The organism is Devosia lacusdianchii (genome assembly GCF_022429625.1).
Classification (GTDB): domain Bacteria; phylum Pseudomonadota; class Alphaproteobacteria; order Rhizobiales; family Devosiaceae; genus Devosia; species Devosia lacusdianchii.
The window spans coordinates 3990494-4102298 of the sequence record NZ_CP092483.1 but is presented as its reverse complement, the minus strand read 5'-3'; the positions used below and the strand labels follow the sequence as shown (position 1 = coordinate 4102298).

The window sequence follows — 111805 nt, the reverse complement described above, 5'->3', positions numbered from 1 at the left end:
TTTCACCGAGGGCCTCAAGGTGACCGGCGCCTATCTCAAGATCGCCCGCAAAACCTATATCGTGGCCACCGGCTTCAACCACTTCGCGCCGGTCGCCGCGCCGCTGCGCAACGATCCGGCCTGGACGGTGCACGAGATGCCCTGCGGCCACGACGTGCCGCTGCTGCTGCCGGACGAACTCACCGCACTGCTGGAAAAGGCGTGAGCCTCAAGTATCCCGCGCCTCGCCTCCGATTTGACATCGTGCCGTGGCCAGAAGCTCCGGTTACCCGGAGGCGTCATGCGTAGCGGTCTCGTCTATTTCTGTGCGGGCCTGGCACTGGTCAGCCCGGCCGTAGCCCAGCCAGCAGCGGATGACTGGGTGGCGCGAAAATGCGCCATGTATCAAGCGGCATGGAGCCGGGCGCTGGCAGGGGCTGGGGCGGACACCGTCAGCGCGGCCTTTATCGCCGGCAATAACGACTTCATTGCCGGCGGCTGCGTCGAGCGCGCCAGTATCTGCCCGCAATCGCCGGTCGAGCTCGATATTGCCAACGCGCTTTCGATTGCGCTGATCAATGCCGGCGCGGCCAGCACATTCCTGCCTTTCGCGTGTCCGCATCCGGAGCCCGGCGCCGGCGGGTGGACCGGGCCGGGTCTCTAGGCAGGCCCTTACTTGTAGAGGTCGTGGTGCCGCAGCCAATCCATGCCCTCGACCTCGTTGCGGCCCTTGGGCGTGAGGTCGAGCAGGGCATAGGTGTGCATCATCACCTCCACGCCGCGACCGAAGGTGGAATAGGTGTGAAACACGTCGCCGGCCTCGTCCTTGATGAAGGTGCTGACGCCCGGCCATTCCTCGCCGGTCTCGTCCCACTCACCAAAATTGTAGTCGATATGGCCGCTGGCGATTTCCTCGGGCGTGAAGCTGACGCGGAAATCATAGTTGAACGAGGTGCCATGCGAGGACACCCAGGGGAATTGCCAGCCCATGCGCTGGCGATAGCGCTCGATCTCGGCAAGCGGGGCGCGTGAGACGGCGACCACGGTCACGTCGTGATGGCTCAGATGCAGGTTGGCGCCGTCGGTGTGATCGGCCATGAACGAGCAGCTCGGGCAGCCCTGCTTCCAGCCGGGCCCAAACATGAAATGCTGCAGCAGCAGCTGAGAGCGGCCATCGAAGAGCTCGGCCAGCGCGCGCGGGCCGTCCAGCGTGTCGAAGACATAGTCCTTGTCCATGCGGACCCAGGGCAGGGCGCGCCGCTGCTGGGCGACCTTATCGCGCAGGTGGGTGAGTTCCTTCTCGGCCTTGAGGAAATCCCGGCGGGCGGTCAGCCATTCGTCGCGTGAAACCAGAGCGTGTTGCATTGTCATTCTCCTTGGGTCTGTGGGGTGCGGCGCCAGCGGGCGGAAACCAGCCTCAGCCAGGGTGGCAGGTGAAAAAAGCCCATCAGCAGATACATCAGGGTCATGTCGCTGATCGGCCCGCTGGCCGATGCGGCAGAACAGATGGTCATGCCTGGCGGGGAAAGGACGGAGATGGCGGCCATCAGGCCGAAGACCGGCGCGGCGACCAGTCCCAGCCGTCCGGCCAGATCGGCAGGGCGTCCGGGCGATGAAACGGCCTTTGCGGTTGCGGCTGACATTGTCACGCTCGGTCCTCTCATCGGTATGCGCAGTGCTTGGCGGTTGCGATGGCAAGACCCTAGGCCGGGCAGCCGGCCTGGTGAGAGTTACATTTGTGGCGGGATTTCTGGGGTGTGCGCCTAGCGCCTACAGTTCGGCATGCATGTCGCGAAACAGGCGCGGCGCGATGCCAAAGCGGCGCTCGAAGGCCTCGGTGAGCCGGGTGGGTGGGAACAGGCCCACCTCCGTCGCGACCGCTTTCAACGACAGTCCGCGCGACAGCAGCAGGCGCGCGGTATCGAGGCGGGCGGTTTCGACGAAGCGGGCAGGTGTTTCGCCGGTCGCGGCCACGAACCGGCGATGGAAGGTGCGCTCGGTCAGGCCGGCGCGGGCCGCCAAAGCCGGCACGTCCAGCCCTGCGTCGAGATTGGACTGGATCCAGCCGATCACGTCGGCAAAGGGGCTGTCGGCCTTCACCTGCGCCTTGAGCACGGGGCTGAATTGGGACTGATAGCCAGGGCGGCGGGCATAGAGCACCAGCCGCTTGGCGACTTCCCCGGCTATCGCCGCATCCAGGTCATGCGTCACCATGGCTAGCGCCATGTCGATGCCGGTGGTAACGCCGGCCGAGGTCCAGAGCGCATCATCGACCACATAGAGGGCGTCGGGATCGACGGTGACCGTGGGAAAGGCCTGCGCAAATGGCTGGCAGGAATCCCAATGCGTCGCGACGCGGCGACCCTCGAGCAAGCCGAGCGCTGCCAGGATGAAGCCGCCCGTACAGACCGACCCGAACCGCTCCGCCTGCGCTGCCAGTTCGGGTAGCGCCGCCCGGAGGGTGGTGTCGGCCACCGCCTGCAGCAGAGGTTCACGTTCAGCGCCGGCGACCAGCATGGTCTGGGACTCAGCGGGGCGCAAATCGCCGATCGGCCGCGTCTCGATGGTGATGCCGCTGCTGCTCTCGATGCCTCCGCCGAGGGCCGAGGCGGTCACGATTTTATAGAAGTCCGGTCTGTCGCGTTTACGCAGGGCGCGATTGGCGCCGTTGAAGACCGACGCCGGTCCCGAGACGTCGAGTAGCTCGAAACCCTGATAGACGATGAAGGCGACGTGATGCATTGGCAGAAATTACCATGTCTTTGTCATTTCTGCCAGATGCCGCCACTGTTAGTTTTTCGACCGGTAGATGGAAACGCTGGAAGGGTGTCGTCATGTCGAAAGCCTGGTTCATTGGGGGCGCAGTCGCCCTCGTCATTGTTGCTTTGGCGGGGTTCGGCATCTGGGTTGCCCGCCTGCCGGCAGGGACTGAGATCGCCGAGGCGCCGCCGGTGCCGCAGCAGGAGGCCGAGGCGATGCTTGCCGCGCTGGAGCCGCCCAAGCGCGAGCGTCCGCTGGTCGCCGTGATCGGCCTCAACGACGCCACCGAGACGACCGACTACCTGATGCCGACAGGCATCCTGCGCCGCGCCGACGTGGCCGACGTGATGCTGCTGGCGACCGAAGCGGGGCCGGTGCAGCTCTATCCGGCGCTCACAGTGGAAGCGGACGCGACGATTGCGGCGTTCGACGCCGCACACCCCGAGGGCGCGGATTATGTGATCGTGCCCGCCATGAGCCGGGACGACGATCCGGCCGTGATGGCCTGGTTGCGCCGCCAGGCCGAGCAGGGGGCGACCATTATCGGCGTCTGTGCCGGCGCCAAGGTCGTCGCGGCGGCCGGACTGCTGGACGGAAAGCAGGCGACAACGCACTGGTACTATCTCGCCGAAATGCTGAAGGGCAGCCCGACCATTCGCTATGTCGCGGACCGGCGCATGGTTGCCGATGGCAGCGTGGCGACGACAACAGGCATCAGCGCTTCCATGCCGATGATGCTGACGCTGATCGAGGCGATTGCCGGACGGGAAAAGGCGGAGGCGGTCGCCTATGATCTGGGCGTCGCGCAGTGGGATGCGCGGCACGCCAGCAGCGCCTTCAGGGTCACCCGCCCGTTCGGGACGACCGTGCTCGCCAATACGCTGGCCTTCTGGAACCGCGAGAAGCTCGGCGTCCGCCTCGATCCGGGCATGGACGAGGTGTCGCTGGCGCTGGTTGCCGATGCGTGGTCGCGAACCTACCGGTCCAACGTGATGAGCTATGCGATCTCTACCGACGCGGTGGAAAGCCGGAATGGCATCCGCCTCCTTCCCGACCTGGCGGAGGCGCAATGGCCGGAAGAGCGGAACGTCCCGGCCTTCTCCGAACAGCGGCCTGCCGATGCCCTCGACCAGGCGCTCAACGCGATCACGGCGCGCTATGGTGAACCGACCACCAATGTGGTCGCCATGCAGCTGGAATATCCGCGGTGATAGCAGGACGGTAACAGATCGGGCCTATGGCTGGCACTCTCCCCTGGGTGCCAGCTTACCCGATCTCTGCGCCTCTCGCACATCAGGTGCGATATACGAACAAAGTGCGGAATGCGCCAAAAGTCTCAGCCGTGCGCTTTGATTTTGTAATCTTTGGGCGCTAGAAGTCTCGAACCATTCCAAACTGCAAGCGGCAAAACCGCCTGCCAGCGAGGCCTTATGACGGTTCGAGCCCGACCCACTTCCCCGCATCTGCAAATCTACCGCTGGACCATCACCATGGCGATGTCCATCGTCCATCGCGCCACCGGCATCGCCAATTACGTGGGCACCGTGCTGCTGGTGATCTGGCTGGGCGCTGCGGCCTGGGGGCAAGAGCCGCTCAATGTGGTCAATGCCATCTATGGCAGCTGGTTCGGCCAGCTGGTTCTGTTCGGCTACACCTGGAGCCTTATCCACCACATGCTGGGCGGCATCCGCCACTTCATCTGGGATTTCATCATCGGCATGGAGCCTGGCCAACGCGAAATGCTGGCCTGGGGCAACCTCGTCCTTTCCATCATCCTAACCCTGCTGGTCTGGACCGTTTTCGTGTGGGCCGCCTGATGCGCGAACAGATCATTACCCGCGACGTCGTCGCCAATCCCAAATCCGCCTATGGCAACAAGAAGGCGTCGACCCGCCACTTCATCACCCAGCGGCTGACCGGAGCGATCAACATCGCCTTCGTGGCTCTGCTGTTGTTCATAGTGGTGCGGCTGGCCGGGCAGGATCGCGCCGACATGCTCGCCGTAATCGGCAACTGGGCGGTCGGTATTCCGCTGGCCATACTGCTGGTGATCGTCACCGTGCATATGCGCAATGGCATGCGCGATACGCTCGAAGACTACCTCGCCGGTTCGGTCTACCGGCTCGCCATGCTGCTCAACACCTTGTTCTGCATCATCATTGCGGTGGCCGGCGTCGCCGCCATTCTCAAGCTCGTCTTCTGGGGTTAGTCGTCATGGCTCAATACGAACTCATCGACCACGAATTCGACGTGGTGGTGGTTGGCGCCGGTGGCGCGGGCCTGCGCGCCACTTTGGGCATGGCCGAGCAGGGGTTCAACACCGCCTGCATCACCAAGGTCTTCCCCACCCGTTCGCATACCGTGGCGGCGCAGGGCGGCATTGCCGCGTCCTTGCAGAATATGGGCCCCGATAGCTGGCAGTGGCACATGTACGACACCGTCAAAGGGTCGGACTGGCTGGGCGATAACGACGCCATGGAATACCTCGCCCGCGAGGCCCCGGCGGCGATCTATGAGCTCGAGCATTATGGCGTGCCGTTTTCGCGCACCACCGAGGGCAAGATTTACCAGCGCCCGTTCGGCGGCCACATGACCGAATTCGGCGAAGGCCCGCCGGTGCAGCGCACCTGCGCCGCCGCCGATCGCACCGGCCACGCCATTTTGCACACGCTTTACGGGCAGTCGCTGCGCAACAATGCCCAGTTCTATATCGAATACTTCGCGCTCGACCTGATCATGGGCGAAAATGGCGAATGCCAGGGCGTCATCGCCTGGAAGCTCGACGATGGCACGCTGCACCGCTTCCGCGCCAAGCTGGTGGTGCTGGCCACCGGCGGCTATGGGCGCTCCTATTTCTCGGCAACCTCGGCCCATACCTGCACCGGCGACGGCAATGGCATGGTGGCCCGTGCCGGCCTGCCGCTGCAGGATATGGAATTCGTGCAGTTCCACCCCACCGGCATCTACGGCGCCGGTGTGCTGATCACCGAGGGCGCGCGCGGCGAAGGCGGTTACCTCACCAATTCGGAAGGCGAGCGCTTCATGGAGCGCTATGCCCCCAATGCCAAGGACCTGGCCAGCCGCGACGTCGTCAGCCGCTGTATGACGCTCGAAATCCGCGAGGGCCGCGGCGTGGGCCCCAAGAAGGACCACATCTACCTCCACCTCGATCATCTCGATCCCAAGGTGCTGCATGAGCGCCTGCCGGGTATCACCGAGAGTGCCAAGATCTTCGCCGGCGTCGATCTGACGCGCGAGCCGATCCCGGTGCTGCCGACGGTGCACTATAATATGGGCGGCATTCCCGCCAATTATCATGGCGAAGTGCTCGACCCGACGCCTGACGATCCCGATCGTGTCGTGCCGGGCCTCATGGCCGTCGGCGAAGCCGCCTGCGCCTCGGTGCATGGCGCCAATCGCCTCGGCTCGAATTCGCTGACCGACCTCGTGGTGTTCGGCCGCGCCGCCGCCATCCGCGCCGGCGCTGTCATCGACAAGTCAGCCCCTATCCCCGGCATCAATGCGGCGCAGGACGCGAAAATCCTCGCCCGCTTCGACCGCTTGCGCAACGCCTCGGGCAACAAGCCGACGGCCGAAATCCGCGACGCCATGCAGCATACGATGCAGGAAGACGCCGCCGTGTTCCGCACCTCGGAGTCGCTGCAATCAGGCGTCAAGCGGATGAGCGAAATCTACGGCCAGCTCAAAGATGTCCGCGTCACCGACCGCTCGCTGATCTGGAATTCGGATCTGGTGGAAACGCTGGAACTGGAAAACCTGATGGCCAATGCCATGGTCACCGTGGTTTCGGCCGAAGCCCGCCACGAAAGCCGCGGCGCCCATGCGCACGAGGACTTTCCGAGCCGCGACGACGAGAACTGGCGCAAGCACACGCTGAGCTGGATCGACATCGACACCGGCGCGGTGCGGCTGGGCTACCGTCCGGTGCATGTCGATCCGCTGACGCCTTATGATCAGGGCGGGATTGACCTCAAGAAGATCGCGCCGAAGGCACGCGTGTACTAGAAAATGAAGGTCGCGATCGGGTTCACATTGGCAGCGGTTCTCAGCGTAGGTTTGGCGCCTGGTGACGAGATTCGCGCAGCTTCTGAAGCCGCGGTCGCTGGTCTGTTGGTTGGATGCTGGACGCAAGACCCCACCGAAATTGACCTTCGCTCTGAGAAGCGAGGGTACCACAATACCCACACCATCTGTTTCGAAGCGCAGGGGCAGGTGTCCATGGACACCTGGAGTTGGAGCGAGACGTCGGCTCATGCCTCAGAAGCAGTTGGGACATTTTCGTTATTTGAGCAAAAGCTGCTGCTAGATGGCAGCGAATCTGGCGACGGCTGGTTGTTTGAACGTACCAAGTTGAGTTGTGATGCTGCGGTTGGAGAAGCAAGATTGCTTCTTCAGAACTGCATTGGTTCCGGGCCATACCCTTCAGGAGCGGCCCGCCCAGATGAGGCCATCGGGCAGTTCACCTTCCAACGCCGGGCTGACTCATGAGCGATCCGGCAGGCTATTCCGGCACCCTGCTCGCGCAAAAGCTGGGGCCTAAAGATGGACAGCGGGCGCTGTTCATCGACCTGCCGGCGTCTCTGGTTGATCTGACCACCTCACGGCAGTTCGTCGAATCCACCCGCATCACCGTCCACCAGCTCAACGAAGCCGCGCCGGGTTATGACTTCGTCCACCTCTTCACCACGGCCCGCTCCGTGCTCGAAGCTCTCGCGCAGCCGCTGATGAGCCTCATCGCGCGCGATGGGATGATCTGGGTGAGCTGGCCCAAGAAGGCGGCGAAGGTGGCGACTGATATCACCGAGGATGTGATCCGCGCCGTGGTGCTGCCGATCGGGCTGGTGGATGTGAAGGTTTGTGCGGTCGATGCGACCTGGTCCGGCCTCAAGCTGGTGATCCGGAAGGAATTGAGATGAAGGTTTTTGCTGGTTTGGCACTGCTGGGTCTGATGAGCGTGCCGGCTTTTGCCGCCGCGCCGACCGAGGCGCAGAAGGCTGAGTTCTATGCGGTCTGCATGGGCATCGCCCAGGATGAGGCGCTGTGTTCGTGCAAGGCCGATGCGGCAATGACGCTGATCGACGAGCGCTTCATGGCGGTGGTGATCAAGGCGATGAAGGGCGGTTCCACTGAGCAGTCCGACGCCGTGCCCTACAATACCTACGTCGCCAAATCGAACCAGATCTGCAAGCCGAACTATTGATGATGCAGTGCCCTTGCCACATCAGCCATGTCATCCCGGCGCAGGCCGGGATCCATGCGCTGCGCCTTCCGAAGGCACTGTGGCCGGGTTGCTTCCGGACATGGATTCCGGCCTGCGCCGGAATGACCCGGTGGATGTTGATACTTTGGGCCTGACTGGCCCGCGTTGAGAAGGAAGCGACCGATGGTCGAATTGATGCTCCCCAAGGCCGATCGCCCCACCAAGGGCAAGACGTGGCCCAAGCCTGCCAATGCCAAGCGGCTGCGCGAGTATCATATCTATCGCTATGATCCCGATCAGAACGCCAATCCGCGCATCGATACCTATTTCGTCGATCTCGATGATTGCGGCCCGATGATCCTGGACGGTCTGCTCTGGATCAAGAACAAGGTCGATGCGACGCTGACGCTGCGCCGCTCCTGCCGCGAGGGCATTTGCGGCTCGTGCTCGATGAATATCAACGGGCTCAATACGCTGGCCTGTACCAAGGGCATGGATGACTCCACCGGCCCGATCAAGATCTACCCACTGCCGCATATGCCCGTGGTCAAGGATCTGGTGCCCGATCTCACCATGTTCTACGCGCAGCATCGCGCCATCGAGCCCTGGCTCAAGACGACGTCGCCGACGCCGGCGAAGGAGTGGACTCAGTCGGTACCGGAGCGCGCCAAGCTTGACGGGCTCTATGAGTGCATCCTCTGCGCCTGCTGCTCGACCTCGTGCCCGAGCTATTGGTGGAATGGCGAGAAGTATCTGGGGCCCGCCGCCCTGCTGCAAGCCTATCGCTGGCTGATCGACTCGCGCGATGAGGCCACCCAAGAACGGCTCGACGATCTCGAGGACCCGTTCAAACTCTATCGCTGCCACACCATCATGAACTGCGCCAAGGTCTGCCCCAAGGGCCTGAACCCGGCCAAGGCGATTGCCGAAATCAAGAAGATGATGGTGGAGCGCAAGGTGGCGGCCTAGGCCTTACGGTACTCTCAGTCGAGCAGGGTGGGGTATCTCTCCGCGAATGCGGTGCGTGGGAGTACCCCCACCCTTGATCCCTCCCCACAAGGGGGAGGGTGTCGACTGCAACACCAGTTTCAGCCCATCACAAACAAAACGGCGGGCCTTGGCCCGCCGTTTGCGTTCGATCGGACTAAACCTCAGACGCCTTCGCGCCGCACGATGGTGCCGGCGTCGTAGGCCGTCTTGCAGTCGCCGCTGTCATGCACAGGTCGCCTTCGCGGCAAAGCCCTTCGGGTTTACGAGGGTTGCGGCGCACGTCCGACGCCAGACATTTCCTCAGTGTCAAGCGTGGCTGCCTGATACTGCGGCCGTCCCGTGGGCCGGTAGCTCTGCATGGTGAGGCCCGCCGGGCTGGTGCGCGAGCTGAGCAACTCAAACGCCCGGTCTGGGCCGGTTTCGGGAAATAGCCGCGCGCCCTGGCCGATGACGATCGGATAGATCACTACATCGAGCTGATCGACCAGGTCGTGCGCCATCAGCCATCGGACAAGCTTGCCGCTACCCGGCACCAGCAAGGTGCCTTCATGCCGATTCTTCAGGTCACGGATGGCCTTGACGAGGTCGCCGGACAGCACGGTGGTGCCTGCCCATTGAGGATCGGTCAGCGTGCTGGATACGACATATTTGGGTCGATCATTCAACGCAGCGGCAATGGGGCTCGTGCTGGCGTCTTCGAAGGCGCCCCACGAGCGCGCAAAGATATCGTAGGTCCGCCGTCCGAACAGGAATGCATCCGCGCCGCCGTATGTCTCATCAAGATGCTGCATGCCAATGGCGTCAACGAGGGGAATGGCCCAGCCGCCGCGTTCGAAGCCGCCGCTGCGATCTTCCTCGGCGCCGCCCAGTCCCTGCATCACCCCATCGAGGGTGAGGTTGGTGGTGGTTTTCAGGTTCACGGCCTATCTCCTTGCTGTTTTCACAACCTTAAGACGCTGGGCGAGCCCGGTTCCCGACCCGCCGACCGGAAATTTCGTCTTTGAGCGCCGCGATGGTGGTCCAAATGCAAAACGGCGGGGCTCGCGCCCCGCCGTTTCAATTCGATCTAGATAGGCCTCAGACGCCTTCGCGCCGCACGATGGTGCCGGCTTCGTAGGCGGCCTTGCAGTCGGCGCTGTCATGCAGCAGGTCGCTTTCGAGCAGGGTCGCGGCAGCGCCGGGGCCTTCGAAGCGCGGGTCGTCGCACTGGTCGTCATTGGCATAGTCGGAGCTGTTATTGCCGAAGTCGATGCCCGAGCTGTCATAGGGCGCGCCCGCGGCATATTCGGGCGTATAGACGGTGCGGATGGTCACCTTGCCTTCGGCCTCCAGCGCCTTGCAGTCGGTGGCGTCGCCCATCATGTCTTCGGTCAGCAGCTTCTTGTCGACGCCTTCACCGGTGAAGCGCAGGTCGTCGCATTCGCCGTCATTGGCCCATTTGCTCCAGTCGCTGCCATAATCGAAGTCCGCGGGATCGGCGACGTCGCCGCCATTGAAGGTGGCGGTGCCGGCTTCGACGGCAGCGCGGCAATCGGTGGCGTCATGGCCGCGATCGGCATCGAGCGTTTCGCCGGCCACGCCGGTTCCCGAGAAGCGCGGATCGTCGCATTCGCCGTCATTGGCCCATTCGCTGGTGTCGTTGCCATAGTCGATGTCGCCGCTGGCGACCGTCGTGGCGTCGCCGCCGGTGAAGGTGGCGGTACCGGCTTCGACGGCGGCGCGGCAGTCGGTGGCGTCGCGGCCCTTGTCGGCATCGAGCAGTTCATCGGCCACGCCGGTGCCGGCGAAACGCGGATCATCGCATTCACCGTCATTGGCCCAGTCGCTGCTGTCGTCGCCATAGTCGATTTCGGTGCTGGCCACGGCGGTGGTGGTGTCGCCGCCATCGGTCAGGGTCACGGTACCGGCTTCGTAGGCGGCCTTGCAGTCGGTGGCGTCCTTGCGGATATCGGCGTCGAGGGTCTCGGCGGCCGAACCCGTGCCGGCAAAGCGCGGGTCGTCGCATTCGCCGTCATTGGCCCATTCGCTCGAATCATCGCCGAAGTCGATGGCGTCGATCGGGCTGGCAATGGTGATTTCGGTGGGCGAGGTGCCGTCCTTGAAGGTCACGGTGCCGGCCTCATAGGCGGCCTTGCAATCGGTGGCATCCTTGAGCGTATCGGCATCGACCAGTTCGGCGGCCGAGCCGTCGCCCTCGAAGCGCGGATCGTCGCACTCGCCGTCATTGGCCCATTCGCTGCTGTCATCGCCAAAATCGATGTCGGCGGCGCTGGTGACGGCCGCAGTGGGTGCGTCCGGTCCGTTCTTGCTGTCGAGTTTCTGGGCGAAGGCCGGGCTTGCCAGACCGGCCGCGAGAATGAGGCCCAGAGTGGCGCCGCCCAGGATTTTGTTGAATGCGTTCATAGGTTGTCCCTACCCGTATGTGTGCCGCAAGTCGTGGCCGCACATTACAGCGGCTTTGCGGCAGTCAAAAGCCTTTGCGCGAGAATCATTTGACCCGGTACCGGGCCTGCCGCTCGGCCCGGGCAAACAGCACCGATCCGGCCAGCACTAGCGCCGTGCCGATGGCATGGAAGATGGTGAAGGGTTCCGACAGCACGATGACGGCGATGATGATGGTGACGATGGGGCCGAAGGCGGCCGTCGAGGACGTCGCGCGGGCGCCGATGCGGGCCATGCCGGCATTCATCAGGAAGCTAGGCAGTACGGTGCCGAGCACCCCCAGCGCCAGGCCATAGGCCCAGATTTCCGGCGCCAGCGTCAGGTAGCTGCCCGGGCCCGATAGCACCAGGTTCTGCACGATCGCGCAGACGGCCGCCGTCGACATGCCGATGCAAGTGAACAAAGCCGAGCCGAGCACCAGCATCTGTCGCTTTGCCAGGTGCTGGTAGAGCGCGAAGGTAATGGCAGAGCCCAGCACCAGCAGCGAGCCGATCACCAGCCCGTCCGGATTAATGGCGAGATTCCAGCCGAAGATGACCACCAGGCCGCCATAGGAGACCAGCATGGCCGGCACCACGGCCCAGACCATGCGATCGCCGAAGAACCAGACGCCGAACAGCACGACGAAGAAGGGATAGGTGAACAGCACCAGCCGCTCATATTGCGCGCTGACGAAGTTGAGCCCGAGGAAATCGAGATAGCTCGAGACATAATAGCCCAGAATGCCGACCGCCATGCTGGTCAGCACAATCCTGGGTGTCAGCGCGCGCACCAACTTATCCTCGCGCCGCAGGATGGTGACCAGAATGACCAGGTAGACCGGCAGCGCCACCAGCATGCGCAGGCTCAGCAGCATTTCGGTGCTGACGCCGTGGGCGTAGGCGAGCTTGATAAAAATGCCCTTGGTCGAAAATAGGATGGCCCCGGCTACGGCAAAGGCGTAGCCGATGGGGTCATTGCCGTTCTGGGCTGCAGTGGTGGTCGTCATGAGGCGAGTTCCTGAGGAGCCCGCCTGCCAGATCACCGTCGCGCCTGAAGGCGGGCCGGTGAGACGAAGGGCTGGACGTCAGCGCTCGTTCCGGTCCCGGATGGAGCCAGAAAGCCAGATCGTAAGGAGGAGATTGGCGGACGAGTGCATTACGGTGTCGTACTGCCGGCAATATGGGACTGACAAGTCCAACATGGTGATATCCGTTCGGCACGATATTGGCCGTTCCATCGAATGGGGTATGGCGCTAACCGCGCGGATGGGCTTTGCGATAGGAGTCCAGCAGTCGGTCGGTATCGACGGCGGTATAGATCTGGGTAGTGGCGAGGCTGGCATGGCCCAGCAGTTCCTGGATGGCGCGCAGGTCGCCGCCTCGCGCCAATAAATGCGTGGCGAATGAATGCCTTAGCGCATGCGGTGTGGCCGATTGCGGCAGTCCGAGCGCACCGCGCAGTTGCGCCACCCGCATCTGGATCAGCCGCGGCGACAGCACGCCGCCCTTGACCCCGCGAAACAGCGGTTCCTCCGGCCAGGACTTGAACGGGCAGAGCTCGAGATAGAGGTCGATCGCCTTCCGCACCGCCTCGATCAGCGGCACCATGCGCACCTTGCCGCCCTTGCCGGTGACCCGGATGACCTGGCTGTCGAGGTCGCCGACGGTAACCGCCAGGGCCTCGGAAATACGCAGGCCCGCGCCGTAGCAGAGCGACAGCACCGCCATATCGCGCGCGGCGACCCAAGGCCGCTCCTCCAACTCTTCGGTGGCCGAAATGGTGCGCTTGGCCTCGATCACGGTCAGCGCCTTGGGCAGGGATTTGGGTAGTTTGGGCGTGCGGATGACGTTGAGGGCTTCGGTCGCCACCACGCCCTCGCGCTCGAGAAAACGGAAGAAGCTCTTGAGCGCCGACAGTACCCGCGCCAGCGAGCGCGAGCCTAGGCTGTCACTACGGCGCTGGGCCATGAAGGCGCGGATATCGGCGCCGCGCAGTTCCTTAAGCGTGCCGAGGGTTACGGGGCCGCCAGCATGGCCGGCCAGGAATTGCAGGAACTGATCAAGGTCGCGGGAATAGGCTTCGAGCGTATTGGCAGCAAGGCGCCGCACCGAGCCCAGCTCGCGTTGCCAGGCGCCGATCTGGGCGCGGATGAATTCATCGGTAGCGAAGGCGGAATCGACCATTAACGTAGTCTCACTCCCTATGGTAAACCCATCCTTAACCCCGGCCAGCCATGGTTATTCCCGACCAGAAGGGGCTAGGGATGACCAGATCGATACCAGCATTCGGCGTGAGCCTCGTGGCTTTGGCCACGATGACGCCTGCAGCGGTTGCGCAGTCCACTGACTTCTGGGGCAATTCCCAGCCCGCCACCTACGCCACGCCTGATGACACCGTGCGCCTCGATGTGGGCATCGGCGCCGCCTATATCGAGGGCAATGAGAAGGTGATGAGCGGCGACTACACTGTCAGCCACCTGATCTGGCAGAGCAAGGTCCCGGTACTGCGGGGTAGCATCGCCATAGATGTCGGCTCCGGCTTCAGCGTGCGGGCCGAAGGCAGTGTCGCCGCTTTCGGCACCAGCTATATGGAAGACTACGACTGGCTGAAGGGTGACGACACCTTCGACAACTGGTCGCATCGCAGCCAGCATCCCGACACCAATCTCGACCACTATTTCACCGGCGCCGCGGCGTTCGGCTATGAACTGGTCAATGACGAGACCGCCGTCGTGCGGGCGCATGCCGGCTTCAAATATACCGACGTCAAGTGGAGCGCCTATGGCGGCAGCTATTCCTATAGCAGCGCCGGCGGTTTCCGCGACCTCAACGGCACCTTTCCCGATGGCGTGCCCGGCATCAGCTACCGGCAGCAGTTTCCCGAGCTGTTCCTCGGCTTTGACGGCGAAGAGCGGTATGGCAATGTGCGTCTGGGCGGGCTGTTGCGGGGCGGCGTGACCTTCCTGTCGGTCGCCACCGACGACCACTGGATGCGTGATCTGCATTTCGTGGATTCGCTCTATGTAGCGCCGACCTTTACCGCCGGCGCCGATGTGGGCTTTGCGCTCAGCCCCAATGTCGAGGTGACGCTGGCCGCGCGATACGATCATATTTTCGAACAGCGCGGCGATACCGAGATCTACAATATTCCCAGCGGCAATCTGCTCGCCAGCAATCCCGACACGGCCGCCGGCGCCTTGCGCAGCGCCGAGATCACGGCTGGCTTGCACGGTTCATTCTGAGCTCGCGGGGCCGGCCTAGCCGGCAGGTGCGACGCGGGCATCAGCGGCAACGCGGGGTGAAGTCGGGCCATTGGCTGGGCGGCAGGCCCACATCGCGATAGAGGCGCGAGGGCAATTCCTGCCCGCGCCGCTGCCGCCGCAAGGCGGATTGCAGCAATTGGTAAAGGCTGGCCCGCTCGGCGATGGCAACCAGGTCGTCGGTTGCCGGCAGGCGATCGATCATCTGTGTCATGTCATCCTCCTGTGCTTGGAGAGACATCCTGCGCCCAGCCCCTGACAGGGTCTGTCAGCAGGCAAATGGCTCCGGCCGAAACCAGCCCTGTGGCTTGCTTGCATCACTTCGCGGGCCAGTCGCCTCAGGGCGCTACACGCTGGTGTGAGCGGTCTTTCGCGTGAGGCGCAGCCGCGTTAAGGCGGGTCCATGACGCGTCTCATGAGCATTTTTGCCCTTGTTGTGGCCATAGTGGCCCTGAGCGCGCCCAGTGTCTCGCTTGGCATGGGCGTGACCGGACCAGTGTGGTCGGTTGGCGAAACGCAAGTCTCCAAAGCGGCTCCGGCCAAGGTGCTGAGCTGCAAGTCGCTGGGCGGCAAGCGAGTCTTGCCCTGCCATCCCGATCTGGGCGTCATCACCGGTCCCCTGCCGGTGGCCGAGCCGCCGACAGACTATCGGCCGGGCCGCAATGCGGGCCTGCCGCCGCTGGCGGCGCAGGCGCCCGAGGCCGAACTGCCGCCGCCACGACACGGCTGATCCACGGTCTCTCCTTCACCCTTCCCTGTCCTCGGCCACCGGGCCGATCATCCGAGTATTGTTATGACCAGTCTTGCCCTTGGCCGCCGCCAGTTCCTGGCCGGCGCCGCCAGTCTTTCCGCCCTCGTCCTTGCGGGTTGCGCGACCACCACCCCGCAGCGCGTCGCCAGTGCCGTCCCGGCGGAAGTGCGCCACCCGGTGCCGCTCGACGTGCAGCTGATGTACGCCGCTGTCCCCACCGAGCAATTCCCGCTGCGCGCCGCCGACATGTCGCTGGTCGATCCGATCTATTGGCGGCAGGAGGTTGCTGATCCAAGCGGCGAAAAGCCGGGAACCGTCATTGTCGATACGCCCAATCGCTTCCTCTATCACGTCGGCCAGAATGGCATGGCCACCCGCTATGGCGTCGGCATCGGTCGCGACGGCTATGCCTGGTCGGGCCGCGCCCACATCGCCTATAAGCGCGAATGGCCGACCTGGACGCCTCCGTCCGAAATGATCGATCGCCAGCCCGAGCTGGAGCAATATCGGCGCGGCATGCCGCCAAGCATCGACAATCCGCTGGGCGCGCGCACGCTCTATATCCATCAGGGCAATGTCGACACGATCTACCGCATTCACGGCAATCCCGACGAGCGTTCGATCGGCAAAGCGGTGTCCAGCGGCTGCGTGCGCCTGCTGCAGCAGGACATCATCCACCTCTATGACAATGTCAAAAGCGGTTCGACGCTGGTGGTGATCTGAACGCCGGGTCGCAGAATCACTGCGCGATGCCTATGTTGCGCAGTGAACAGAACGGGCACAGATGGAAGACCGTCCCGACATCGTTGCCGTCATGGTGGGGGTCGCCGTCGAGGCGCCCTACAGCTATCGTGTGCCCGCCGGAATGCAGGTCACGCGCGGCTCGATCGTGGCCGTGCCACTGGGGCCAAGGCTGACGCTGGGTGTGGTCTGGGGTCCGCCCAAGGATATGGTGGCGCATAACCGGCTGCGCGATATCGCCGTGGCCTATGATGTGCCGCCGCTCAGCGAGGAATTGCTGAAGCTGGTCGACTGGGTCGCCCGCTATACGCTGGCGGCGCCGGGCCAAGTTTTGCGGGCAGTGCTGCGCTCTACCGAGGCGCTCGATACGCCGAAGCCGGTAGTGGCGTTTCGCCGTACCGGGCATGAACCGGAAAAGCTGACGCCGGCGCGGTTGCGGGTGCTTGACGCGCTGATGGACGACATGGCCTGGCCCAAGGCGGCGCTGGTTGGCGCGACCGGGGTTTCGCCGTCTGTCATTGAGGGACTGGAGCGGGCAGGGGCGATCGAACGGCTCGAAATGCCGGCACCGCCCGTGGTGCTGCCGCCCGACCCGGATGGCGCCGTGGCGACACTGTCGGTGGCCCAGCAACAGGCTCTGGATGAGATCACCGCGCTCGATCCGCATCAGTTCGGCGTGGCCTTGCTCGATGGCGTCACCGGCGGCGGCAAGACCGAGGTCTTTTTCGAGGCGGTGGCCGATACCTTGCGGGTGGGGCGGCAGGCGCTGATCCTGCTGCCGGAAATTGCCCTAACCAATACGTTCATCTCCCGCTTCACCAAGCGGTTTGGCACCAGGCCGGCCGAGTGGCATTCCGACATGACGCCGGCACAACGGGCGAAGGTGTGGCGCGGGGTGCTCGATGGCACGGTGCGGGCGGTGGTCGGCGCGCGCTCGGCGCTGTTCCTGCCGTTTCGCGAACTTGGCATGTTGGTGCTCGATGAGGAGCATGACGGGGCTTACAAGCAGGCCGATGGCATTACCTACCACGCTCGCGACATGGCGGTGGTGCGGGCGCATCTCAGCAACGCCCGCGTGATCCTCTCGTCGGCGACGCCGTCGGTCGAAACGCGCAACAATGCCAATAGCGGGCGCTACGCGCATGTGCTGCTGACCAGCCGCTTCGCCGAAGCGGCAATGCCCAATATCACGGCCATCGACATGCGGATCGACGGTCCCGAAAAAGGCCAATGGATCGCGCCGCAACTGGCGCGCGAGGTGTTTGGGGCGCTCGACAGGGGCGAGCAGGCGCTGCTGTTTCTCAACCGCCGCGGTTATGCCCCGCTGACGCTGTGCCGGTCGTGCGGGCATCAGTATCAATGCCCGGACTGTTCGGCCTGGATGGTGGAGCACCGCTTCCGCGGCGTGTTGATGTGCCACCATTGCGGGCACGAAATCCGTACGCCCAAGGCGTGTGGCGAGTGTGGCGAGGTCGATGCGCTGATCGCCGTCGGGCCGGGGATCGAGCGAGTCGCCGAAGAGGCGGCGGCGCGGTTTCCGGATGCGCGCCGGGTGATCCTGTCTTCGGACATGGGCAGCAATGCGCAATTGCGCGAGCGATTCTCCGAGATCGAGCGTGGGGAATTCGATCTCATTATCGGCACACAGCTGGTGTCCAAGGGACACCACTTCGAGAAGCTGTCGGTGGTCGGCGTGCTCGATGCCGATCTGGGACTGGCGCATGGCGATCCACGGGCGGCGGAAAAGACCTTCCAGATCCTGACCCAGGTGGCCGGCCGTGCCGGCCGCGCCTCCAAGACCGGCAAGGCTTTCCTCCAGACCTATCATCCCGATCACCCTGTCATGCGCGCCATGGTGACCGGCGATCGTGAGGCCTTCTACGCCCACGAATTGACGGCGCGCGAAGCGGGTGGCCTGCCGCCCTTCGGTCGGCTTGCGGCGCTGATCGTCTCGGCCAACGAGCATCCGGTGGCGATGGGATATGCCAAGAAGCTGCTGTCAGCCGCGCCGATGGCCGATGGAGTCCGCCTGTTTGGCCCGGCCGACGCGCCGATCGCCATGGTGCGCGGCCGGCATCGCGTGCGCCTGCTGGCCCAATCGGGCAAGGATTTCGATCTTTCCGGCTATGTGCGATTCTGGCTCGGTTCGGCCGAGAAGGTGACGGGCAATCTGCGCGTGCAGGTCGACATCGATCCAATGAGCTTCATGTAGCCAGGATGCGGGTTGGTGGCTTCCCTTCGCCGCCATTCGAGCGCTCATGGCCTTCTCACCTCAAATCGCTTCACTGGAGCGATTTGAGGTGAGGGACGGTACCCGCCACTCGAGCACAGCTCTCGCGGCCTCCTTGGTTTCGAAGTCTCCAATGGAGACTTCGATCGGCTGCGCCGACCACCGGCGGAGCCTGCGACACTTTCGCCGCATTTGAATCACGCCCCCGAGCCTTGCAAGCCGCGCGGGCCTTGTGCTAGAGCGGGCGCGACTTTGAAGGGGTCTCCGGACGGCCTCTTTCCCAGACAAGAATTAGCGTCGGCAACCGCCCGGGTTTCCTCAGAGAAAACAGGCGGCGAAGCGGGCAGGCAACCTAGAGGGTGTAGCGGCATTGGCAGCGCAGAATTCAGTGCTTACCCAGATCGCCCGGCCATATGCGTCGGCTCTGTTCGATCTCGCCTCCAGCGAGAACCAGTTGGCATCGGTCGAGACGTCGCTTTCCGACGTTTCCCGCTTGATCGGGGAAAGTGCTGACTTCTCGCGCTTCCTGCGGTCGCCCGTCATCACCGCCGACAACAAGGCCGAGGCGCTCGATGCGCTGCTGGCCAAGGCCAAGACCAATCCGCTGGTCGCCAATTTCCTGCGCCTGGTCGCCAAGAACGGCCGCCTCTTCGCGCTCGACGCCATCATTACCGGCTTCCGTGAACTGGCCGCCAAAGCCCGTGACGAAGTGACCGCCGATGTGACCTCGGCAGCGCCGCTCACCGGCGAACAGGTCAAGGCCCTGGCCGAGACGCTCAAGGCCAAGATCGGCAAGACCGTTACGCTCAACCAATTCGTCGATGCATCGCTGATTGGCGGCCTTCAGGTGAAGGTCGGCAGCCAGATGATCGACAGCTCCCTCAAGACAAAACTCGCTGCGATGAAGATCGCCATGAAAGAGGTCGGATAATGGACATCAAAGCCGCGGAAATTTCTGCGATCCTCAAGGACCAGATCAAGAATTTCGGTCAGGAAGCCCAGGTTTCCGAAGTCGGTCAGGTGCTTTCCGTCGGTGACGGTATCGCCCGCGTCTATGGTCTCGACAATGTGCAGGCCGGTGAGCTCGTCGAGTTCCCTGGTGGCATCAAGGGCATGGCGCTGAACCTCGAAACCGACAATGTCGGCGTCGTGATCTTCGGCAATGACCGTTCGATCAAGGAAGGCGACGTCGTCAAGCGGACCGGCGCCATCGTGGATACTCCCGTCGGCAAGGGCCTGCTCGGCCGCGTGGTCGACGGCCTCGGCAACCCGATCGATGGCAAGGGCCCGATCGAGCACACCGAGCGTCGCCGCGTCGACGTCAAGGCTCCCGGCATCCTGCCGCGCAAGTCGGTGCACGAGCCGATGTCGACCGGCCTCAAGGCCATCGACGCGCTGATCCCGATCGGCCGTGGCCAGCGCGAGCTGATCATTGGTGACCGCCAGACCGGCAAGTCGGCGATCATTCTCGACACCTTCCTCAACCAGAAGCCGGCCCACGACGCCAACGCGTCGGAAACCGACAAGCTGTACTGCATCTATGTCGCGATCGGCCAGAAGCGCTCGACGGTTGCCCAGTTCGTGCGTCAGCTCGAAGAAGCCGGCGCGCTGCAGTATTCGGTCGTCATCGCCGCAACCGCGTCCGACCCGGCACCGCTCCAGTACATCGCACCCTTCACCGGCTGCGCCATTGGTGAATTCTTCCGCGACAATGGCATGCATGCCGTGATCGCCTATGACGATCTGACCAAGCAGGCCGTTGCCTACCGCCAGATGTCGCTGCTGCTGCGTCGTCCGCCGGGCCGCGAAGCCTATCCGGGCGACGTGTTCTACCTGCACTCCCGTCTGCTCGAACGCGCTGCCAAGCTGAACGAAGACCATGGTCTTGGTTCGCTGACGGCACTGCCGGTTATCGAGACCCAGGCCAACGACGTGTCGGCCTATATCCCGACCAACGTTATCTCGATCACCGACGGTCAGATATTCCTCGAAACCAACCTGTTCTTCCAGGGCATCCGCCCGGCGGTGAACGTTGGTCTCAGCGTGTCTCGCGTGGGCTCCTCGGCCCAGGTCAAGGCGATGAAGCAGGTTGCCGGCTCGCTCAAGGGCGAGCTCAGCCAGTATCGTGAAATGGCGGCCTTTGCCCAGTTCGGTTCGGACCTCGACGCCGCCACCCAGCGCCTGCTGAACCGCGGTGCACGCCTGACCGAGCTGCTGAAGCAGCCGCAGTTCAGCCCGCTCAAGATGGAAGAGCAGGTTGCGGTGATCTTTGCCGGCGCCAATGGCTATCTCGACTCGCTGCCGGTCAACAAGGTTGCCGATTTCGAGAAGACCGTGCTGTCGGCTCTGCGTGGCAAGTATGCGGCGCTGCTCGGCACCATTGCTTCGGAAAAGGCGCTGAGCGACGACACCCGTGCCCAGCTCAAGGCTGCGCTCGACGACGTCAAGAAGACCTACGCGGCCTAAGGGCTTGAAGGAGACGACGAACTCATGCCGTCGCTAAAGGACCTCAAGAACCGCATCGACTCGGTCAAGTCGACCCAGAAGATCACCAAGGCCATGCAGATGGTTGCGGCGGCAAAGCTCCGCCGTGCCCAGGAAGCAGCCGAGGCGGCCCGTCCCTATGCCGAGCGCATGGGCAAGGTGCTCGCGGCTCTTGGTGCGGTCTATGATGGTCAGGAAAATGCTCCCGTACTGCTGGGCGGCACGGGCAAGGACCAAGTGCATCTGCTGGTCGTCGCAACCGGCGAACGTGGCCTGGCCGGTGGCTTCAACTCGTCCATCGCACGCCTCGCTCGTGAGCACGCTGCCAAGCTGATCAGCCAGGGCAAGACGGTCAAGATTTTGACCGTTGGCCGCAAGGGCAACGACATCCTCAAGCGCCAGTATCCGCAGTTAATCGTCGACACCTTCAATTTCCGCGATATCAAGCAGGTCGGGTTTACCCAGGCCCAGCTGGTGGCGGACAAGGTGCTGGCCATGTTCAACGCGGGCGAATTCGACGTGGCGACGCTGTTCTTCGCCAAGTTCGGTTCGGTGATCAGCCAGGTGCCGACGGCACAGCAGTTGATCCCAGCCAAGCTGGAAAAGCCGGAAGGCGAAGGCGCCGCCGAAGCATCGGCTGTGCCTTACGAATACGAGCCGAGCGAAGAAGCAATCGTGGAAGACCTGCTGCCGCGCAATATTGCGGTCCAGGTGCTTCGGGCCCTGCTGGAAAACAGCGCCTCGTTCTATGGTGCGCAGATGTCCGCGATGGACAATGCGACCCGGAACGCCGGCGAAATGATCGGTCAGCTGCAGCTGAGCTATAACCGCCAGCGCCAGGCCCAAATCACCAAAGAACTCATCGAAATCATTTCGGGCGCGGAAGCGCTCTAAGCGAAGGACAAACAAATGGCAGAGAAAAAGGCCGGTCGCGTATCGCAGGTCATCGGTGCTGTCGTGGACGTCGTTTTCGACGACCACCTGCCCGCGATCCTGAACGCTCTCGAAACCACCAATAATGGCCAGCGCCTCGTGCTGGAAGTGGCGCAGCACCTCGGCGAAAACGCCGTGCGCACCATTGCCATGGACACCACCGAAGGCCTCGTTCGCGGCGCCGAAGTGATCGATCTGGGCACCGCCATCACGGTTCCGGTTGGCGAAGCGACCCTGGGCCGCATCATGAACGTGATCGGCGAGCCGATCGACGAAGCTGGTCCGATCGTGGGTGAAGCCAGGCGCGAAATCCACCAGGATGCTCCGAGCTTTGCCGAGCAGAACCCTGAGTCTCAGGTTCTCGTGACCGGCATCAAGGTCGTGGACTTGATCGCTCCCTATGCTCGTGGCGGCAAGATCGGCCTGATGGGCGGCGCCGGCGTGGGTAAGACCGTGCTGATCCAGGAGCTGATCAACAACGTCGCCAAGGCGCATGGTGGTTACTCGGTGTTCGCCGGCGTCGGTGAACGCACCCGCGAAGGCAACGACCTCTACCACGAAATGATCGAATCGGGCGTGAACAAGGATCCCGCAGAGAACGGTGGCTCGTCCGCTGGTTCAAAGTGCGCCCTGGTGTTCGGCCAGATGAACGAGCCCCCAGGCGCGCGCGCCCGCGTTGCTCTGACCGGTCTGACCGTCGCCGAGAACTTCCGCGACCAGGGCCAGGACGTGCTGTTCTTCGTGGACAACATCTTCCGCTTTACCCAGGCCGGCGCCGAAATGTCGGCTCTGCTGGGTCGTATCCCGTCCGCCGTGGGTTATCAGCCGACGCTGGCAACGGATATGGGCGCGATGCAGGAACGCATCACCACCACGAACAAGGGTTCGATCACCTCGGTGCAGGCCGTGTACGTGCCCGCCGACGACTTGACCGATCCGGCGCCGGCGACCTCGTTCGCCCACTTTGACGCCGTGACCGTGCTGAACCGTGCCATCTCGGAAAAGGGCATCTACCCGGCCGTTGATCCGCTGGCGTCCAACTCGCGTATTCTCGATGCGAACGTGGTTGGCCAGGAACATTACGAAGTCGCTCGTAAGGTTCAGGAAGTGCTGCAGAAGTACAAGGCGCTGCAGGACATCATCGCCATCCTGGGCATGGATGAGCTCTCCGAAGAGGACAAGCTCACCGTGGCGCGCGCCCGTAAGGTTGAACGCTTCATGAGCCAGCCCTTCGACGTGGCCGAAGTCTTCACCGGTTCGCCCGGCGTGTTCGTCCAGCTCGAAGACACCATCAAGGGCTTCAAGGGCCTGGTTGCCGGCGAGTATGATCACCTGCCGGAAGCCGCCTTCTACATGGTCGGCACCATCGAAGACGCCGTCAAGAAGGCCCAGAAGCTGGCCGCACAGGCTGCTTAATTGGCTATCGGGCTTGTCGTACGCGGCGAGCCCCATCCTCCGCTAAGGGACCAAAAAAATGGCTGAAGGCCTCAAGATCGAGATCGTGTCGCCCGAGCGGCTGGTGCTGTCGGAAGTCGTGCGCTCGGTCACCGTGCCGGGCACTGAAGGCTATTTCACCGTCATGGATGACCATGCGCCATTCATGACGACGCTGCGCCCCGGTTTCATCACCGTGAACGGCCTTGGCGGCCGCGACGAAATCTTCTTCGTCAAGGGCGGGTTCGCTGACGTATCGCCCGAGGGTCTGACCATTCTCGCGGAGCAGTCGGCCCCATTTGCCGAATTCGATCACGCCGACCTGTCGGCACAGATCAAGGCTGCGGAAGCCGAGCTGGCGGCGGCAGCGACGCCCGAAGACAAGTCTTATGCGCAGGAAATCGTCAGCGCTTTGCTGAACCTGGCCATCGAGGCCGGTCAGATCAATGGTGGCCACGTCCACTAAGCGACGTCTTTCAATGTTTTTTTGTGCCCGCGGATCAGTGGTCCGCGGGCATTTTGTTATGTGCAATCAAGGGCTCTATTTGCCTAAGCGGTAGGCAATGATCCGATCTGCTTATCAACTGCGCCACCCATCAACCGAAGCTTAATGAAATCGTCCCAGTCTCTCGCCGGGTGAGGCTGGCCGCGTCCAGAAAAGACGTGGGGATTTTGGGGACAGGAATGGGCTCGATTCTCGGCAATATTCGCTTGACCACCGCCATCGCTGCGATGGCTGTCTGCTCGATCGCCATCGCTATCGGCGCGGTCCTGCTGGGCCTCTTCATCAGCCTCTCCAATACGGCCAGCACGAACGCGGCCAAGGAAATAGCCAGCGCCACGCGGATCAGCGCGGCCATCCTGCAGGTCAACCTGCCAAGCCTCGAAGTGATCTCGGATGAGGCGGGGAGTGTCGCGGGGCTGACCATGCGATCCATGCCGCGCTTTCGCACCCACGATGTGATCGACACCATTGCCCGCGTGGCCGGGCAGAATGCTGCGATCTATGTCTTTGACGCCGAAGTGGGTCCCGACTTCAATGTCGGCACGTCGAGCCTGCTGAAAGCCGATGGTGAGCGGATGCTCGATACGCCTATCCTTGCCGGTACGCCGCTCTTCGACGCCGTGACAGCCAACCAGGCGGTGCATGCGGAAGAGACCATCAATGGCGTCGACTACTTCACGCTCTATCAGCCGATCGCCATGGCCGACGGCACGGTGATCGGCGCTCTGCTGATCGCGGTCGCGCGAGCGCCCATCGAAGCAGTGGTGGGGCACAACCTCGTCATGCTGGTCGTGGTCGGTGGCGCAGCCCTGCTCGTGATCGGCATTATGGCGCTGCTGCTCTCGCGCCTGTTGACCCAGCCTATTCCGCGCCTGTCCAATGTCATGAGCGCCGTCGCGGAAGGGAAGCTGGATGCCGAAGTGCCCTATGTCGGACGGCGCAACGAGATCGGCGCCATGGCGCGCGCGGTGGAAGTGTTCCGCGCCAGCGCGCAACGTGTGGCCGAACTGGGGGAAGAAACCGGCCGGCATTTGGTAGCCGCTGCCGACCATACGGGCCAGCTCGACGCGATCTCGCGTTCGCAAATGGTCGTCGAGTTCAGCCTCACCGGCGAGGTGATCACTGCCAACGAGAATTTCCTGGCACTGATGGGCGTCCGCCTAGCCGAGGTCAAAGGGCGCCCCAATGCGCAGTTCCTGTTTGACGTCGATCCGTCCTCGCCTGGCTATCGTCAGTTCTGGCTCGAATTGGCCGAAGGTCAGTTCAAGAGCGGCGAGTATCGTCGGAGGGCCAGCGATGGCCGCGAAATCTGGATCCAGAGCACATTCAGTCCAATCCTGGGTCTCGACGGTGCACCCTACAAGATCGTGCAGTTCGCCACCGATGTGACCGCCCGCAAGCAAGCGGTCGCCGCCATTGGCGCTGGACTCGCCAAGCTGGCCGAGGGCGACTTGAGCTCAACGATCGATACCGTCTTCCAGCCGGAATTCGAGGACTTGCGGCAGGCCCTCAATGGCACGGTGGAGCGCTTTGCCGACGTGGTGAGCCAGTTGCAGACCAGCTCTCGCGCCATCAAGGCGGCGACCGGCGAAATCCTCTCCGGCGCCAACGATCTTTCCGAGCGCACCAACCGACAGGCAGCGACTATCGAGGAAACGACATCGGCCATGGGCGAACTGGCCGGAACCGTGGCCGGCAATGCCAAGATGGCACAGGACGCCGCCGGCAAGGCGCAGGCCGTGTCGCGGGCCGCCGCCGAAAGCGGTGCGGTGATGGACCAGGCCAATGATGCCATGGAGCGCATCACTGCCAGCTCATCGAAGATCTCCAACATCATCGGCATGATCGACGATATCGCCTTCCAGACCAATCTTCTGGCCCTCAACGCCTCGGTGGAGGCGGCGCGCGCCGGCGATGCCGGCAAGGGCTTTGCCGTGGTGGCGGTCGAAGTGCGCCGGTTGGCCCAGTCCGCCGCCAGCGCGTCGTCCGACGTCAAGGCGCTGGTGGAGCAATCAGCCGATGAGGTCCGGACGGGCAGCAAGCTGGTCTCGGATGCTTCGGCGCGCCTAGCCGAGATGCTGGCGGCCGCGCATGAGAATAGTTCTCTCGTGGATGGTATCGCTCATGCCAGCCGCGAGCAGGCGGCGTCGATCGACGAGATGTCGGTGGCGGTGCGCACCCTTGACGAGATGACCCAGCACAATGCCGCGCTGGTGGAAGAGACCAATGCCGCGATTGAGCAGACTGAAGCGCAAGCCAGCGAATTGGACCGCGTCGTGGCAATATTTACTCTGGAGCCTCAGATGCTTACCACGCCGATACAACGTGTCGCTTAGCATTCGAGGGCTTCTGACGATTCGTTAAGCATGATGTGTTGGAATATCCGTAGATGATGCGGAGTATTCGACATGCGCTTTGGAACCATTGTTGCCGGCGTCTGCTGCACGGTTCTGCTAACGGGTTCATTTCTGATCGGGTCGAGTTTCCTCGTCGGGCGCACCTTCGAGGCAGCGCGCGACGAATCGACGACATTGATGAGCTCGATGCGCGAGCAGATGTTCGCGGACATGATGCATGACGCGATGCGCGGTGTCGTCTATCGCTCGCTCTATGCGGCGACCATCGGTGACGCGGCGATGGCGGAAGAGACGAGCGCCGAAATCATCGAATACGGCGACAGCTTTGCTGGCGCCATCGAGGCCCAGAATGCGCTGGCGCTCCCGTCCGATATCCGGGCGGCGCTGGATGGCGTAGCCGAACCGCTGCAAGCCTATATCGCGTCCGCAGGCGCCATCGTGGAGCAGGCCGCGTCCGGGCAGGTGGATGCGGCGAAGGCGGCGCTGCCGGATTTCGAAACCAGCTTCGGTATTCTCGAGGACGCCATGGAAGGGGTCTCCGACACGATCGAGGCGGGCAATGTGCGCAACAACGCGCAGTCGAGCTCGGCGGCAATGATGTCGCGGCTCGCCAGCCTTGCCGGCCTGGCGGTGATCGTGGCTCTGGCCGGGGCCATGCTGCTGCTCAGCCGCCGCTTTATCGTCAAGCCCATGACCGCGATGACATCGAGCATGCAGGGATTGGCCGAGGGCCAACTCGACGTCGCCGTGCCGGAGCAGCAACCGGTCAATGAAATGGCGGAAATGGCCTCGACGCTGGGTGTGTTCCGCGATGCGCTGCGCAACCGGGCCGAGCTGGCCGCCAATGCGAATGCCACGGCCGAGCAGACGGCGCGGCGCGTCGAACAGTCCGCCCAGCTTAATCGTAGCCTCGCCGCTGTGGTGGGCGCCGCGGCGGCCGGCGACTTCTCCCGGCGGGTCGATACCGGCTTCGATGATGGCGAACTGCGCGAGGTGGCCGGGGCGGTCAACGATCTCGTCAGCGTCGTCGACAACGGTCTGACCGAGACCAGCGGGGTCCTGGGGGCCTTGGCGCGGGCCGAACTCGATCAGCGCGTACGGGGCGACTATCGCGGCGCTTTTGGCCAGCTCAAGACCGACACCAACGCGGTGGCGGAGCGCCTGAGCGAAATTGTCGGCCAGTTGCGCCATACATCGGCTGCGCTCAAGACGGCGACCGGAGAAATCCTAGCGGGCGCCAATGATCTCAGCGAGCGCACCACGCGGCAGGCGGCGACGATCGAGGAAACCTCCGCGGCCATGGAGCAACTGGCCTCCACGGTGAGCGAAAGCGCGGGGCGCGCCGAGGCTGCCAGTCGTTTGGCCGCCGGCGTGTCGCAGACCGCCGAGGAGGGCGGGGCGGTGATGAACAAGGCCACCGACGCCATGGAGCGCATCACCGAATCCTCGTCGAAGATTTCCAACATTATCGGCCTGATCGACGATATCGCCTTCCAGACCAATTTGCTGGCCCTTAACGCGTCGGTCGAGGCGGCGCGGGCAGGCGATGCCGGCAAGGGTTTCGCGGTGGTGGCGGTGGAGGTGCGACGGCTGGCGCAATCGGCCGCCAGTGCCTCGGCTGACATCAAGGCATTGATCGAGCAGAGCGTCGGCGAGGTGGCCGGTGGGTCCCGATTGGTGTCGCAGGCGGCCGAGAAGCTGGCCGACATGCTCAAATCGGTGATCGAGAACCATCACGCGCTCGATGCCATAGCCCGCTCCAGCCGCGAGCAGGCTTCGGCGATCGACGAGGTCAATGTCGCGGTCCGCACCATGGACGAGATGACACAGCACAATGCGGCTCTAGTCGAGGAGACCAATGCCGCAATCGAGCAGACCGAGGCGCAGGCAACCGATCTCGACCGGATCGTCGCGGTGTTCAAGCTTGGCTCGGATGCGCAGGCGCGGCACGCAGCGTAGAATCGAATGGATATGTTCCTCGCAAGAATGTTTTCATCGACTGTTTACGACAACACGCCATGCTTTCTGACAATGCCCGGACAAACCGGGTCGAGGAGTACCCAAATGCCCCACCTATCCCGCATCCGCACAAGCCTGGTCGCTCTGACTTTCGCAACGGGGATCGCCTATGCCGCCACTACGGTGGCGCAGGACGAGTTTACCGCGCCGCTGACCGAGCTCGCCAAGGGCAAGATCGCCGCTTTCGCCGCCGATCCGGCATTGGTGGCCGCTATCGTGGCGCAGAACGGCACGACGGGAAGCTATGATCAGGCCAAGATCGATGCACTGGACGCGCAATGGCGCGCCGAGGTCGGCGCTGCCAGCAAGCCGCTGATCGATGCCACGCTCGGCAATGCAGCCTCGCAATATCTCGCGGGCATCCAGGAAGCGAGCGCGGGCAAATTTACCGAGATATTCGCCATGGATGCCAAGGGCCTCAACGTGGCCCAGAGCACGCTGACCTCGGATTATTGGCAGGGCGACGAGGACAAGTTCACCCAGAGCTATGGGGTCGGCGCCGGCGCCGTTCATCTCGGGGAGATCGAACAGGACGAAAGCACGCAGATCTTCCAGAGCCAGGTTTCGGTGCCGGTCACCGATCCGGCGACCGGCGCACTGATCGGCGCCATTACCGTTGGCGTCGACGTCTCGATGCTTTGAACCCTGGGTGGCCGTTTCGGCGGCCGCCCCTCCACTGAATTAGAGATCACCGACCATGGCCCTCAAGCTGTCCCTCACGCAAAAGATCGTCGGCATCGTGCTGCTGGCGCTGATCATCGGAACGGCCGCCATCAGCTATGTGGGCGCGACGCAGAATGCGGCTCTGCTGCGGGCCGAGCTGGAGCGGGCCAATATCACTGTGTCGGTGGCGGGTACGGCCCAGCTTGCCGGCGGCATCCGGTTCGGCAAGGCCGATGCGGTGCTGGCCGCCTATGAGGGCCTCAAGGAATCGTTAGGCCAGCAATTCGCCGCCGGCGCCAGCTACAATCTGCAATCGGAACTGATCGCCACCACGGCGGAAGCCGGCGATAATGCCGATGCGCTGGCGGCGGTAGCGGCGCGCTCGGCCGCAAGCGGTGTGGTCGAGAGCCAGTCGGAAGGCGCCATCGCCTACGTCGCGGTGCCGGCGCGTTTTGGTCCGGAACTGGCCGTGGTGGGTACGGCCGCCTTTGCCTGGGACATGAGCGATAGCCTGGCCCGGCAAAGCCAGACGCTGATTACCGCAGCGCTGGCGGGCATTGCCGTGATCGCTGTGATGACCGTTGCGCTTTATGTGTTCATCCGTGGCAGCGTCACCGGTCCGCTGCTGGGGCTGGTGCGGGTTGCCAGCCGCATTGCCGACGACCCGGCTTCGGTCGAGAGCGTCGATGGTACGCGCCGAGGCGATGAGCTGGGCGAGATGGCCCGAGCTGTCGCCGTGTTCCGCGACAATGGCGTCCGCATGGGTGAGATGAATGCCAGCGAGACGGCAAGACTGGCGCGAGCCAGTCAGGATCGCAGCGCCATGATGACGTCGTTGCGGGCGGCTTTCGGTGCCGTGGTCGATGCCGCTGTCGCCGGCGATTTCGGCCAGCGTGTCGGCGCTGATTTTCCCGATGATGAACTCAACGCACTGGCCGCCAGCGTCAACAATCTTGTCGCCACGGTCGATGCCGGGCTCAGCGAAACCGGCCAGGTGCTGGCCGCCTTGGCCGATACCGATCTGACGGTGCGGATGACAGGCGACTATCGTGGCGCCTTCGGCGCCCTCAAGGACAGCACCAACAAGGTCAGCGAGCAGCTGACGCAGGTGGTGGCACAGATCCGGCACACGTCGCGCTCGCTGAAGACCGCGACCGGCGAAATTCTGAGCGGCGCCAACGATCTCAGTGAGCGCACCACCCGGCAGGCGGCAACGATCGAGGAAACCTCGGCTGCGGTCGAGCAACTGGCGCAGACCGTCGAGCGCAATGCCGCCAACGCATCGGCCGCCAGCACCAAGGCGGAAGCCGTGCGGCTATCGGCGGAGGAGGGCGGCGCAGTGATGAGCCGGGCCACCGAGGCGATGGAACGGATTACCGAATCGTCGGCCAAGATCTCCAACATTATCGGGCTCATCGACGACATCGCGTTCCAGACCAATCTGCTGGCGCTCAATGCCTCGGTCGAGGCGGCCCGAGCCGGCGATGCCGGCAAGGGGTTTGCGGTGGTGGCCGTGGAAGTACGGCGCCTGGCTCAATCGGCCGCGGGAGCGTCGTCGGAGATCAAGCAGCTTATCGACCGCTCGGTCCAAGAAGTCGCTGCCGGCTCGCGGCTGGTTGCCGAAGCTTCAGAACGGCTATCGGGTGTACGCGAGGCCGTGCGTGAGAATACGGATGTGCTCGAGGGCATAGCGCGGGCCAGCCGCGATCAGGCCCACGCCATCGACGAAGTCAATATTGCCGTGCGCACCATGGACGAGATGACCCAGCACAACGCCGCTCTCGTGGAAGAAACCAATGCGGCGATCGAGCAGACCGAGGCGCGAGCCAGCGAGCTCGACCAGATCGTCTCGATCTTCACCATCGATGCCCCCGCGATGAGCGAGCGCAAGCGGCGGGTCGCCTAGGCCAGGGCAGCCGTGACCAGTGATTTGGCGTGCAGGTCGGTCGTATCGTAGACCGGCAGCGGGCTTACGGAATCGTCGATCAGCATGGTGATTTCGGTGCATCCCAAAATCACGGCCTCGGCGCCGCGCGCGGCCAGGCGGTCGATCGCGGTCATGTAGATGCGGCGTGACTCCTCCCGCACGATACCCCGACACAACTCGTCATAGATGATGCCATTGAGATTGGTGCGGTCGACCTCGGGGATGAGCGCGGTCAGGCCGCGCTCGGCCAGCCGGTCGCGGTAGAAGCTCATTTCCATGGTGAAGCGGGTGCCCAGCAGCCCCACCGTCTCGAAGCCGTCATCGAGCAGCGCCTGGCTGGTCGGATCGGCGATGTGGACGAAGGGCACTGATGTCGCGGCGATGATCTGATCGGCGACGATATGCATCGTGTTGGTGGCAAGCCCGATCACTTCGGCCCCAGCCTGTTCCAGTCCTTTGGCTATGGCTGCCAGCTCACTCCCGGCGCCGTCCCAGTCGCCGGCCGATTGCATCGCTGCGATCGGGGCGAAATCCACCGAGTGGACGATCAGCGGTGCGGAATGTAGCCCGCCCAAGCGGGCGGCGGTTTCCTGATTGATGACGCGGTAATAGTGGGCGGTCGACTCCCAGCTCATGCCGCCAATGAGGCCGATGGTCTTCATTTCAGACGTGGGTGAAGCGCTGCGGGATATCGGCGAAGGCGTCGACGACCTTGTCATAGGCGTCCTTCTTGAACGGCACGATCAATGCTGGCGTGCGGGTCAGCCGCTCCCAGCGCCAGGCGTCGAACTCGGCGGGAAATTTGCCGCCGCCTGGCGACAGCACGTCGATCTCGCTATCCCTGCCAGTGAAGGCGAAGGCGAACCAGCGCTGGCGCTGGCCGCGATACCTGCCCTTGAGGGCAATGCCCAGGGCTTCGTCGGGCAGGTCGTAATAAATCCACTCGGGCGCTTCGGCGAGCAGACTCACCGTGACGATGCTGGTTTCTTCCTGCAGTTCGCGCAAGGCAGCGCGCAGCGGGTCCTCGCCCTTGTCGATGCCGCCTTGCGGCATCTGCCAGGGTGCTTCGACTTCCGAGCGGTCTTCGCTGTCGTTGTCGGGCTTGCGACGGCCGATGAAGACATTGCCCTCGGCATTGAACACGGCAATGCCCACGCAATCACGATAGGGCAGGGATTCGCGGCTGGGACGATCAGTAGACATGGGAAACTCTATTTCATCAGGGCGCTGGCTGGCACCAGCACAATGCCCTTGGCCTCGAGCTCGCGCGACCATTCGGTGACGGCAGCGATCGATATGGGCAGAGCGCTTATGATACCAATTGCCTGGCCATTCTCCACCGCCTTGGCTTCAAGGCTGGCAAGCGCTGACAGAATGGATTGGCGGGACGGATTGGCGTCGATCATCAGATCGGCACGAGAGAAGGGCACCTTGTTGCCGGCAGCGAGCTGGGGCGCCAGGGAGCGATTGGACGAGCCGTCATCGAGATAGCCGAGGCCGCGTGCGCCCAGCTCCTCCATCATGGGGGAGAAATCGGCGGCCGAAGCCGTGAAGCGGGCGCCCATATTGTTGATGACTCCGGCATAGCCGCCGAAGCGCGCCAAGAGCCAGAACAGCTTGTCGAGATTGGCGCGCGGCGGTTCGCCGGTCAGCAGGGTCTGGGGACCGGGATCGTTTTGCGGGTAGTCGAAGGGTTCGAGCGGCACTTCGAGCAGTACTTCGTGGCCGGCAGCGCGGGCAGCAGCCACAGTGGTCGAGAGCGTCTTGCCGTAGGGCGCGAAGGCCAGCGTGGTCTGGTCGGGCAATTGGTCGATGGCTTCGAGCGTGCCCTGTTCGTTGATACCGAGGCCGGTGACGACGATGGCGACCATCGGGCGGCCGCTGGCAACGTCGCTCTGGGCCGGGCGGGCATAGGCGGAGAACGGCGTCAGGCCGGTGGCCGAAATACGGGGGATCGGGCCGTCGGAGGTCTCTTCGCTGAGATCGGGCAGCGCCCCGTAGACGTTGGGCAGGCCGGTAATGGAATCGGCGCCGGTGGTGCCGGTTTCCACTGCGGTTACCGAGCCGTCAGCGGGGTATTGCTGGGGGTCGGCCGTGATGGTGACGGGGCCGCTCGCCACCGCGTTAGCCACTTCATTGGCATTGCGGGTCGAGGTGATCGCCACTTCCTCGGTGGGGCGTCCCCCATTGGGATCATCGACGAGCACCAAGCGTAGCACGAAGCCGATGCCGATCAGCGCCAGGAGGCCAAACAGGATGCGCGCGATCGGCAATTGCAGCCTGGCGCCAGGCTTGCGCTTGCGGCCGGTCAGCGGCGTTGTCAGGTCATCGGCCATCGGTCATTCGTCCCGGGAAAAGCCAAGGGGCGAGGCAGCGAATCAGCCGCCTCGCCCCCACAATTTCATAGCACAGCCGGCAATCATTCCGCCTTGGGCGGGAAGGCCTCGTTGGTCTCTTCGCCGTTGATCAGGCGGATTGCGTATTGCAACTGGGTATCTTCAGCCTTCTCGACCGGGACATAGACCGAAGAGCCGACGCTGGTCTCTTCCTGGCCTTCGATGGTGATGTGACCAGCCAGCCCAGCTTCACCGATGATCTCGTCGCGGCCCTGGAACTCCTCGGGAACGACCTGCTTGATCTCGATATCGGGCGTGATGCCCAGCGCCTGGATGGAGCGGTTATTGGGCGTGTAGTAGCGGGCCGTGGTCAGGCGCATGGCACCATCGGGGCCGAGCGAGATGATCGACTGCACCGAACCCTTGCCGAAGGAGCGGGTGCCGACAAGCGTGGCACGCTTGTGGTCCTGCAGGGCGCCGGCGACGATCTCGGAAGCCGAAGCTGAGCCACCATTGATCAGCACCACCACCGGCACGTCGGCGATCTGGGCATCCAGCGGATCGGGCTGCGCGTCGTAGCGGGCGCTTTCCTCCGGAATACGGCCGCGCGTCAGCACGACCGCACCCTGCTTGAGGAAGGCATCGGCGACATAGACCGACTGATCGACCAGGCCGCCGGGATTGTTGCGCAGATCGAGAATGATGCCCTTGGGCGCTACGCCGTCACGGGCCTCATAGACGTCCTTGATGGCCTTTTCGATGCCGACAAAGGCCTGCTCGGAAAACCGGCTCAGGCGCAGCACGGCGACGTCACCTTCGCCTTCGGCCTCGCCGCCTTCCATGGTCCAGCGCACGGCGCGCATGGCGATGGTGGCACGGGTCAATTCGAAATCCAGCGGCTCGGGCACGCCCTCGCGGGCGATGGTGATCTTGACCGAGGTGCCCAGCGGGCCGCGCATCTTGGCGACGGCATCATCAAGGGTCAGGCCCTGCACCTGCACGTCGTCGATGGCGATGATCAGGTCATTGGCCATGACGCCGGCCTTGGCTGCGGGAGTGTCGTCGATCGGGGAAACGACCTTGACGATGCCCTCTTCCATGGTGACTTCGATGCCCAGGCCGCCGAATTCGCCCGACGTGTCCTCGCGGAAGTCATCGGCGTCGGCGGGTGGCAGGTAGCCAGAATGCGGGTCGAGCGAGGTCAGCATGCCCTGGATCGCGGCACGGATGAGCTCCTGCTCATCCGGCGGATCGACATATTCGGCACGGATGCGGTCGAAAATCTCGCCGAAGAGATTGAGGTCGGCGTAGATCTCCAGCGGATCGCGGGGCGCGGCGGCTTCCTCGGCCGGGGTCGGCTCGGGCTCTTCGCCGCTGGGCGCGGGTTCGGCAGGTGCGGGCTGCTCGGCGGGAACCGGGGTTTCCTCTACTGGCGCCGGTGCAGGCTCTTCCTGGGCGATCAGCAGGCCCGCGGGCAGCGACAGCGCCAGAATGACGGCCAAGGCACGTAGGGGGGTGGCGCGAAGGGCAGTAAGGCGCATGAGGGTTCTATCCACTCTGTGTCGGGGTCGCCCACCATCCGGTAGGATCGACGGGCTCGTTGTTCTGTCGGAGTTCAATATAGAGGGTCGGCTGGGCGGCGCCAGCATTGGTGGTAACGGTGCGCCCAATTGTACGTGATCCCATCGTGCCGAGCGGCATGCCCATTTGCACGAACTGGCCGATATCGACTGTCACAGTCTCAAGGCCAGCCAGGAGCGCGGTGTAGTTCTGCCCGGTATTGAGAATGATGATTTGGCCGTAATTGAGGTAGGGGCCTTTATACAAGACCCAACCATCGGCCGGCGCGACCACCTGCGCTTCGGCGCGGGTCACAATCGACAGGCCCTGGCTGATGCCGCCAAAGCCATCGCCGGCGCCATAATCGACCACGTTGACGCCATTGGCCGGCATGGTGAGGTAGCCCTTGGCCAGGCCAAACGGCACGGCCGGTTCAGTGCGCGCGCTATTGGCGAGCGCTACCCTTATGGCTTCCGGTGTCATCGACGGTGCGTCGGGATCGGCCGCGGCGTCGGCAGCAGCTGCGGCGGACGATACCGAGGTGAGCTGTTCGGAAAGCGAAGTGACCAGCTCCTTGAGCGTGGTGGCCCGGGCTGCCAGCGCCACGGCTTCCTGCTCCTCGGCCGCCAGCTCGGCGCTGCGCACGCCAATGCCTTGCTTGCGGGCGGCGATCAGGGTGGCGATGCGGAGCTGCTCTTCTTCGAGCACGGCGTAATTGGCTTTGAGCGTCGCCTCCTCGGCCAGCGCCGCGACCTTGATATCGGTGAGCGTCTGCAGGTCTGATGTGACCGCTTCGGCCTTGGCGCGCAGTTGCGGCACGATCGCCGCGATCAGGATGGCGCTGCGGGCCGAGCCCAGCGCGTCATCGGGGTCGACGATCAATGCCGGTGGCGGATTGAGCGAAATGCGCTCGAGCGCGGCCAGCACATTAGCGATCTCGGCATTGGAACCGTCGAGACGGCCACGCACTTCCAGTTCGGAGACGATGAGCTCCGACAGGCGCTCCTCGACATCGGCGACCTCGATTTCGGCCAGCTTGACGCGCTGCGCCGCGGCGATGAGGGCGGCGTTCTGCTTGGTGCTGTCGCCCTCCATGGCGGCAATCTCCGCCTTGAGCTCGTCGATGCGCTCCTGGCTGAGGCTGATCGAGGCCTCGACGGCCTCGAGATCGGCCTGCGCGGCGGCTGGATCTGGCTCTGCTGGAGCAGCAGGCGCTGCCGCTTCGGCGGGCGGGGTGCCGTCGACTGCAGGGGTCGGCGCGGTGGCCGGTGGCGCAGCGGTATCGGCAGGGGTGGGAGTGGTTTCGGTGGCGGGGGCAGGCGCTTCCGTCTGGGCCAGCAGCGGCAGTGTCGCGGTTCCGGCCAACAGCATGCCGGCCAGCATCACGCCGAGCTTCCTGCCCAATCTCTTGCCCGGCCTCAGCGCCATGACGTCTCCAGCACAGGCGCGGCGCGCCCGAATCAATCGCGGCACAATAGCAAGCTGCTGGAAAACCGCAGGTTAACGTTGCTTAACCATAACGTCATGGGTCAGATCGCGCTGACGACATCGGTTTGGGAGAAGTCGTTGCCGACGAAGAGCAGAGGGCAGTTGCGGTCTTTGGCGAGGGCATAGGCAAAGCAATCGCCGAAATTGAGGCCAGCGGGGTGAATGCCCTTGCCCCAGGAGCTGTAGATTTTTCCCATTTGCTTTGCCGTGGCGGCATCAACGGGCACGATCTCGAAATCCATCCTTTCGAAAAGGTCCTCCATTTTAGGCAGGATACCGCGCCCGGTGGCGACGATCAGGGCCTCAGACATGGTGGAAGCGGAGATCACCAATATCGTTGCGTTTTCAAGCGCGGCTATACAGGCTAATGCCATCGGTTCGTTGTTGATGATGGCCATCAATGCCGAGGTATCGACGACAATCACTTGGGCAGGCCGTTTTCGTCGTAGAGAAAGTCTTGGCTGTGGGCGGCGTCGGTGCCGTCGCCGTCGCTGATCTTGCCGATGCCAAGGAAGGATTCTAGTACCGCGCGACGTTTTTCCGGCGTCAGCCGTGCGGGAGCTATGGGCACGAGTCGAGCAACTGGATTGCCGTGCCGCGTGAGCACGACCTCGCCGCCTGCCTCCGCCTGTCGGACGAGGTCGGTCAATTGGCTCTTGGCGTTGGTAACGGAGATTTCCATGCTGCACCTCGCCTGCAAAATATAGACCATCAGATGGTCCAATTCAATCGCCGCGGTGGTACGGGTGCCCGCTCAGGATTGTGGTGGTTCGATAAAGCTGCTCGGCCAGCATGATGCGGACCAGTTGATGCGGCCAGACCATGGGCGAGAAGCTCAGCACCAGGTCGGCGGCTTTGACCAGGTCGGGATCGATGCCATCGGCGCCGCCGATGATGAAGCTGACGGCAGGGCGGCCGTCGTCGCGCCAGCGACCGATCTGCTGAGCGAATGGCTCCGAGCCGATGGATTTGCCGCGCTCGTCGAGCGCCACCACGATGCCGTCGGGCAGGACGGCGCGCAGGGCCTTGGCCTCGTCAGCCTTGCGGCTGGCCGAGGAGGAGGCGCGCGATTCGGTGAGTTCGATGACATCGAAACCGGTCAGGGCCAGCGGCTTGCCGCCGCCGACTGCGCGATCGAGATAGCGGGCGACCAATTCCCGCTCCGGCCCGGCCTTCATTCGGCCGACAGCCGCGATCGCTATGCGCATTGTGCCACGACCTCGTGGTTCGACAAGCTCACCATGAGGTCCAGTTGCGCAGTCAGCCTAGTGGGCGTCGGCGGCGAAATCGGCCTGCCACATCTTCTCGATGTTGTAGAACTCGCGCACTTCGGGGCGGAAAATGTGGACGATGACATCGCCGGCATCCACCAGCACCCAGTCGCAATGGGGCAGGCCCTCGATACGCGGCTTGCCGAAGCCGGCATCGCGCAGGGCGGTGACCATCTGGTCGGCCACGGCGCCGACATGGCGCTGCGAACGGCCAGAGGCGACGACCATATGGTCGGCCAGCGAGGACTTGCCGGTAATGTCGACGGCAACGATTTCCTCGGCCTTGGCATCGTCAAGGCAGTCGAGGATCACATCGATCATGGGGCGTTCCGGAGGGGCCTCGGACGGGGAAACGGTGTTCTCGGGCAGCGCGACCATCAGCAATGGCCTTCTGCCCATGCCAGTGCATGGGTCATGCGGGGGATCAGCATCCTTGGTTGTTGATCGGAATGTTGCAGGCGTTCTGAAAACGACAAGCAGTCAGTTCCTGTTCTGGTGACTATTAATCACGCACTTCAATATGCGCGTTTGATGACGGTTTCGCAAGATTGGGCGTTCATTTTGACTTAACGTGTTGCCGCCTTGCCCTGATTGCCGAGGACGAAAGCGGCGATTGCCGCCCATGCAGGTAGACCCAGGCGGGCGGTGGCAGCGCGGCCAGGCGCGGCGCATCATCTTCATCGACGCGCCAGCGCGATAAGGCGCTGGCGGCCAAAGATACCGGGGCGCGGCGACCCGAACCGGGCCGGACATAGACCGCCATCGGCACCATGGCGGCAATATCCTGCCAGCGTTCCCAGCGGTGAAAATCGACCAGGTTGTCAGCACCCATGATCCAGACAAAGCGCCGGTCCGGCATGGATTGGGTGAGGAAGCGGATGGTTTGCCAGGAATAGGTGAAGCCGTGCGCGGCCTCGAATCCGGTGACGCGCACGCGCGGATGATCGAGCAGGGCCCGCGCGGCGAGGACGCGGTCGGCCAGCGGCGCCAGGTCGTTGTGGTTCTTGAGCGGATTGCCCGGCGTCACCAGCACCCAGATGGCATCGAGGTCGAGCCGGCGCAGCGTCTCCTCGATGACCAGGCGATGGCCCTCGTGGATCGGGTTGAAGCTGCCGCCGAACAGGCCGATGCGCATACCGGCCCCGGAGGGCGGCAGTTCGGTAATGCCTGACATGCGGATGGGATGGCGCAGGGTCAAAAGGGGTCAGGGTCTCGTCTGGCCATTGCCGCGGATGCGGTATTTGAAGCTGGTGAGCTGCTCGACGCCCACTGGTCCGCGTGCATGCATCTTGCCGGTGGCGATGCCGATCTCGCCGCCAAAGCCGAACTCGCCGCCATCGGCGAATTGGGTGGAGGCATTGTGCAGCAGGATGGCCGAGTCAATCTCGTTGAAGAACTTCTCGACCGAGGCTGGGTCTTCGCTGATGATCGCCTCGGTGTGGTGGCTTGAATATCGTTCGATGTGGGCGATGGCAGCTTCGACGCTGTCGACAATCTTCACCGAGATGATGGCGTCTTCGTATTCGGTGCGCCAGTCCTCTTCCGTGGCCAGTTTTGCGGTGGGGATGAGGGACATCACAGCGGTATCGCCACGGATTTCACAACCCTTGGCGATCAGGGCGTCGATGATCGGCTTGAGATGGGTCTGGGCCGCGTCCTGATGCACAAGAAGTGTCTCGGCGGCGCCGCAGACGCCGGTCCGGCGCATCTTGGCGTTGAGGGTGATGCTCACCGCCTTCTCAAGATCGGCCGACTTGTCGATGAAGACATGCACCAGGCCCTCGAGATGGGCGAAGACCGGCACGCGGGCTTCGTCCTGCACGCGGGCGACGAGCGTCTTGCCGCCGCGGGGGACGATGACATCGATGTTGCCGTCAAGTCCCTTGAGCATTTCGCCGACGGCGGCGCGATCGGTGGTGGGGACAAGCTGCAAGCATTCCACCGGCAGGCCTGCAGCGTGCAGGCCGTCCAGCATGCATTCGACGATGGCTTTGCTCGAGTGAAAACTGTCGCTGCCGCCGCGCAGGATAACGGCATTGCCCGACTTGATGCAGAGCGCGCCGGCATCGGCCGTGACGTTGGGGCGGGACTCGAAGATGACGCCGATGACGCCGAGCGGCGTGCGGACGCGCTCAATGTGAAGGCCATTGGGGCGGTCCCACTCGGCGATGGTGGCGCCAACCGGATCGGGCAGTTCGGCAATGGTCCGGACCGCCTCGATGATGCCGTCGATGCGCGCGTCGGTCAGCAGCAGGCGGTCGAGAAAGGCCTTGGATATGCCTTTGGTTTCGGCGGCCTGCATGTCCATCGCATTGGCGGCGAGGATGGCCTTGCGATGCGCATTGATGGCGCCGGCGGCAACGGTCAGGGCGCGGCGCTTCTGCTCCGGCGTGGCAAGAGCCAGGGCCTTGGCGCCGATGCGAGCGTTGCGGCCGATCTCGGCCATTATGGCGGTCAGGGACTTATCCGCTTCAAGCGCGCTCATTGCTGTCCTCCTTGCTGCCCACCAGCACGAGATTGTCGCGATGGACCATGGCGCCGCGATTGCCCGAGCCGAGCAGTTCGATAACGGCGTCGCTGCGTTTGCCGATCACCAAGCGCGCATCCTCGCTGTCAAAGCCGGCCAGACCTCGGGCGATTTCGGCGCCATCCGAGTTGAGCACGGCAATGGCGTCGCCGCGCTCGAATTGTCCGGTGACCTTGGTCACGCCGATGGGTAATAGCGATTTGCCGGTCAGTAGGGCGCGGGCCGCGCCAGCGTCGACCTGCAGCGTGCCTGCAACGGCGAGCGTTCCCATAATCCAGCGCTTGCGCGCCTGGGCGCGGCTTTGTGCTGGATGGAACAGGGTGTGGCGGCCGCCTGCGGTAAGGGTCCGCAGCGGGTGGCTTTCGGTACCTTTGGCGATGATCATCGCCGTGCCGGCGAGCGTCGCGATCTTGCCGGCCTCGACCTTGGTGGTCATGCCCCCGCGCGAGAGGTGGCTCGCCGCGCCGCCGGCCATGGCTTCGATAGCGGGGGTGATGGCGCGCACAACCGGCAGATGCTCAGCGGCGGGATCCTTGGCGGGCGGGGCGGTGTAGAGCCCGTCAATGTCGCTCAACAGCACCAGGCAATCGGCCTCGATCATGGTGGCGACACGGGCCGACAGGCGATCGTTGTCGCCGTAGCGGATTTCTGCGGTGGCGACGCTGTCATTCTCGTTGATGATCGGGATGGCGCCCAGGCCGAGCAGCGTCGCGATGGTCGTGCGCGCATTAAGGTAGTAGCGGCGTTCTTCGGTGATATTGGGCGTGATCAGGATTTGCCCGGTGACGATCTGGTGGCTGCCGAGAGCCTCGGCCCAGGCCTGGCTCAGGGCAATCTGACCGGCACTGGCGGCCGCCTGCGATTGCTCGAGCGTGAGGGACACGGCGGAAAGCCCCAGCAATCCGCGGCCCAGCGCAATTGCACCTGATGACACGATCACCACGTCGCGGCCGTCAGCCTTGAGCGCTGCGATGTCGGCGGCAAGGTCGGCCAACCACGCGGCGCGCAGCTTGCCTTTGTTGTCGACAAGCAGGGCCGAGCCGATCTTGATGGTCAGGCGCTTATAGGGCGCGAGGGCATTGGCGCTCATCAGGGGGCCCAGTTCGGCTCGATCTTGCGGCGCGCGGCCTCAAGCCGGGCGGCTTTTTCGGCGTCCAGTGTCTCGATGACCTTGTAGAGGACCAAGTCGGTGCCCTTGCCGGTGACGCCGGAGACCAGCAGCACGTCCTGCTTGCTGACCTTTTTGAGCACTTTGAGCTTTTCCTTGAGCTCGTCGGGATCGATGGCGTCGACCTTGTTGAGCACAACGATTTCCGGCTTCTTGGCCAGCCGTTCGTCATAGGCTGCCAGCTCATGGCGGACGCTGGTATAGAGATGCTTGACGTCGTCTTGCGTGCCATCGATCAGATGGATCAACACGCCGCAGCGCTCGATATGGCCCAAGAACCGGTCGCCAATGCCGACGCCTTCGCTGGCGCCCTCGATCAGGCCGGGAATATCGGCCAGGACGAAATCGCGCTCGCCGATCGATACCACGCCGAGGTTGGGGTGCAGCGTGGTGAAGGGATAGGCGGCGATCTTGGGTTTTGCGGCGGAGACAGCGGCCAGGAAGGTGGACTTGCCGGCATTGGGCTGGCCGACCAGACCCGCATCGGCGATCAGCTTGAGGCGCAGCCAGATCCACTTCTCGACCCCGGGCATGCCCGGATTGGCATGGCGCGGTGCCTGGTTGGAGCTGGTCTTGAAATGGGCATTGCCGAAACCGCCATTGCCGCCCGAAAGCAGCACGACGCGCTGGCCGACCTCGGTCATGTCGGCAATGAGGGTTTCATTGTCATCCTCGAACACCTGAGTGCCGACGGGGACGCGCAGCACGGTCGGCTCGCCATTGGCGCCCGCACGGTCCTTGCCCATACCATGGGTGCCGATCTTGGCCTTGAAGTGCTGCTGGTAGCGATAGTCTATCAGGGTGTTGAGGCCATCGACGCATTCGACGACGATATCGCCGCCGCGACCGCCATTGCCGCCATTGGGACCGCCGAACTCGACGAACTTTTCGCGCAGGAACGAGACGGCGCCGGCGCCACCGTCGCCCGAGCGGATATAGACCTTGGCCTGGTCAAGAAATTTCATTTGTCTCTGGCCTTCCAGACGCTGCGCGTCAGTTTGGTGTCGATATGCTCCACCTCAGCGCCGCGCGCAAGGCAGAGCAGGGTTGAGCGTCCGGTTTCGGTAAATCCGAGCTTCAATTGAATAGCGAGTGACGCCGCATTGAAGTGGAACACACCCGAATAAAGCGTTGGCTCGGTGCTGGCTGCAAAGAACCAGTCGAGACAGGCTGAGACGGCCTCGGTCATGATACCACGGTTCCAGAACGGCTGGCCCAGCCAGTAGCCGATAATGGGCCCAAGCGGTCCACGATGAAACCCGACATGGCCGGCGAGACCCTCGCCCGGCAAGTCGATCGAAAAGTTGGTTTCCTCGACTGGCAGGTTGGGCACGCGGGTGCGCAGCCACGCCTTGGCGTCGGACAGGTGATACGGGAACGGCACCCGCGCAAGGTTGCCCGCCACCGCGAAGTCATTGAGATAGCGGGCAATCGCTTCGGCGTCGCCTGTTTGCGCCGGGCGCAGCACGAAGCGTGGCGTGCGGAGTGTGACGTTCATGATGCCCGCCAGTGCATGATGACGATGGGTTTGCCGGCGTGCCGGGCGACGACGCTGACCGTGCGCTCGGTGACGGTGAAGCCCACTTTCTCGAGCACGCGGATCGAGGCAGGATTAGCCGCCAATACGCGAGCCGATACCAGTGGAGCAACGCCTTTGGCGGCGTCGAGCAGGGCCAGGGCGGCTTCGCTGGCATAACCTCGGCCCCAATAGGGCTCGCCCAGCCAATAGCCCAGTTCGGGCGCCTCGCCCACGGCCAGCTTGAGCAGCATCACGCCCATCAGGCGGTTGTCGCCATTGGCGATGGCATAGGAGCGTGGGGTATCGGCATGGTCGAGGGTGGCGACGAACTTCTCGCCGTCCTCGCGCCGATAGGGATAGGCGAGCGTTGCCGTGTGCTCGATGACATTGGGGTTGTTGGCCAATGTCATCAGGTCGGCGATGTCGGTATCGGTTGGTGGGCGCAGTGTCAGCCGCGCCGCGACTACTGTGTCCGGCAATGCCTGCTTCAGTGTCATCGCATGCCTCGCGATTGCCAGGCTTCCCGTGTCAGGCTGGTCACCACGTGATCGACATTGTGCTGCAAGGTCTGGCTGAAGCGCATTTCTCGTCCCGTCGGCACAAAGCCGAGCTTCTTCTGCACGGCAAGCGATGCCGTATTGTTATGGTGGGCGCTGGATTTGACCATAGCGTGGTCTGTCCCGGCAAAATGCCAGTCGAGCAGGGCCGTCGCAGCTTCGCTGGCATAGCCCCGGTTCCAATGCGGACGAGCAATCCAGAAGCCGAGTTCATTGATCAGCGATACGCAGCCGATGACGCCCTTGCCCGGGAGTTCGACGATCAACATGGATTGCTCGGGTGTGGCGGGCTGGGCCTGCCGCAGCCAATCGATCGCCATGGCGAGCGTGTAGGGATAAGGCACCGGCGTCAGGAATTTGGCCACGTCGTACTCACCGACGCCCAAGGCATAGCAAGGGGCATCGTCGAGGGTGCTCTCGCGCAGGATCAACCGTCGTGTGTGCAACTCTAGCATGGGCCGATTTCCCCGCGCGCGTCGACGAGGCGAATGTGGACGCCATCACGGATGATGACCTCGCCATCGCGCAGGGTACGATAAGGCATCCGGTGCTTGGCCAGGTGGGCGGCCGAGCTTGCCGCCAACTCGGTCTCGGGATGGTCGGAATCGACGTGCGGCACGATGGAGAAGTCGACCAGGCCCAATCCATCCCACAGGATTGGTTCGGCGTAGCCCGGCGGCACTGGACGAGGATCGTCGATGAGTTCGATCCCCCGCAGCGTAGGCGTGGCGACGACCGCGCCAGCGCTGAAGCCGCCAAAGACCAGGAGGTCATCGGACAAGGCTGCCGCTATCGCCTGATCAAAGCCACTCTGGGCCATGGCGCGGCGCAGCACGAAGCTGTTGCCGCCCAGAACCCAGATCAAGTTGTAGCGGGGCAGTATTTGGTCCAAGCCACCCCTGCCAAAATGATCCCGCAAGTCGAGCGTTTCGGCCTCCAACCCCAGCCGGAGAAACTCCGCGGCCGGGTCATAGGTGGTTAGCCGATAGCGTTCTCGGTCGTCGGCAGGGATGAGGTCGAGCGCGTTGGGAATAATACCGACGCGCCTTCCATTCCCCATCAGGTGCAACAACTGTTCGGTGGCGTTGCCCAGTCTGTAGGACGACAGGTAGAGCCTCATCGCCCGAACTCCAGCCGCATCTGCGCCAGGCGCTGCCCGGCGAGAGTGCCCTGACTGTCGATGGTCTCGCCGACCTCGGCAAACCCAACTTTGCGCAGAACGTTCCGGGAGCCGGAATTGGCGAAGAGCGCGCGCGATCGCAGCACTGGAATACCGGCCTTACGCGCCGCAGCGACGACAGCCGCCGCCGCTTCGGTGGCGTAGCCCTTGCCCCAGAACGGCTCGCCCAGCCAGTAACCCAGCTCGGGCGGTGTCGTTTCGGCAAATGTCAGGCCAACAATGCCCACAAAGGTCTCGCCGCCCAGCAGGATGGCGTAGCAAAGCTCGTTCGGGCCTGGCACGATCTCTTCAATAAAGAGCCGCGCGTCTTCTTCCGAATAGGGAAACGGCAGGCGCGACATAACCTCGTGGATGCGCCGATTATTGGCGAGCTGGGCGATTGCCGGGGCATGCGCCATGGTCGGGGTGGTCAGCACCAGGCGGTCGGTATGAAGCGCGGCGGGGAGGCGGTCCTTGAGGCTGTCCATTTGAATGCTGATCCAGAATGCGAAAAGGGGAACCGGCGCACCGATTCCCCTTGGATTATTTTCGCATTTCGCGAACACGAGCCGGGGAAAAGGTCACCGGCTGGGTTCGAGAGACCTGCCGGGTTATTCGGCGGCCTCCGCCGGGTCGACGGAAACGAAAACTTGCGAATTCGCACGGGTTCGGAACGCGACTTTGCCGTCGACGAGCGCGAAAATGGTGTGATCCTTGCCCAGGCCAACGCCGGTGCCGGGATGCCACTTGGTGCCGCGCTGGCGGATGATGATGTTGCCGGCGATTACAGCTTCGCCGCCGAACTTCTTGACGCCAAGACGACGGCCAGCGGTATCACGACCGTTGCGGGATGAACCGCCTGCTTTTTTGTGTGCCATCTCTAGAGCTCCTTATTCCTTGTCGGCCTTGGGCGCGGCTTTCTTGGCCGGGGCCTTCTTCGCCGGCTTTTCAGCGGCGGCTTCGGTGGTCTCAGCAGCAGCCTGCTTCGGTGCGGCCTTGGTCTCAGCCTTCTTGGCGGGTGCCTTGGCCGGAGCTTCGGCGGTTTCCGCAGCGGCAGCGGCCTTGGGCGCGGCAGCCTTCTTGGCAGCCGGGGCCTTGGTTTCCGTTGCAGCGGCTGCCTTAGCGGCAGCGCGGACCTTGGCAGGCTTGCCCGAGACTACGGTTTCGGTGGGTGCAGCAACGCCAGCGGCCTTGATCGTCGGCTTGGCGCCGCCGGTCAGGATCTCGGTGATGCGCACGGTCGACAGCAACTGGCGGTGGCCGTTGCGGCGACGATAATTGTGGCGACGGTTCTTCTTGAAGATGATGACCGTCTTCTGCTTCTTGGTCTCGAGCAGTTCGGCAGCGACGAGCGCGCCTTCGATCAGCGGAGCACCGACTTCGTCGCCAACCATCAGCACCTGGTCAAAGGTGACGATCGTGCCGGCTTCGGCGTCGAGCTTTTCAATCTTGAGAATGTCGTTGGCGGCAACCTTGTACTGCTTGCCACCGGTTTTGATCACGGCAAAAGTCATAGCATAACCGGGAGCGTCAAACGCCCGGTCCCATTGTATCGCGCCCTGTGGCGCCGCAGGTGAAAGCCCAGATCCTGCGGTCTTCGAACAGTCAGCCGGCGATCAAACCGGCGGGCAGCCTCGAACAGCGTTTTCAAACAAAGAAAAGCGCGCCAGCAGAGCCAGCGCGTGTTTCTGGTCCGGCTTATCAGGGCAAATGCCCCAAGAGTCAAGCGTTGCCGGGCCGTCAGCGGCACATTCGCTGCGGGTTCAACTCAGCGCATACCAGTCGCGCAGCCGCACTTCGGTATCGGCACCAACCCCGCCTTCAAGCACCGAAAGGTCGCTTTCGCCATAGTGGTAGGGATAGACGATGGCGGGCTTGAACGTATTGATAGCCTCGACGGCCTGCTCGGGCGTCATGGTATAGGGCAGGTTCATTGGCAGGAAGGCGACCTCGATACCGGTAAGCGCCAGCATTTCGGGTGTCGGTTCGGTATCGCCGGCTACATAGACCACCTTGTCGCCAAAGGTGATCAGGTAGCCATTGCCGACGCCGACGGGGTGGTACTTCATGCGGTCCGCAGTGGTGTTATGCGCCGTAGTGGCCGCGACGGGGATGCCGTTGAGGTCGCCCGATCCGCCATTGGCGACGGCGGTCGCATTGGCCTTGAGTGCCTCGGGCAGCTTGTCGAAAACCTCCTGGCTGGTGAGGATCGGCGCCGTGCCGGCGATGGCTTCGAGCGTCGGAATGTCGAAGTGGTCGCCATGACCGTGGGTGATGAGGATGGCCGTCGGCGGCGGCAGGCCCTCGTACCGGGCGGCTCCGCCGACCGGATCGACATAGATGACCTCCTCACCAAAACCGAGCAGCAGGCTGGCATGGTCGACGGGATGGATGGTTACATCTCCGCCAGAGGTCGAAAGAACATCTCCGTCCAGCACTGCGCTCTCCTGTGCCCAAGCCGTGGTCAGCATGCCGGTGCCCAGGGCCACCAGCGGCAAGGTTGCCATGCCGGCAACCACATCGCGACGCTGTACCATTGAAATCCTCCCATTATGATGAAGCCTTGCGTTCGTCAGAACGCAGCGGATCGCCCAGAGGTTCGTCACCCACGAAATCGTGACGGTCGGTCCAGCAACGATGCCGATCGCTGAACCAGAGTCGGCGGACGTCCAAAGCACGCGGAAAGCTACAAGGGGTGTTGCGGCGCCGTTATTGCTATGTCATAAGCCCGCCCGTGTCGACCAACGGTCCCTTCCGGGGCGCCTACATCGATCTCGCGGAGAGATGGCAGAGTGGTTGAATGCACCGCACTCGAAATGCGGCATAGGGGCAACTCTATCGGGGGTTCGAATCCCTCTCTCTCCGCCACTTCCTCAAAATCAACTGAGCTAGGTCCCGCATTTGCGGGCGATTGATGTCTGCTGTTTGAGTGCACGGGTCAGGATCCCTGATCGTGGTCGCTAGGCTGCGCCAAGGGCTTCGGTTGGGGCCAGTCGGGCGGCGCGGATGGCGGGATAGAGGCCGGCAAGGCCGCCGATCGTGAGCGTCGCGGCCATGCCGCCCGCGGCGACCCAGAGCGGGATATCGACCGGCCAGCCCTGGAGCGCCGCATAGGCCGTTGTCACCAGGCAGCCGATGGCGATGCCGCTGCCGCCTCCGAGCAGCGCCAGCAGCAGCGCCTCGCCGAAGAACTGGAGGCGGATGTGACCGCGGGTTGCGCCCTGCGACCGGCGCAGGCCGATCTCAGCGCGACGCTCCAGCACGGAGATAACCATTGTATTGGCGACGCCAATGCCGCCGACCAGTAGCGCGACCGCGCCAAGGCCCAGGAGAAGGCCGGTGAAAGCCACATCGGCTGCGGCTTCGGCCGCGAGGGCATCGGAGGGGCGGGAGACGTCCACCTCGTTGGGTTGTTCAGGGTTGGCGGTTCGGGCAAGGAGATTTCGCACGGCCTCGATTTCGTCCGGGTCGGCCCGGACATAGAGCGTCGTGATGTCGCCCTCGAAGGCGAGATAACGCTCGCCTGCGGGCCAGCCGATCAGGGCGCACAGATCGAGTTCGGGAACCAGCGATACCGGCTCCAGGATGCCGATGACGGTAAACCAGCGGCCGCTGAGCCAGATCGGCTGACCGATGAGATGGTGGCTGATGCCCAGGCGCGCGGCGGCCCGAGCGCCCAGAACCACCGCCGGATATTGCGCCGTGGCCGCATTGAGCCAGGAGCCAGCATCGATCTTCGCGCCCACCGTTTGGAGCAGATCGAGCCGGGCGGCGAAGACGGCCATGCCGCCGGACTGGCTCTCGGGAATGCGGTTGCTGCGATAGACTTTTGCCTCGGTGAGCTGGCCGACGGCGCTGACCGACTGCACGGCCGCCATCCGCTCGATCATCGATACCGATTCCGGCGGCATGGTCGCGGCCTCTCCAAACATGGAGGTTCCCGGGCCGGCGCTCAGCAGGTTGGTGCCGAGTTCGGCGAGGAGATGGTTGAGCTGGGCCCGGCTGGAGGTGGAAATGCCGACCACGGCGATCATGGCGGCGATGCCGATGGCGATGCCGAGCGCCGACAGGACGACCCGAAGCGGTCGCGCGCGAAGCCCATAGGCCGCGAGCCGCGCGACGTCGACCCATGATAATCTTGCCGGTTGCAGCGCCGTCATGCGTCCCGCCTCCTGTCGTCGACCAATTGGCCGTCGCGCATTGCGGCCTGCCGATCGAAACGGGCGGCGAGGTCGCGATCATGCGTGATGACGACGACGGCTGTCCCCTCGCGATGCAGCCCGAGCAGGAGCTGGACGACGCCTTCGCCTGAAGTACTGTCGAGCGCACCGGTTGGTTCGTCCGCCAGAAGCAGCATAGGGCGGCGCGCCAGGGCGCGCGCGATCGCGGTGCGCTGTTTCTCGCCGCCCGATAGTTGATGGGGATGGTGATCGAGGCGATGCCCGAGTCCCACCTCGCCCAAGGCGGCTTCCGCCCGCAGGCGGCGCTCGCGAAGGCAGGCTCCGGTATAGAGCAGACCGTCGGCGACGTTATCGAGGGCCGATACGCCCGGGGACAGATGAAAGTGCTGGAAGACGAAGCCGATGCGATGCGCCCGCAGGGCCGATAGCGCGCTGTCGCCAAGCTGGGCGACGTTGCGGCCATCGATCTCGACCTCCCCGGCACTGGCGCGGTCGAGCGTGCCGATAATGTTGAGCATGGTCGATTTGCCCGACCCGGACGGGCCGACAATGGCGACAAGCTCGCCGCGCCCGATATCGAGATTGACGTCGCGCAGCGCGAAGACACCTCCCGCGAAGGCGCGCGAGACATTGCGCAGGGAGACGATGCTGCTCATCAAGGCACGCTGACCTCAACGCCCTCGTCGATACCGTCGCCGGTAATTTCGACCCGGCCGGCGGCGAAAAGACCGGTATCGACGGACACCAGGGTGCTCTTGCTTCCACTGATGACTTCGACGGCGAAGCCGCCTTCCTGCCGGGCGAGCAATGCGGTTATGGGGACAGAGAGAACATCCTCGCGGCTATCGCTGACGAATTCGACATCCACCGACGCAACCTCGAGGCCGCCCAGGGCCGTCTGGTCGGCGATGGTCACCGTCACCTCGATATTACCTTCGGTCACGACGGAGCCGATTTCGGATATGACACCGTCGATCCGGCTGTCGTCGGGCAGCGTGACGCCGACTTCGCGACCGATGGCGGCAAAGCCCCGGTCGCCAACGCCGAGAGGGACGGTAACCAGCTTCTCGGTATTGGAGTAATCAAGGATCGCGTCACGGTCCGGCGAGGCCGCGATCAATGTTTCGCCGACGCTGGCGCCATAGTCCGCGATGTGCACCGGGCCCGCAGCGACCACCATGTCGCTGGGAGCAACGATACCGGTTACCGGTTGGCCCGAGGCCTTCTGCCAGGCACGGACCTGATCGGCGAGTGTCCCCTCGTAGCCAAGAGCGGCTAGATTGTCGGCAATCTGCTGGATGTCGGCGTCGTCACCAGCGCGCGCCAGGAGGGCATCCAGCCCGGTCCGGAGTTCGTCACGTTTTATGCCGGCCTCGGCGACGGCGACGCGCGCTGTGATGGCGTCAAGGCGGGCGGCGGCGAGGTCTTTGCGGATGGCCCTGATCGCCGCGTCGAACGCGGCGCGGGCGGCGGCGAGCTCGGCTTGCGCGGCGGCGACCTCCACGGGTGGCGCCAATTGCGCAGCCGAGAGTTCCGTCACACGACCAAGCTTGGTTTCGGCGCCGGCCACGGCTCCGGCCAGCTCGATGAATTGGGCCGTTATGGGCGCGGTCGAGTGGGCGTCGTCGAGCCTGGCATTGACATCGATGGTGCGGGTTTCGGCATCCGCGAGCCGTTCCCGGGCGAGGTCTAGTGCCAGGTTTGCCGCTTCGAGCGCCGTTTGCGCGCGTTCGAGTTCGACCCAGATTGGCAATGGTGTGTTCGTATCGAAGCGCAGGGTGCGGTGCTGCGGGACCGATCCGTAGAACAGGATCGCCGGTTGCCCATCCAGCGCATAGAGCGGTTTGCCGCGTTCGATGATTGAGCCGACGGGAGCGATCCAGGTTACCATGGCGGATGTGTCGGCAAGGCTCGGTCGCAGGGCGCTGAGTTCGCCATAGCCGAGGGTGCCGGTCACGGTCTTGGTATCGAGCAATGTTCCGCGCAGGACCGCAGCCGTTGCAACCGGCGTTGCCGACGGCGTGGCGGTCGAGGGCGCTGGCCGGAGCCACAGAAAGCCGGCAATGGTGACGGCCGCAGCGAGGATCGCCGCGGCGCTGGTTGCACCTATGGTTCGGGTACGCGTCATCCGCCGATAACGATCCGGCTGCCTGCGGCCAGCTCAGCACAGGCGGCCATCGCCTTTTCGAGGCGCGCATCGCCAGGGCCGATATCGGTGCTCCCAAGGTCGAAACTGCCCTGGGGACCCGGATCGGGAAAGTCGGGCAAGCCGTTCTCGCGGACACATTGCGAAAGCTTGACCAGAGCGTCCAATTGCTCGGGCGTCGCGGCTTCACTACCCAGGCCTGCCGGGGCAAGATCGCGGCACGCAGCGGCCGCCTTGTGGAAGCGTGGTGCGGTTTCGGGGTTGATCAGGAATTGCATGCCCTTGCCGGGGGTGGGGTCCGGAAATTCGGCATAACCATTGTCCCGCATGCATTGGGCATAGGCGAGGGCGGCGTCGTCGGAATCGGCCGGCTGCGCATGGGCGGCCGAGCCGGTGGCGAGGACCGCAAGCATGAGGCCGGCATGCAGGACGGACAGGTGTTTTGACGGGATCATTGTCGCATCTCCGTTGGGGATGCGAGAGGGATACGAAACCGCGCGTTAGGCGGCCGTTAGGGCGCCGCGGGTATCCGAACACGAACGACAAGGCCGCCTGCTGGGCGCGGCGCGGCCTCGGCACTGCCGCTGTGAGCTTCGGCGATCGAGCGCACGATCGAGAGGCCCAATCCGGCGCCACGGACGAAGGCGCCGCCAGTGGAGGTGGCCAGCCGCTCGGTCGAGGCCAGGCGGCGGAACGGCTCAAACAGCCCGGGCACTTCGTATGCCGGCACGATAGGGCCGGTATTCTCCACCACGAGCGTGATGCCGTCGGCTTCCGCCATGGTCTCAACGCGGACCCAGCCGTTCTCAGGCAGATTGTACTGGATAGCGTTCTCGACCAGGTTCTGGATCAGGCGCTCGATCAGGAAGGCATCGCCCAGCACCATAGCCGGCCGGATGTCGGTCTCAAGACGAACAGAAACCCTGTCGGCGAGGGGCAGCAGTTCGGCGGCGACATGGCTGGCGACCTCGCCAAGATCGAGGGGATGAAAGTCGGCGGTGCGCTGGTCGCTGCTCGCCAGGGTCAGAAGACCATCGGTAAGCTTTTCGTGGCGCTGGTTGACGGTGAGGAGGGTGTTGCCGAGCTGCCTGACCTTGTCGTTAGTCCCCGCATCAAGCAGGGCGACCTCGATCAGTGTGCGGGTGATGGTGAGCGGGGTGCGCAGCTCGTGCGAGGCGTTGGCCACGAAGCGACGCTGGCTGTCGAAAGAGCGATCGAGCCGCTCGAACATGGCGTCGAGCGTATCGGCAAGGTCCTTGATTTCGTCCCTGGGGCCGGTCAGCGCAATCCGCTCATGCAGGCTGCGGTCGGCGACGCGACGCGCGGTGGCGGTGATGTTCCGCAGCGGCTGAAGCGCCTGCCCCGCCAAGAGCCATCCGATCCCGCCGGCGGCGATGGTCAGCATGCCGACAGTGGCGGTCGAAGCAATCAGCATGGTGCGAAGCGTGCCTTCGCGCGCCCGGCGGATTTCGAGGTCAACGACCTGAAGCGTATTGGCGATATCGCCGCCGGGAGCCGCCAGCGATCCCAATGGCGGATCCAGGCGGAACACGAATTGCCGTTCGATCACCTGGGCGAGGAAGAAGTACAGAATGCCGCTCAGAATGACGCCGGCGACGAAGAAAGCGCCGCCGTAGAGCAGCGTCAGGCGGGTACGGATGGTCCAGGGAAAGCCAAGTACTTTCATTTGAGGCGATACCCCACACCTTGCACGGTCTCGATCACCGCAGGGGTGCCGAGTTTGCGCCGGACCATCATCATGGTGAAGCGAACGACATTGGTGAAGGGATCGATCTGTTCGTCCCAGGCCTTCTCCAGAAGTTGCTCGGAGGAAACGACGCCGCCATCGGCGCGCATCAGCTCCTCAAGCACGGCAAATTCCTTGCGCGACAGGTCGACCGAGCGGTTGTCGCGGATGACGGTGCGGCGATGGCTGTCGAGGAGGATGCCGGCGCGTTCAAGGATCGGGGGCGTGGCCGGACGAGCGCGGCGCGCCAGTGCCTGCACGCGCGCCACGAGCTCGGCGAAGAAGAACGGCTTGGTCAGATAGTCGTCGGCGCCGAGCCCGAGCCCGTCAACGCGCTGACCTAATGCGGTCGCCGCCGTGAGCATAAGGATTCTCGTTTCCGGCTTCGACCGAACCAAGGTGGCGCAGACCTCGTCGCCGGAAAGGAGGGGGAGATCGCGATCGAGTATCACGACGTCATAGTCGTTGATGCTGGCCCTTTCGAGCCCGGCCTCGCCGTCATAGGAGATGTCGACGGCGATGGCATGGTGGCGCAATCCCTCGGCGATCGAATCCGCGAGCTGCCGTTCATCCTCAACTACCAATACGCGCACAGGTCGCTCCCACCGCGTTCGCTTTGTCTCGCCGCAACCCTGGGTAGCCCATACTGTGTTAGGTCGGCGTTAGGCTAGCCGGCGGTGTCTATCGGGGAATGGCCGGCCAGGTTCTGCAGCAGGGCCGGCAGGAAGAACTCGGTCCAGTCATTGATGACATGGGCCCCAGCCGAGACCCACAGATTGCGGGTGGCGAGGAAGGCTGCGGTGAGCACCAGTCGCGCCGAGCCAATGCCGCCAAAACACTGGAGGACGTTCCAGTTGTAAGTCGGCAGATGTACGGCGGCGAACGACAGGGTCGAGACGATGACTGCGATAACCAGGCCGATCCGGCGGGAAAGGTTGAACTTGTGCACGCAGAGCCAGAGCACAGCCAGTAGCGGCAGGATGGTCAGGAGTTCTTCGCCGATCAGCTGGATGAAGGTGCGGACCAGGAATACGACCAGGTCGAATGGGCCGATATTGGCAAGTACCCCAGCGGTCGGGTTGCTGGTCAGCGGCACGAGCCAGGAAAGGGTGAGGCCGACAGCGGCCGAGACTGCCAGCGTCAGGACGGCGAAGCCAAAGGCCAGGCCGAATTCCCTTGGCCCGAAGTGTCCGAACAAAGCCGTGTGCCGGCCGCCGGTTACCGCCGCCAGGGCCAGCAGCGGCAGTCCGGTGAAGGCAATTGGTGGCACCAGATTGAGCGGGAAGGCCGGGAAGGGGAGCGCGATCAACATTGCGAAGGCCACGACGCCCGAGACCAGCACGATCAGCCAGCCCAGCGGGCTGATGTCGACCGGCCGGCCGTCGTAGTAAGGAAGGTCCGTCGTGGTAGCCACATCGCCTCCGAGATACTATTGGTGCGACCATATCGCCGGGGCGGCGGGTTCGATAGTGATCAGGATTGCTTGGACTGGCCAATGGCCCAGGTCACACCATAGGGATCGCGGAGCTGGCCGTATGTATCACCCCAGAATTCGACCTTGAGCGGCATGACCACGGTGCAGCCGGCGGCGACGGCGCGGTCGAACCACATTTGCGCGTCGGTGACTTGCAGGTGAAGGTTGTAGCCCTGCGGGGTGACGACCGGGAAACCGTGCTCGGGATAGAAATCGGACAGGAATAACGGCGCGCCATTGATTTCGACATGGCCGTGGATGATGCGATTGTCACTGCCCATCTGGTTGCGGGCCCGCTCGATGGCGCCAAATGCCTTGGCATAGAAAGCCATCGCATCGGCGACGCCATTGAGATTGACGTAGGGCGTAAGGCCACTGGTGGCGGGCTGGTCAGTCATGGCGGTCTCCTGTGAGCGCGGGTTATGCAATCACGACGAATGAGAGCTGGCCAGTTCGACAGGTCGCTGGCAATTATTGCACGGCGATCGCCGCCGCGAGGCGGGGGACGTCACCCAGCCGATCGAGATGGGCCCGGATATGGGCCGCCTCGGCTGGCGTACTGGCCAGCGCGATTGCCCGGTTGAACGCTTCGCGCGCGGCGGCGTCATCGCCCAATTGCAGCAGCAATCCGCCCCTGACACCGTGGAAATAGAAGTAGCCATCGAGGTCTCCGGCAAGTGGAGTGATCAGCGCCATCGCCGCAGCCGGGCCGCGCCATTTGCTCACAGCGACCGCTCGATTGAGGGTCACGACGGGGGAGGGCTGGATGACCTCAAGCGACTGGTAGAGGCGGTCGATCGCCGCCCAATCGGTGGCGTCGGCATGGTCGGCGCGCGCATGCTGGGCGGCGATGGCGGCCTGGACCTGATACGTGCCGACCGTGCCATGCCGCAGTGCCTTTTCGACCAGAGCGCGACCCTCGGCGATCATGGCGGCGTTCCACAAACGGCGATTCTGGTTTTCCAGCAGCACGATCTGTCCGGCCTCGTCGGTGCGCGCGGTGTGACGGGCATGTTGCAGCAGCATGAGGGCGCAGAGACCCATGACTTCGGGCTCGGTGGGGAAGAGCCGCAACAGCAGCCGGGTGAGCCGGATCGCTTCTTCGCACAGCCGCGCCGCGGCGGGGTCGGAGTGGCCGCGCGAATAGCCTTCGTTGAAGACGAGATAGAGCATGACCGCCACCGTGCCGAGGCGTTCGAGCCGGGCATGGGCATCGGGCGGATCGAATGACACCGTATGGGCTGCGATACGCGCCTTGGCCCGGGTCAAGCGCTGCTCCATGGCGGTTTCGCTGACCAGGAAGGCGCGCGCCACCTGCCGTAGCGGCACGCCTGCGACCACGCGCAGCGCCAGTGCGATCTGCTGGTTGGCCGGCAGGTCGGGATGGCAGCAGACAAAGAGCAGGCGCAGGATATCGTCGCGATAATGTTCGCCATCGAGGCGCTCGGCCATCTCGGCCTCGGCATCGCCGGTATCGGACAGGACGTCTTCCGGCGGCAGGGCTACGTTGTGGCGTGTCTTGCGCAGGGCATCGACGCCGGAATTGCGGCCTACGAAAATCAGCCAGGCGACGGTGTCGCGCGGCGGCCCTTTGTCGGGCCAGGTCCTGATGGCGCGGAGGCTGGCTTCCTGAAAAGCCTCCTCCGCCGTATCGAGGTTGCGAAAATAGCGCAGCAGCGCACTGACCGCTTGGGGGCGGGCCGCTGTCAGGGCTGCGGCTATCCACGCATTGTCTGTCATCCACCAATCTCGCTGGGATGGTAAAGGGCAAGGGGGCGGATTTCATAGCCGCCGAGCCCGGGATTGGCCTTGGCCAGGTCTTTGGCAAAGGCGATGGCCTCGTCGAGCGAGTCGCAATCGGCGATGTAGAAACCGAGGAACTGTTCCTTGGTCTCGGCGAAGGGGCCGTCGATGATCAGCGGTTCGCCCGAGGTCTTGCGCAGGGTGGTGGCCGACGTGGTCGGCAACAGGCGCGCGACCGGTCCCATCTTGCCCTTGGCCTTCATGCCGTCTTCGACCTGGGCGAGGCGCACCATGCAGGCGTCGTCTTCCTCCTGGGTCCAGGCGGAGACGGCGTTTTCATCGTTGTAGCAGAGGACGGCATACAGCATTTCGAGATCCCTCGTCAGAAACATGACGAGGGACTATGCCCAAAACAGACAGCAGGTGAAGGGATTTTTGCTCAGGCCACCGGCGGCGGCGTATTGCGCGCGATGGTGACGGTCGCACCCAGCGAGGCGAGGACGACGGCGGCAATGCCGATCAGCTGCCAGGCATCGAGCGCTTCATGCAGGATGACAAAGCCTGCCAGCGCGCCGAGGGCCGGCTGGCCGCTCATCAGGATGCCGAAAATGCGGGCTGGCATGCGGGGCAGGGCGATCATGTCGAGGGCGTAGGGAATGGCGCTCGAGAGCAATGCCACGCCGAGTGCGACAGGCAGAATGGCCGGGTCGAGCAGTTTGGACCCGGCAGTCGCGGCGCCAAATGGCAGCGCGATGGCGGCGGCAATGGCGACGCCGAGCGCGGTGATATGCGGGCCGCCGCCGGTTCCGGCGCGCTGGCCGAAAATGATGTAGCCGGCCCAGCAGACGCCGGCAGCAAGGGCGAAAAGGACGCCGATCATACTGACATCGCCGCCGGTCTGCCCGAGTGGGAGCAGCAGGGCCAGGCCGGCCACCGCAAGCGCGATCCAGGCAAAATCAAGCGGCTTGCGCGAACCGGCCAGCGCCACGGCCAGCGGACCGCTGAATTCGAGCGCGACGGCGATGCCGAGCGGAATGGTCGCCAGCGCTGCATAAAAGAACAGGTTCATCACCCCCATGACGCCGCCATAGAGCAGCACAGCGCGCCTTTGTGCGCGATCGAGCCGCTGGCGCCAGGGCCGGAAGACGATCAGCAGGACAAGGGCGGCAAGGGTCAGGCGCAGGGCGGTGGCGCCCTCGGCACCGACAAGCGGGAACAATCCCTTGGCGAGGGAGGCGCCGATCTGCGTACAGACCATGCCGAAGGTCACCAGTGTGACGGGGAACAGGACGGATTGGGGCCGCAAGGGAAGGGCTTTCGGAAGAACGCGGGTGGCTTACCAGTGTTCGAGAGCCGGTGCCACCTTGCACAGAGTCCATCCACCCACTGGCGCTCCCGCGGACTTGATCCGCGGGTCACTGTCCATGCGCACTGCGCGGCGAGAGACCCCGCGGATCAAGTCCGTGGGAGCGACTGTGGAGGAGGTGACATGCGCGCTCACCAATCCGCATTGACCCGACTCTCATCACACCTTACCGCTATCGCGGCAGGAACAAACGAGGAATGCCGATGGAATATCGCTATCTGGGCCGCTCGGGTCTCAAGGTCTCGACCTTGACCATGGGGACGATGACCTTTGGCGGTTCCGAGAAAGTCGGCCGCACGGAGCAGGATGACGCGACGCGGCAGATCGATCTGTGCCTCGATGCCGGGATCAACCTGCTCGATACCGCCAATGTCTATAATGCTGGCGTCTCCGAGGAGATGATCGGCGTCGCGCTCAGCGAGAACGGCCGCCGGCAGAAGGCGCTCGTGGCCACCAAGGTGCGCTTCAAGATGGGCGAGGGCCCCAATGAGATTGGCCTCAGCCGCCACCACATCGTGGCGCAGGCAGAGGCCAGCCTCAAGCGGCTCAGGACGGACGTCATCGACCTCTACCAGGTGCATGAATGGGATGGCATGACGCCCATCGAGGAGACGATGGAGGCGCTCGATACGCTCATCAAGCAGGGCAAGGTCCGCTATATCGGCTGCTCCAACTATTCGGGCTGGCACATCATGAAGGCGTTGCAGGCGGCCGGCGCGCGCCACGGCGAACGGTTTATCAGCCAGCAGATCCACTACACGCTGCATTCGCGCGAAGCCGAATATGAACTCATCCCGATCAGCCAGGATCAGGGTCTCGGCATCCTCATCTGGTCGCCGCTTGCTGGTGGGCTATTGTCGGGCAAGTATCGCCGCGATGGCGGGCCGAAGTCCGGCCGCCATGTCGGCGGGTTCCGCGAGCCACCGGTCAATGACTGGGACAAGCTCTATGACATCGTCGATGTCATTGTCGCCATCGCCGACAGCCGGGGTGTGTCGGGGGCACAGGTGGCGCTCGCCTGGGCTTTGGGCCGCCCGGGGGTAACGTCGGTGATTATCGGCGGGCGCAGCGAGGAGCAGTTTAGGGATAATCTGGCCGCCGCCGAGCTCAAGCTCAGCGACGAGGAGCGCGCCCGGCTCAATGCGGTGAGCCAGCCGCCGCTGCTCTATCCCTATTGGCACCAGACATTTACCGCCAATGACCGGCTGGGGCCGGCCGACCGCGATCTGCTCACCCCCTATGTGGAAGACTTCAAGCGTGGCTGATTTCCTGTTTGCGCCGCATAATCCAGTGACCGTGCCGATCGCTCGCGGCGGGCTGTTCGCCGTTCGCCGCGTGTTCTGCGTCGGCCGCAACTACGCCGAGCATGCCCGCGAGATGGGCAATGACGAGCGCGATCCGCCGTTCTTTTTCACCAAGCCGGCCGATGCGGTGGTGGTGGGTGGGGCGGCAATCCCCTATCCGCCCAAAACCGGCGATTTCCACCATGAAATTGAATTGGTCGTGGCCATCGGCAAGGATGGCAGCGACATTGCCGCGGCCGATGCTCTCGAGCATGTCTATGGCTATGCCGCGGGCCTCGACATGACCCGTCGCGACCTGCAGGCCGAAGCCAAGAAAGCGGGACGGCCCTGGGACATGGCAAAGGGGTTTGATCTGTCGGCGCCGATCGGCACGATCGAGCCGGCGGAGGCCATCGGCCATCCTGCCAGGGGCGTCATCGCGCTCGAGGTCAACGGCGCAGTGCGCCAGACCGGCGATCTGGGCGACCAGATATGGAATGTCAGCGAGACCATCGCCTATCTTTCCCAGTTCGTCACCCTGCGGGCCGGCGACCTGATCATGACCGGGACTCCCGCCGGCGTTGGCGCCGTGGCGCGTGGCGACGTGCTCGAAGGCATGATCGAGGGCGTTGGCACGGTCAGGACGTCGATCATCTGATGCCAGTCTGGTCACCCCAGCAGGATGCGGCCCTCATGGCCGTGTCCGCATGGCTCAAGGACCGGAATGGCCCGCAGGTGTTCCGCCTGTTCGGCTGGGCGGGCACCGGCAAGTCGACGCTGGCAGTGCATCTGGCGCAGGATGTGAAATCGGTCAAATACGCCGCTTTCACCGGCAAGGCGGCTTTGGTGATGCGCAAGCGCGGCTGCAAGGGCGCCCAGACCATCCATAGCCTGATCTATACGCTGGTCAGCGAGAAGGAGGGCGAACCGCGCTTCGTCCTCGACGACGAAAGCCCGGCAGCCGATGCCGACCTCATCGTCATCGACGAAGTATCGATGGTCGACGAGCAATTGGGCAAGGACCTGCTCTCCTTCGGTACCAAGGTGCTGGTGCTGGGCGACCCGTTTCAGCTGCCGCCTGTGCAGGGCGCTGGCTTCTTCACCGCCGAAGAGCCCGATATCATGCTCACCGAAATTCACCGGCAGGCGGCGGACAATCCGATCATTCACCTGTCAATGCAGGTGCGCGAGGGCGGCTTTATCGAGCGTGGTTCCTATGGCGAATCCATCGTGGTCGGACGGGAGAACGTCGATCGCAATGCGGTGCTCGAGGCCGACCAGGTGCTGGTGGGGCGCAACAAGACGCGGCTGCAATACAATGATCGCCTGCGCGAGCTGAGAGGCCTGCCGTTCCATGAGCCGGTCGAAGGCGACCGCATGGTTTGCCTCAGGAACAATCCGCGCAAGAAGCTGCTCAACGGACAGATCTGGATCGTCACCGAGGTGACGCGCCGCACCAATGGCAAGTATTCGCTGCTGCTGGCCGATGACGAAGGCAAGGGCGAGACGCGGGTGCTGACGCACAAGGCGTTCTTCTCGGGCGAAGAGGATGGCATGAGCTGGCCCGAGCGGCGCCAGTTCGACGAGTTCACCTTCGGCTACTGCCTCACCGTCCACAAGGCGCAGGGCAGCCAGTGGGATAATGTCTATCTGTTCGACGAGAGCTTCGTTTTTCGCGAGGAGCGGGCGCGCTGGCTCTATACCGGCATCACCCGTGCCGCTGAGAAGATCACGGTGGTGTCGTGACGCTGCTGCAGGTGCGGCACGAGACCGTCTACTCCTATGCCCGTCCGGTCAAATTTGGTGAGCACCGCATGCTGCTGCGGCCGCGCGACAGCATGGAACAAACGCTGGAATCGTTCGGATTGGCGATCCGACCGAAGCCGCTATCGATGCGCTGGATCCATGACGTGTTCGGCAATGGCATTGCCATCGCTGAATTCGATGAGCCGGCCGAAGAATTGCGCATCGTCGCGACCATGGTGCTCGAGCACACGCCGGAATTGACGCCGGCCTTCGAGATCGACGCAAGGGCCAAGAGTTTTCCGTTCGATTATGGCGATGTCGACGCCATTGATCTGACGCCGACGTTGCGCCGGCAATTCCCAGACGAAACCGAGGTCGATACCTGGGCCAGGCGATTCCTCGATCCACGCGGGCTGAGCAATACCGGGCACTTGCTGGCCAATATGACGCTGGGGATCAAGGAGGGCTTCAAGTACTTGCGCCGGCCCGATCCGGGGACGCAGCGACCCTCCAAGACCCTGGCCAGCCGGCAGGGCACGTGTCGCGATTTTGCATTGCTGATGATCGAGGCGGTGCGCTCACTGGGCCTCGCGGCCCGCTTCGTCACCGGCTACCTCTATTCTCCGGCCCGCGACGGTGATCACCGTGGCGGTGGCGCGACGCATGCCTGGTGCCAGGTCTATCTGCCCGGCGCGGGCTGGGTCGAGTTCGATCCGACCAATGGCATTTTCGGCACGCGCGATCTGATCCGCGTCGGCGTCGCCCGCGAACCGCGGCAGGCGATCCCGATTGCCGGAACCTTCATCGGCAGCAAGGATGACTATCTCGGCATGAGCGTGGATGTGGTCGTCGAGCGGGTGGTTAGTCCGCAGGATGGGATGGGGTAAAGGACGATCTCTCCACAAGCACTGGGCGGTACCTCCCCCTTGACGGGGGAGGCTAGGAGGGGGTGTTGAGAGCCCCGATATTCGGGCTAAACATCCCCCCACCCTTGATCCCTCCCCGCAAGGGGGAGGGTGCCGACTGACACAGCAGCGATCAATCCCGCGACACGCTCACCGCATCCGTCGTCCACTCTTCGCTCTTGTCGCCATCGATCGCATTGCTCCAAACAGTTATCGGCTGTGGGATGACCTGACCGTAGATGGTGGCAAAGGCCGTATCGGCGGCGTCGCGCCCGCAGCCGATGCGGACCATGCCATCGAGCGCCGCCATGCGCGTGGGGTCGAACAGGTACCAGCGGTCGCCTAGATAGGCCTCGAACACGGCGTGGAAGTCCTGCGGTTCGAGCTGCCAGGCGTAGCAGGAGACGAAGCGCGCCGGGATGCCGAGGGCCCGGCAGAAGGTGATGCCGAGATGGGCGAAGTCGCGGCAGACGCCGGCGCGTAACGAAAACGTGTCCGCGGCGGTTGTCGTCGTATCGCTGGTCCCGAACAGGTAGTCGACCTCGCCATTGATCCAGTTGCAGATTTCGACCACCCGGCCGAAGCCTGGCGCGATACCGCCGAACTCGCGATTGGCGAAGCGCGCCAGCTGGTCGGACGGGCAATAGCGCGACGGGTTGAGAAACGGCAGCGTGTCGAGCGGCAGCGTGGCAATCGGGACTTCGCCGATGATCGCGGGGGCCTGATGCAACGGGTCGAGATCGATCTCGGCGCTGTAGCGCAGTTGCACCAACCCCTTGGGGACGGTCAGGCGCAGATAGCGGTTGCCGGTCTCTTCGGCGGTTTTCTCGTCTGCCGGCAGGTTCGGTGTGATAGTCAGCGTTTCGCTCAGCACCCGCTGCCGCCGCTCGCGCATGGCCTCGATATTGAAGATCAGCGTCGCCGCCTCGGCCACGTCGTAGCCGATCTCGCATCCTACGGAAAATCGCACCCTGCACCCCTTGGCCGTCGCAGCGTCAACACCGGCCGGGCCCGGAGGTTCCGGGTCGCCATGCCGAAGCTTGTACGCGTTAGCGCCAAAGTGAAGGTGGGAAATGACCGCGTCATAACAAAGACAAACTTGGCGGTTGTGAAGGTTCTCATCCAAGTTGGCCAAATTGCTGATGTTTCTGGCGCTACCGGCGCTTGCGCATCAGCCCTTGATACCCCATCTTGGCGATAGAGATTTCCAGCCAGCACCAGGTCGACCACACGCCACGGAGGCAACATGCACCACGATACCCCCCTGATCACAACGATCGTCGCGGGTCTGGTGCTGGCCTATATCTTTGGCATGATAGCCAATCGGCTGAAGATGCCGCCGTTGGTGGGATATCTCTTCGCCGGTATTCTGGCCGGCCCATACACACCCGGCTTCGTTGCCGATCAGGCGTTGGGTGCAGAGCTCGCCGAACTGGGCGTCATCCTCCTCATGTTCGGTGTGGGCCTCCACTTTTCTCTCAAGGATCTGATGAGCGTGCGGGCGCTCGCCATCCCGGGCGCCATCGCCCAGATCGGCTTCGCGACCCTGCTCGGGTTGGGGCTCGGCATGCTGATGGGCTGGGACATAGGAGCCGGCCTGCTCTTCGGCCTCGCCCTCTCGGTTGCGTCTACCGTGGTGTTGCTCAAGGCCCTACAGGACAGGCGCCTGATCGAGACGGAGCGCGGTCGCATCGCGGTGGGTTGGCTGATCGTGGAAGACCTCGCCATGGTGCTGGCGCTGGTGTTGATCCCGGCCTTTGCTGGCCTCAATGGTAGTGCCGAAGCCGTACATGACCCGTTCGTTTCCTTCGTGGAGCGCGTGCTGCGCGTCGATGTCGGCGTCTGGGGCGTGCTGGGATTGACCGTGGTCAAGCTGGCGGCCTTTGTCGGCTTCATGCTCGTCGTGGGACGGCGGGTCATTCCCTGGGCGCTGCACGGCACCGCCCATACCGGCAGCCGCGAATTGTTCCGGCTGGCCGTGCTGGCCATTGCACTGGGTGTGGCGCTGGGTTCGTCCGTGCTGTTCGGCGTATCGCTGGCGCTGGGCGCATTCTTTGCCGGCATGATCCTCTCTGAAAGCGAGCTCAGCCATCGCGCCGCGCAGGAGACCTTGCCACTGCGCGACGCTTTTGCGGTGCTGTTCTTCGTGTCGGTCGGCATGCTGTTCGATCCCGCGATCATCGTCACCAATCCGCTGCCGGTGCTGGCGACGGTGTTCATCATCGTCATCGGCAAGTCGCTGGCGGCTTTCGCCATCGTGCTGCTGTTCCGCCGCCCCGTGGGGACGGCGCTGACCATTTCCGCCTCGCTGGCCCAGATCGGCGAATTCTCGTTCATTCTCGCCAGCCTTGGCGTATCGCTCGCTATCCTCCCATCCGAGGGGCAGGATCTGATCCTGGCGGGTGCGCTGATTTCCATCGTGCTCAACCCGGTGGTGTTCTGGGCGGTGGAGCGGGTCAAGCCGCGCATCGAGGCCAAGGTTGCCGCCCGCCGTGGCACGCAGCCTGAGCCGGCTCGGGCTGAGCCGGTCGAGCCGACCATGGCTGCCAGGGGCCCAGCCGTCACCGATGCGCCGAGCACGGCGGCGGTCGATCGCGGCCTGCCGGGAGCGGATGATGATGGCGGGGAGCCCTCGACCCAGACCGGTCATACCGTGCTGGTCGGCTACGGCCAGGTGGGCCGTATCGTTGCTGATGGCATCCGGGCCGATGGCGGCGGGCTGGTGATCATCGAGGATTCCGACCACGACGTCGCCGCCGCGCGGGCCGAAGGCTTCGAGGTTGTGTTCGGCAATGCGGCGAGCGAGGATACGCTCAAGCTCGCCAATCTGGGCGCGGCCCGCAACCTGCTCATCGCTATTTCCAATGGCTACGAGGCGGGCTCGGTGTGCGAATCCGGTCGCAAGCTCAATGCCGGCATCAGCATCGTCTCGCGCGCCTATTCGGAGGAGGAGGAGACATTCCTGCGCGGCCTGGGCGCCACAACGGTTATTCGCGGCGAGCGCGAAATCGGCCGTGGCATCCTGGCCTTCCTGCGCGGTGATCGTGCCGGCGACACCGTAACAGTGGCCGCGCCCGTCGATCCCAAATTGCCGCCGAGCGATAACTTGCTGGCCATGGCTGCGGCTGTTCCTGCCGTCGCGGTGGCGAGCACGACCGAGCCGGAAGCGGAGTCCATGGTGGCCGAACCGGCCGCGGAGCGTACCGAGGCTGGCGAAATCGAGGTCATCGAAGCGCCGGTTGTCGCGACCGACGAGGTCATTGTTCTGCCGCCGCCTCCGGCGGACGAGACGCTTCCCGCGGCGACGCTGGAAACGATCGAGGCGACGCCAGCGGTAGGTGAGGCGCCGGCTGCTATCGATGAAATCCTGCCTGCGCCATCCGTCGAGACGGAATTCCAGCCGACGGAGGCCGGGGAGCCCTTGGTTGAGGCCGGCGCCACCTCAGATGAAGTCGAAGCGGTAGCGGAAACGCCCGCCGCAGCGCTCGAGGAGATCGCGGAAACCCCGGCCGAAGAAGCCGAGGAAATCGCGCAGCAGGAATCCGATGAGACCAGCGAAGGTGGCATTGCGCCGCCCGAGCCGGAAACCGAGGGTGAGCCGGAGCCGGATACAGAGGACAAGCCCGAAGCGGGCGTGCCGCCCGTGCTGCCAGAGCCGAAAAGCTAGGCCCTTGTCAAAGGCTTGCGCGGTGGGGCATAGGTCTAGGGTTGACGTCGGCGGGCCGCACGGGTCCGCCGGGAGCACCCCAGGTAGATGATCTCGCAAAAAGCCAAATACGCCTTGCGTGCGCTGGTTTCCCTTGCCCGGGCCGGGCGCGGCGAAACCATGATGATCGGCGAGATCTCCAAGGAACAGTCGATCCCCAAGAAATTCCTCGAGCAGATCTTGCTTGAGCTCAAGCGGGCGGGCTTCGTTGCCAGCCGGCGGGGTCGATCGGGTGGTTACGAGCTGCTCAAAGCGCCCGAGCTGATCATGTTCGGCGATGTGCTGCGGTTGATCGACGGGCCGATCGCGCCTCTGCCCTGCCTCTCCAAGATCGCCTATCGCAAATGCGAGGATTGCCGCGACGAGGCGAGCTGCGAAATCCGCCACGTGTTTGAGCGCGTGACCCTGGCGACGCGCGAGGTGTTGGATCGCACCACATTGGCGGATTCACTGCGGTTGGAAGATATCCCGGTTTAGGGACGCGCGCCGCCCCGCTCAGATGTCATTCCGGCGAAGGCCGGAATCCATCCTGAGGCCTTTCAGACACCGCCGCTCCGCTCATTTGTCTCAGGATGGACCCCGGCCTTCGCCGGGGTGACACCGTGGTGGTGATGGAACAAGGTCCTACCCAAACACCACCGTCTTGCGACCGTTGAGCATGACCCGGCTCTCCAGGTGCAATTTCACCGCGCGGGCCAGGACGCGGCTTTCGATGTCGCGGCCGGCAGCGACCAGGTCGTCCGGGCTCATGGCATGGGTGACGCGAGCGGTTTCCTGCTCGATGATCGGGCCTTCGTCGAGGTCTGGCGTCACGTAATGGGCCGTCGCGCCGATGATCTTGACGCCACGCTCATGGGCCTGGTGATAGGGCTTGGCGCCCTTGAAGCTGGGCAGGAACGAGTGGTGGATGTTGATGACCTGGCCGAAAAGCCGGGTGGAGAGACTATCCGACAGCACCTGCATGTAGCGCGCCAACACCACCAGATCAGCGCCGCTCGATTTGACCAGCGCCAGCACCTGCTCTTCCTGTGCGACCTTGGTGTCGCGCGTCACCGGCAGCAGGTGGAACGGAATGCCCTCGGCTTCCGCCAGCTTCCGCGTCGTATCGTGGTTGGAGATGATCGCGGCGACCTCGGCGTCGAGCCAGCCGACCTGGATCTGGTAGAGCAGGTGGCGCAACGTGTGGTCGAACTTGCTGACCATGATCACGATGCGCTTCCTGCGGCTTTCCTCGACCAGGTTGGTTTTCATGGAAAAGCGCTCGATCGGCGATTTAAGCGCGCGCTCGATCGCGTCGCGACTCACGGTTTCAGGGGCGGTGAAGGCCAGGCGCATGAAGAAGCGGCCCGTCTCGCGATCCCAGAACTGGTTGGATTCGGCGATATTGGCGCTGAGTGCCGCGAGCTCGGTGGTCACGGCGGCGACGATGCCGGGCCGGTCAGCGCAGGAGAGGGTGAGGACGAAATTGGCCGACGACATCGTGCCGCTCCGGGTTTAATCTGGGCAGCGGTATCAATGGCTTGAGCCACTTCGTCAAGGGCGCAGCAAAAAGGGCCACCCTTGCGGGCGGCCCTTCCTGAGTTTCGGCCTCTCGAATGCGTCGGGCGAGCCCGACACTTCGGCCTTGAAGGAGCTGCTAGCCGAGAACCTCCCGTACCAGCACCTTAAATCCAAGACCCTCTTCGAGCGCCGTAATCTCATAAGACATTGGATCACCTCCTTCACGTTGGTTGAACATGAGGGGAGGTTGCGCCGATTTTTCGCCCCTGTCCAGTCACACATTTCTGTCACGCTGATGACAGCTGCCGAGCGACCCGAACGATGACCAATCCGCGCGACGTCAAATACGCCAATGAGAGCATTGCCCGCTGGCAGGATAGCCTCAAGCGGCGGGCCATGCTCGAAACCAACAACATCGCCTTCGCCTGCCTGCGTGGATTTCTCATAGAACTGCGCGGGCGGTTGCCGCTCGCCGACATTGCCCGCTTGGGCAATCACCTGCCAGCCGTGCAGCGCGGCGTGTTCTATCAGGACTGGGAGCCGGCCGAGCCGCTACCGACGCCGGACCTGGCGGCATTCGAGGCGGCATTGGCGCAGCGTCTCCTGCCGCATGTCCATATGCCCCAGGGCCTCGTGGCCGACATGCTCTGGCTGCTCAAGACGCAGAGCGAGCCCTTCGACGCGGCAGCGATACGGCCGCTGCTGCCGGCGCCGCTCGTCGCTATCTGGGACCAGGCCTGACCCTGCCGCCCGGCCTAGGCGCGCAGCTTTTTGGGCCGCGCGCGTAGCTGCATGATGGTGGCGGCCAGCACGCCCAGCGCCACGATGCCGATGATGATGGTCGCCAGCGCGTTGACGTCGGGCGAGACGCCGAGGCGGACCTTGGAGAAGATCACCATGGGCAGGGTCGAGGAGCCCGGACCGGAGACGAAGCTGGCGATGACCAGGTCATCGAGCGACAGGGTGAAGGCCAGCAGCCAGCCTGAGACCAAAGCCGGAGCGATGATGGGCAGGGTGATGTCGAAGAACACACGCACCGGCGTGGCGCCGAGATCCATGGCCGCCTCTTCGAGGCTCAGGTCGAGATCGCTGAGGCGCGACTGCACCACCACGACCACATAGGCCATGCAGAAGGTGGAGTGGGCGATGATGATGGTGACAATGCCGCGGCCCGAGGGCCAGCCGATCGTGGCCTCCATGGCGACGAACAGCAACAGCAGCGCCAGGCCGGTGATCACGTCGGGCATGACCAGCGGCGCCGACACGGTGCCGGCCAGCACGGTGCGGCCGCGGAACTTGCGGAAGCGGACTAGGGCCACGGCGCAGAGCGTGCCCAGCACCAGGGCAATGGTTGCGGCGGCAAAGGCTACCTGTACGCTCAGCCAGGCGGCGCCCAGCATCTGCGGATCGGCCAGCAGCGCGCCGTACCATTTGGTGGAAAAGCCCGACCACACGGTCACCAGGTTGCTTTCGTTGAATGAGAACACCACCAGCGAAATGATCGGGGCATAGAGGAAGGCGAAGCCGAGCGTCGCCGTGATCGGGAGGAACCAGCCGCGCCGCATTATCTGGCCCTCTCTTTGTCCTGCACGGCATCCTGGGCCCGCTGCAATAGCATGATGGGCACGACGACGACGATCAGCATGGCGACGGCGACCGCTGCGGCCCGCGGCCAATTGGTATTGGCGAAGAACTCGTCCCACAGCACGCGGCCGATCATCAAGGTGCCGGGGCCGCCGAGCAGCGAGGGAATGACGAACTCGCCGATGGCGGGGATGAAGACCAGCATGGAGCCGGCAATGATGCCGGGCATGGACAATGGCAAGGTGATGGTGAGGAAGGTGCGGGTTGGCCGGGCACCGAGGTCGGCCGAGGCCTCCAACAGCGCGCCGTCGAGCTTCACCAGATTGGTGTAGAGCGGCAGGATCATGAAGGGCAGGTAGGTGTAGACGATGCCGACATAGACGGCGAAGTCGGTCTGCATCATCACCAGTGGCTCGATGCCGAACAGGCCGAGGAAATTGTTGATGACGCCATTGCCGCGCATGAAGCCGGAGAGCGCATAGACGCGCAGCAGGAAGGAGGTCCAGAACGGCAGGATGACCAGCATCAGCAAGATATTGCGCCACTGATCGGGAGCCCGGGCGATGGCATAGGCCATGGGGTAGCCGATCAGCAGAGCGATAATGGTCGAGATCAGCGCGATCTTGATCGAGTTGAGATAGGCCGCGACGTAGAGGCTGTCGGTGAACAGGCGCAGGTAATTGTTGAGATGCAGCGTGAGCTGCACCGTGCCGTCCTCATTGGTCAGCAGCGGCGTATAGGGCGGGCGGCCGAATTGCTTGACGGTCAACGAGATGCCGAACACCACGGCCAGCGGAATGAGGAAGAACACGGTCAGCCAGATGGCCGGCGCGGCGATCACCAAGGCCTTGCCCGAGAGGCCCATGGCAGCCAGCGTCCGCTCCACGCCCGTCCAGGCGCGGCGACGTTGGGGGGGCGGAACCTCGGTGTCGAAGCTGCTCATACCGTCAACACCGATCCGGAGCTGTCGCCCCAGGTGAGATAGACGTTTTCGTCCCAGGTGATGGCGTCGGGATTGCCGCGCACCGTGTTGGTCTGGGTGACGCGCAGGCGTTTGCCGCTGTCGAGCAGCACCTGGTAGACGCTCATGTCGCCCAGATAGCCGATGTCTTCCACCATGCCCTTGGTCACGTTAGCGCCGAAAGTGCTCTCCGGCTTGTCGCGGCTGAGGTGGATTTTCTCCGGCCGGATGGCCCACCACAGGATCTGGTCGGGCGCGCAGTCGACGCCGTGGCCGACATAGATATCGCAGCCGAGTTCCGCCGAGCGGATGCGCACGTGGCCCGGCTCATCCTCGGTGACGACGCCCTCGACCATGTTGACCGAGCCGATGAAGCCGGCGACGAATTTGGAATTGGGGAATTCGTAGATGTCGGTGGGCTCGCCGATCATGGCGATTTCGCCCTGGTTCATCACCCCGATGCGGGTGGCGAGGCTCATCGCCTCTTCCTGGTCGTGGGTCACCACGATGAAGGTGACGCCCAGGGTTTCCTGAATCTTGACCAGTTCGAACTGGGTTTCTTCGCGCAGCTTCTTGTCGAGCGCGCCGAGGGGCTCGTCGAGCAGCAGCAGCTTGGGCCGCTTGGCAAGGGCGCGGGCCAAAGCGACGCGCTGGCGCTGGCCGCCGGAGAGCTGATGCGGCTTGCGCTTGCCGTAGTCCTGCAGCTTCACCAGCGCCAGGAGCTCGGCGACGCGTTCATTGATCTCGGCCGTCGGCAGGTGATCGCGCTTGAGGCCGTAGGCGATGTTCTGTTCCACATTCATATGCGGGAACAGTGCATAGGACTGGAACATCATGTTGACGGGGCGGTTGTAGGGCGCCACCTGCGTCATGTCCTGACCGTCGATTTCGATCGTGCCGGCAGTAGGCTCCTCGAAGCCGGCAAGCATGCGCAGCAGGGTCGATTTGCCTGAGCCGGAGCCGCCCAGCAGGCAGAACAATTCGCCCTTGTAGATATCGAGCGACACGTCAGAAACGGCAAAGACGTCGCCAAATTTCTTGGTGACGTTTTTGATGCGCACGAAGGGTTTCGCCTTCGGATCGCGCCACGGACGGGTGTCGGCGGCGATCTGGGGTTTCTTTGCCATCTCGGACTCTATGAAAGGCTGAAGGGGCGGCTGCTGCCGCCCCTTGAGGTATCGTCTTACTGACCGGTTTTGATGCGGGTCCAGGTCCGGGTCAAGACCTCTTCGAAATCAGGGCTGTGCGCCTTCATCACGAAGGCCTTGGCGATGGTCTCGGCCGGCGGATAGATGCCGGGGTTGTTCTTGACTTCGTCATCGACGAACTCGGTCGCGGCCAGGTTGGGGTTGGCGTAGAACACGTAGTTGGTGATGGCAGCGACAACCTGCGGCTCCAGAATGTAGTTGATGAACTTCTGGGCGTTATCCGGATGCGGCGCATCGATGGGGATGGCGAGGAAGTCGAACAGGGTCGCGGCGCCCTCCTTGGGGATCACGTACTTGACCTCGACGCCCTGGCCGGCCGCGGCCGCAGCGTCGGAGGCGATGAAGATGTCACCGGAATAGCCGAGGGCCACGCAGGTTTCGCCATTGCCCAGATCGTCGATATATTGCGACGAGTGGAAGTAGCGGATGAAGGGCTTGATCGAGGTCAGCAGCGCTTCGGCCTTGGCGAGGTCCTCTTCGCTTTCCGAATTGGCGTCGAGGCCGAGATAGTTGAGAGCGATGCCGGTGACTTCGGAAGGGCTGTCGAGCAGGCTGATGCCGCAGGAAGCGAGCTTTTCGGCATATTCGGGCTTGAAGATCAGGTCCCAGCTATCGACCGGAGCATCGGCGCCGAGGATTTCGGTGACCTTGGCGACGTTGTAGCCATAGCCGATGGTGTTGATCATATAGGGCACGCCATGGGCGTTGTCCGGGTCCTGTGCGGCGGCGGTTGCCATCACGGCGGGATCGAGATTGCCGAGATTGGTCAGCTTTGACTTGTCGAGCGGCAGGATCAGACCGGCCTGGATCTGGCGCTCGAGGAAATTGCCTGACGGTACAACAATGTCGTAGCCCGAATTGCCGGCCAGGAGCTTGGCATCGACGATCTCATTATTGTCGTAGACGTCGTAATTGACCTTGATGCCGGTCGCCGCCTCGAAATTGGCGATGGTGTCCTCGGCAATATAGTCGGACCAGTTGTAGACGTTGAGCACGGCTTCTTCCTGAGCCAGTGCCGGGCTGGCAATGACGAGGGCGCCGAGGGCAAGTGCGAGCGACTTGTTCATCTGGATTTGTGTCTCCTGTTCGGAAAGTTCTGGTCTTTTGTCGTTGCGGCGCCGTGGCGCGGCAATCTGGCGGGCCTCTTGCGAGGCAAATGAAATCAGGCGCCGGCGCTCATCTTGGATGAGCCGTCCCGCGGGCGGCGGCATGGGCATGTACAGAAAAAGAGCGCTCAAAAGCGCTAGGGAACGTCACTGGACTGAGCCCGGAGCCGGGCGCGTATCGATCGGCGGCACACGCGCGATCAATGATGACCGTCTGCAGCGAAGTACCCTTTCCCCCATTGGATTTACGGGCGAACCCTAGAACCAAATCGGATGGGCGACAAGGGATTTGGGACCAAGTTTTCAGAGGGCTTGACGCCTTGCTCCCCGCAGGCGCAAAACCGCCGCCAACAAGGGCCTTGCCGGCCCACAACCGATCAAGAAAAGCGAGCGATCCGATGAGCGCCAAGGCCTATTTGTCCATCAGCCCCGAAGTCAAGAAAGCCCTGGCTGACGGCAAGCCGATCGTGGCGCTGGAATCGACCATCATCACCCATGGCATGCCCTATCCGCAAAATCTGGAGATGGCCAAGAATGTCGAGGCGGTGATCCGCCAGAATGGCGCCGTGCCGGCGACCATCGCCATCATGGATGGCCGCTTCTGCGTCGGCGTCTCGGGCGAGGACCTGGAGCGGTTGGCGCTCGAGGGCGGCAAGGCGGCCAAAGCCAGCCGGCGCGACGTGAGCGCGCTCCTCGTCAAGGGCGCCATCGCCGGCACGACCGTGGCGACCACGATGCAGATCGCGGCGCTGGCCGGCATTCATGTTTTCGCCACCGGCGGCATTGGCGGCGTACATCGCGGCGCTGAAGAGACGTTCGACATCTCGGCCGACCTCGAAGAGCTGAGCCGCACGCCGGTTGCGGTGATCTGCGCCGGCGCCAAGTCGATCCTCGATATCGGCAAGACGCTCGAGGTGCTCGAAACCAATGGCGTACCGGTGCTGGGCTATGGCACCGACGACTTCCCGGCCTTCTGGGCGCGCAAGAGCGGCCACAAGGTCGATCACCGCTTCGATGACGTCGCCGATATTGCCAGGGTCGTGACCATGCAGGCCGATCTGGGCCTGGGTGGCGTGCTGATCGCCAATCCGATTCCCGAAGCAGATGAACTCGACGCCGCCGGCATCGAAGCGCGGATCGCCGAAGCCATTCGCGGTGCCGAACAGGAGGGCGTAAGCCGCAAGGACCTGACGCCGTTCCTGCTCAAGCGCATCTTCGAGTTGACCGAGGGCAAGTCGCTGGTCGCCAATATCGCGCTGGTCGAGAACAACGCCAAGGTCGCAGCACAGATCGCCGTGTCGATGGCCGCCCGCACTGCCCCCAAGCCGGCCGTGCGCCGCGCATGAGCCGGCGCATACTGGTCGTCGGCGATGTGATGACCGATGTCATCGTGGTGCCCGAGGGTCCGATCGTCAAAGGATCAGACCGGCGCGCCACGGTGCGCAGCCGCCCAGGCGGGTCGGGGGCCAATCAGGCGGTGTGGCTCGGCGCCATGGCTGCCGACGTGGTCTTTGCGGCGCGTGTCGGCCACGCCGATAAGGCCATGTACAAGAACTATTTCCGCGGCCTGGGTGTGGTGCCGGCGCTGGCGGCCGATCGCGAGCAGCCGTCCGGCGTGCTGGTGACCATTGTCGATCCCGATGGCGAACGCAGTTTTCTCACCGATCGCGGCGCCAATCTCAATCTTTGCGCCGAGGACCTGCCCGAAAGCCTGCTCGACGATGTCGGGCTGGTGATGGTGTCGGGCTATAGTTTCTTTGCCCCCGGACCTCGGGCCGCAGTGCAGGAGCTGTTCGGCCGGGCCCGGGCGCGCGGCATTCCGGTGGCGGTCGATCCAGCCTCGGTCGGCTTTCTCGTCGAGGTTGGCGTTGCGCAGTTCCTTAGCTGGACCGAGGGTGCGGATTGGATTTTCGCCAATGAAAGCGAAGCCGAGGCCTTGACCGGGGTGGCGGGCTATGAGGCGCAGATGCGCGCGCTGGGCCAGCGTTTCGGCACTGTGGTGATCAAGCGCGGACGCTTGGGGGCGGCGCTGGGCGATCGCGACGGGGTGCGCGTCATGCTGCCTGCTCCGGTCGTGACGGTGCTCGATTCCACCGGTGCGGGCGATGCCTTCGCCGCCGGTTTTGTAGCGGCGCATTTGGCCGGCGACGACGAAACGACTGCGCTTGGCAAGGGCATTGCCGCTGGCGCCAGAGCGGTGCAGTCGATTGGCGGGCAGCCGGGTTGACCCGGTACCGCAGCCGTTCTTGTTGGCGATACAAAGCCGTGGCATGACGGGCGCAAATGGAGACATTCCGATGAATCGCATTCTCACCGCCGCCGTGCTTTGCCTCGGCCTGACCGCGCCTGTTCTGGCTGACGGCAAAATCTATGTGCAACTGCCCGATCTCAGCTCCTATGAAGGCGAGCGCGGCGAAGAGTTCCTCTACCAGTTGGTGCTCGGCAACGTGGTTGCCTCCAACTGCGTCGGTTATGAAATCACCGAGGAGGAATGGTCGCTGATGGTCGACTCGGCGGACCTGCTTACCTACGAGCTTGGTCTCAGCACCGACGATTACATCGACAATTTCGAGACCCCGGCCTTTGCCGCACTGGACCAGCCCGATACCTGCGAAACCGTCGGGCCGGCTGTGCAACCCCTTATTGACGAGCTGGTCAATCTCGGCGGTTCACGCGAGGCCCTGCCGGATCAGGACAAGGCCTATGAGGACTATCAGGCGATGCGGGCTGTCTGGGATGGCGAGGCCGCGGCAGCCGGTGGCAAGACCAAGGTGAACTAAAGATACCTGACGGCATCCCTGCACGGGCCGGGATCCGTGTCGGTGGCGATCCGTACCGTCCAGCGTTGGACAGGCCAAACACCCCCGCTGCCGACATGCCCGCGCTCCCCAACCACCGCCCGCCAAGCCCTGACGTGACGATCGAGTTTGGAACGGGATAGCGCCTCACCCACAGGGCCACACCTCCCCCTCTGATGGGGAGGCCGGGAGGGGGTGGGGCCAAGCACACGAAACTGTGCCCCTTATCCCCGCCCACCAAACCTGTGCCATCCTTCCCCCATCACCCCGGATTGACGGGTGGCGCTGCAGCGAACTGCGGCCGGGGTGGTGCCGGGCCGCGCGTCGCTGCGCGTGCAGGTTCGAGTACTGGCCGGCTGCGGCGAGCGTCCGCAGTCCGCGATCCCCGAGTACTGTCCCAAAAACCGGCAGCCCCGAGGCGACTATCGTCTCATACAAATTCATACACGAGGCGGTAGCCGCCTCGGGGTCCACCTGTACTAGCTCCGACCGGTTGTTGCCGGGCGGCGCCTTGGCATGGCAATATTTGCGCCACGTCCAAGACTAAGAGGATTATTGATGAGAAACCTGTTCGCCGCCGCTGCACTATGCTTGGCTTTTGCCGGCCCGGCTTTTGCCGACGATAAGGTTTACGTGCAATTGCCTGACTTGTCGGATTATTGGAAGCCGGGCGGCATGGATCTGCTCTACCAGCTGGCGCGGGCTCAGACGGCGATTACCAATTGCCCGGGCGTGTCGGTGACGGCGGCTGAAGCGTCACTCCTCAGCGACTCCGCCGATATCCTGATGCATTTGCAGGATATCGACACTGCCGCATATGAAGCAGAATACGCCGAGGTCGCCTTGGCTCAGCTGGACTGTTCCGTCGACGGGCCGGATGTAAGAGATGCCATCGACGAACTGGTGGGGCTGGGCGGATCGCGTGAAGCATTGCCCGATCAGGCGCAGGCGGCCAAAGATTATCAGGCGATGCTGGCCGAACGAGATGCGGCCGCCAACTAGGCCCGGTGTAATCCTTCATGCGATGATCGCAAGCTCTGCCCCGATTTGTATTACGGAGAATTTGATGAACCGCTTTTACGCCGCAACGGCCCTGTGCTTCGCCCTGACCGCCCCGGCGCTGGCCGACGGCAAGATCTATGTGCAATTGCCGGACCTCTCGTCCTACCAGGGGCAGGAAGCCGAGGATTTCCTGCATGAGGTCGTGCTGGCCAATGTCGTCTCGTCCAACTGCACCGGCGCCGAAATCAGCGACGAAGAATGGTCCCTGCTGACCGATTCCGCCGACATCCTGGCGCACCAGCTTGGCCTCAGCACCGACGTTTATGACGAGCAATACTACGGACCGGCCTTCGACGCGCTCGACCAGAACGAGACCTGCTATATCGAAAGCCCGAATGTGCCCGTCATTATCGACAAGCTCGTCGCGCTGGGTGGCTCGACCGTGGCTCTGCCGGACCAGGACCAGGCCTATGAGGACTACCAGGCCATGCGGGCAGCCTGGGACGCCGAGGCAGCGACGGAAGCGCCGTCGACTGGAAAGACCAAGACCAAATGAGCATCGTCGCAAGCGTTCTCGTCGCCCTCGTCGCCTTGCTCCACATCTACATTCTCGTGCTCGAGATGTTTCTGTGGACCGGACCGCGCGGCCAGAAGGCCTTCGGCTTGACGCCCGAATTCGCACAACAGACCAAGGCGCTCGCCGCCAATCAGGGCCTTTATAACGGTTTCCTCGCGGCCGGCCTGATCTGGGGCCTGCTGCATCCGGCGCCCGAATTCGCCTGGCAGATTCAGATGTTCTTCCTCACCTGCGTCGCCGTCGCCGGGCTCTTCGGCGCCGCCACGGCCAGCCGGAAAATCCTGTTCATCCAGACCATTCCTGCCGTCATCGCCATGCTTGCGGTGATGTTCGCCTGACATGGGCACGCCCTCGCTGGACGAGATCGAGGCAACTGTGACGCGTATGGAGCTTCGTTACGCCGCCTCCACTCACTTCAGCGCCTACCGAGCCCTCTGCCAGCGCTTCGAACGCGACCTCGCCGATCGCCGCGACCTGGCTCTGGCCAAGTCTGCGGCGCTCATGCTCATCAAATATCTCGAAGGCGACGCCTAGCCCGCGAACGAAGCCAGCACCCGTACCCAAGAGCGGATGCCGCGGTGGTAGCTTTCGAGGTCATACTTCTCGTTCGGCGAGTGGATAGCGTCGTCCACATGCGCAAAGCCGATCAGCAGCGTGTCGAGACCCAGGATCTTCTTGAAGTCACCCGCCACCGGGATCGACCCGCCCGATCCCGTGATCACGGCCTGCTTGCCCCATTCGCCCGACAGCCCGTCAAGCGCCTGCCGCAGATGCACGCCATCGCTGGGCACGGTGATGGCCGGCGAGCCGCCATGCTCCTTGAACGTCACCGAGCAATCGGCCGGAACGCGATCCTGCACATGCTTGCGGAAGGCGGCGCGGATCTTGTCCGGCTGCATGCCCGAGACCAACCGGAAGCTGATCTTGGCGCTGGCCTTGGCCGGGATTACGGTCTTGAAGCCGTCGCCGGTGTAGCCACCGATCATGCCGTTGATCTCGCAGGTCGGCCGTGCCCATAGCATTTCGAGCACCGAGCGGGACTGCTCGCCGGCCGGGATAGACAAACCTGCCTCGCCGAGGAACTTGGCCTGATCGAACCCCAGGCCCTGCCACTGCGCCTTGAGCTCCGGGCTGATTTCGGCGACGTCGTCGTAGAAGCCGGGTAGGGTGACGCTGCCATCGGGCGCTCGCAGGCTGGCAATGATCTCGGCCAGCACCTGGTTCGGGTTGCGCGCCGCATTGCCGAACATGCCCGAATGCAGATCCTTGTCGGCGCAGGTGATTTCCACCTCTTCGGCTACAAGGCCGCGCAGCATAGTCGTGATCGAGGGGGTCTGGCGGTCCCACATATCGGTGTCGCAGACCAGCGCGATATCAGCGGCGCCGAGCTCGGCCTTGTTGGCCTCCATGAACGGCGGCAGATTCTTGCCACCGCTCTCTTCCTCGCCTTCCAACATCAGCGAGATTCTGACCGGCAGCGAGCCCGTCGCCGCCTTCCAGGCGCGACAGGCTTCGATGAAGGTCATCATCTGGCCTTTGTCATCCGACGCGCCGCGCGCCACGATGATCTTGCGGCCATTGGCGTCGTCCTTGAGCACCGGCTCGAAAGGATCGGTATGCCAGAGGTTCAGCGGATCGACCGGCTGCACGTCGTAATGGGCGTAAAACAGCACATGCGCTCCGGGCTGCTCGGGGCCATGGGCCACCACGACGGGATGCCCCGGCGTCGGACGCGCCGCGGCATCGAAGCCGAGCGCGTTCAGCTCGCCCACGATCCAGTCCGCGGCGCGCTGGCATTCGGCGGCATAGGCCGGGTCGGTCGAAATCGACTTGATGCGCAACAGCGCGTACAGGCGTTCCAGGCTCTGGTCGAGGCTGGCATCGACCTGGGCAAGAACGGCATCGAGATTGGCAGCAGCACTCATGGGGCGAATCCTTTTGCCGCTACACTCGCCAAGCCGGCGCCCGCTGTCCAGCACTGCCGGTCAGGCCGTGTCCAATTCATATTGTAACACTATTGGTCACGTGCTTAGGTCGCCGCCAACAAAAAATGGGGGAATACGATGGCCACGCGAAACGCGCGGGAAAGGACGTCGGGCGATCTGATCGCGTCCATCGCGGGGCGCGTACCAATGCGAAACCTGCATTCGCAGGTGCTCTGGCAATTGGGTGTAGCCATCGTCGCCGGCGATTACCCGGAAGGCACTATCCTGCCCTCGGACACCGAATTGCTGCAGCGTTTCGCGGTCTCCCGCACCGTATTGCGGGAAGCGCTCAAGACGCTCGCCGCCAAGGGCATGATCGAGGCCCGCGCGCGAATCGGCACGCGCGTGCTGCCACGCCGGCGCTGGAACCTTTTCGACGCCGATGTTCTGGCCTGGCATTTCGAGACCGGACCGGACGTCGAATTCCTGCGCAGCCTCTCCGAAATCCGCATCGGCATCGAACTCGAATCGGCCGCGCTCGCGTCCCTGCGCCGCACCGACGAACAGGCCGAGGCGCTGATCGATTGCGCCAACCGCCTTGGCGAGGCAACCACACCCGAGCAGTTCGCCCGGACCGATCTCGAGTTCCACCGCACCGTCGCCGAAGCCTCGGCCAATCCTTTCATGGCCTCGATCAGCGCCCTGGTCGAACTCGCCCTGACGGCCGCCTTCACCATCAGCTCTCCTGTCGAGGACGACGACGCGATGGATGCCACCGTCAAGGCCCACGGCCGCATCGCGGCCGCGATCAAGGCCGGCAACCCCGACGAGGCTCGCGACGCCATGCGTGCCGTGATCAGCGTAGGCTTCGGCCGAGCCGCTGGCCGCATGGCTCAGGCCAAGGGCTACTAGGGCGCCAGCAGCCCGCCAATGGCGATCATGGCCAGTGTGACGCCCATCGCATAACTGAGCAGCAGCGCGAAGGGCGCCGTCCATTCCACCTTGACCGCACGGCCGAGGAACACCAGCAGGATCGGCAACCAGTCCAGCGCATAGCGCTGGGCGCTATACTGCGAAAAGCCATTGGAATGGTAGAACAGGGTCAACCCCATTACGACGCCGCAAGTGGCAAGGCCGAACCAGAAAGCCCTGTCCCATTTGCCCAGAAAGGCCAAAAGGAGTGCCGGCGTTACGAGGAACAACGAGGCCCCGTTGACATCGAAACCCGCCATTTCAGTCATGTAGCGCCCGGCAAACTCCACATGCGGGCCGGCTATGAACATGTAGATGGCGTTGAACAGCAGATAGTCGGGCGAGAAGATACCCAGCTCGCGCACTCGCAGTCGCAAGAAGAGGCCGCCGCTGTCGGCATCCTCCCATTCAAGCGGGAAGATGTAGGAATAGCCCGTCTCGAGCGGCGAGCCGAAACGCGCGTAATTATAGGCGAAATACACCAGCAGCGCGATGATAGGGAACGCCGCCAGCGCCAGCGCGCGCTTAATGGCGTCCATGTCGATCCGGTACCAGGCGGTGTTGGCCTCAAGCAACAGCACGTAGAGCAGCGGCAGGTAGAGAATGGTCATCTGCCGGCAGAGAAACGCCATGCCAATGAACAGGCCCGCCAGCAGCGCATTCCGGCGTACCAGCGCGCAATAGAGTGCGGCGGTGGAGAACAGGAAGCCCCAGCTTTGGGCGAAGAACCAAACCCCGTCGCCGCGCAACACCACAAAGGCCAGCGGTGTCGCAAACAGCGTCAGCAGCACCAGTAGAATTGCTACGTCGCGCGTCGCCGTTTCCCGGCGAAAAATCTGCCACCACAGCCACCCGCTGCCGGCAAAGGCCAGCGCGCCTAGCACCGTGAAGAAACGAAAATCGCTGCCGAATAGTGCCACAAAGGGCAGTGTGATCACCCCGGGCAGGGGCGGGAAGATGATGTAGGTGAGACCGTTGTAGAGCGCGCAATCGCCATCGAAGCAGGTGTCGGTGTCGAACCTGCCGTTGAGCCACCCCTCGGCCAGTACGGCATAGGAATTGCTCCCCGGCGCTTCGCGCAGGATCGCCAGCGCAAGAACCGCTAGAAAGGCGAGCGCGAGGCTGCCAAGCATGGTGGTCATGACAACGCGCTTTGCAGTCACAGCTCAAATCCCCTAGCCAACTTCGGAGTGGGTTAGCGCATTTCTATGAAGATCGGCTTTACTCGGCCGGGCGCGCGGTGGGTGCAAGGCGGAAGGTCAACTGCTTGTGGCCAAAGAAATTGATCACAGCGCCGATGCCGATGGCGATGCCATGAGCGAAGCCTTCCTGTACGACGATAGGCCAATGGCTGGACGCGACCACTTGCAGGAGCAGCGTGGTCAGCGCCAGCACGACGACCGCACCAACGATGTTGACACCAATGAAGGTTGCCGTCTGTTCCACCACAGGCCGGTTCGAACCCGGAAACACGTATTTGCGGTAGAGCCCAAAGCCGGCTGACATGCCGATCATGTAGGCAATGACCACGGCAGCCGGCATCGGCATGATTGCCGCAAGCGGAAAGCGCACGATCCAGTTGATTGCCGCGGCGGTGCCGCCCAACAGCAGGAAGCGAACGACCTGGTTTTCGGTTAGCCGCCGCGCGAGGGCCAGCATCAGAGCAACCAGCCAGCGAGAAACGCAGCCCCCATCAGCCCGCCCAGCGCGATGCTAATACGGTCGCGGATGGCAAAGGCCACCGGGTCGTCGTTGAGCTGCTCGCGATGGCACAACAGCCAAATGCGCGACACCCACATGAACAGCGCGGCCGGAAACACCCAAAGGAAGCCCGGATGGTTGTAAAAGTCGGCGCTATAAACGTCGTTCATGATGTAGAGCACCATGATGGTAATCGCTGCCATGGCGGTCGCGACACCCATAGCCACGACCATGCCCGCATCGGTGCCGAGATAGCCGCGCCCATTGACTGCGGTGCGGCCCTTGGCAACGCTCTTCTGGATCTCCGTCTGGCGCTTGGCGAAAGACAGCGAAGTGAAGAGGAACATCGAGAACACCAGCAGCCACGGCGACGGCACCGCGCCGACGGCGGCAATGCCGATGCCCAGGCGCATGGTGAATAGAGCCGCCAATGTGAACGCGTCCACGATTGGCTGGCGCTTGATGTAAAATGAATAGAGTAGTGTCGTCGCCATGTAGGCAACCAGCAGACCCAGTGTCGGCAACCCGATCACTGCGGCGAGCGCCAGGCCGGACGCGATCAGCCCGACCGACGCGGGAACGCCGTGCTTGATGCGCAGCGCGCCCGAGGCCAGCGGCCGATTGCGCTTGGTCCAGTGCAGGCGATCATCGGTGAGGTCGAAAAGATCGTTGAGCAGGTAGGTGCCCGACGCCATCAGCGAGATGGCGATGAAGGCGCCGAGCGCCGCCACTACGGCGGTCGGCTCCGTAGCCATGCCGGACAGGATCAGCGGCACGAACACCAAGGCGTTCTTGGCCCATTGATGGACGCGCAGCGCCTTGGCCCAGCCGCGCAGGCCGAGCTTCGGACGCTCGAACACCGCCTCGACAGGCTTGCCGAGGGCCCGTGCCTTGTCCGCGGTATCGGAAGACGCCCCGGAAAGGATGATCGACTGTGCCTTGTCCCAGACTTCGAGATCGGAGCGACCGTCGCCAGCATAGGCGAAGCCGTCAGGGAAGCGCTCGACCAGTGCCGCAGCCTTGTTAGCGCCCTTGAGATTGTTTGTCCCATCGCTGCCGATGGTGAAATCGATGAAATCGAACCGGCGCGCCAGACGCAGCGCCAATAGTTCATCGGCCGCCGTCGCCAGTCCTACCGAGCGCCCTTTGTCGTGTTCGGCGCGAGCGAAGGCGACGAGTTCGTCGTTTATCGGCAGCGCGTCCACGTCGAGCGGTACCTGCTCGCTCAGCTTGCGCTTGAGCGTGGCCTTGCCTTGCAACGTCCACAAAACCAGGTTGAACACGCGCAGCGGGTTGGCCCGGAAGTACGCCACTGCCGTCTCGTGCAGCAGATCGGTGCGGATCAGGGTGTCGTCGACGTCGAGGACCAGGGGGGGCGTGGAGCCGCCTACTCGCAGGTCGGCTTCAGCTTGTTGGGAGACGATGCTCATCGGTTCGGTACTCGCGCAACTATTGGTCAGCCATAGCTATCAGCAGCGCGCGAAGAGGCAATCTCGGCCTCAACTTATTGTAAATACGTAAAATTTTACAGAGAAGGTCGGAGCGCCATCGCGCTCCGACTTATGTTGGAATCATTCAATCGTCGCCGGATGGGCCTCAGCCTCATCAGGCGACTTGGGCAGGAACCGCCCGGCAAAGCGCCCGAAGCTGTCGATGTAGGTCAGCATGACCGGCACAACGACGAGCGTCAGCGCCGTTGAGCTGATCAAGCCGCCGATCACCGCATGGGCCATGGGCGCGTTCTGCCCGCTGCCCTCATGCAAGCTCAACGCCAGCGGCAGCATGCCGAAGATCATGGCCAGCGTGGTCATGATGATCGGACGGAAGCGTGTCGCTCCGGCTTCGACCAGCGCATCGAAGAGGTTCCAGCCTTCCTTGACGTGCTGGTTGGCATTATCGACCAGGAGGATGGCGTTCTTGACCACGAGGCCCATCAGCATGATGAAGCCGATGGCCGAGAACATGTTGAGCGTCGATCCGCCGATCAACAGGCCCACCATCACGCCGATCAGAGCCAGCGGCAGCGACACCATGATGGCGATGGGCTGCAGGAAGCTGCCGAACTGGCTGGCCAGCACCAGGTAGATGAAGATCACGGCCAGCAGCAGCGCCGACCCGGCGGCGGCGGCCGTTTCGCCGAGCTGCTCCACGTCGCCACCGGTCGAGATGCGATAGCCGGCCGGCATTTCGATACTGTCAATCGCCGCCTGGATTTGCGTAGTCACATCGCCCAGACCTGCGCCTGAGAGATTGGCCGTGACGCTGACCTGCCGCGACAGGTCCTGCCGCAGAATTTCACCGGGGCCCTGCGACTGTACGATCTGGGCAACCTGGTCCAGCCGGATCATCGCGTTGGAGCCGGTGGCACCACTCTGGGTGATTGGCAGCGAGCCGAGTGTCTCGACATCATCGCGAGCCCATTCCGGTAGACGAACGGCGACGGTGTAATTGTCGCCATTGGGCGCGGTCCAATCGGTGACATCCTGCCCGCCGAGCATCGGCCCCAGGGTGGCGCCGATCTGCGACAGGCTGACGCCGAGGTCGCTGGCGAGGTCGCGGTCGATCCTGACGCCGAGCACGGGCTGCGCGGCATCAAGGCTCGACTCGATGTCTTCGAGACCGTCGATTTCGCGGAACTGCGCAATCAGGCGGTCCGCCAATTGGTCGAGCACGGTGAAGTTGTCGCCATAGATGGTGACCGAGATTGGGGCCGATGTCCCGCCCAGGCCGGACGCGGCGCCGATCGTGAATTCGGCACCCGGAATCTCGGCCAGCGCCGTTCGCACCGGCACAGTCATATCCTGCGGACTGCGATCGCGCAGAGCCTGGTCGACCATGGTGACAACAACACTCGCCCGGTTGTCGCCGGACGTGGTTCCGGCATTGATCGTGGCATAGGTGCCCTCGACCTCCGGGAAGCGCTTGAGTGTGGCGTTGACCTGCCGGACCTTGCTGGCGGTGTAGTCGATCGAGGAGCCGGTCGGCGTTTCGATCGACACCTGAAACTCGCCCGTATCGGTGGCCGGCACGAATTCCACGCCCACCAAAGGGAACAGGAAGAACGTTCCGACAAACGACAGCACCGCCACCGCAAGCGTGGTCTTGCGGAACTTGAGGCACCAGCGCAGCACGCCGCGATAGCCATCATTGATCCACTGGAAGAAGCGGTCGAACTGAGCGATGGCACGACCCACGGGGCCGCGCTTGGCATCGGGATGGGCGGCCGGATCGTACCAGACGCTGCTCATCATCGGATCGAGCGTGAAGGCGACGAAGAGCGAGATCAACACCGCCACCGAAACCGTAACGCCGAACTGCAGGAAGAACCGACCCAGAATGCCGTCCATGAAGGCCACCGGCAGAAACACGGCAACGATGGAGAGCGTCGTCGCCAGCACGGCAAGGCCGATTTCGTTGGTGCCCTCAAGCGCCGCCTGCCGGTGACTCTTGCCCATATGCAGGTGGCGCATGATGTTTTCGCGCACCACGATGGCGTCGTCGATCAGGATGCCGACGGCCAATGACAGCGCCATCAGCGTCATCATGTTGAGCGTGAAACCCAAGAAGTAGAGCACGATCATCGTGCCGATGATCGAGATCGGCAGCGTGAGCCCGGTGATGACGGTCGAGCGCCAGGAGTTGAGGAACACGAAGACGATGAGCACGGCCAGCGCCGCGCCTTCGATCAGCATGTTCTGCACCGCGTGGAACGACTGCTCCACCGGCACGGCATTGTCGGTGACGATCTCGAGATGGACGCTCTCCGGCAACACGTCCGCCTGCAGCGTGGCGATCACCTTGCGCACTTCGGCGGCGACGCCAACCGTGTTGGCGCCCTGCGTCTTGACCACGTCGATAGCCAGTGCCCGCTCGCCGTTGAGCAGCGCCAGGCTTTTGATATCAGCCTGCCCGTCCTCGATGGTCGCGACATCGCGCAGATAGACCGGCTGGCCACCCTGGCGCGCCACCACGATATTGAGGAAGTCGTCGGCATCCTCGATGCGCCCCTCCACCTGGATGGACTGCACCTTGGCGCCATCGGTGATCGAGCCGGCCGGCAGGTTCTGGTTCTCCTGCTGCAGCGACTGGATCACCTGACCCACGCCGACATTGAAGGCATTGAGGCGATCAGGGTCGACCAGCACGTTGAGCTGGCGCGGCACGCCGCCCACTACGGTCGCCCGCCCGACACCGGCAATATTGGATAGCCGGCTGACAATCACATCGTCGGTCAGCGCCGTCAGATCGCGCTGCGACAGCGTGTCCGAGCTGACGGCCAGCGACATGACCGGAAGCTCCGACGGATCGAAGCGCAGCACCTGTGCGTCCCCGGCATTGTCAGGGAAGCCCGCCTCCACCGTCGCCAGGCGATCGCGCACATCCTGCGCGGCCGCCTGCGAATTGACGCTCATATCGAACAGGATGATGACCATCGCCTGGCCGGATTGCGAGGTCGACTGGATGGTATCGAGTCCGCTGATCGTGTTGACCGCCTCCTCGATGGGTCGGACGATGTCATTCTCGACCGCCTCGGGCGAGGCCCCGGGATAGCTGACCACCACGGCGACGACAGGCAGGTCGATATCGGGCAATTGCTCGATCGGCAGACGCTGATACGAGTAGACGCCGAAGACCAGCATCGCCACCATGATCATGGTGGCGAAGACCGGATGATTGACGCTGATGCGGGTCAGAAACATCTAGCCCTCCACCATCGTGACGAGGTCGTCCGGCTGCAGCTGGGTCAGCGGCGCGGTGACCACCACGTCGCCGGCCGTCAGGCCCGATGTGATCTCGACCAGCCGATTGCCGTTCCAGCTATCGCCCTGCTCGATGGCCTGGCGGACCACCTTGCCGTCGGCAAGCTTGAGCACATAGAAGCCCTCGGCATCTTCGCGCAACGCGCCCTGCGGCACGGCCAGGGCGTCGGGCCGGTCCGCAACCACGATCTGCCCGGTGGCAAACATCCCGCCACGCAGTACCCCCTCTTCATTTTCGAGCGAGACATAAACGGGAATCGTGCGCGTACCGGCGACAGCTATGGGGTTGATCCGGTCGACAATGCCCTCGAAGGTCCGGTTTGGAAGACCCTCGATGGTAATCGTTACCACCTGACCCTTGGCGAGCTGGGCGCTTGTGCCAACCGGCGCTGCACCATTGAGCTCGAGGGTGGCCAGATCGACGATGGTGAACAACGACGTCCCCTGCTGGACGGTCTGACCCGGCCGCACATTGCGCTCCGAGATGATGCCATCCATTGGAGCTTTGAGCGTGGCGTTCTGCACGGCGATACGTGCCGCTTCGACCTGCCCTTCGAGAGCCGCCAGATTAGCCCGGAGCGCATTGGCGCTGGATTGAGCCTGTTCAAGAGCCGACGACGACGCCAGACCACGCTCGATCAAGTCGGTGGTGCGCAGCAATTGGCTCTCCGCCAACACCAATTGCGCTCGCGTGGCCTCCGCCGTGCTGGTCTGCTGGTTGAGCTGGATGCGCAGGCTCTCGGTGTCGAGCTGCAAAAGCACATCGCCCTCGCTGACGGCATCGCCCGGCCGCGCCATCACGGCGACCACCCGGCCCGAAACCTGCGAGGCCAGTTGCGTCTGCTGCTGGGGCTCCAGTGACCCGGTGACCTTGACGACCTGCACCAGCGTTTGCGGCTCGATCGTCGAGATTTCCGACGGATTGATCTGCATGACAGGCGCGGCCTCTGCGGTAGGCTCTGCAGGTTCGACGGCCGGCTGCTGGCTCATCAGAAACCAACCCACGATGACAGCGACAACGATCAGGCCGAGCGCGATCCATGGCCAGCGCCGGCGCTTCGGCTTGAGACCCGCCGCAACGCGCGCGACATTGTCCTTCTCCCGCTTCGACTGCGCCCATTCTGGTTTTGCGTTTTCAGAGGTCATCTTGGCCTACCGTAATGGAGATTGGGCATCGTCGGTCGATACCCCAATGTGGGGAGCGGGATGCATGGGCCACCCCGCGAAAAAAGCCGCCAGTCGCTGATAGAATTCCGCCAGCTCCCGAACCCGCTTGCGGGCTTCCCCGCTATCGTCGGGGAACTTCGCTTCGGCTTCGAGGACCAGACGGGCCACTTCCTGCATGCGCGCCGTCACCGTTTCGACGATGCGTGTATAGGGGTCGTCTCCCAGCTCGTAATAATCCTGCCGGTCACCGGCATGCGCGACCTGGCGGATCATACCCGAACTTGCAAGCGACCGGGCGTTGGTGCTGGCGCTTGCCTTGCTGATCTTGAGCCGCTCGGCCATCTCGGCCAGCGAGAACGGACGCCCCTCCACAATCAACAGCCCGACGATGCGACCGGCAATGCGCGGCCCGCCATCTGTCTGGGTAATCAACCCCATCTGCTCGATGAAATTTTCGGCGGCGGATAGCGTCTCTTGCATGCTTCTTGATAATGCAAAGACCAACGTTCAGTCAATACTGAACGAACTGAACGAGATCGAAACGCCATTCTTGCCAAGCCGATTTTCTTGAAGACGCCTCATATGTTTAGGCGCAAGTCGCTGTATTTCTTCGGCAAAATACGTGCGCGTTCTCCGACTATTAACCAAGCGAAACGATAGTTGGCTTGCTGCACCGGTGCTTACAGAAGTGGCCCGGATGAGTCGCCGGCGGATAACCGCCGGCGGGTTATGTCAAGGAACTGAACCCAAATGGCCAAGCTGCCATCACTAACCATCAAAGCGACGTTCATCCTCATTTCAGCGGGAATGGTTGCCGCTATCGCGATGGTTGCAGTTGCTGTGGTCTTGAATTCGCAATCGGAAGAAGAACTCGCCCGATCGCTTCAGACAAAGTACGATTCCTACCTGCTCGCCGACGAATTCCGCCAAGGCTCCGACGACCTCACGAGACTTGCCCGAACATTTGTTGTGACAGGCGACGCCCAGTACAAGCAGATGTACGACGACGTCATTGCTATCCGCGATGGCGTAAAGGCTCGTCCCGATGGAACCACCATTTCCCTGGTGGAGCTGATGCGACGGCTAGAATTCTCGGACGCCGAGTTCGCCGCCCTCGACCGGGCAAAGGCGGAATCCGACGGCCTGGTCCAGCTCGAGACCACGGCGATGAACGTGCCAAGCGACGCCGCCCCTGCCGATCATGAGCGCGCCGTTCAAATGCTGCATTCCCCCGAATATGCGAAGTTCAAGGCTGACATCATGCTGCCGGTTGGCGAGTTCTTCGCGCTGCTCGACCAGCGCATCGAAGACCGTGTCGGAGCGGCCGAGCAGAACGTCTTCCTGTCGCGGATCGCGATGATCGTTGCCGGCGCGCTGCTGCTTGGCATGGCCGTGGCCACGGGTCTGATCATGACTCGCAAGGTCACCCGCCGCATTGGCGGGCTCAATGGCAGCATGCAATCGCTGGTAGCAGGTGATCTGGCGGTCGGCGTGCCCTATCTCGATGACACCGACGAAGTCGGCGCCATGGCTGTGGCCGTTGGTACGTTCCGGGAGAATGCCATCAAGATCGCGGCTCTGTCGGAAGATGAGCGCCGGCGGTCCCAGCAATTGATGGACCGCGCCGCCGTCATGGAATTGCTGCAAAGCTCGGTTGATGACACGGTTGGCGCTGCGGCCGCGGGCGACTTCAGCAAGCGTGTGGATATCGAGGTCGACGATCCCGCACTGGCCAACATGGTTCGCAACGTCAACGGGCTGATCGATACCGTGGGACGCGGATTGCACGAAACCGGCAGCGTCCTGGCAGCGCTCGCGAAACAGGACCTGACCCCGCGTGTGGCCGGCGAGTATCGCGGCGCCTTCCTGCAACTCAAGAACGACACCAATGCCGTGGCCGAGAATCTGACCTCTGTCATGGGCGGCCTGCGCTCGACGTCGTCCGCTCTTAAGGTGGCGACCAGCGAAATCCTGGCCGGCGCCAACGATCTCAGCGAACGCACCACCAGGCAGGCGGCAACGATCGAGGAAACCAGCGCCGCCATGGAGCAGCTAGCCTCCACAGTTTCGCAAAACGCGAAGCGAGCCAAGGATGCCAGTTCCAATGCCGAGCAGGTAACGCGGACGGCCGAGCAGAGTGGTGCAGTGATGCGCGATGCCAACACCGCCATGGAACGGATCACCGACTCGTCGGCCAAGATTTCCAATATCATCGGCCTGATCGACGATATCGCGTTCCAGACCAATCTTCTGGCCCTGAACGCTTCGGTGGAAGCGGCGCGCGCCGGTGACGCCGGCAAGGGCTTTGCTGTGGTGGCGGTTGAAGTGCGCCGACTGGCCCAATCGGCAGCCTCGGCCTCGGCCGAAATCAAACAGCTGATCGAGCAGAGCGTGGGCGAGGTCCTGTCCGGCTCGCGCTTGGTCTCTGACGCCGCCGGCAAGCTGGATGTGGTTCTGGAGAGCATCCGGGACAACACCCTGCTCATGCACGGGATTGCCGAGGACAGCCTCCAGCAGGCATCCGCCATTGGCGAGGTCGTGGTGGCTGTCCGCCAGATGGACGAGATGACCCAGCACAATGCCGCCCTGGTGGAAGAAACCAATGCGGCGATCGAGCAGACAGAGTCGCAGGCCGAGGAGCTCGACCGCGTTGTCGGCAAATTCATCCTGGATGCATCGGGCGAGCCGGTCCGTGCTGCCGAACCGGCCCCGCGCCGCGCCCCCACTTCACAGGCCAAGGCCGCCAAGACCTACCTTTCCCAAGGGAACGCGGCGATCAAGGAAGACTGGGCTGAGTTCTAGGAAAGGTCGCGCTACGCGCCCCCTTTCCCGCAAGCAGATATCGGTGCCGCATCCCCAGGATGCGGCATCGCTCTTATCCGACTTCAGGGTGCTGGCGGCGACTATCCTGAATAACATAGCGTTGGGCTAACCGACTGCGCGGAGGGGAGAAAATGAAAAGATACGCAGCTGTTCTTGGCCTGAAGGGCGACGCCATAGACGAATACAAGCGCCTGCATCGCGCGGTCTGGCCTGATGTCCTCCAGCAGATCGAGCGATCCGGCATCCGGAACTACTCCATCTTCCTCAAGGAGCCGGAAAACCTCCTGTTCGCCTATTACGAATATGACGGGAACGACCACGACGCCGACATGGCGGCGATGGCGGCCGACCCGGTAACGCAGAAATGGTGGGCTATCTGCGATCCCATTCAGGAACCGTTGACCACCCGCAAATCCGAGGAATGGTGGGCCGGCATGGAAGAAGTCTTCCACACCGACTAGGTGCCCTTCGCACCAGAAACGCATATTGCACGCGATATGCGTTTCTGCTAGCCTTCGTTGGTCGGCAAGCGAGGAGGAACCGCGCTGCCGCACCAAGGGAGGACTACATGATCATTCGCCTCGGCGGCTTCATTGCCGCCTCGATTGTTGCCGCCACCGCTTTGACCCCACTCGCCTCCATTGCGTCCGACAATCGGATCGCGCTGATCCCGGGCGGTCCCCACCCATACTTTGCGCCCTGGGAACAGGGTGCGGCCGACGCTGCGCGCGACTTCGGCATCGCTGCCGTCGACTTCAAAGTGCCCTCGGAATGGCGGCTGGAATTGCAGACCGAACTCGTCGAGAGCCTGGCTGCCCAGGGCTACACCGGCTTCGGCATCTTTCCGGGTGACGCGGTGGGCATCAACTCGACCGTCGCCGAATTGAAGGCCAACGGGTTGAACTCGATCGCTCTTGCCGGCTGCGCGCAAGACCCCACGGAAATGGGCTTCTGCTTCGGCACCGACGTCTACCAATCAGCCTATCTGGGCACCAAGGCGCTGATCGAGGCCATGGGCGGCGAAGGCGCCATCGTCCATCTCGCCGGCCTGCTGGTCGATCCGAATACGACGCTGCGCACCCAGGCCGTGCAAAAGGCGGTCGACGAAAGCGACGGCAAGGTAACGTTGCTGCAGACCGTCGCCGATACCGATGCGCAGGAAGCGGCCGACCAAAAGATCAATGCGCTGCTCGCCGCGCAGAAGGACCAGATCAGTGGGATGATCGCCACGGCTTACATCCCGTCGGTAGTCGCCTCCACGGCCCTGCGCAACCTGGGTGACAAGCGCATAAAGTTCGTCGGCATCGATGACGACCCGATCGTGCTCGATGCCATCCGGGATGGCATTGTCGCTGGTACGATGGCGCAAAATCCCTATGGTCAAGCGTATGTCGGCGCCTATGCGCTTGATCTGCTGGCGTCGGGCACCTGCACGGTGAATGCAGATGCTGCCTTCGTCACCACGCCGCAGACCGCGCATTTCATCGACTCCGGCACTTTGCTGATTTCGAGCGCGAACGCCGGCACCTACCAGGACGACCTGAAGGCGCTCACGTCAGAAATCCAGGCCGGCTTCCAGGCCAAGTATCTGACCTGTAACTGAACCCCACTGATCGCGGCCGTCCGCCACACGGGCGGCCGCATTGAAGCGGATCGATCAGCATGACCGACAGCGACAGCGCGCCGATGCGGCGCACACCCGTGCTCGACCTCTTGAACAAGGGTTCGACGCAACTGGGCCTCTTCGTCATCGTATTGGCGTTCTGGATTTTCTTTTCCAGCCTCGCACCGGGCTTTCTGTCCCGGTTCAACCTCAATTCGCTCGGCCGCTCCCTGGCCATCGACATCGTCATCGGCTTTGCCCAGATGGTGGTGCTGGCCACCGGTGGCATGAACCTGTCGGTTGGAGCGATCGGCGTCTGTTCGGTAATGCTGACCGGCTTCCTGGTGCAGACCCTGGGCCTGCCGATACCGCTGGCAATTGCTGGTTCCCTCCTGGGCGGCGCCGCGCTTGGCCTGCTCAACGGCGTCGCCATCGTCAAGACCGGCGTCAACAGCTTCATCGTCACGCTGGCAAGCGCTAGCCTCTTTTCGGGCGGGATGCTGATCCTGACCAAAGCCGTTCCCTATAACGCGCTCCCGGCCAGCATCGGCGAATTCGGCAAATCGAGCGTTGCCGGCATCCCCTCGTTGATCCTGGTCGCCGCAGCAATCGGCGCTGCACTGCTCGTGCTCTATCGCTACACGCGGCTCGGTCGCGAAATACTGGCGGCCGGCGCCAATGCCCGCGCCGCCCAGATGTCGGGCGTCCCGGTGGGCCGCGCCATCATCTTCTCGCATGCCCTGTCCGGAGTTCTCGCGGCAGCGGCGGCGGTCATGCTCACGGCCCGGCTCGGCGCAGCCATGCCGTCGGTGGGTGGCGATGACTGGCTCCTGCCGTCGTTCCTCGCTCCCGTCCTCGGCGGCACGCTCCTGGCCGGCGGCATGGTCTCCGTCATTGGCACCATGCTGGGCGCGGCGCTGGTCAGCACCATTCGCAGTGGGCTGCTGGTGCTGCAGGTCGGCAATTTCTGGCTGCAGCTCTTCCTGGGCATCATTCTGCTCGCGGCCGTTCTGCTTGAGCGTTACCGCGCTGGCCTGGCGCTCAAGCGACAGGCTCGACGCGCATGACCCCGCTCGCCCGCCTTATCCACATCGAATGGTCCGGTATCCTCGTAGCCATTCTCGCCGGCGCGCTGGCGCTAGCTGTGCTCTCGCCAGCTTTCCTCTCCGAGTTCAATCTCTTCGTCTTGCTGCGCAGTTTCTGCGTCGCTCTGCTGGTCGCCTATGCCCAGATGGTGACGCTGGGCGTTGGTCAGCTCAACCTCGCCGTCGGCGCATTGGGCGGGCTCGTCGCCATCGTGGTCGGCGGTATCATGGACGCGCTCGGCCTGCCGGTTTTCGTCGCTATCGGCGCCGGCATCCTGGTTGGCGGACTGGCCGGTTTCCTCAATGGCTGGCTGACAGTGCGCACCGGCATCAATGGCTTCATCGTCACCCTGGCGACCGGCTCGGCCTTTGCCGGTATCAATCTGGGAATTACCCGCTCGGTCCCCTTCTACAACTTAGCACCCGAATTCGTCGTTTTCGGCGCCGGACGAGTGGGCATCCTGCCACTGCTGTTGATCGTGCCCCTCCTGGTAACGGTCGCCCTAGCGCTGTTCTTCTCGCGCACGGTTCCGGGCCGTCACATGCTTGCCGTGGGCGGCAATGCCAATGCCGCGCAACTCTCGGGCGTGTCACTGCCCCGCACCATTATTTCGGCGCATACCCTGTCCGGCCTCTTGGCGGCCATCGCAGCGGTGCTCGCAGTGGCTCAGCTCGGCTCGGCTCAGCCAAGCATCGGCTCAAACTGGCTGATCATTTCGTTTGCCGCTCCCATCATCGGCGGTGCGTCGCTTTCGGGCGGGCACATCTCCATCATTGGCACGCTTCTGGCCGTGGTGCTGATCGCGCTCATCGAAAACGGCATGGTCCTGGTCAATGTTGACCCCTATTGGGTGCAGTTCGTACTGGGCGCGTTGATCCTCGCTGCAGTGTGGGTCAACCGCTTCCGGGCGGTTCGGACGGGGGGCGATTGATATGCCGCTTACCATCCAGGAGGCCAGCAAGTCTTTTCCCGGTGTCAGGGCACTGGACAATGTCTCGCTTGAACTCAGGCCCGGCGAAATCCATGCCCTCATGGGCGAGAACGGCGCCGGGAAGTCGACGCTCATCAAGATCATCACCGGCGTGCACCGGCCCGACAGTGGCCGCATCCTGCTCGACGGGCGCGAGATCGAGCTGCAGTCGCCGCGCGACGCCATCCGCCACGGCATTTCCGCCGTTCACCAGGAGCGCAACCTGATCCCGCGTTTCTCGGTCGCCGAAAACATCATGCTGGAGCAACTCCCGCTGCGGAACGGTCTGGTCGACTATGCCGCCGTCAACGCCGAGGCGCGCAAATATCTCGACATGATCGGCCTGCCGATCGATACGAGGATGCAGGTGCGACGCCTGTCCGTTGCGCAGATGCAGATCGTGGAGATCGCCAAGGCGTTGAGCCATGAGGCCAAGGTCCTGCTGATGGACGAGCCGACGGCCTCCATCACCGAGACCGAGGCGGAAGCCCTGTTCGGCCTGCTGCGCCAATTGCGCGATAGGGGTGCGGCAATCGTCTTCGTCAGCCACAAGCTCGAGGAAGTTTTCGCCATATCGGACCGCGTCACCGTGCTGCGGGACGGGCGTAATGCGGCCATGAGCGAGCCGATGGCGGGCATGACCCGCTCCAAGCTGGTTTCACTGATGATCGGCCGCGAGGAGAAGGCAGCGGCACGCCGTAGTCGCACGCTTGTCGGTGACACGCGCAAGCTCGAATTGCGTAATGTCGCGACATCGTTGGGACATCGCGATATCAGCTTCTTCGCCCGCAAGGGCGAGATACTGGGGCTTTATGGCCTTGTCGGCGCCGGCCGGTCCGAGCTGGCACGCGCCCTGATTGGCGACGCCAGGATCACCGGCGGCGAGGTGCGGATCGACGACCGGCCCGTCCGCATCGGCTCGGTTGCCGAAGCGCTCAAGCGTCACCGCATCGGCTATCTCAGCGAGGATCGTAAGAACGAGGGTCTGATCCTCCTCCATCCCATCCGCACCAACATCGCCATCACCATCTGGCGCCGCATCGGCAAAGCGCTCGGCCTGCTCAATGCACCCATGGAGCTCAAGGCCGCCAAGCCGCTGGCGGAGCGATTGGAAATCCGGGCGCCCAGCTTGGAACAGACAGTCGGCAATCTGTCGGGCGGCAATCAGCAGAAAGTATCGCTGGCCAAGTGGCTGGCTGCCAATGTCGATCTGTTGATCATCGATGAGCCGACCGTTGGCATCGACATCAAGACCAAGGCCTATATCCACGAACTCATCGTCGAACTGGCCGAAGCCGGGATGACGATCCTGCTCATCTCCAGCGACATGCCCGAAATGATCGCCTTGGCCGACCGCATCCTGGTCATGCACGACCTTGCCGTGGTCGATACGATCCACAATGACCACAATTACGAGACCTCCAGCGCCAAGATCATTGCTGCTATCCATGACGCCGGGGATCCCATTACGGAGACAGTTTCATGAGCCGGATCGACCGCGTCGAGATCCTGATGGTCGACCTTGTACCCAAGGTGAAGCGCACGGACGCCATCCAGAGCTTCGTCAGCCAGGAGACGCCGATCGTCCGTATCTTCGCCGACGATGGCGCCGTCGGGACCGGCTACAGCTACACGATCGGCACCGGCGGTCACGCCATTGTCGACCTCATCTCCCGGCATCTGGCGCCTCAATTGATCGGGCGCGATCCTGATATGATCGAGGAGATATGGAAGCATCTGTTCTTCCACACCCATGCCACCGCGGTTGGCGCCATCACCGCTTTGGCGCTGGCAGCGATCGATACGGCCCTGTGGGATATGCGTTGCCGTCGTTCCAATCGGCCGCTCTACAAGGAAGCGGGCGGAGCCCAGCGTTCTGTCCCGCTCTACACGACCGAAGGCGGCTGGTTGCACATCGAAACTGCCGAGCTGGTCGAAGATGCGCTGCGCGCCAAGGCCGCCGGTTTTGGCGGCTCCAAGATCAAGATCGGCCGCCCGCCCAAACAGGACGTTCTGCGCCTCGCCGCCGTGCGCGAGGCGGTTGGCGATGACTTCGAGATCATGGTCGACGGCAATCAAGGTGCCAGCGTCGACGAGGCCATCCGCCGCGCCCGGCTCTATGAACCGTTCGACCTCGCCTGGTACGAGGAGCCGCTGCCGGCCGAGGACCTTGGCGGCCATATCCGCCTGTCAGCGGCTACCACTTTGCCGATCGCGGTTGGCGAATCCATCTACCATCCGTCCCATTTTCGCGAATACCTGCAGCGCGAAGCCTGCTCCGTGATACAGGTCGACGTGGCGCGCATCGGCGGCATCACGCCCTGGCTGAAGGTGGCGCACCTGGCGGAAACGTTCAACGTAGCCGTCAGCCCGCATTTCCTGATGGAGCTCCACGTGTCGCTTTGTGCCGCTATTCCCAATGGCCGTTGGGTCGAATACATCCCCCAGCTTGATGGCCTGACCCATACCGGGATGACGATCGAGAACGGCCGCGCCGTGCCCTCCGAGGCTGCAGGGCTTGGCATCGACTGGAATTGGGACGCCATCACCCGCCAGACTTGCGAAGGCACAATGCGGATCATCCGGTAGCGCGGCGATGCTGGCCCCGACAAAGACGGCGCGGCAACAGGGTGTGCCGCTCTACGAGACCATCTATGTGGTGCTGCGCGAACACATCGAAGCTGGGCGGCTGCCGAATGGCTTGGTGGTGGGGCAGGCCGGCGTCGCGCGCGCCTTCCAGGCGAGCCGCGTGCCTGCCGCGGCGGCGCTCCAACGCCTGCGGGATGAAGGCCTGCTCTCCGACCACGACGGACGCGGATACCTGGTTGGTCAGGGCGACCCGCTCCGCATGGAACTGGAGGAGGCAGGGCTCGATCTGGGTGCCGTCCTCGACGACCGCCAGCAGCGCAACCGGCATGAATGGATTTATCCGGAGGTCGAGCACGCCGTCGCCTCCTGCCTGGCCCATGGCCGGTTCCTGCTCAACGAGAGTGCCTTGGCCGAGCACTACAAGGTCAGCCGCACGGTTGCCCATGAGGTGCTGACCAGGCTCGAGCGCACCGGCATCGTCGTGCAGGAAAGCAACCAGCGCTGGTATGCGGGGCCGCTCACTCCCGATGGCATCCGGCATCATTTCGAGATGCGCTGGCTGCTCGAGCCCGAGGCGTTGCGGCAGGCCTTTCCTCGGCTTCGCCGTGAAGACCTCCTGTCGCGCCGGCAGCATCTCGTCGCGGGGCTCGAAGCCGTTGTGGCGCCGGTCAAGATCGAGCGCCTGGAGCACGACTTGCATTATCGCACGCTGGCCCATTGCGAGAACCCGCTGCTCCTAGCGACAATCCGGCGCAGCCAGCTGCCATTGCTGGCCACGCACTGGACGTTCGAGCATTTTCAGGATCCTGGTGAAATCAGCCATCTCGTGGCCGACCATCTGGCTGTCTTCGATCAATTGATCGACGGCCGGTTGGACACCGCGGCGGCAACGCTGGAGCATCACCTTCGCCGTTCGGTGGATCACAATATCGAACTTTGGCGCCGCCTGGGCGGTCTGCCCGACCACCTGCGGCAGGATTATCTGGTGGCCGCCAGCTAGCGTCGTGTCGGTGATCGTCCCGCGGACTGCCGATGCTGCAAGTCCGACAATCCCGGCCTTGCTCCTCAAGTGGCTAGAGATAGTAGCGTGATCCCAAATCAATACTGGGATTCGCATGGACAATACGGCGCCTCGACAATGGCATTGGTTATTCGCGGCCTGGATGGTCGCTCTAGTGGCGACGCTGGGCGCGTTGTTTGTTGGTGAGGTGATGGGGCAGGCGCCGTGCGTGCTGTGCTGGTATCAGCGCATTGCCATGTTTCCCCTGGTCGTGACGCTCGGGGTCGGCACCTTCCTCAATGACCGGAATGCCGTCCTTTATTCGTTACCTCTGGCTGTCGTTGGCCTGGGCTTTGCGGGCTTCCACACGCTGGTTTTCTATGGTGTCGCGCCCGAGGCGATCCAACCATGCACTGCGTCCGGGCCGTCATGCTCCGACGACGGCATGACGTTGTTCGGCACTGTTCCGCTTCCGCTTCTGTCGTCGGTAGCCTTCGCGCTTATCACCATTTTCTTGATTGTTGTTACCCGGAGGCGTCCATGAACCGCCGCACATTTATGCTTATCGCTGGCGGACTCCCCGTTGCCGCGTTTGGCGCCGGTGCGATTATCTACCCGCAACTCGTCACACGGCAGCCGGCGGAGGGTCTCCCCGAGCCCAGCAATCTGACTCGATTCAATTCGCCGGTAATTGGGCCTCAGGGCGCCCCTGTGACCATCGTCGAATGGTTCGACCCATCCTGCGAGGCCTGCCGCGCATTCTATCCGATCGTGAAACAGGTCATGGATCGGTACCCTGGCCAGGTTCGACTGGTTTTGCGCTATGCACCGCTGCATGAGGGGTCGGACCAAGCGGTGAGAATCCTTGAGGCCGCGCGCAAACAGGATCGCTTTATCCCGGTGCTTGAGGCGCTGCTGGCCGGGCAGCCAAGCTGGGCAGCCCATGGTGCACCTGATGTGGAGATGGCTTGGCAGATCGCCGCCGCGGCGGGGCTGGACCTGACGCGTGCCAAGCCCGAGGCTCAGGGCGACGACGTCACCGCAACTCTGGCGCAGGAAATGGCGGACCTGGAAGCTCTGGGCATTGCACAGACGCCGACCTTTTACGTGGACGGCCTGGAGCTCGTCGACTTCGGGCCGCAGCAGCTCGCCGACATGGTCGCGGCAAGGATTGAGGCGCTGGGCTGACCTTCAGGCATGATCGCCGGCATTGGCTGGCATGTCCATTAGCGATTGTATCTGATCCATGGTCATCTGGAAGCCCTCCATGTTCTGCGCGGACAGAGTGCGGGTTCTCTGGAGCTTGACGTTCAGCTGGTCGGCGATGCTGCCGTTGATCTCGAGTTCGAAATGCAGGTGGTTGCCGTTCGAGCGTCCTGTGGAACCGACATAGCCAATGACCTGACCCTGTCGCACTCGCGTCTTGCGCCGATACGTCGCTGGTCAGTGCCGATGGTCTTCGCCGTGAAACCGGCATTTGCCGTGGTCGGCCAGGATTTCGATGACCTGGCAGTTCTCGACCCGGCCATGGGAACAACCCTTGACCATGCGCTCCAGCTCATGGCGCAGGGCGGTCAGGCTGGCAATCTTTTGCGCGACATCGACCAGGCGCGCCTTGGCGATGAAATCGGCCTCCGCGCAAGGCTGATCCGGCCGGTCCTGAAGTTTGAGCAAGGTGCGTATGGCGTCGATATCGAAGCCGAGTTCGCGCGAATGGCGGATGAAGGTCAGGCGCTCCGCGTCCCTTCGGTCATAGGTACGGCGCCCGCCTTCGGTGCGGGGCGGCGCGGGGAGGAGACCGATCTGCTCATAGTAGCGGATGGTCGGCACCTTGACGCCGGTCGCCTCCGACACCTTCCCGATCGCGATCCCGTGCTTCATTTGCGCTTGCTCCTCTAGTGACTGGAGGATGTACGCCGGCACCAACAGAATGCAAGAAAGTTTGTCTCGATGTCTGCAAAGGCTGAAATCACTCGTTTCCATGTCGAGGGCATGGATTGCGCCAGCTGCGCCTCCAAGGTGGACACAGCCGTGCGGCGATTACCGAATGTCGACGAGGTCTCCGTTTCGGTCGTTGCCGGTACGATGACGGTCAGGCATCACGGCGCCAGCGCAGACGACATCGCCAAGAAGGTGACCAGCCTCGGCTACCGCACCACCGAATCCGCCGGTCGCTCTGCTGACAAGACATCGGTCGTGGAAGGCGCCGATGCGTCGGCGCAAGACTCGCATGACCACGATCACGATCACGACCATCCGCATGATCACGCCAATGACAAAGCAGTCACGACGCCCGCCAAGCTCGAGGGCATGCATGGGCATGACCATTCGCTGGAGGAAGGGCCATGGTGGCGCACGACCAAAGCCCGCCTGACCATTCTCTGTGCGCTGTCGGTTGCTGTAGCTTTCGTCGGCGGACAACTTTTTCCCACCATCGAGCCATGGGCCTTCATCATCGCCATGTTCGTGGGTCTGGTACCAATTGCCCGCCGCGCCTGGATGGGCGCGATCAATGGCAGCCCATTTTCGATCGAAACGCTGATGACGGTCGCGGCGATTGGCGCTGTCTTTATCAACGCCGCCGAAGAGGCCGCCATCGTGGTGCTGCTGTTCCTCATCGGCGAATTGCTGGAAGGCGTGGCCACGGGCCGCGCCCGGGCCAGCATCAAGGCACTGGCCGATCTGGTGCCACGCACCGCGCTGAGAGAAACGGACGGCAAAGTCGTAGAGGTGTCGGCCGAACAACTGGCGGTCGGTGATATCGTCATGGTGCGTCCCGGCGATCGCATGCCCGCAGACGGCATCGTGATTTCGGGCGAGAGTGCCGTGGATGAGGCGCCGGTAACCGGCGAGTCCGTCCCCAAGCGCAAGCAGGCCGAGGATCAGGTCTATGCAGGCACGATCAACCAGGAAGGCGCGTTGCAAGTGCGCGTCACCGCGGCGGCCGCCGACAATACGATCGCCCGCATCGTCGCATTGGTCGAAGAGGCGCAGGAGTCCAAGGCGCCAACCGAACGCTTCATCGACAAATTCTCGAAATATTACACGCCGGGCGTGATGATTGTTGCGGCCCTCATCGCCGTGCTACCGCCCCTGTTCGCGGGCCAGCCCTGGGACGAGTGGGTCTACAAGGGCCTCGCCGTCCTTCTCATCGGCTGCCCTTGCGCCCTGGTCATCTCGACACCGGCAGCCATCGCGGCCGCATTGTCAGCCGGGGCACGGCGCGGTCTGCTGATGAAGGGCGGTGCCGTTCTGGAATCCCTGGGCAAGATCAATATGGTGGCGCTCGACAAGACCGGCACCCTGACTGCCGGCAGGCCGCAGGTCACCGACATCATTGGCGTTTCCAGATCCGAGCGGGACGTGCTCGGTTTTGCGGCGGCCCTGGAGGTCGGCTCGAGCCATCCGCTTGCCACGGCGATCCTTGCAAGGGCAAAGGCGGATGGTATCGAGCCGGCCCGGGTCGAAAAGGCGGGCGCCATTGGTGGCAAGGGTGTCGTCGGCACCGTTGGTGGTGAGGAGATATTCCTCGGCTCGCCCTCGGCTGCAGCGCAGACCGCAGCTCTGGACGAGGCCCTCACCAAGCGCATCGAGCTCTTGAATGACGAGGGCAAGACGGCCTCGGTTCTCCTCGTCGACAATGTCGTCGCCGGCATCATCGCCATGCGCGATGAGCCCAGAGAAGACGCCAGGGAGGGTCTCGCAGAACTCAGACGGCTTGGAGCCGAAGTGGTGATGCTGACCGGCGACAACCGCCGGACGGCAGCCGCCATCGGAGCGAGTCTGGGCATCGAGCCTCGGGCAGAATTGCTGCCGCAGGACAAGCAGCGCATCGTGGGTGAGTTCAAGGCCCAGGGCAAGAAGGTCGCCAAGGTCGGCGACGGCATCAATGATGCGCCGGCCCTGGCCGCCGCCGATATTGGCATCGCCATGGGCGGCGGAACCGATATCGCCCTCGAGACCGCCGATGCCGCCGTTCTGCATGGTCGCGTCATCGACATCGCAAACATGATGGTGCTGTCGCGGACGACCATGGCCAATATCGGTCAGAACATCTCCATCGCACTTGGTCTGAAGGCCTTCTTCCTGGTGACGACCGTGATCGGGGTGACCGGCCTCTGGCCTGCCATCCTGGCCGATACCGGCGCTACCGTATTGGTGACAGCCAACGCCATGCGCCTCCTCGCGTGGAAAGGGATGTCCCCCAAGGCATAGCCCTCCCCCTTCCCGCCGGCGCGACCCTCTACCTCAAGACGAAGTCGGCCAGCAGCTTCACATTTAGCCCGGCGATCAGCAGGGCGATCAGCACCGCCAGGGCTACCAGCCAGGGCGGCGCTACCAGATCGCCCATCTTGCGTCGATCCGCCGTGAACATCACCAGCGGAAAGACCGCAAAGGAGAGCTGCAGGCTGAGCACCACCTGGGTCAGGATCAGCAATTGCGCCGTTCCCGACTGGCCGAACCAGATGGTGACGCCGGCGGCGGGAACAATGGCGATGACACGCGTGATCAGGCGCCGCAGCCAGGGAGCAAGCTGGATATGCAGGAAACCCTCCATCACGATCTGACCGGCTAACGTTGCCGTGACGGTGGAATTGATGCCGCAGCAGAGAAGCGCGATGCCGAACAGTGTCGGCGCTATGGCCAGCCCGAGCATGGGTGCCAAAAGGCTGTGCGCCTCTCCCAGTTCCGCGATTTCGGTGCGGCCGGCGACATTGAAGGTCGCGGCCGCCAAAATCAGGATCGAGGCATTGACCAGAAGCGCGAACATCAGGGCCACCGTGCTGTCGATGGTCGCGAACTTCAGCGCCTCGCGCTTTTCGGGCAGCGTATCGCCGTAATCCCGCGTCTGCACGATGCCGGAATGCAGGTAAAGGTTATGCGGCATGACCGTTGCGCCGAGAATGCCCAGCGCCAGATAGAGCATTTCCGGATTGGTCACGATCTCAGTGGTCGGGGCAAAGCCGCGGACCACGTCGCCCCAGTTCGGATCGGCAAGGACGATCTGGACGGCGAAGCAGGCGGCGATCACGGCGAGCAAAGCCACAATGAGCGCTTCCACCCACCGGAAGCCCAATTTTTGCAGATAGAGGATGAGGAAGACGTCCAGGGCGGTGATAATTACGCCGAGTTCGAGCGGGATGCCGAAGATCAGGTTGAGACCAATAGCGGTGCCGATCACCTCGGCAATGTCGGTGGCGATGATCGCGATCTCGGCCAGAAACCAGAGCACGTATCCCACCGGCTTGGGAAAGGCGTCACGGCAGGCCTGCGCAAGATCACGTCCTGAGGCGATGGCGAGGCGTGCGCAAAGCGATTGAAGCACGATGGCCATGATGTTGGACACCAAGGCAACGACCAGCAATGTGTAGCCGAACCTGGATCCACCAGCGATCGAGGTCGCCCAGTTTCCCGGATCCATGTAGCCGACGGCCACCAGGTACCCCGGTCCAAGAAAGGCTGCAGCGCGGCGCCAGGTTGATGATTTCTGGCGGACGGCGATCGACCGATGCACATCAGAGAGCGAAGCGTCGCCACGCGAGGACCGCCAACCGGAAAACAAACCGCCCGAATCCAAGATCGTCTCCACTTGCACTTGCAAGTCATTTGCATATTGTTGTTGCGAATGATTTGCAAGTTTAAAGCTTGTGCAGTGTCGGGCCGGTCGCTGGCGGTTGCCGGAGGGCGGGGAGCGGAGCGGCGCCTGTTCGGAGGCATTGGGCAATGCCAATGTGCCGAGGGGGCAACCACCCTGCGGCGAGATCGAAGCGCAGTCTCGATCACCTGGTAAACGCTTGGATGGTCGGAATGGTGGAGCTGAGCGGGATCGAACCGCTGACCTCGTCATTGCGAACGACGCGCTCTCCCAACTGAGCTACAGCCCCGTTCCGACGGTGCTGATATGGACAATAATCGAGGTCAGGGCAAGGGGGATAAGTTCGTCCCTTGCCCTGGAGCAGCTCAGGCCAGCCGGTGGGCAACGAGGCTCTCAGCCGTGGCGAGGATCGCGTCCGCTGCCGGGATGAGGGGGCGACCGAGCAGGGCGATGGCGGCCGAAGAGTCGAGGTGCTTGATGTAGCCAAGCTCGCCCATATTGTCCCGCACGTCGCGATCGAACATAGCGTAAAGGCGGACCGCCCAGTCCGGCATTTGCAGCCTGGGAATGCGTCGATCAGGGTAGCGCTGGCGCAGGATATTGGCGGCTTCGATGAAGAAAATGGTGCTCTCGCCCATGGGGAAACGGCGACCGCCGGCGTCCGGCGTCGTCATCGCCGCCACGTGCGCGGCGGCGATGTCGCGAACGTCGATGCTGGTCATCGGGATGCGCGGGGCAGCCGGCACGGAGCCGTTGAGCAGGCGCTGCACGATAACGGCCGATGTGCCCGGATCATCATCGAGCAGGGGTCCGAATATGGCGCTGGGATTGATCACCGCCAGATCGTCATGGCGACCGGCGGCATCCATGATTTCCCAGGCCCGGCGTTCTGCCAGTGTCTTGGACTCCTGATAGAAGTTGACGCCGCGACCGTTGAGGTCGGTCCAGTCGGCGGGGCCGAATGGCGTGTTGCGGCTTTTATCGTGACCATAGGCGATGGCCGCCATCGAGGAGGTCAGCACGATCCGCTCGACGCCTCTGGCATTGGCAGTATTGAGCGCGCGCTCGGTACCCTCGACCGCCGGAGCAATCAACTCCATCTTGTCTTCGGGGATCTTGATGACGAAAGGGGAGGCGGTATGCTGCAGGTAGCGGACCCCATCCATGGCCTCGGACCAGCCCGCGTCCTTCATCAGGTCGAGGGCGACGAATTCCAATCGCGATATGTCGGCACCGGCGCGCTGCAATGTGGCGCGGACCTTGTCGGCCTTGCCGAGGTTGCGCACGCTACCCCGGACAGTGTAGCCAGCATTGAGCAGTTGGAGGGCGACATGGCCGCCAAGAAAGCCGGATATGCCGGTGAGCAGGACACGGTCGGACATGAAACTCTCCCTTACGAATTGAACGATAGATATGTTATTCGTTCAATTAGTTCAAGCATGGAGTCGCCGATTTGAGTGATGCCGTTACGGAAAGGGCCAATGAGAAGCGTCGCCGTATCCTGGATGCGGCGCTTTTCCTGGTCCTGCGCCATGGCCTGCGCGGCACCACCATGGAGGCGATTGCCCGTGAAGCGGGTATCGCCAAGCCGACGCTCTATGCCCAGTTTTCCGACAAGGACGCCATTTTTGCCGGGATCGTCGATACCATGATGGACGACCTACTCGCGGCCTATGATAGCGGCATGACGGGCACCGGGGATATCTCGGAGCGGGTGGGCAATGCGCTGGCCGGCCAATATGCGGTGCTGGCGAGAACCCTGGCCGGATCGCCGCATGCGAGCGAATTGATGAGCGAGCATAAGCGGGTCGGTGCCAAGTTCCGCGAGAAGGACCTGCGCGCCGAGAGCGAGATTGCCGCCACACTGCGGACCGCGGGAGCGGCGGAGCCGGAAATGCTGACCAAGGTCATCGTCTCGGCCGCCTATGGCATCGCCATCAAGACCACTGACGAAGCGGCTATGATTGCCGGCATCAAGCTATTGTGCCGGCGCCTGATCGAGCCCGAGCTGAACTAGACTGAAGCCCAGCCACCGCTCTTCTCGCTCGCGAAGACGGCGTCCAGCACTTTCATCGAGGCGATGGCATCCTCAATGCCCCAGGGCAAAGGCTTCTCGCCCAGCACGGCCAGAGCGAAGGCTTCGGCCTGCTCGGTGTATTGATCGGATTCCGGCAAGACTTCGCGGCGGGCCAGCGAGCCATCGATGGAGCCGCCGGTATCGATGGTGATGGCGGTGCGCTCGCCCTGCGGGGCATTGAAGGGAATGATGATCTCGAGCTTGCCCTTGCTGCCTAGTACCTGCACGCGCTGGTGGCCGATGGTCTGGGTGGAGCAGACGAAGCTGAGCTGCCTGCCTTGGCCGAAATCGGCGAGAACGCTGGCCAGCCGATCGGTGCCAAAACTGGCATCGCGCTCGACCAGCGAGACGACGCGCTTCGGCTCGGCTTCGAACAGGAAGCGGGCGGCAGTGATCGGGTAGCAACCGATGTCCATAATGCCGCCGCCGCCGATATCGACCTGGTTACGGACATTGGCCGGGTCGTCGTTGAAGTAGGTGAAAACAGCATTGATGGCGCGCACCTCGCCCAGCTCGCCGGAGCGGACGATGTCGCGGGCGCGCAACCATTGCGGATGAAATCGTACCATGAAGGCTTCGAGCACGATGCGGTCGGGCGGGCACTGGCGCAGGGCTTGGGCATCGGCGGCGTTGAGCGCGATCGGCTTTTCGCAGAGCACGTGCTTGCCGGACTTGGCAGCGGCGACGGTCATCGGCACGTGCAGATGATTGGGCAGTGGATTGTAGATGGCGTCGATATCGGGATCGGCGAAGAGCTCTTCATAGGAGCCATAGGCTTTGGGGATACCGAGCTTTTCGGCCGCGGCCCGGGCCTTGCCGAGGTCGCGCGAGGCAATGGCGACGACTTCTGAATGGGCCGATTTCTGAATGCCGGGCGTGACCTTGCCCATGCCGATATTGGCCGTAGACAGAATACCCCAGCGAACTTTCTTTTGGCTCATGCATGCCTCCCGTGCTGGCTGAGACTTAACGGCACGCGGCTGCCTTGGCTAGTATGGAAGACGTGCGCAAGCGCCGCCTGAACGCGGTTGTCGAAGAACGAGTGGACGCATGCCAAAGATGGCAGCGAGTGGACCCCAAGGCGTCTGCCGCCTCGTAAGGAAATTTATGTGAGACGGTGTTCGCCTCGGGGTTGCCGGTTTTTGAACAGTACCCGGGGATCGCGGACTGCGGACGCTCGCCGCAGCCGGCCGGTACTCGAACCTACACGCGCAGCGACGCACGGTACGGCACCACCCCGGCCGCAGTCCGCTGCAGCGCCACCCGTCAATCCGGGGTGATGGGGGGAGAATAGTGCAGGATTGGTGGGCGGGGATAAGGGGGAGAGTTTTGTGGTTGTGGCCCCACCCCCTCCCAGCCTCCTCGCCTAAAATCGCTCCACCGGAGCGATTTTCCCTTCGGGACGGTTCGGAGCCCATCAGGGGGGAGGTGTCGACGTTACCTCACCCTCGATCGTCACCCTCGGGCTTGACCCGAGGGGACTGTACTGACCGGGCGGCTCGGCAAGTGTAGAGCCCTTGGGTCAAGCCCAAGGGTGACGGGCGGTGGTGGGGTGAGCTCGTCGAACGCTGGGTGTGGCGGGCGTGTCGGCGGTTGGTGAGGTGGTGTCGGGCCACTGTAGCCGAGGCTTGTCCAAGCGCTTGCGCTCTCAGTGCGGCTCCTGGGCGTCGGCGACGCCCAGGAGCCAGTAGCCGGCGGCTTTGACGTATTCGGGGTTGAAGCCGCGGTCGTCGGTCAGATGGGCGCGGACGGATTTGCTCATGCTGCTTTCGCCCGCAATGTAGGCATAGGCAACACCCTCAGGCAGGGTGGCGGCTTTGATGGCGTCGAGGATGAGGCTGGTGGTGCCGGCAGGCGCACCATTGCGATGGACATAGGTCAATGACAGGTCGGTGCTGGTGACGAAGGTCTGTTCTTCGGCGGCGTCCTCGACTTCGATGATGGCGACGACCTTGGCGCCGGCGGGCAGTTCCTCGATACGGCGCCCGAGGGCGGGTAGGGCGGTTTCGTCGCCGGCCAGGAGATACCAGTCGAAGGCGGCGGGTATGACCAGCGAGCCGCGCGGGCCGCCGATGACGAGCTTGCTGCCAATGGTCGCGCCGGCGGCCCAGCCCGATGCCGGTCCGTCGCCATGCAGCACGAAATCGAGATCGATAATGCCCTTGGCGATATCCCAGGAGCGCGGTGTGTAGTCGCGCATTTCCGGCCGTTCGCCTTCGGCAAATTCGGCGCCGCGTGGACCGATCGGGGCCAGTTTGGGCTCGACGCCTTCGGGGAAGAAGAAGGCCTTGATATGATCGGCATGGCCGGCGGAGGCAAAGCCCTCCATGTCACCCCTGAGGGTGAAGCGGCGCATTTTGGGGGTGATGTCGTTGACGGCGATGACTTCGAGCAGCCGCATGCGCGTTTCGTGGCGGACGCGGATAGGGGCGCGGGGATCGATGCTGTCGGACATGGTCGTTCTCAATAAACCTGAATTGTTTGATCAGGAAATAGAGCGTCACTTCGCCGACCGCAAGCCCTCCGGATCGGAGAAGCTGGCTGTCACATTCAGGCGTGAGAGGAGCCCGGCGAGATCGTCTAGGCCATCGAAGTCTTCGACCGAGGTGAAGGGCACGGGCTCGTCGAGGGCGGTGATATCGAGGATATAATGGCCAGAGGGACGCGGAAAATCAGTGACGAACTGGGTGAGGACGGCTTTGGTTTCAGCCGAAAGTTGGGCTTCGGGCATGGCGGCGATGGTTGATATGATGGCCTGCTGGCCGGCGGCAATCGCCGGGCGCGGGTCCTGGTCATAGGGCAGCGTGCCGACAAACATCGGTGCGATATAGGCTGTGAACAGGCCGCTATTGTCGAAGTCGATGGTCAGCGACTCGAATTCCGCACCCTCAAAGGCCTCGATATTGCCAACCTCGAGCGGCACGGCGGTCAGTCCGGTCAGCCGCCCCGACAGCGCCACGCGACCCAGGCGATGGGTGGAGAAGCTGGCATCGGCGATTTCGAGAATCCCGTCAGTGTCGTTCCAGGACATGGCCAGATGGATGTCGTAGGGCTCCTGCTGCATTTCGAGGATGTAGGCGGTGAGCGGGCTGTGCTCCATCTCCGGCGACAGGCGCATGCCCTTCATTGCAAGGTCGATGCTGGTGGGTCGCTGACCCTGGGCCAGTGATGCCATCAGGTCGGGGCCGGTCAGGGTGATGTCCTCGACGGAGAAACGGGTATAGGGGCCGAAATCGATGATGGTGCCGGAGAAGCGGCAGCCCTGGTCGATCGTCTCGATGGTGCTGTCGGGCGCGCGCTTGAGGAAGCCGGTGGTCTTGAACAAGGTCCGGCAATCAGGAATCGTCATGCCGAGTTCCTGCGCCGGGGCAGGGGCGGCAGCGAGAAGGACGAAGGTGAGGATGAGGGCGGGGCGCATGGAGGACTCCGGCGAGCGGCAAGGATTTTGTAGTATTGTCAAAAGCATATGACGAGCAAGCCGGGCGGCAATGGGGCTGGTGTCACCGGGACACAATCGTGATTGCTGTCGTTGGCTGGCATGGCGTAGCAGCGTCGATGCAGGCGAAGGAGGGCTTCATGGCGCCAGGCGATATGATGCCGGTGGTATTGGGCGTGACATTGCCGTCGGCGGCGACCTGGCTCTTTATCTTCATCGGCCTCTATGCCCTGCATACCGCCGTATCGCTGATTTTCTGGTCCTACTGGAACGGCCTGGGCGATGCGCAACATGCCGATCCGTCTATGCGGGACAAGATGAACCTAGCGGCGCGGCCGAGCATATTGGGGTCACGCATGCGGCCGGCGGCCGAGCGGCTGGCAGAACCGGCCCGGACGACGGCGCTGCGCTGGTGCGACAGGCTCGATATCAGCTTCTGGGTTTTGACTGCGGCCGCGATCCTGATCGTGGGCAGCTATTACCTGCTGCTGCCATCGGCCTAGACGGCTAGACCCAGCATGCGGTCCTGCGCCCGGCGCAGGGCGAAGAGGCGGGTTGAGGTGTCGGGCTGGCTATTGGTCGTGGTCAGAAGCTCGCCCTTCTTGACTGGCGCGGTGACCTTGCCGCCTTCGAGCAGGCCGACGGGTACGGCCTGCTGGGCGCGGCTATCCGCGATGGTCATGGTGTAGGAGCGGTAGCAGGTTTCCCCGATCGCATCGAAAGTCTCGCCGGGCATGAGGTCGCGCTTGGCGACGGCGCAGACTTCGGCGACCGGATTGGGCAGCGGCACCATGTCGGGCTTGCCGTAGAGCATGATGCGGGCGCAGGTCAGCGGCACTTCGAGGCTGGTCAGGTGGTAGGGGCGGAAGAAGCTGTAATAAGGGCCGTGGCCGATATGGAGGTCATCCATGCGCTCGATGATGCGGGGATGTTCGGCCTTGACGATGACGAAGACGCCTGGGGCGACGCCCTTGCCGACGGTGAAATCAACGACGCCCATCTTGTTGAGGATGCCACCATCGGATTTGGGGATCAGCACCTTGGCCATGTCGTCGCGGTCCGCCTTGGGACCGTGCATGCCGGGCACGTCGGGGACGAGGCCGGTGGCATTGGCGATGGCGCACATTTCCACCATGGTCTTACTGCCATCGACGAACTCGACCAGCATGCGCGGGTTCATGTTCCGGCGGGTGGCTTCCTCGCGATAGTCGTCCGGTACTGCATCATGCTTGAGCGGATTGTTCTTGCCCTTGCCGGCGGCGACGATGGGCAGGCCGAGGGCCGAGACGAACTCGATCAGTTCCATGCAGGAGCTGGGCTCGTCGCCGGCGCCGACCGAATAGACGACGCCGAGGCGGTCGGCCTGGGCCTTGAGATAGGGCCCGATGGTGACGTCGGCTTCGACATTCATCATCACCACATGCTTGCCATGCTCCATGGCGGTGAGGTCGTAATCGGCGGCGACGCCGGGCTTGCCTGTCGCGTCGATGACGACGTCGATATTGTCCGTGGTGACCAGGGTTTCGGCCGAGGTGATGGCGATCTTGCCGGCTTCGATGGCAGCCAGCGCCTGGGCCGGGCTATCGGCGACCCGGCCTTTGCTGTCCTCGCCATAGGCGATGGTCATGGCGTCGAGCGCGGTATGGGGGCGGCGGGTGGCGATGGCGGCCATTTCGATGCCACTCATCAGCGACATCTGGGTCACGAGATCGGTGCCCATTTCACCCGAGCCGATGACGCCGACGCGGATCGGCTTGCCGGTTTCTGCACGGGCGGCAAGGTCGCGGGCGAGGCCGGTGAGGGCGATCTGGGTGGTCATGGGCAAGGTCCGGCTCAACATCGGTGCTTGGGGTTACCTCTGCCCCGGCACGCAAGCAAGCAAAAGTGCGGACTGCCAGTCGGGACTGCCATTCGGGCATAGCCCTCATGGCCTTAAACATTGAAATCGCTCCACCGGAGCGATTTCCCCCCAATGGGGGCCATGTTTAAGCTTCTTAAACCGTTCCCGTGGAAACTGCTTAGCGGAGAAGACTCCGGGGGCAATTACTCGTCATGGTCAGCAAAGCCAAGAAATCCGTCGCTTTGCCTGCGATCGTCGATCTGGATTCTCTTGACGGGATCCGGGATGGGCTGGTCGATGCGATCGAAGAGGGGCCCGTGACTGTTTCGGCGGGCGATGTCGAGCGCGTTTCGACCAATGCGTTGTTCATGCTGATCAGCGCTGCCGAGACCGCCCGGAAGAACCAATTCGATTTTGCAATTGAACAGCCGAGCGCAGCCTTGATGGCCGCGATCGAGCGACTGGGCCTGGGCGCCCAGTTTTCAGGGATGATCAGAGGATGACGACTTTGCGGGTTCTGACGGTGGACGATTCCAGGACCATCCTTGCCATGCTGCACCACACCCTCAGCAATGCAGGGTTTGAGGTGCTTCAGGCCGAAGATGGCAAGCAGGGGCTCGATGTGCTGCGCAACGAGGCGGTCGACGTTGTCATCACCGACATCAACATGCCGGTCATGGACGGCATCGAGTTCATCAAGAATGTGCGGGCCACGGGCAACCACCAGAGCCTGCCGATCCTGATCCTCACCACCGAGACCAGCCAGGACAAGCGTGACCAGGGCAAGGCCGCGGGCGGCACGGGCTGGATCGTCAAGCCGTTCGATCCGGAAAAGCTGATCAGCGTCATCCACCGCGTCGTGCACTAACCGATAGACCAAGCCCAGAAGGGTTGGATGAGCCGCAGATGAGTGATCTCGACGACTTCAAGGCCACCTATTTCGACGAATGCTCCGAGCTTCTGACTGAGCTCGAAGAGCAGTTTGCGGCCATCGAGGCGGGCGAACGCGATGCGGACCGGCTCAATGCGGTGTTCCGCGCCATCCATTCGATCAAGGGTGGTGCGGGCGCGTTCGGCTTTTCGGCGCTGGTGGGCTTTGCCCATGCCTATGAAACGCTGCTGGACTATGTGCGCGATGGTCGCATCGAACTCAGCGACGACGTGGTGGTGCTGTGCATCCGCGCCAACGATATCGTGGCCGACCATGTGAAAGCGGCGCAGACCGGGGAAGCGCTGCCGGCCGAGTATGGCATGGACGAAAAAGCGCGATTCGACGCGCTGGCGCGCGGCGAGTCGATCGCCGATGACGATGACATGAGCGGCGAACATGTCGAGGAATTCGACATCGAGTTCACCCCGGTCATGGTCAATCTCGACGCGATGTACGACGACGAGGCTGCGGCCGACGATGCGTTCGACATCGCGCCGATGCAGCTCGACGCCGGCCATTGGGAAATCCGCTTCACGCCGCATCGGGCGCTCTATGCCAGGGCCAATGATCCGCTGCTGCTGTTCCGCGAGCTCGCGGCGCTGGGTGAATTGCATGTGCGGCCGATCCTCGAAGAGATCCCGCCGCTCTCGGACTTCGAGCCCTTTGCGGTCTATTGCAGTTGGGAGATCACCATGGTCTCCGACAATGTGACCGAGACGATGATCCGCGAGGTCTTCGAATTCGTCGAAGGCGACTGCGATATTGCGATAGCTCAGCTCGGCGCCGCGCCGGCTGCGCCCGCCGCCATTCCTGCCACCACCATCGCTGCCCCGGTGCCACCCCCCGCATCTGCGGTTGCGCCCGAGGATGATCTGCTGGCGCTGGCCGATGACGAAGTTGCCCATCTGCTCGACTTCTCCGCTGAGCCGGCGGCACCCGCACCGACTGCGGCACCGGTCGTTGCCCAGGATGCTTTCGAGGAAGCACCCTCGCTGAGCTTTGCCGAGCTGGCCGATACGATCATGCCGGCGGCGCCGGCCGCCAAAGCGGCGCCAGTCAAGCTGGCCGCTGCAGCCGCTGCTCCCGCCGAGGGCGAGGAGAATGGCAATCGCAGTGTCGGTGTCCAGTCGATCCGCGTCGATCTCGACAAGGTCGATCGCGTCGTCAACATGGTGGGCGAACTGGTGATCACCCAGTCGATGCTGACCCAGCAGATGGATGAGACGCTGCGGGCGCGTTACACCGAACTGGTGCGCGGTCTCGAAGTGCTCGCGCAGACGACACGCGGGCTGCAGGATTCGGTGATGGCGATCCGCGCCCAGCCGGTGAAATCGGTGTTCAGCCGCATGCCGCGCCTGGTGCGCGAGCTGGCGACCAAGACCTCAAAGAAGATCAAGCTTGAGACGATCGGTGAAAACACCGAAATCGACAAGACCATCATCGAGCAGCTTTCCGATCCGCTGACCCAAATGATCCGCAACTCGGCCGACCACGGCATCGAGACGCCGGACAAGCGGCTGGCGCGCGGCAAATCCGAGACCGGCACGATCCGCCTCTCGGCCGAACAGGCTGGCGGCAATATCCTCATCATCGTCGAGGACGATGGCGGCGGCATCAACCGCGAACGCGTGCTCCAGGTGGCGCGCGACAAGGGCATCGTGGCGCCGGACGCGCAGCCGACCGACGAGCAGATCGACCAGTTGATCTTCGCCCCCGGTTTTTCGACGGCGGAGGCGCTCAGCGACATTTCCGGCCGCGGCGTGGGCATGGACGTGGTGCTGTCCAACATCAAGAAGATCGGCGGCTCGGTGCATGTCCGCTCGTGGACGGGCAAGGGCTGCCGCATGACCTTGCGCCTGCCGCTGACGCTGGCCGTGCTCGACGTCATGCTGGTCAAGGTTGGCGAGTCGCCGTATGTGGTGCCGCTGTCCTCGATCGTTGAGACCATCCAGTGCTCGCGCGCCAGCTTCGAGCGGGTGCCATCGGGCGGCCAGGTGCTGCAGGTACGGGGCGAGTATGTGCAGGTCATCGACC

The 111805-nt window shown here is 63.6% G+C and carries 113 protein-coding genes, 2 tRNA genes and 2 pseudogenes (2 of these 117 cut by a window edge); 55 read left to right on the top strand and 62 right to left on the bottom strand.

Annotated features, from left to right (window positions below):
* Positions 1-205: the 3' end of an alpha/beta fold hydrolase gene (locus MF606_RS20210; RefSeq protein WP_240231122.1), read on the top strand. Its footprint begins 461 nt before the window's first position; the window shows 205 of its 666 coding nt (coding positions 462-666); its start codon lies beyond the left edge, outside the window; its stop codon occupies positions 203-205.
* Between the two features lie 75 nt (positions 206-280).
* Positions 281-643, top strand: coding sequence for a hypothetical protein (locus MF606_RS20205; protein ID WP_240231121.1), 363 nt, complete (start codon positions 281-283; stop codon positions 641-643).
* Between the two features lie 8 nt (positions 644-651).
* Here the strand turns inward: MF606_RS20205 and MF606_RS20200 are convergent, their stop codons facing one another.
* From MF606_RS20200 to MF606_RS20190, 3 genes are all read right to left on the bottom strand, one after another.
* A complete protein-coding gene (locus tag MF606_RS20200; protein WP_240231120.1) occupies positions 652-1344 on the bottom strand; it encodes a DUF899 domain-containing protein in 693 nt (230 codons plus the stop codon).
* A gap of 2 nt (positions 1345-1346) precedes the next feature.
* On the bottom strand, positions 1347-1622 hold the full coding sequence (locus MF606_RS20195) for a hypothetical protein (protein WP_240231119.1): 276 nt from the start codon (positions 1620-1622) through the stop codon (positions 1347-1349).
* A gap of 127 nt (positions 1623-1749) precedes the next feature.
* Positions 1750-2721, bottom strand: a complete 972-nt coding sequence (locus MF606_RS20190) for a GlxA family transcriptional regulator (RefSeq protein ID WP_240231118.1) — start codon at positions 2719-2721, stop codon at positions 1750-1752.
* Positions 2722-2813: 92 nt separating this feature from the next.
* Between MF606_RS20190 and MF606_RS20185 the strand changes: the two genes are divergently transcribed.
* The 8 genes from MF606_RS20185 (at position 2814) to MF606_RS20150 (ending at position 8929) form a co-directional block, all read left to right on the top strand.
* Positions 2814-3950 carry a DJ-1/PfpI family protein gene (locus MF606_RS20185; RefSeq protein ID WP_240233899.1) on the top strand — a complete coding sequence of 379 codons (1137 nt, stop codon included), beginning with the start codon at positions 2814-2816 and terminating at the stop codon, positions 3948-3950.
* Positions 3951-4169: 219 nt separating this feature from the next.
* Positions 4170-4556: a succinate dehydrogenase, cytochrome b556 subunit gene (sdhC, locus tag MF606_RS20180; RefSeq protein ID WP_240231117.1), complete on the top strand. Its 387-nt coding sequence runs from the start codon at positions 4170-4172 to the stop codon at positions 4554-4556.
* Entirely contained in the window at positions 4556-4948 is a 393-nt protein-coding gene (sdhD, locus tag MF606_RS20175; protein WP_240231116.1) for a succinate dehydrogenase, hydrophobic membrane anchor protein, read from the top strand. The genes sdhC and sdhD overlap by 1 nt, the downstream gene beginning before the upstream one ends.
* Before the next feature lie 5 nt (positions 4949-4953).
* Positions 4954-6765, top strand: coding sequence for a succinate dehydrogenase flavoprotein subunit (sdhA, locus tag MF606_RS20170; protein WP_240231115.1), 1812 nt, complete (start codon positions 4954-4956; stop codon positions 6763-6765).
* Positions 6766-6768: 3 nt separating this feature from the next.
* Complete coding sequence (locus MF606_RS20165) at positions 6769-7248, top strand: hypothetical protein (RefSeq protein ID WP_240231114.1); 480 nt, start codon at positions 6769-6771, stop codon at positions 7246-7248.
* Entirely contained in the window at positions 7245-7676 is a 432-nt protein-coding gene (locus tag MF606_RS20160) for a DUF3052 domain-containing protein (protein ID WP_240231113.1), read from the top strand. The genes MF606_RS20165 and MF606_RS20160 overlap by 4 nt, the downstream gene beginning before the upstream one ends.
* Complete coding sequence (locus MF606_RS20155) at positions 7673-7960, top strand: hypothetical protein (RefSeq protein ID WP_240231112.1); 288 nt, start codon at positions 7673-7675, stop codon at positions 7958-7960. The genes MF606_RS20160 and MF606_RS20155 overlap by 4 nt, the downstream gene beginning before the upstream one ends.
* A gap of 183 nt (positions 7961-8143) precedes the next feature.
* Positions 8144-8929 (top strand): succinate dehydrogenase iron-sulfur subunit, encoded by a 786-nt coding sequence (locus MF606_RS20150; RefSeq protein WP_240231111.1) that lies wholly within the window; start codon positions 8144-8146, stop codon positions 8927-8929.
* Between the two features lie 281 nt (positions 8930-9210).
* Here MF606_RS20150 and MF606_RS20145 read toward each other — a convergent pair whose 3' ends face one another.
* The 4 genes from MF606_RS20145 to MF606_RS20130 form a co-directional block, all read right to left on the bottom strand.
* Positions 9211-9870, bottom strand: a complete 660-nt coding sequence (locus MF606_RS20145) for a dihydrofolate reductase family protein (protein ID WP_240231110.1) — start codon at positions 9868-9870, stop codon at positions 9211-9213.
* 157 nt (positions 9871-10027) lie between these two features.
* Entirely contained in the window at positions 10028-11353 is a 1326-nt protein-coding gene (locus MF606_RS20140) for a hypothetical protein (protein WP_240231109.1), read from the bottom strand.
* A gap of 85 nt (positions 11354-11438) precedes the next feature.
* Positions 11439-12380, bottom strand: a complete 942-nt coding sequence (locus MF606_RS20135) for a DMT family transporter (RefSeq protein WP_240231108.1) — start codon at positions 12378-12380, stop codon at positions 11439-11441.
* A gap of 247 nt (positions 12381-12627) precedes the next feature.
* Positions 12628-13557, bottom strand: coding sequence for a tyrosine recombinase XerC (locus MF606_RS20130; RefSeq protein WP_240231107.1), 930 nt, complete (start codon positions 13555-13557; stop codon positions 12628-12630).
* 80 nt (positions 13558-13637) lie between these two features.
* Between MF606_RS20130 and MF606_RS20125 the strand changes: the two genes are divergently transcribed.
* Positions 13638-14615: an omptin family outer membrane protease gene (locus tag MF606_RS20125; protein WP_240231106.1), complete on the top strand. Its 978-nt coding sequence runs from the start codon at positions 13638-13640 to the stop codon at positions 14613-14615.
* A 40-nt stretch (positions 14616-14655) separates the two neighbouring features.
* On the opposite strand, the gene MF606_RS20120 is transcribed toward MF606_RS20125, so the two are convergent.
* Positions 14656-14847, bottom strand: a complete 192-nt coding sequence (locus MF606_RS20120) for a hypothetical protein (RefSeq protein ID WP_240231105.1) — start codon at positions 14845-14847, stop codon at positions 14656-14658.
* Positions 14848-15048: 201 nt separating this feature from the next.
* Here MF606_RS20120 and MF606_RS20115 point away from each other — a divergent pair, with 201 nt between their 5' ends.
* The 12 genes from MF606_RS20115 to MF606_RS20060 all read left to right on the top strand — a co-directional run bounded on the left by MF606_RS20115 (position 15049) and on the right by MF606_RS20060 (position 30656).
* Positions 15049-15363: a hypothetical protein gene (locus tag MF606_RS20115; RefSeq protein WP_240231104.1), complete on the top strand. Its 315-nt coding sequence runs from the start codon at positions 15049-15051 to the stop codon at positions 15361-15363.
* Positions 15364-15426: 63 nt separating this feature from the next.
* On the top strand, positions 15427-16107 hold the full coding sequence (locus tag MF606_RS20110) for a L,D-transpeptidase (protein ID WP_240231103.1): 681 nt from the start codon (positions 15427-15429) through the stop codon (positions 16105-16107).
* 61 nt (positions 16108-16168) lie between these two features.
* Positions 16169-18337: a primosomal protein N' gene (locus MF606_RS20105; RefSeq protein WP_240231102.1), complete on the top strand. Its 2169-nt coding sequence runs from the start codon at positions 16169-16171 to the stop codon at positions 18335-18337.
* Between the two features lie 388 nt (positions 18338-18725).
* On the top strand, positions 18726-19286 hold the full coding sequence (locus tag MF606_RS20100; RefSeq protein WP_275693103.1) for a F0F1 ATP synthase subunit delta: 561 nt from the start codon (positions 18726-18728) through the stop codon (positions 19284-19286).
* Positions 19286-20821: a F0F1 ATP synthase subunit alpha gene (atpA, locus tag MF606_RS20095; protein ID WP_240231100.1), complete on the top strand. Its 1536-nt coding sequence runs from the start codon at positions 19286-19288 to the stop codon at positions 20819-20821. The genes MF606_RS20100 and atpA overlap by 1 nt, the downstream gene beginning before the upstream one ends.
* A 24-nt stretch (positions 20822-20845) precedes the next feature.
* Positions 20846-21733 (top strand): F0F1 ATP synthase subunit gamma, encoded by an 888-nt coding sequence (locus MF606_RS20090; RefSeq protein WP_240231099.1) that lies wholly within the window; start codon positions 20846-20848, stop codon positions 21731-21733.
* 15 nt (positions 21734-21748) lie between these two features.
* The gene (gene atpD / locus MF606_RS20085) at positions 21749-23188 is read left to right on the top strand and encodes a F0F1 ATP synthase subunit beta (RefSeq protein ID WP_240231098.1); all 1440 of its coding nucleotides are present in this window, start codon (positions 21749-21751) and stop codon (positions 23186-23188) included.
* Positions 23189-23246: 58 nt separating this feature from the next.
* The gene (locus MF606_RS20080; protein WP_240231097.1) at positions 23247-23672 is read left to right on the top strand and encodes a F0F1 ATP synthase subunit epsilon; all 426 of its coding nucleotides are present in this window, start codon (positions 23247-23249) and stop codon (positions 23670-23672) included.
* 218 nt (positions 23673-23890) lie between these two features.
* Positions 23891-26047: a methyl-accepting chemotaxis protein gene (locus MF606_RS20075; RefSeq protein ID WP_240231096.1), complete on the top strand. Its 2157-nt coding sequence runs from the start codon at positions 23891-23893 to the stop codon at positions 26045-26047.
* A 72-nt stretch (positions 26048-26119) separates the two neighbouring features.
* On the top strand, positions 26120-28027 hold the full coding sequence (locus tag MF606_RS20070) for a methyl-accepting chemotaxis protein (RefSeq protein ID WP_240231095.1): 1908 nt from the start codon (positions 26120-26122) through the stop codon (positions 28025-28027).
* Positions 28028-28132: 105 nt separating this feature from the next.
* Entirely contained in the window at positions 28133-28729 is a 597-nt protein-coding gene (locus MF606_RS20065) for a hypothetical protein (protein WP_240231094.1), read from the top strand.
* Positions 28730-28784: 55 nt separating this feature from the next.
* Complete coding sequence (locus MF606_RS20060) at positions 28785-30656, top strand: methyl-accepting chemotaxis protein (RefSeq protein ID WP_240231093.1); 1872 nt, start codon at positions 28785-28787, stop codon at positions 30654-30656.
* On the opposite strand, the gene MF606_RS20055 is transcribed toward MF606_RS20060, so the two are convergent.
* The 21 genes from MF606_RS20055 to MF606_RS19955 all read right to left on the bottom strand — a co-directional run bounded on the left by MF606_RS20055 (position 30653) and on the right by MF606_RS19955 (position 46799).
* Positions 30653-31339, bottom strand: a complete 687-nt coding sequence (locus MF606_RS20055; RefSeq protein ID WP_240231092.1) for an aspartate/glutamate racemase family protein — start codon at positions 31337-31339, stop codon at positions 30653-30655. The genes MF606_RS20060 and MF606_RS20055 overlap by 4 nt on opposite strands.
* Position 31340: 1 nt before the next feature.
* A complete protein-coding gene (locus tag MF606_RS20050) occupies positions 31341-31880 on the bottom strand; it encodes an RNA pyrophosphohydrolase (RefSeq protein ID WP_240231091.1) in 540 nt (179 codons plus the stop codon).
* 8 nt (positions 31881-31888) lie between these two features.
* The gene (locus tag MF606_RS20045; RefSeq protein WP_240231090.1) at positions 31889-33013 is read right to left on the bottom strand and encodes a divergent polysaccharide deacetylase family protein; all 1125 of its coding nucleotides are present in this window, start codon (positions 33011-33013) and stop codon (positions 31889-31891) included.
* Positions 33014-33096: 83 nt separating this feature from the next.
* On the bottom strand, positions 33097-34554 hold the full coding sequence (locus MF606_RS20040; RefSeq protein ID WP_240231089.1) for a S41 family peptidase: 1458 nt from the start codon (positions 34552-34554) through the stop codon (positions 33097-33099).
* A 7-nt stretch (positions 34555-34561) separates the two neighbouring features.
* Positions 34562-36001, bottom strand: coding sequence for a murein hydrolase activator EnvC family protein (locus MF606_RS20035; protein ID WP_240231088.1), 1440 nt, complete (start codon positions 35999-36001; stop codon positions 34562-34564).
* 101 nt (positions 36002-36102) lie between these two features.
* Positions 36103-36486 carry a type II toxin-antitoxin system VapC family toxin gene (locus tag MF606_RS20030; RefSeq protein WP_240231087.1) on the bottom strand — a complete coding sequence of 128 codons (384 nt, stop codon included), beginning with the start codon at positions 36484-36486 and terminating at the stop codon, positions 36103-36105.
* A complete protein-coding gene (locus MF606_RS20025) occupies positions 36483-36743 on the bottom strand; it encodes a type II toxin-antitoxin system Phd/YefM family antitoxin (RefSeq protein WP_240231086.1) in 261 nt (86 codons plus the stop codon). The genes MF606_RS20030 and MF606_RS20025 overlap by 4 nt, the downstream gene beginning before the upstream one ends.
* A 43-nt stretch (positions 36744-36786) precedes the next feature.
* Positions 36787-37269 carry a 23S rRNA (pseudouridine(1915)-N(3))-methyltransferase RlmH gene (rlmH, locus tag MF606_RS20020; protein WP_240231085.1) on the bottom strand — a complete coding sequence of 161 codons (483 nt, stop codon included), beginning with the start codon at positions 37267-37269 and terminating at the stop codon, positions 36787-36789.
* Positions 37270-37326: 57 nt separating this feature from the next.
* On the bottom strand, positions 37327-37653 hold the full coding sequence (rsfS, locus tag MF606_RS20015; RefSeq protein ID WP_240231084.1) for a ribosome silencing factor: 327 nt from the start codon (positions 37651-37653) through the stop codon (positions 37327-37329).
* A gap of 235 nt (positions 37654-37888) precedes the next feature.
* The gene (locus MF606_RS20010; RefSeq protein WP_338084392.1) at positions 37889-38530 is read right to left on the bottom strand and encodes a nicotinate-nucleotide adenylyltransferase; all 642 of its coding nucleotides are present in this window, start codon (positions 38528-38530) and stop codon (positions 37889-37891) included.
* A gap of 6 nt (positions 38531-38536) precedes the next feature.
* Positions 38537-39817, bottom strand: coding sequence for a glutamate-5-semialdehyde dehydrogenase (locus MF606_RS20005; RefSeq protein WP_240231083.1), 1281 nt, complete (start codon positions 39815-39817; stop codon positions 38537-38539).
* Complete coding sequence (gene proB / locus MF606_RS20000; RefSeq protein ID WP_240231082.1) at positions 39804-40949, bottom strand: glutamate 5-kinase; 1146 nt, start codon at positions 40947-40949, stop codon at positions 39804-39806. The genes MF606_RS20005 and proB overlap by 14 nt, the downstream gene beginning before the upstream one ends.
* Entirely contained in the window at positions 40949-41992 is a 1044-nt protein-coding gene (obgE, locus tag MF606_RS19995) for a GTPase ObgE (protein ID WP_240231081.1), read from the bottom strand. Before obgE ends, proB begins: the two co-directional genes overlap by 1 nt.
* Positions 41989-42525, bottom strand: a complete 537-nt coding sequence (locus tag MF606_RS19990) for a GNAT family N-acetyltransferase (protein ID WP_240231080.1) — start codon at positions 42523-42525, stop codon at positions 41989-41991. Before MF606_RS19990 ends, obgE begins: the two co-directional genes overlap by 4 nt.
* On the bottom strand, positions 42522-43043 hold the full coding sequence (locus MF606_RS19985; RefSeq protein ID WP_240231079.1) for a GNAT family N-acetyltransferase: 522 nt from the start codon (positions 43041-43043) through the stop codon (positions 42522-42524). The genes MF606_RS19990 and MF606_RS19985 overlap by 4 nt, the downstream gene beginning before the upstream one ends.
* Complete coding sequence (locus tag MF606_RS19980; RefSeq protein ID WP_240231078.1) at positions 43040-43558, bottom strand: GNAT family N-acetyltransferase; 519 nt, start codon at positions 43556-43558, stop codon at positions 43040-43042. Before MF606_RS19980 ends, MF606_RS19985 begins: the two co-directional genes overlap by 4 nt.
* A complete protein-coding gene (locus MF606_RS19975; RefSeq protein WP_240231077.1) occupies positions 43552-44223 on the bottom strand; it encodes a Type 1 glutamine amidotransferase-like domain-containing protein in 672 nt (223 codons plus the stop codon). The genes MF606_RS19980 and MF606_RS19975 overlap by 7 nt, the downstream gene beginning before the upstream one ends.
* Positions 44220-44750 carry a GNAT family N-acetyltransferase gene (locus tag MF606_RS19970; protein WP_240231076.1) on the bottom strand — a complete coding sequence of 177 codons (531 nt, stop codon included), beginning with the start codon at positions 44748-44750 and terminating at the stop codon, positions 44220-44222. Before MF606_RS19970 ends, MF606_RS19975 begins: the two co-directional genes overlap by 4 nt.
* A gap of 123 nt (positions 44751-44873) precedes the next feature.
* Positions 44874-45140 (bottom strand): 50S ribosomal protein L27, encoded by a 267-nt coding sequence (rpmA, locus tag MF606_RS19965; RefSeq protein ID WP_240231075.1) that lies wholly within the window; start codon positions 45138-45140, stop codon positions 44874-44876.
* Between the two features lie 12 nt (positions 45141-45152).
* Positions 45153-45776: a 50S ribosomal protein L21 gene (gene rplU, locus MF606_RS19960; protein ID WP_240231074.1), complete on the bottom strand. Its 624-nt coding sequence runs from the start codon at positions 45774-45776 to the stop codon at positions 45153-45155.
* Between the two features lie 249 nt (positions 45777-46025).
* The gene (locus MF606_RS19955; protein WP_240231073.1) at positions 46026-46799 is read right to left on the bottom strand and encodes an MBL fold metallo-hydrolase; all 774 of its coding nucleotides are present in this window, start codon (positions 46797-46799) and stop codon (positions 46026-46028) included.
* Between the two features lie 241 nt (positions 46800-47040).
* Between MF606_RS19955 and MF606_RS19950 the strand changes: the two genes are divergently transcribed.
* Positions 47041-47130, top strand: a tRNA-Ser gene (locus MF606_RS19950).
* Positions 47131-47222: 92 nt separating this feature from the next.
* On the opposite strand, the gene MF606_RS19945 is transcribed toward MF606_RS19950, so the two are convergent.
* The 11 genes from MF606_RS19945 to MF606_RS19895 all read right to left on the bottom strand — a co-directional run bounded on the left by MF606_RS19945 (position 47223) and on the right by MF606_RS19895 (position 56859).
* On the bottom strand, positions 47223-48422 hold the full coding sequence (locus MF606_RS19945; protein WP_240231072.1) for an ABC transporter permease: 1200 nt from the start codon (positions 48420-48422) through the stop codon (positions 47223-47225).
* Positions 48419-49099 carry an ABC transporter ATP-binding protein gene (locus MF606_RS19940; RefSeq protein ID WP_240231071.1) on the bottom strand — a complete coding sequence of 227 codons (681 nt, stop codon included), beginning with the start codon at positions 49097-49099 and terminating at the stop codon, positions 48419-48421. Before MF606_RS19940 ends, MF606_RS19945 begins: the two co-directional genes overlap by 4 nt.
* The gene (locus MF606_RS19935) at positions 49099-50571 is read right to left on the bottom strand and encodes an efflux RND transporter periplasmic adaptor subunit (protein WP_240231070.1); all 1473 of its coding nucleotides are present in this window, start codon (positions 50569-50571) and stop codon (positions 49099-49101) included. Before MF606_RS19935 ends, MF606_RS19940 begins: the two co-directional genes overlap by 1 nt.
* Positions 50568-51044, bottom strand: a complete 477-nt coding sequence (locus MF606_RS19930) for a hypothetical protein (protein ID WP_240231069.1) — start codon at positions 51042-51044, stop codon at positions 50568-50570. Before MF606_RS19930 ends, MF606_RS19935 begins: the two co-directional genes overlap by 4 nt.
* Before the next feature lie 56 nt (positions 51045-51100).
* Positions 51101-52276 (bottom strand): sensor histidine kinase, encoded by a 1176-nt coding sequence (locus MF606_RS19925; RefSeq protein WP_240231068.1) that lies wholly within the window; start codon positions 52274-52276, stop codon positions 51101-51103.
* On the bottom strand, positions 52273-52929 hold the full coding sequence (locus MF606_RS19920; RefSeq protein WP_240231067.1) for a response regulator transcription factor: 657 nt from the start codon (positions 52927-52929) through the stop codon (positions 52273-52275). The genes MF606_RS19925 and MF606_RS19920 overlap by 4 nt, the downstream gene beginning before the upstream one ends.
* 74 nt (positions 52930-53003) lie before the next feature.
* Entirely contained in the window at positions 53004-53750 is a 747-nt protein-coding gene (locus MF606_RS19915) for a type II CAAX endopeptidase family protein (RefSeq protein WP_240231066.1), read from the bottom strand.
* Between the two features lie 59 nt (positions 53751-53809).
* Positions 53810-54208, bottom strand: a complete 399-nt coding sequence (locus tag MF606_RS19910; protein ID WP_240231065.1) for a VOC family protein — start codon at positions 54206-54208, stop codon at positions 53810-53812.
* A gap of 73 nt (positions 54209-54281) precedes the next feature.
* Complete coding sequence (locus MF606_RS19905; protein ID WP_240231064.1) at positions 54282-55550, bottom strand: RNA polymerase sigma factor; 1269 nt, start codon at positions 55548-55550, stop codon at positions 54282-54284.
* The gene (locus MF606_RS19900; RefSeq protein ID WP_240231063.1) at positions 55547-55921 is read right to left on the bottom strand and encodes a YciI family protein; all 375 of its coding nucleotides are present in this window, start codon (positions 55919-55921) and stop codon (positions 55547-55549) included. Before MF606_RS19900 ends, MF606_RS19905 begins: the two co-directional genes overlap by 4 nt.
* A gap of 71 nt (positions 55922-55992) precedes the next feature.
* Positions 55993-56859 carry an EamA family transporter gene (locus MF606_RS19895; protein ID WP_240231062.1) on the bottom strand — a complete coding sequence of 289 codons (867 nt, stop codon included), beginning with the start codon at positions 56857-56859 and terminating at the stop codon, positions 55993-55995.
* 263 nt (positions 56860-57122) lie between these two features.
* Here MF606_RS19895 and MF606_RS19890 point away from each other — a divergent pair, with 263 nt between their 5' ends.
* From MF606_RS19890 to MF606_RS19875, 4 genes are read left to right on the top strand one after another with little or no spacing between them, the layout of a single operon-like run.
* The gene (locus tag MF606_RS19890; RefSeq protein ID WP_240231061.1) at positions 57123-58184 is read left to right on the top strand and encodes an aldo/keto reductase; all 1062 of its coding nucleotides are present in this window, start codon (positions 57123-57125) and stop codon (positions 58182-58184) included.
* The gene (locus tag MF606_RS19885; RefSeq protein ID WP_240231060.1) at positions 58177-58860 is read left to right on the top strand and encodes a fumarylacetoacetate hydrolase family protein; all 684 of its coding nucleotides are present in this window, start codon (positions 58177-58179) and stop codon (positions 58858-58860) included. The genes MF606_RS19890 and MF606_RS19885 overlap by 8 nt, the downstream gene beginning before the upstream one ends.
* Positions 58860-59948 (top strand): ATP-dependent DNA helicase, encoded by a 1089-nt coding sequence (locus MF606_RS19880; protein ID WP_240231059.1) that lies wholly within the window; start codon positions 58860-58862, stop codon positions 59946-59948. The genes MF606_RS19885 and MF606_RS19880 overlap by 1 nt, the downstream gene beginning before the upstream one ends.
* Entirely contained in the window at positions 59945-60835 is an 891-nt protein-coding gene (locus MF606_RS19875) for a transglutaminase family protein (RefSeq protein WP_240231058.1), read from the top strand. The genes MF606_RS19880 and MF606_RS19875 overlap by 4 nt, the downstream gene beginning before the upstream one ends.
* A gap of 151 nt (positions 60836-60986) precedes the next feature.
* Here MF606_RS19875 and MF606_RS19870 read toward each other — a convergent pair whose 3' ends face one another.
* A complete protein-coding gene (locus MF606_RS19870) occupies positions 60987-61823 on the bottom strand; it encodes a transglutaminase-like domain-containing protein (RefSeq protein WP_240231057.1) in 837 nt (278 codons plus the stop codon).
* A gap of 276 nt (positions 61824-62099) precedes the next feature.
* Here MF606_RS19870 and MF606_RS19865 point away from each other — a divergent pair.
* Together MF606_RS19865 and MF606_RS19860 are read left to right on the top strand one after the other, a co-directional pair.
* Positions 62100-63863, top strand: a pseudogene (locus MF606_RS19865) (cation:proton antiporter domain-containing protein); the annotation flags it as partial.
* A gap of 744 nt (positions 63864-64607) precedes the next feature.
* Positions 64608-65036, top strand: a complete 429-nt coding sequence (locus tag MF606_RS19860) for an RrF2 family transcriptional regulator (RefSeq protein WP_240231056.1) — start codon at positions 64608-64610, stop codon at positions 65034-65036.
* Positions 65037-65183: 147 nt separating this feature from the next.
* Here MF606_RS19860 and purU read toward each other — a convergent pair whose 3' ends face one another.
* Positions 65184-66038 carry a formyltetrahydrofolate deformylase gene (gene purU / locus MF606_RS19855; protein WP_240231055.1) on the bottom strand — a complete coding sequence of 285 codons (855 nt, stop codon included), beginning with the start codon at positions 66036-66038 and terminating at the stop codon, positions 65184-65186.
* 342 nt (positions 66039-66380) lie between these two features.
* Between purU and MF606_RS19850 the strand changes: the two genes are divergently transcribed.
* Positions 66381-66800 carry a DUF2267 domain-containing protein gene (locus MF606_RS19850; RefSeq protein WP_240231054.1) on the top strand — a complete coding sequence of 140 codons (420 nt, stop codon included), beginning with the start codon at positions 66381-66383 and terminating at the stop codon, positions 66798-66800.
* 14 nt (positions 66801-66814) lie between these two features.
* On the opposite strand, the gene MF606_RS19845 is transcribed toward MF606_RS19850, so the two are convergent.
* From MF606_RS19845 to MF606_RS19830, 4 genes are read right to left on the bottom strand one after another with little or no spacing between them, the layout of a single operon-like run.
* Positions 66815-67624: an ABC transporter permease subunit gene (locus tag MF606_RS19845; protein ID WP_240231053.1), complete on the bottom strand. Its 810-nt coding sequence runs from the start codon at positions 67622-67624 to the stop codon at positions 66815-66817.
* Complete coding sequence (locus MF606_RS19840; protein ID WP_240231052.1) at positions 67624-68586, bottom strand: ABC transporter permease subunit; 963 nt, start codon at positions 68584-68586, stop codon at positions 67624-67626. Before MF606_RS19840 ends, MF606_RS19845 begins: the two co-directional genes overlap by 1 nt.
* Complete coding sequence (locus tag MF606_RS19835) at positions 68583-69731, bottom strand: ABC transporter ATP-binding protein (protein ID WP_240231051.1); 1149 nt, start codon at positions 69729-69731, stop codon at positions 68583-68585. The genes MF606_RS19840 and MF606_RS19835 overlap by 4 nt, the downstream gene beginning before the upstream one ends.
* A 56-nt stretch (positions 69732-69787) precedes the next feature.
* Positions 69788-70879, bottom strand: coding sequence for a polyamine ABC transporter substrate-binding protein (locus MF606_RS19830; RefSeq protein WP_240231050.1), 1092 nt, complete (start codon positions 70877-70879; stop codon positions 69788-69790).
* A gap of 437 nt (positions 70880-71316) precedes the next feature.
* Between MF606_RS19830 and MF606_RS19825 the strand changes: the two genes are divergently transcribed.
* From MF606_RS19825 to MF606_RS19795, 7 genes are all read left to right on the top strand, one after another.
* Positions 71317-72264 (top strand): pseudouridine-5'-phosphate glycosidase, encoded by a 948-nt coding sequence (locus tag MF606_RS19825; protein ID WP_240231049.1) that lies wholly within the window; start codon positions 71317-71319, stop codon positions 72262-72264.
* Positions 72261-73145, top strand: coding sequence for a carbohydrate kinase family protein (locus MF606_RS19820; protein WP_240231048.1), 885 nt, complete (start codon positions 72261-72263; stop codon positions 73143-73145). Before MF606_RS19825 ends, MF606_RS19820 begins: the two co-directional genes overlap by 4 nt.
* Positions 73146-73215: 70 nt before the next feature.
* The gene (locus MF606_RS19815) at positions 73216-73698 is read left to right on the top strand and encodes a hypothetical protein (protein WP_240231047.1); all 483 of its coding nucleotides are present in this window, start codon (positions 73216-73218) and stop codon (positions 73696-73698) included.
* A 534-nt stretch (positions 73699-74232) separates the two neighbouring features.
* The gene (locus tag MF606_RS19810) at positions 74233-74718 is read left to right on the top strand and encodes a hypothetical protein (protein WP_240231046.1); all 486 of its coding nucleotides are present in this window, start codon (positions 74233-74235) and stop codon (positions 74716-74718) included.
* Positions 74719-74782: 64 nt separating this feature from the next.
* Entirely contained in the window at positions 74783-75274 is a 492-nt protein-coding gene (locus tag MF606_RS19805) for a hypothetical protein (protein ID WP_240231045.1), read from the top strand.
* Entirely contained in the window at positions 75271-75633 is a 363-nt protein-coding gene (locus MF606_RS19800) for a DUF1304 domain-containing protein (protein WP_420842225.1), read from the top strand. The genes MF606_RS19805 and MF606_RS19800 overlap by 4 nt, the downstream gene beginning before the upstream one ends.
* Before the next feature lies 1 nt (position 75634).
* Positions 75635-75829, top strand: coding sequence for a hypothetical protein (locus MF606_RS19795; protein WP_240231044.1), 195 nt, complete (start codon positions 75635-75637; stop codon positions 75827-75829).
* Here MF606_RS19795 and MF606_RS19790 read toward each other — a convergent pair.
* Positions 75826-77220: a M20/M25/M40 family metallo-hydrolase gene (locus MF606_RS19790; RefSeq protein ID WP_240231043.1), complete on the bottom strand. Its 1395-nt coding sequence runs from the start codon at positions 77218-77220 to the stop codon at positions 75826-75828. The genes MF606_RS19795 and MF606_RS19790 overlap by 4 nt on opposite strands.
* Before the next feature lie 138 nt (positions 77221-77358).
* Between MF606_RS19790 and MF606_RS19785 the strand changes: the two genes are divergently transcribed.
* Positions 77359-78132, top strand: coding sequence for a FadR/GntR family transcriptional regulator (locus tag MF606_RS19785; protein ID WP_240231042.1), 774 nt, complete (start codon positions 77359-77361; stop codon positions 78130-78132).
* Here the strand turns inward: MF606_RS19785 and MF606_RS19780 are convergent.
* The 6 genes from MF606_RS19780 to MF606_RS19755 form a co-directional block, all read right to left on the bottom strand.
* Positions 78129-79334: a hypothetical protein gene (locus MF606_RS19780; RefSeq protein ID WP_240231041.1), complete on the bottom strand. Its 1206-nt coding sequence runs from the start codon at positions 79332-79334 to the stop codon at positions 78129-78131. The genes MF606_RS19785 and MF606_RS19780 overlap by 4 nt on opposite strands.
* A gap of 79 nt (positions 79335-79413) precedes the next feature.
* Positions 79414-79851: a GtrA family protein gene (locus tag MF606_RS19775; RefSeq protein ID WP_240231040.1), complete on the bottom strand. Its 438-nt coding sequence runs from the start codon at positions 79849-79851 to the stop codon at positions 79414-79416.
* Positions 79851-81323, bottom strand: coding sequence for a UbiA family prenyltransferase (locus MF606_RS19770; RefSeq protein WP_240231039.1), 1473 nt, complete (start codon positions 81321-81323; stop codon positions 79851-79853). Before MF606_RS19770 ends, MF606_RS19775 begins: the two co-directional genes overlap by 1 nt.
* Before the next feature lie 141 nt (positions 81324-81464).
* On the bottom strand, positions 81465-84593 hold the full coding sequence (locus MF606_RS19765) for an efflux RND transporter permease subunit (RefSeq protein WP_240231038.1): 3129 nt from the start codon (positions 84591-84593) through the stop codon (positions 81465-81467).
* Entirely contained in the window at positions 84594-85799 is a 1206-nt protein-coding gene (locus MF606_RS19760) for an efflux RND transporter periplasmic adaptor subunit (RefSeq protein ID WP_240231037.1), read from the bottom strand. It abuts the gene before it with no gap.
* A gap of 6 nt (positions 85800-85805) precedes the next feature.
* On the bottom strand, positions 85806-86300 hold the full coding sequence (locus MF606_RS19755) for a GbsR/MarR family transcriptional regulator (RefSeq protein ID WP_240231036.1): 495 nt from the start codon (positions 86298-86300) through the stop codon (positions 85806-85808).
* Between the two features lie 270 nt (positions 86301-86570).
* Between MF606_RS19755 and MF606_RS19750 the strand changes: the two genes are divergently transcribed.
* From MF606_RS19750 to MF606_RS19705, 10 genes are all read left to right on the top strand, one after another.
* Positions 86571-88622 (top strand): methyl-accepting chemotaxis protein, encoded by a 2052-nt coding sequence (locus tag MF606_RS19750; protein WP_240231035.1) that lies wholly within the window; start codon positions 86571-86573, stop codon positions 88620-88622.
* Between the two features lie 152 nt (positions 88623-88774).
* The gene (locus MF606_RS19745; protein ID WP_240231034.1) at positions 88775-89104 is read left to right on the top strand and encodes an L-rhamnose mutarotase; all 330 of its coding nucleotides are present in this window, start codon (positions 88775-88777) and stop codon (positions 89102-89104) included.
* A gap of 107 nt (positions 89105-89211) precedes the next feature.
* A complete protein-coding gene (locus MF606_RS19740) occupies positions 89212-90246 on the top strand; it encodes a substrate-binding domain-containing protein (RefSeq protein ID WP_240231033.1) in 1035 nt (344 codons plus the stop codon).
* A gap of 59 nt (positions 90247-90305) precedes the next feature.
* Positions 90306-91313, top strand: coding sequence for an ABC transporter permease (locus tag MF606_RS19735; RefSeq protein WP_240231032.1), 1008 nt, complete (start codon positions 90306-90308; stop codon positions 91311-91313).
* On the top strand, positions 91310-92263 hold the full coding sequence (locus tag MF606_RS19730) for an ABC transporter permease (RefSeq protein WP_240231031.1): 954 nt from the start codon (positions 91310-91312) through the stop codon (positions 92261-92263). Before MF606_RS19735 ends, MF606_RS19730 begins: the two co-directional genes overlap by 4 nt.
* Before the next feature lies 1 nt (position 92264).
* The gene (locus tag MF606_RS19725; protein WP_240231030.1) at positions 92265-93788 is read left to right on the top strand and encodes a sugar ABC transporter ATP-binding protein; all 1524 of its coding nucleotides are present in this window, start codon (positions 92265-92267) and stop codon (positions 93786-93788) included.
* Positions 93785-94891: a mandelate racemase/muconate lactonizing enzyme family protein gene (locus tag MF606_RS19720; protein WP_240231029.1), complete on the top strand. Its 1107-nt coding sequence runs from the start codon at positions 93785-93787 to the stop codon at positions 94889-94891. The genes MF606_RS19725 and MF606_RS19720 overlap by 4 nt, the downstream gene beginning before the upstream one ends.
* Before the next feature lie 7 nt (positions 94892-94898).
* A complete protein-coding gene (locus MF606_RS19715; RefSeq protein ID WP_240231028.1) occupies positions 94899-95891 on the top strand; it encodes a GntR family transcriptional regulator in 993 nt (330 codons plus the stop codon).
* Between the two features lie 115 nt (positions 95892-96006).
* Positions 96007-96435 (top strand): disulfide bond formation protein B, encoded by a 429-nt coding sequence (locus MF606_RS19710; RefSeq protein ID WP_240231027.1) that lies wholly within the window; start codon positions 96007-96009, stop codon positions 96433-96435.
* The gene (locus MF606_RS19705) at positions 96432-97079 is read left to right on the top strand and encodes a DsbA family protein (protein ID WP_240231026.1); all 648 of its coding nucleotides are present in this window, start codon (positions 96432-96434) and stop codon (positions 97077-97079) included. The genes MF606_RS19710 and MF606_RS19705 overlap by 4 nt, the downstream gene beginning before the upstream one ends.
* Before the next feature lie 3 nt (positions 97080-97082).
* Here MF606_RS19705 and MF606_RS19700 read toward each other — a convergent pair.
* Positions 97083-97310: pseudogene (locus MF606_RS19700) on the bottom strand (M23 family metallopeptidase); the annotation flags it as partial.
* Positions 97311-97334: 24 nt separating this feature from the next.
* The gene (locus MF606_RS19695; protein WP_240231024.1) at positions 97335-97772 is read right to left on the bottom strand and encodes a MerR family transcriptional regulator; all 438 of its coding nucleotides are present in this window, start codon (positions 97770-97772) and stop codon (positions 97335-97337) included.
* A 69-nt stretch (positions 97773-97841) separates the two neighbouring features.
* On the opposite strand from MF606_RS19695, the gene MF606_RS19690 reads away from it, so the two are divergent.
* On the top strand, positions 97842-100106 hold the full coding sequence (locus MF606_RS19690) for a heavy metal translocating P-type ATPase (protein WP_240231023.1): 2265 nt from the start codon (positions 97842-97844) through the stop codon (positions 100104-100106).
* 28 nt (positions 100107-100134) lie between these two features.
* Here the strand turns inward: MF606_RS19690 and MF606_RS19685 are convergent, their stop codons facing one another.
* The 3 genes from MF606_RS19685 to MF606_RS19675 all read right to left on the bottom strand — a co-directional run bounded on the left by MF606_RS19685 (position 100135) and on the right by MF606_RS19675 (position 102869).
* Positions 100135-101454, bottom strand: a complete 1320-nt coding sequence (locus tag MF606_RS19685; protein ID WP_240233896.1) for an Nramp family divalent metal transporter — start codon at positions 101452-101454, stop codon at positions 100135-100137.
* A 246-nt stretch (positions 101455-101700) separates the two neighbouring features.
* Positions 101701-101776 (bottom strand) — tRNA-Ala (locus MF606_RS19680).
* A 76-nt stretch (positions 101777-101852) separates the two neighbouring features.
* Entirely contained in the window at positions 101853-102869 is a 1017-nt protein-coding gene (locus tag MF606_RS19675; RefSeq protein WP_240231022.1) for an SDR family oxidoreductase, read from the bottom strand.
* 71 nt (positions 102870-102940) lie between these two features.
* On the opposite strand from MF606_RS19675, the gene MF606_RS19670 reads away from it, so the two are divergent.
* Positions 102941-103504, top strand: a complete 564-nt coding sequence (locus tag MF606_RS19670) for a TetR/AcrR family transcriptional regulator (RefSeq protein ID WP_240231021.1) — start codon at positions 102941-102943, stop codon at positions 103502-103504.
* Here MF606_RS19670 and MF606_RS19665 read toward each other — a convergent pair.
* The 3 genes from MF606_RS19665 to MF606_RS19655 form a co-directional block, all read right to left on the bottom strand.
* Complete coding sequence (locus tag MF606_RS19665; RefSeq protein ID WP_240231020.1) at positions 103501-104505, bottom strand: Gfo/Idh/MocA family protein; 1005 nt, start codon at positions 104503-104505, stop codon at positions 103501-103503. The genes MF606_RS19670 and MF606_RS19665 overlap by 4 nt on opposite strands.
* Positions 104506-105212: 707 nt before the next feature.
* Complete coding sequence (locus tag MF606_RS19660) at positions 105213-106019, bottom strand: siderophore-interacting protein (RefSeq protein WP_240231019.1); 807 nt, start codon at positions 106017-106019, stop codon at positions 105213-105215.
* Between the two features lie 45 nt (positions 106020-106064).
* On the bottom strand, positions 106065-106982 hold the full coding sequence (locus MF606_RS19655; protein WP_240231018.1) for a hypothetical protein: 918 nt from the start codon (positions 106980-106982) through the stop codon (positions 106065-106067).
* Between the two features lie 98 nt (positions 106983-107080).
* Between MF606_RS19655 and MF606_RS19650 the strand changes: the two genes are divergently transcribed.
* Positions 107081-107503, top strand: coding sequence for a hypothetical protein (locus MF606_RS19650; protein ID WP_240231017.1), 423 nt, complete (start codon positions 107081-107083; stop codon positions 107501-107503).
* On the opposite strand, the gene MF606_RS19645 is transcribed toward MF606_RS19650, so the two are convergent.
* Complete coding sequence (locus tag MF606_RS19645; protein WP_240231016.1) at positions 107500-108819, bottom strand: NAD(P)H-dependent oxidoreductase; 1320 nt, start codon at positions 108817-108819, stop codon at positions 107500-107502. The two genes, MF606_RS19650 and MF606_RS19645, sit on opposite strands and share 4 nt — an antisense overlap.
* 233 nt (positions 108820-109052) lie before the next feature.
* On the opposite strand from MF606_RS19645, the gene MF606_RS19640 reads away from it, so the two are divergent.
* The 3 genes in view from MF606_RS19640 to MF606_RS19630 are tightly spaced (at most 38 nt apart) and all read left to right on the top strand, a layout consistent with a single transcriptional unit that may run on beyond the window.
* A complete protein-coding gene (locus MF606_RS19640) occupies positions 109053-109343 on the top strand; it encodes an STAS domain-containing protein (RefSeq protein ID WP_240231015.1) in 291 nt (96 codons plus the stop codon).
* Positions 109340-109708, top strand: a complete 369-nt coding sequence (locus tag MF606_RS19635; RefSeq protein ID WP_240231014.1) for a response regulator — start codon at positions 109340-109342, stop codon at positions 109706-109708. Before MF606_RS19640 ends, MF606_RS19635 begins: the two co-directional genes overlap by 4 nt.
* Positions 109709-109746: 38 nt before the next feature.
* Positions 109747-111805 carry the 5' portion of a chemotaxis protein CheA gene (locus MF606_RS19630; RefSeq protein ID WP_240231013.1) on the top strand. The gene runs 263 nt beyond the window's last position, so the window shows 2059 of its 2322 coding nt (coding positions 1-2059); the start codon lies at positions 109747-109749; its stop codon lies off the right edge, out of view.

Excerpts from the sequence above, each read along its gene's own strand:
- MF606_RS20205 (WP_240231121.1), top strand. The coding sequence starts at position 281 with ATGCGTAGCGGTCTCGTCTATTTCTGTGCGGGCCTGGCACTGGTCAGC.
- MF606_RS20200 (WP_240231120.1), bottom strand. The coding sequence starts at position 1,344 with ATGCAACACGCTCTGGTTTCACGCGACGAATGGCTGACCGCCCGCCGG.
- MF606_RS20195 (WP_240231119.1), bottom strand. The coding sequence starts at position 1,622 with ATGTCAGCCGCAACCGCAAAGGCCGTTTCATCGCCCGGACGCCCTGCC.
- MF606_RS20190 (WP_240231118.1), bottom strand. The coding sequence starts at position 2,721 with ATGCATCACGTCGCCTTCATCGTCTATCAGGGTTTCGAGCTACTCGAC.
- MF606_RS20185 (WP_240233899.1), top strand. The coding sequence starts at position 2,814 with ATGTCGAAAGCCTGGTTCATTGGGGGCGCAGTCGCCCTCGTCATTGTT.
- sdhC (WP_240231117.1), top strand. The coding sequence starts at position 4,170 with ATGACGGTTCGAGCCCGACCCACTTCCCCGCATCTGCAAATCTACCGC.
- sdhD (WP_240231116.1), top strand. The coding sequence starts at position 4,556 with ATGCGCGAACAGATCATTACCCGCGACGTCGTCGCCAATCCCAAATCC.
- sdhA (WP_240231115.1), top strand. The coding sequence starts at position 4,954 with ATGGCTCAATACGAACTCATCGACCACGAATTCGACGTGGTGGTGGTT.
- MF606_RS20165 (WP_240231114.1), top strand. The coding sequence starts at position 6,769 with ATGAAGGTCGCGATCGGGTTCACATTGGCAGCGGTTCTCAGCGTAGGT.
- MF606_RS20160 (WP_240231113.1), top strand. The coding sequence starts at position 7,245 with ATGAGCGATCCGGCAGGCTATTCCGGCACCCTGCTCGCGCAAAAGCTG.
- MF606_RS20155 (WP_240231112.1), top strand. The coding sequence starts at position 7,673 with ATGAAGGTTTTTGCTGGTTTGGCACTGCTGGGTCTGATGAGCGTGCCG.
- MF606_RS20150 (WP_240231111.1), top strand. The coding sequence starts at position 8,144 with ATGGTCGAATTGATGCTCCCCAAGGCCGATCGCCCCACCAAGGGCAAG.
- MF606_RS20140 (WP_240231109.1), bottom strand. The coding sequence starts at position 11,353 with ATGAACGCATTCAACAAAATCCTGGGCGGCGCCACTCTGGGCCTCATT.
- MF606_RS20135 (WP_240231108.1), bottom strand. The coding sequence starts at position 12,380 with ATGACGACCACCACTGCAGCCCAGAACGGCAATGACCCCATCGGCTAC.
- MF606_RS20130 (WP_240231107.1), bottom strand. The coding sequence starts at position 13,557 with ATGGTCGATTCCGCCTTCGCTACCGATGAATTCATCCGCGCCCAGATC.
- MF606_RS20125 (WP_240231106.1), top strand. The coding sequence starts at position 13,638 with ATGACCAGATCGATACCAGCATTCGGCGTGAGCCTCGTGGCTTTGGCC.
- MF606_RS20120 (WP_240231105.1), bottom strand. The coding sequence starts at position 14,847 with ATGACACAGATGATCGATCGCCTGCCGGCAACCGACGACCTGGTTGCC.
- MF606_RS20115 (WP_240231104.1), top strand. The coding sequence starts at position 15,049 with ATGAGCATTTTTGCCCTTGTTGTGGCCATAGTGGCCCTGAGCGCGCCC.
- MF606_RS20110 (WP_240231103.1), top strand. The coding sequence starts at position 15,427 with ATGACCAGTCTTGCCCTTGGCCGCCGCCAGTTCCTGGCCGGCGCCGCC.
- MF606_RS20105 (WP_240231102.1), top strand. The coding sequence starts at position 16,169 with ATGGAAGACCGTCCCGACATCGTTGCCGTCATGGTGGGGGTCGCCGTC.
- atpA (WP_240231100.1), top strand. The coding sequence starts at position 19,286 with ATGGACATCAAAGCCGCGGAAATTTCTGCGATCCTCAAGGACCAGATC.
- MF606_RS20090 (WP_240231099.1), top strand. The coding sequence starts at position 20,846 with ATGCCGTCGCTAAAGGACCTCAAGAACCGCATCGACTCGGTCAAGTCG.
- atpD (WP_240231098.1), top strand. The coding sequence starts at position 21,749 with ATGGCAGAGAAAAAGGCCGGTCGCGTATCGCAGGTCATCGGTGCTGTC.
- MF606_RS20080 (WP_240231097.1), top strand. The coding sequence starts at position 23,247 with ATGGCTGAAGGCCTCAAGATCGAGATCGTGTCGCCCGAGCGGCTGGTG.
- MF606_RS20075 (WP_240231096.1), top strand. The coding sequence starts at position 23,891 with ATGGGCTCGATTCTCGGCAATATTCGCTTGACCACCGCCATCGCTGCG.
- MF606_RS20070 (WP_240231095.1), top strand. The coding sequence starts at position 26,120 with ATGCGCTTTGGAACCATTGTTGCCGGCGTCTGCTGCACGGTTCTGCTA.
- MF606_RS20065 (WP_240231094.1), top strand. The coding sequence starts at position 28,133 with ATGCCCCACCTATCCCGCATCCGCACAAGCCTGGTCGCTCTGACTTTC.
- MF606_RS20060 (WP_240231093.1), top strand. The coding sequence starts at position 28,785 with ATGGCCCTCAAGCTGTCCCTCACGCAAAAGATCGTCGGCATCGTGCTG.
- MF606_RS20055 (WP_240231092.1), bottom strand. The coding sequence starts at position 31,339 with ATGAAGACCATCGGCCTCATTGGCGGCATGAGCTGGGAGTCGACCGCC.
- MF606_RS20050 (WP_240231091.1), bottom strand. The coding sequence starts at position 31,880 with ATGTCTACTGATCGTCCCAGCCGCGAATCCCTGCCCTATCGTGATTGC.
- MF606_RS20045 (WP_240231090.1), bottom strand. The coding sequence starts at position 33,013 with ATGGCCGATGACCTGACAACGCCGCTGACCGGCCGCAAGCGCAAGCCT.
- MF606_RS20040 (WP_240231089.1), bottom strand. The coding sequence starts at position 34,554 with ATGCGCCTTACTGCCCTTCGCGCCACCCCCCTACGTGCCTTGGCCGTC.
- MF606_RS20035 (WP_240231088.1), bottom strand. The coding sequence starts at position 36,001 with ATGGCGCTGAGGCCGGGCAAGAGATTGGGCAGGAAGCTCGGCGTGATG.
- MF606_RS20025 (WP_240231086.1), bottom strand. The coding sequence starts at position 36,743 with ATGGAAATCTCCGTTACCAACGCCAAGAGCCAATTGACCGACCTCGTC.
- rlmH (WP_240231085.1), bottom strand. The coding sequence starts at position 37,269 with ATGCGCATAGCGATCGCGGCTGTCGGCCGAATGAAGGCCGGGCCGGAG.
- rsfS (WP_240231084.1), bottom strand. The coding sequence starts at position 37,653 with ATGATCGATGTGATCCTCGACTGCCTTGACGATGCCAAGGCCGAGGAA.
- MF606_RS20005 (WP_240231083.1), bottom strand. The coding sequence starts at position 39,817 with ATGAGCGCGCTTGAAGCGGATAAGTCCCTGACCGCCATAATGGCCGAG.
- proB (WP_240231082.1), bottom strand. The coding sequence starts at position 40,949 with ATGAGCGCCAATGCCCTCGCGCCCTATAAGCGCCTGACCATCAAGATC.
- obgE (WP_240231081.1), bottom strand. The coding sequence starts at position 41,992 with ATGAAATTTCTTGACCAGGCCAAGGTCTATATCCGCTCGGGCGACGGT.
- MF606_RS19990 (WP_240231080.1), bottom strand. The coding sequence starts at position 42,525 with ATGAACGTCACACTCCGCACGCCACGCTTCGTGCTGCGCCCGGCGCAA.
- MF606_RS19985 (WP_240231079.1), bottom strand. The coding sequence starts at position 43,043 with ATGACACTGAAGCAGGCATTGCCGGACACAGTAGTCGCGGCGCGGCTG.
- MF606_RS19980 (WP_240231078.1), bottom strand. The coding sequence starts at position 43,558 with ATGCTAGAGTTGCACACACGACGGTTGATCCTGCGCGAGAGCACCCTC.
- MF606_RS19975 (WP_240231077.1), bottom strand. The coding sequence starts at position 44,223 with ATGAGGCTCTACCTGTCGTCCTACAGACTGGGCAACGCCACCGAACAG.
- MF606_RS19970 (WP_240231076.1), bottom strand. The coding sequence starts at position 44,750 with ATGGACAGCCTCAAGGACCGCCTCCCCGCCGCGCTTCATACCGACCGC.
- rpmA (WP_240231075.1), bottom strand. The coding sequence starts at position 45,140 with ATGGCACACAAAAAAGCAGGCGGTTCATCCCGCAACGGTCGTGATACC.
- rplU (WP_240231074.1), bottom strand. The coding sequence starts at position 45,776 with ATGACTTTTGCCGTGATCAAAACCGGTGGCAAGCAGTACAAGGTTGCC.
- MF606_RS19955 (WP_240231073.1), bottom strand. The coding sequence starts at position 46,799 with ATGGTACAGCGTCGCGATGTGGTTGCCGGCATGGCAACCTTGCCGCTG.
- MF606_RS19945 (WP_240231072.1), bottom strand. The coding sequence starts at position 48,422 with ATGACGGCGCTGCAACCGGCAAGATTATCATGGGTCGACGTCGCGCGG.
- MF606_RS19940 (WP_240231071.1), bottom strand. The coding sequence starts at position 49,099 with ATGAGCAGCATCGTCTCCCTGCGCAATGTCTCGCGCGCCTTCGCGGGA.
- MF606_RS19935 (WP_240231070.1), bottom strand. The coding sequence starts at position 50,571 with ATGACGCGTACCCGAACCATAGGTGCAACCAGCGCCGCGGCGATCCTC.
- MF606_RS19930 (WP_240231069.1), bottom strand. The coding sequence starts at position 51,044 with ATGATCCCGTCAAAACACCTGTCCGTCCTGCATGCCGGCCTCATGCTT.
- MF606_RS19925 (WP_240231068.1), bottom strand. The coding sequence starts at position 52,276 with ATGAAAGTACTTGGCTTTCCCTGGACCATCCGTACCCGCCTGACGCTG.
- MF606_RS19910 (WP_240231065.1), bottom strand. The coding sequence starts at position 54,208 with ATGACTGACCAGCCCGCCACCAGTGGCCTTACGCCCTACGTCAATCTC.
- MF606_RS19905 (WP_240231064.1), bottom strand. The coding sequence starts at position 55,550 with ATGACAGACAATGCGTGGATAGCCGCAGCCCTGACAGCGGCCCGCCCC.
- MF606_RS19900 (WP_240231063.1), bottom strand. The coding sequence starts at position 55,921 with ATGCTGTATGCCGTCCTCTGCTACAACGATGAAAACGCCGTCTCCGCC.
- MF606_RS19890 (WP_240231061.1), top strand. The coding sequence starts at position 57,123 with ATGGAATATCGCTATCTGGGCCGCTCGGGTCTCAAGGTCTCGACCTTG.
- MF606_RS19880 (WP_240231059.1), top strand. The coding sequence starts at position 58,860 with ATGCCAGTCTGGTCACCCCAGCAGGATGCGGCCCTCATGGCCGTGTCC.
- MF606_RS19860 (WP_240231056.1), top strand. The coding sequence starts at position 64,608 with ATGATCTCGCAAAAAGCCAAATACGCCTTGCGTGCGCTGGTTTCCCTT.
- purU (WP_240231055.1), bottom strand. The coding sequence starts at position 66,038 with ATGTCGTCGGCCAATTTCGTCCTCACCCTCTCCTGCGCTGACCGGCCC.
- MF606_RS19850 (WP_240231054.1), top strand. The coding sequence starts at position 66,381 with ATGACCAATCCGCGCGACGTCAAATACGCCAATGAGAGCATTGCCCGC.
- MF606_RS19845 (WP_240231053.1), bottom strand. The coding sequence starts at position 67,624 with ATGCGGCGCGGCTGGTTCCTCCCGATCACGGCGACGCTCGGCTTCGCC.
- MF606_RS19840 (WP_240231052.1), bottom strand. The coding sequence starts at position 68,586 with ATGAGCAGCTTCGACACCGAGGTTCCGCCCCCCCAACGTCGCCGCGCC.
- MF606_RS19835 (WP_240231051.1), bottom strand. The coding sequence starts at position 69,731 with ATGGCAAAGAAACCCCAGATCGCCGCCGACACCCGTCCGTGGCGCGAT.
- MF606_RS19830 (WP_240231050.1), bottom strand. The coding sequence starts at position 70,879 with ATGAACAAGTCGCTCGCACTTGCCCTCGGCGCCCTCGTCATTGCCAGC.
- MF606_RS19825 (WP_240231049.1), top strand. The coding sequence starts at position 71,317 with ATGAGCGCCAAGGCCTATTTGTCCATCAGCCCCGAAGTCAAGAAAGCC.
- MF606_RS19820 (WP_240231048.1), top strand. The coding sequence starts at position 72,261 with ATGAGCCGGCGCATACTGGTCGTCGGCGATGTGATGACCGATGTCATC.
- MF606_RS19815 (WP_240231047.1), top strand. The coding sequence starts at position 73,216 with ATGAATCGCATTCTCACCGCCGCCGTGCTTTGCCTCGGCCTGACCGCG.
- MF606_RS19810 (WP_240231046.1), top strand. The coding sequence starts at position 74,233 with ATGGCAATATTTGCGCCACGTCCAAGACTAAGAGGATTATTGATGAGA.
- MF606_RS19805 (WP_240231045.1), top strand. The coding sequence starts at position 74,783 with ATGAACCGCTTTTACGCCGCAACGGCCCTGTGCTTCGCCCTGACCGCC.
- MF606_RS19800 (WP_420842225.1), top strand. The coding sequence starts at position 75,271 with ATGAGCATCGTCGCAAGCGTTCTCGTCGCCCTCGTCGCCTTGCTCCAC.
- MF606_RS19795 (WP_240231044.1), top strand. The coding sequence starts at position 75,635 with ATGGGCACGCCCTCGCTGGACGAGATCGAGGCAACTGTGACGCGTATG.
- MF606_RS19790 (WP_240231043.1), bottom strand. The coding sequence starts at position 77,220 with ATGAGTGCTGCTGCCAATCTCGATGCCGTTCTTGCCCAGGTCGATGCC.
- MF606_RS19785 (WP_240231042.1), top strand. The coding sequence starts at position 77,359 with ATGGCCACGCGAAACGCGCGGGAAAGGACGTCGGGCGATCTGATCGCG.
- MF606_RS19780 (WP_240231041.1), bottom strand. The coding sequence starts at position 79,334 with ATGACCACCATGCTTGGCAGCCTCGCGCTCGCCTTTCTAGCGGTTCTT.
- MF606_RS19775 (WP_240231040.1), bottom strand. The coding sequence starts at position 79,851 with ATGCTGGCCCTCGCGCGGCGGCTAACCGAAAACCAGGTCGTTCGCTTC.
- MF606_RS19770 (WP_240231039.1), bottom strand. The coding sequence starts at position 81,323 with ATGAGCATCGTCTCCCAACAAGCTGAAGCCGACCTGCGAGTAGGCGGC.
- MF606_RS19765 (WP_240231038.1), bottom strand. The coding sequence starts at position 84,593 with ATGTTTCTGACCCGCATCAGCGTCAATCATCCGGTCTTCGCCACCATG.
- MF606_RS19760 (WP_240231037.1), bottom strand. The coding sequence starts at position 85,799 with ATGACCTCTGAAAACGCAAAACCAGAATGGGCGCAGTCGAAGCGGGAG.
- MF606_RS19755 (WP_240231036.1), bottom strand. The coding sequence starts at position 86,300 with ATGCAAGAGACGCTATCCGCCGCCGAAAATTTCATCGAGCAGATGGGG.
- MF606_RS19750 (WP_240231035.1), top strand. The coding sequence starts at position 86,571 with ATGGCCAAGCTGCCATCACTAACCATCAAAGCGACGTTCATCCTCATT.
- MF606_RS19745 (WP_240231034.1), top strand. The coding sequence starts at position 88,775 with ATGAAAAGATACGCAGCTGTTCTTGGCCTGAAGGGCGACGCCATAGAC.
- MF606_RS19740 (WP_240231033.1), top strand. The coding sequence starts at position 89,212 with ATGATCATTCGCCTCGGCGGCTTCATTGCCGCCTCGATTGTTGCCGCC.
- MF606_RS19735 (WP_240231032.1), top strand. The coding sequence starts at position 90,306 with ATGACCGACAGCGACAGCGCGCCGATGCGGCGCACACCCGTGCTCGAC.
- MF606_RS19730 (WP_240231031.1), top strand. The coding sequence starts at position 91,310 with ATGACCCCGCTCGCCCGCCTTATCCACATCGAATGGTCCGGTATCCTC.
- MF606_RS19725 (WP_240231030.1), top strand. The coding sequence starts at position 92,265 with ATGCCGCTTACCATCCAGGAGGCCAGCAAGTCTTTTCCCGGTGTCAGG.
- MF606_RS19720 (WP_240231029.1), top strand. The coding sequence starts at position 93,785 with ATGAGCCGGATCGACCGCGTCGAGATCCTGATGGTCGACCTTGTACCC.
- MF606_RS19715 (WP_240231028.1), top strand. The coding sequence starts at position 94,899 with ATGCTGGCCCCGACAAAGACGGCGCGGCAACAGGGTGTGCCGCTCTAC.
- MF606_RS19710 (WP_240231027.1), top strand. The coding sequence starts at position 96,007 with ATGGACAATACGGCGCCTCGACAATGGCATTGGTTATTCGCGGCCTGG.
- MF606_RS19705 (WP_240231026.1), top strand. The coding sequence starts at position 96,432 with ATGAACCGCCGCACATTTATGCTTATCGCTGGCGGACTCCCCGTTGCC.
- MF606_RS19695 (WP_240231024.1), bottom strand. The coding sequence starts at position 97,772 with ATGAAGCACGGGATCGCGATCGGGAAGGTGTCGGAGGCGACCGGCGTC.
- MF606_RS19690 (WP_240231023.1), top strand. The coding sequence starts at position 97,842 with ATGTCTGCAAAGGCTGAAATCACTCGTTTCCATGTCGAGGGCATGGAT.
- MF606_RS19675 (WP_240231022.1), bottom strand. The coding sequence starts at position 102,869 with ATGTCCGACCGTGTCCTGCTCACCGGCATATCCGGCTTTCTTGGCGGC.
- MF606_RS19665 (WP_240231020.1), bottom strand. The coding sequence starts at position 104,505 with ATGAGCCAAAAGAAAGTTCGCTGGGGTATTCTGTCTACGGCCAATATC.
- MF606_RS19660 (WP_240231019.1), bottom strand. The coding sequence starts at position 106,019 with ATGTCCGACAGCATCGATCCCCGCGCCCCTATCCGCGTCCGCCACGAA.
- MF606_RS19655 (WP_240231018.1), bottom strand. The coding sequence starts at position 106,982 with ATGCGCCCCGCCCTCATCCTCACCTTCGTCCTTCTCGCTGCCGCCCCT.
- MF606_RS19645 (WP_240231016.1), bottom strand. The coding sequence starts at position 108,819 with ATGACCACCCAGATCGCCCTCACCGGCCTCGCCCGCGACCTTGCCGCC.
- MF606_RS19640 (WP_240231015.1), top strand. The coding sequence starts at position 109,053 with ATGGTCAGCAAAGCCAAGAAATCCGTCGCTTTGCCTGCGATCGTCGAT.
- MF606_RS19635 (WP_240231014.1), top strand. The coding sequence starts at position 109,340 with ATGACGACTTTGCGGGTTCTGACGGTGGACGATTCCAGGACCATCCTT.